At 63.2% G+C, this 114,140-nt stretch carries 106 protein-coding genes, 1 tRNA gene and 1 other RNA gene (2 of these 108 cut by a window edge); 72 read left to right on the forward strand and 36 right to left on the reverse strand.

Going from position 1 to position 114,140, the window contains the following annotated elements; all coding sequences use genetic code 11:
* From AWH62_RS01325 to rffA, 5 genes are all read left to right on the forward strand, one after another.
* Nucleotides 1-1,455, forward strand: partial view of an exostosin family protein gene (locus AWH62_RS01325; RefSeq protein ID WP_158025525.1) — the 3' portion only. It extends 405 nt beyond the left edge of the window; the window shows 1,455 of its 1,860 coding nt (coding positions 406-1,860); the start codon falls outside the window, past its left edge; its stop codon occupies nt 1,453-1,455.
* Nucleotides 1,456-2,329: 874 nt separating this feature from the next.
* Nucleotides 2,330-4,045, forward strand: a complete 1,716-nt coding sequence (locus tag AWH62_RS01330; protein ID WP_075188652.1) for a hypothetical protein — start codon at nt 2,330-2,332, stop codon at nt 4,043-4,045.
* Between the two features lie 118 nt (nt 4,046-4,163).
* Complete coding sequence (rfbB, locus tag AWH62_RS01335) at nt 4,164-5,252, forward strand: dTDP-glucose 4,6-dehydratase (RefSeq protein ID WP_075188653.1); 1,089 nt, start codon at nt 4,164-4,166, stop codon at nt 5,250-5,252.
* Nucleotides 5,249-6,112 carry a glucose-1-phosphate thymidylyltransferase RfbA gene (gene rfbA / locus AWH62_RS01340; protein ID WP_075188654.1) on the forward strand — a complete coding sequence of 288 codons (864 nt, stop codon included), beginning with the start codon at nt 5,249-5,251 and terminating at the stop codon, nt 6,110-6,112. Before rfbB ends, rfbA begins: the two co-directional genes overlap by 4 nt.
* A 34-nt stretch (nt 6,113-6,146) precedes the next feature.
* Complete coding sequence (gene rffA, locus AWH62_RS01345; protein ID WP_075188655.1) at nt 6,147-7,274, forward strand: dTDP-4-amino-4,6-dideoxygalactose transaminase; 1,128 nt, start codon at nt 6,147-6,149, stop codon at nt 7,272-7,274.
* 13 nt (nt 7,275-7,287) lie between these two features.
* Here the strand turns inward: rffA and AWH62_RS01350 are convergent, their stop codons facing one another.
* Nucleotides 7,288-7,656 (reverse strand): GtrA family protein, encoded by a 369-nt coding sequence (locus AWH62_RS01350; protein ID WP_075188656.1) that lies wholly within the window; start codon nt 7,654-7,656, stop codon nt 7,288-7,290.
* Between the two features lie 22 nt (nt 7,657-7,678).
* Here AWH62_RS01350 and AWH62_RS16690 point away from each other — a divergent pair, with 22 nt between their 5' ends.
* The gene (locus tag AWH62_RS16690) at nt 7,679-7,945 is read left to right on the forward strand and encodes a hypothetical protein (protein ID WP_143742857.1); all 267 of its coding nucleotides are present in this window, start codon (nt 7,679-7,681) and stop codon (nt 7,943-7,945) included.
* A 232-nt stretch (nt 7,946-8,177) separates the two neighbouring features.
* Nucleotides 8,178-9,161: a glycosyltransferase family 2 protein gene (locus AWH62_RS01355; protein WP_083634895.1), complete on the forward strand. Its 984-nt coding sequence runs from the start codon at nt 8,178-8,180 to the stop codon at nt 9,159-9,161.
* Between the two features lie 151 nt (nt 9,162-9,312).
* Here AWH62_RS01355 and AWH62_RS01360 read toward each other — a convergent pair whose 3' ends face one another.
* From AWH62_RS01360 to AWH62_RS16695, 3 genes are read right to left on the reverse strand one after another with little or no spacing between them, the layout of a single operon-like run.
* Entirely contained in the window at nt 9,313-12,564 is a 3,252-nt protein-coding gene (locus tag AWH62_RS01360; protein WP_075188657.1) for an error-prone DNA polymerase, read from the reverse strand.
* Nucleotides 12,561-14,180, reverse strand: coding sequence for a DNA polymerase Y family protein (locus AWH62_RS01365; RefSeq protein WP_083634896.1), 1,620 nt, complete (start codon nt 14,178-14,180; stop codon nt 12,561-12,563). The genes AWH62_RS01360 and AWH62_RS01365 overlap by 4 nt, the downstream gene beginning before the upstream one ends.
* A complete protein-coding gene (locus tag AWH62_RS16695) occupies nt 14,062-14,715 on the reverse strand; it encodes an ImuA family protein (protein ID WP_158025526.1) in 654 nt (217 codons plus the stop codon). Before AWH62_RS16695 ends, AWH62_RS01365 begins: the two co-directional genes overlap by 119 nt.
* A gap of 397 nt (nt 14,716-15,112) precedes the next feature.
* Here AWH62_RS16695 and AWH62_RS01375 point away from each other — a divergent pair, with 397 nt between their 5' ends.
* The 5 genes from AWH62_RS01375 (at nt 15,113) to AWH62_RS01395 (ending at nt 25,216) form a co-directional block, all read left to right on the forward strand.
* Nucleotides 15,113-15,670, forward strand: a complete 558-nt coding sequence (locus AWH62_RS01375) for an RNA polymerase sigma factor (RefSeq protein WP_158025527.1) — start codon at nt 15,113-15,115, stop codon at nt 15,668-15,670.
* Nucleotides 15,657-16,700, forward strand: coding sequence for a FecR domain-containing protein (locus tag AWH62_RS01380; RefSeq protein WP_083634898.1), 1,044 nt, complete (start codon nt 15,657-15,659; stop codon nt 16,698-16,700). Before AWH62_RS01375 ends, AWH62_RS01380 begins: the two co-directional genes overlap by 14 nt.
* Before the next feature lie 118 nt (nt 16,701-16,818).
* Nucleotides 16,819-19,962 (forward strand): TonB-dependent receptor, encoded by a 3,144-nt coding sequence (locus AWH62_RS01385; RefSeq protein ID WP_158025528.1) that lies wholly within the window; start codon nt 16,819-16,821, stop codon nt 19,960-19,962.
* Between the two features lie 163 nt (nt 19,963-20,125).
* The gene (locus AWH62_RS01390; protein ID WP_158025529.1) at nt 20,126-23,017 is read left to right on the forward strand and encodes a TonB-dependent siderophore receptor; all 2,892 of its coding nucleotides are present in this window, start codon (nt 20,126-20,128) and stop codon (nt 23,015-23,017) included.
* 129 nt (nt 23,018-23,146) lie between these two features.
* On the forward strand, nt 23,147-25,216 hold the full coding sequence (locus AWH62_RS01395; RefSeq protein ID WP_075188663.1) for a S9 family peptidase: 2,070 nt from the start codon (nt 23,147-23,149) through the stop codon (nt 25,214-25,216).
* 15 nt (nt 25,217-25,231) lie between these two features.
* Here AWH62_RS01395 and AWH62_RS01400 read toward each other — a convergent pair whose 3' ends face one another.
* The gene (locus AWH62_RS01400) at nt 25,232-25,846 is read right to left on the reverse strand and encodes a TetR/AcrR family transcriptional regulator (RefSeq protein WP_075188664.1); all 615 of its coding nucleotides are present in this window, start codon (nt 25,844-25,846) and stop codon (nt 25,232-25,234) included.
* 90 nt (nt 25,847-25,936) lie between these two features.
* Between AWH62_RS01400 and AWH62_RS01405 the strand changes: the two genes are divergently transcribed.
* Genes AWH62_RS01405 through AWH62_RS01415 form a run of 3 tightly spaced genes read left to right on the forward strand, consistent with a single transcriptional unit; the run spans nt 25,937 to nt 30,185 of the window.
* Complete coding sequence (locus AWH62_RS01405) at nt 25,937-28,213, forward strand: DUF3604 domain-containing protein (protein ID WP_158025530.1); 2,277 nt, start codon at nt 25,937-25,939, stop codon at nt 28,211-28,213.
* Nucleotides 28,213-28,983 (forward strand): hypothetical protein, encoded by a 771-nt coding sequence (locus AWH62_RS01410; RefSeq protein ID WP_075188666.1) that lies wholly within the window; start codon nt 28,213-28,215, stop codon nt 28,981-28,983. The genes AWH62_RS01405 and AWH62_RS01410 overlap by 1 nt, the downstream gene beginning before the upstream one ends.
* On the forward strand, nt 28,983-30,185 hold the full coding sequence (locus AWH62_RS01415) for a HupE/UreJ family protein (protein WP_075188667.1): 1,203 nt from the start codon (nt 28,983-28,985) through the stop codon (nt 30,183-30,185). Before AWH62_RS01410 ends, AWH62_RS01415 begins: the two co-directional genes overlap by 1 nt.
* Here AWH62_RS01415 and AWH62_RS01420 read toward each other — a convergent pair.
* Nucleotides 30,182-31,270 (reverse strand): 2-hydroxychromene-2-carboxylate isomerase, encoded by a 1,089-nt coding sequence (locus AWH62_RS01420; RefSeq protein ID WP_075188668.1) that lies wholly within the window; start codon nt 31,268-31,270, stop codon nt 30,182-30,184. The two genes, AWH62_RS01415 and AWH62_RS01420, sit on opposite strands and share 4 nt — an antisense overlap.
* 247 nt (nt 31,271-31,517) lie before the next feature.
* Between AWH62_RS01420 and AWH62_RS01425 the strand changes: the two genes are divergently transcribed.
* From AWH62_RS01425 to AWH62_RS01465, 9 genes are all read left to right on the forward strand, one after another.
* Entirely contained in the window at nt 31,518-33,803 is a 2,286-nt protein-coding gene (locus tag AWH62_RS01425) for a bifunctional salicylyl-CoA 5-hydroxylase/oxidoreductase (protein WP_075188669.1), read from the forward strand.
* A complete protein-coding gene (locus AWH62_RS01430; RefSeq protein WP_075188670.1) occupies nt 33,800-34,549 on the forward strand; it encodes an SDR family NAD(P)-dependent oxidoreductase in 750 nt (249 codons plus the stop codon). Before AWH62_RS01425 ends, AWH62_RS01430 begins: the two co-directional genes overlap by 4 nt.
* A gap of 1 nt (nt 34,550) precedes the next feature.
* The gene (locus AWH62_RS01435) at nt 34,551-35,024 is read left to right on the forward strand and encodes a MarR family winged helix-turn-helix transcriptional regulator (protein ID WP_075188671.1); all 474 of its coding nucleotides are present in this window, start codon (nt 34,551-34,553) and stop codon (nt 35,022-35,024) included.
* Between the two features lie 3 nt (nt 35,025-35,027).
* A complete protein-coding gene (locus tag AWH62_RS01440) occupies nt 35,028-35,840 on the forward strand; it encodes an enoyl-CoA hydratase family protein (protein ID WP_083634947.1) in 813 nt (270 codons plus the stop codon).
* Nucleotides 35,841-37,016: an acyl-CoA dehydrogenase family protein gene (locus AWH62_RS01445; RefSeq protein WP_075188673.1), complete on the forward strand. Its 1,176-nt coding sequence runs from the start codon at nt 35,841-35,843 to the stop codon at nt 37,014-37,016.
* Complete coding sequence (locus AWH62_RS01450; protein WP_075188674.1) at nt 37,013-37,426, forward strand: thioesterase family protein; 414 nt, start codon at nt 37,013-37,015, stop codon at nt 37,424-37,426. Before AWH62_RS01445 ends, AWH62_RS01450 begins: the two co-directional genes overlap by 4 nt.
* Nucleotides 37,426-37,818, forward strand: coding sequence for a RidA family protein (locus AWH62_RS01455; protein WP_075188958.1), 393 nt, complete (start codon nt 37,426-37,428; stop codon nt 37,816-37,818). Before AWH62_RS01450 ends, AWH62_RS01455 begins: the two co-directional genes overlap by 1 nt.
* 57 nt (nt 37,819-37,875) lie before the next feature.
* The gene (locus AWH62_RS01460) at nt 37,876-39,480 is read left to right on the forward strand and encodes an AMP-binding protein (protein ID WP_198928852.1); all 1,605 of its coding nucleotides are present in this window, start codon (nt 37,876-37,878) and stop codon (nt 39,478-39,480) included.
* A 114-nt stretch (nt 39,481-39,594) separates the two neighbouring features.
* Complete coding sequence (locus AWH62_RS01465; protein ID WP_075188676.1) at nt 39,595-41,829, forward strand: pre-peptidase C-terminal domain-containing protein; 2,235 nt, start codon at nt 39,595-39,597, stop codon at nt 41,827-41,829.
* 235 nt (nt 41,830-42,064) lie between these two features.
* On the opposite strand, the gene galU is transcribed toward AWH62_RS01465, so the two are convergent.
* Entirely contained in the window at nt 42,065-42,943 is an 879-nt protein-coding gene (gene galU, locus AWH62_RS01470; RefSeq protein WP_075188677.1) for a UTP--glucose-1-phosphate uridylyltransferase GalU, read from the reverse strand.
* 128 nt (nt 42,944-43,071) lie between these two features.
* On the opposite strand from galU, the gene glmM reads away from it, so the two are divergent.
* The 8 genes from glmM to AWH62_RS01510 all read left to right on the forward strand — a co-directional run bounded on the left by glmM (nt 43,072) and on the right by AWH62_RS01510 (nt 51,301).
* Entirely contained in the window at nt 43,072-44,421 is a 1,350-nt protein-coding gene (gene glmM / locus AWH62_RS01475; RefSeq protein ID WP_075188678.1) for a phosphoglucosamine mutase, read from the forward strand.
* 365 nt (nt 44,422-44,786) lie between these two features.
* Nucleotides 44,787-45,986 carry a helix-turn-helix transcriptional regulator gene (locus AWH62_RS01480; protein ID WP_075188679.1) on the forward strand — a complete coding sequence of 400 codons (1,200 nt, stop codon included), beginning with the start codon at nt 44,787-44,789 and terminating at the stop codon, nt 45,984-45,986.
* A gap of 186 nt (nt 45,987-46,172) precedes the next feature.
* Nucleotides 46,173-46,937, forward strand: coding sequence for a MipA/OmpV family protein (locus tag AWH62_RS01485; RefSeq protein ID WP_075188680.1), 765 nt, complete (start codon nt 46,173-46,175; stop codon nt 46,935-46,937).
* 39 nt (nt 46,938-46,976) lie between these two features.
* Entirely contained in the window at nt 46,977-47,594 is a 618-nt protein-coding gene (locus AWH62_RS01490) for a DUF2306 domain-containing protein (RefSeq protein WP_075188681.1), read from the forward strand.
* Between the two features lie 59 nt (nt 47,595-47,653).
* Complete coding sequence (locus tag AWH62_RS01495; protein ID WP_075188682.1) at nt 47,654-48,286, forward strand: hypothetical protein; 633 nt, start codon at nt 47,654-47,656, stop codon at nt 48,284-48,286.
* A gap of 140 nt (nt 48,287-48,426) precedes the next feature.
* Entirely contained in the window at nt 48,427-49,197 is a 771-nt protein-coding gene (locus AWH62_RS01500) for a tyrosine-protein phosphatase (RefSeq protein ID WP_075188683.1), read from the forward strand.
* A 14-nt stretch (nt 49,198-49,211) separates the two neighbouring features.
* Nucleotides 49,212-50,504, forward strand: coding sequence for an anthranilate synthase component I family protein (locus AWH62_RS01505; protein ID WP_075188684.1), 1,293 nt, complete (start codon nt 49,212-49,214; stop codon nt 50,502-50,504).
* A complete protein-coding gene (locus AWH62_RS01510; RefSeq protein ID WP_075188685.1) occupies nt 50,501-51,301 on the forward strand; it encodes an aminotransferase class IV in 801 nt (266 codons plus the stop codon). Before AWH62_RS01505 ends, AWH62_RS01510 begins: the two co-directional genes overlap by 4 nt.
* Here the strand turns inward: AWH62_RS01510 and AWH62_RS01515 are convergent.
* The 3 genes from AWH62_RS01515 to AWH62_RS01525 are packed head-to-tail and all read right to left on the reverse strand — an operon-like array spanning nt 51,298 to nt 52,890.
* Nucleotides 51,298-51,837 carry a TadE/TadG family type IV pilus assembly protein gene (locus tag AWH62_RS01515; protein ID WP_075188686.1) on the reverse strand — a complete coding sequence of 180 codons (540 nt, stop codon included), beginning with the start codon at nt 51,835-51,837 and terminating at the stop codon, nt 51,298-51,300. The genes AWH62_RS01510 and AWH62_RS01515 overlap by 4 nt on opposite strands.
* Nucleotides 51,830-52,387, reverse strand: a complete 558-nt coding sequence (locus AWH62_RS01520; RefSeq protein WP_075188687.1) for a TadE/TadG family type IV pilus assembly protein — start codon at nt 52,385-52,387, stop codon at nt 51,830-51,832. The genes AWH62_RS01515 and AWH62_RS01520 overlap by 8 nt, the downstream gene beginning before the upstream one ends.
* Nucleotides 52,388-52,431: 44 nt before the next feature.
* Nucleotides 52,432-52,890: a pilus assembly protein N-terminal domain-containing protein gene (locus tag AWH62_RS01525; RefSeq protein ID WP_075188688.1), complete on the reverse strand. Its 459-nt coding sequence runs from the start codon at nt 52,888-52,890 to the stop codon at nt 52,432-52,434.
* Between the two features lie 272 nt (nt 52,891-53,162).
* Between AWH62_RS01525 and AWH62_RS01530 the strand changes: the two genes are divergently transcribed.
* The 11 genes from AWH62_RS01530 (at nt 53,163) to AWH62_RS01580 (ending at nt 63,213) form a co-directional block, all read left to right on the forward strand.
* On the forward strand, nt 53,163-53,321 hold the full coding sequence (locus AWH62_RS01530) for a Flp family type IVb pilin (RefSeq protein ID WP_075188689.1): 159 nt from the start codon (nt 53,163-53,165) through the stop codon (nt 53,319-53,321).
* Between the two features lie 128 nt (nt 53,322-53,449).
* Nucleotides 53,450-53,941, forward strand: coding sequence for a prepilin peptidase (locus tag AWH62_RS01535; protein WP_075188690.1), 492 nt, complete (start codon nt 53,450-53,452; stop codon nt 53,939-53,941).
* Nucleotides 53,942-54,080: 139 nt separating this feature from the next.
* Complete coding sequence (cpaB, locus tag AWH62_RS01540; protein ID WP_075188691.1) at nt 54,081-54,917, forward strand: Flp pilus assembly protein CpaB; 837 nt, start codon at nt 54,081-54,083, stop codon at nt 54,915-54,917.
* Entirely contained in the window at nt 54,914-56,389 is a 1,476-nt protein-coding gene (locus AWH62_RS01545; RefSeq protein ID WP_083634904.1) for a type II and III secretion system protein family protein, read from the forward strand. Before cpaB ends, AWH62_RS01545 begins: the two co-directional genes overlap by 4 nt.
* A gap of 11 nt (nt 56,390-56,400) precedes the next feature.
* Entirely contained in the window at nt 56,401-57,081 is a 681-nt protein-coding gene (locus tag AWH62_RS01550; protein ID WP_075188692.1) for a CpaD family pilus assembly protein, read from the forward strand.
* Nucleotides 57,082-57,093: 12 nt separating this feature from the next.
* Complete coding sequence (locus tag AWH62_RS01555; protein WP_233128224.1) at nt 57,094-58,599, forward strand: AAA family ATPase; 1,506 nt, start codon at nt 57,094-57,096, stop codon at nt 58,597-58,599.
* Between the two features lie 7 nt (nt 58,600-58,606).
* Entirely contained in the window at nt 58,607-60,130 is a 1,524-nt protein-coding gene (locus AWH62_RS01560; protein ID WP_075188693.1) for a CpaF family protein, read from the forward strand.
* A 4-nt stretch (nt 60,131-60,134) separates the two neighbouring features.
* A complete protein-coding gene (locus AWH62_RS01565) occupies nt 60,135-61,130 on the forward strand; it encodes a type II secretion system F family protein (RefSeq protein WP_233128225.1) in 996 nt (331 codons plus the stop codon).
* A gap of 7 nt (nt 61,131-61,137) precedes the next feature.
* Complete coding sequence (locus AWH62_RS01570; RefSeq protein WP_075188695.1) at nt 61,138-62,133, forward strand: type II secretion system F family protein; 996 nt, start codon at nt 61,138-61,140, stop codon at nt 62,131-62,133.
* A gap of 62 nt (nt 62,134-62,195) precedes the next feature.
* Entirely contained in the window at nt 62,196-62,696 is a 501-nt protein-coding gene (locus tag AWH62_RS01575) for a hypothetical protein (RefSeq protein ID WP_075188696.1), read from the forward strand.
* A gap of 82 nt (nt 62,697-62,778) precedes the next feature.
* Complete coding sequence (locus tag AWH62_RS01580; RefSeq protein ID WP_075188697.1) at nt 62,779-63,213, forward strand: hypothetical protein; 435 nt, start codon at nt 62,779-62,781, stop codon at nt 63,211-63,213.
* On the opposite strand, the gene AWH62_RS01585 is transcribed toward AWH62_RS01580, so the two are convergent.
* Nucleotides 63,210-64,004 (reverse strand): tetratricopeptide repeat protein, encoded by a 795-nt coding sequence (locus AWH62_RS01585; RefSeq protein ID WP_233128226.1) that lies wholly within the window; start codon nt 64,002-64,004, stop codon nt 63,210-63,212. The genes AWH62_RS01580 and AWH62_RS01585 overlap by 4 nt on opposite strands.
* A 126-nt stretch (nt 64,005-64,130) precedes the next feature.
* Here AWH62_RS01585 and AWH62_RS01590 point away from each other — a divergent pair, with 126 nt between their 5' ends.
* From AWH62_RS01590 to AWH62_RS01600, 3 genes are read left to right on the forward strand one after another with little or no spacing between them, the layout of a single operon-like run.
* On the forward strand, nt 64,131-65,495 hold the full coding sequence (locus AWH62_RS01590) for a M17 family metallopeptidase (RefSeq protein ID WP_075188699.1): 1,365 nt from the start codon (nt 64,131-64,133) through the stop codon (nt 65,493-65,495).
* Between the two features lie 32 nt (nt 65,496-65,527).
* Nucleotides 65,528-65,929 carry a MarR family winged helix-turn-helix transcriptional regulator gene (locus AWH62_RS16590; protein ID WP_083634948.1) on the forward strand — a complete coding sequence of 134 codons (402 nt, stop codon included), beginning with the start codon at nt 65,528-65,530 and terminating at the stop codon, nt 65,927-65,929.
* Nucleotides 65,869-66,720, forward strand: a complete 852-nt coding sequence (locus AWH62_RS01600) for an NlpC/P60 family protein (RefSeq protein WP_075188700.1) — start codon at nt 65,869-65,871, stop codon at nt 66,718-66,720. Before AWH62_RS16590 ends, AWH62_RS01600 begins: the two co-directional genes overlap by 61 nt.
* A 76-nt stretch (nt 66,721-66,796) precedes the next feature.
* Here the strand turns inward: AWH62_RS01600 and AWH62_RS01605 are convergent, their stop codons facing one another.
* A complete protein-coding gene (locus AWH62_RS01605; protein WP_075188701.1) occupies nt 66,797-67,492 on the reverse strand; it encodes a cytochrome c family protein in 696 nt (231 codons plus the stop codon).
* Nucleotides 67,493-67,776: 284 nt separating this feature from the next.
* Between AWH62_RS01605 and AWH62_RS01610 the strand changes: the two genes are divergently transcribed.
* Nucleotides 67,777-68,301 carry a porin family protein gene (locus AWH62_RS01610; RefSeq protein ID WP_083634906.1) on the forward strand — a complete coding sequence of 175 codons (525 nt, stop codon included), beginning with the start codon at nt 67,777-67,779 and terminating at the stop codon, nt 68,299-68,301.
* Nucleotides 68,302-68,473: 172 nt separating this feature from the next.
* Nucleotides 68,474-69,016 (forward strand): outer membrane beta-barrel protein, encoded by a 543-nt coding sequence (locus tag AWH62_RS01615; RefSeq protein WP_075188702.1) that lies wholly within the window; start codon nt 68,474-68,476, stop codon nt 69,014-69,016.
* 54 nt (nt 69,017-69,070) lie between these two features.
* Here the strand turns inward: AWH62_RS01615 and nudC are convergent, their stop codons facing one another.
* Nucleotides 69,071-69,991: an NAD(+) diphosphatase gene (nudC, locus tag AWH62_RS01620; RefSeq protein ID WP_075188703.1), complete on the reverse strand. Its 921-nt coding sequence runs from the start codon at nt 69,989-69,991 to the stop codon at nt 69,071-69,073.
* Nucleotides 69,992-70,198: 207 nt separating this feature from the next.
* Between nudC and AWH62_RS01625 the strand changes: the two genes are divergently transcribed.
* From AWH62_RS01625 to AWH62_RS01650, 6 genes are all read left to right on the forward strand, one after another.
* Nucleotides 70,199-70,423 carry a hypothetical protein gene (locus tag AWH62_RS01625; protein WP_075188704.1) on the forward strand — a complete coding sequence of 75 codons (225 nt, stop codon included), beginning with the start codon at nt 70,199-70,201 and terminating at the stop codon, nt 70,421-70,423.
* A gap of 44 nt (nt 70,424-70,467) precedes the next feature.
* Nucleotides 70,468-70,566: signal recognition particle sRNA small type (gene ffs / locus AWH62_RS01630), an RNA gene on the forward strand.
* A gap of 127 nt (nt 70,567-70,693) precedes the next feature.
* Nucleotides 70,694-72,499: a DNA polymerase III subunit gamma/tau gene (locus AWH62_RS01635; protein WP_075188705.1), complete on the forward strand. Its 1,806-nt coding sequence runs from the start codon at nt 70,694-70,696 to the stop codon at nt 72,497-72,499.
* Nucleotides 72,496-72,819 (forward strand): YbaB/EbfC family nucleoid-associated protein, encoded by a 324-nt coding sequence (locus tag AWH62_RS01640; RefSeq protein WP_075188706.1) that lies wholly within the window; start codon nt 72,496-72,498, stop codon nt 72,817-72,819. The genes AWH62_RS01635 and AWH62_RS01640 overlap by 4 nt, the downstream gene beginning before the upstream one ends.
* Nucleotides 72,820-72,831: 12 nt before the next feature.
* Nucleotides 72,832-73,437: a recombination mediator RecR gene (gene recR, locus AWH62_RS01645; RefSeq protein ID WP_075188707.1), complete on the forward strand. Its 606-nt coding sequence runs from the start codon at nt 72,832-72,834 to the stop codon at nt 73,435-73,437.
* Between the two features lie 60 nt (nt 73,438-73,497).
* A complete protein-coding gene (locus tag AWH62_RS01650) occupies nt 73,498-74,226 on the forward strand; it encodes a queuosine precursor transporter (RefSeq protein ID WP_143742861.1) in 729 nt (242 codons plus the stop codon).
* A gap of 4 nt (nt 74,227-74,230) precedes the next feature.
* On the opposite strand, the gene AWH62_RS01655 is transcribed toward AWH62_RS01650, so the two are convergent.
* Nucleotides 74,231-75,361, reverse strand: coding sequence for a PQQ-dependent sugar dehydrogenase (locus AWH62_RS01655; protein WP_075188709.1), 1,131 nt, complete (start codon nt 75,359-75,361; stop codon nt 74,231-74,233).
* A gap of 100 nt (nt 75,362-75,461) precedes the next feature.
* Nucleotides 75,462-76,580: a GNAT family N-acetyltransferase gene (locus tag AWH62_RS01660; protein WP_075188710.1), complete on the reverse strand. Its 1,119-nt coding sequence runs from the start codon at nt 76,578-76,580 to the stop codon at nt 75,462-75,464.
* Between the two features lie 187 nt (nt 76,581-76,767).
* Between AWH62_RS01660 and rmuC the strand changes: the two genes are divergently transcribed.
* Nucleotides 76,768-78,231 carry a DNA recombination protein RmuC gene (gene rmuC, locus AWH62_RS01665; RefSeq protein ID WP_075188711.1) on the forward strand — a complete coding sequence of 488 codons (1,464 nt, stop codon included), beginning with the start codon at nt 76,768-76,770 and terminating at the stop codon, nt 78,229-78,231.
* Between the two features lie 31 nt (nt 78,232-78,262).
* Nucleotides 78,263-78,787: a peptide deformylase gene (gene def / locus AWH62_RS01670; RefSeq protein WP_075188712.1), complete on the forward strand. Its 525-nt coding sequence runs from the start codon at nt 78,263-78,265 to the stop codon at nt 78,785-78,787.
* 74 nt (nt 78,788-78,861) lie between these two features.
* Here the strand turns inward: def and AWH62_RS01675 are convergent, their stop codons facing one another.
* The gene (locus AWH62_RS01675) at nt 78,862-79,713 is read right to left on the reverse strand and encodes a pirin family protein (RefSeq protein ID WP_075188713.1); all 852 of its coding nucleotides are present in this window, start codon (nt 79,711-79,713) and stop codon (nt 78,862-78,864) included.
* 148 nt (nt 79,714-79,861) lie between these two features.
* Here AWH62_RS01675 and AWH62_RS01680 point away from each other — a divergent pair, with 148 nt between their 5' ends.
* Complete coding sequence (locus AWH62_RS01680) at nt 79,862-80,434, forward strand: hypothetical protein (RefSeq protein ID WP_075188714.1); 573 nt, start codon at nt 79,862-79,864, stop codon at nt 80,432-80,434.
* Nucleotides 80,435-80,507: 73 nt separating this feature from the next.
* On the opposite strand, the gene AWH62_RS01685 is transcribed toward AWH62_RS01680, so the two are convergent.
* A complete protein-coding gene (locus tag AWH62_RS01685) occupies nt 80,508-80,885 on the reverse strand; it encodes a Kazal-type serine protease inhibitor (RefSeq protein ID WP_083634908.1) in 378 nt (125 codons plus the stop codon).
* 250 nt (nt 80,886-81,135) lie between these two features.
* On the opposite strand from AWH62_RS01685, the gene fmt reads away from it, so the two are divergent.
* Both fmt and truA read left to right on the forward strand, forming a co-directional pair.
* Nucleotides 81,136-82,068 carry a methionyl-tRNA formyltransferase gene (gene fmt / locus AWH62_RS01690; RefSeq protein ID WP_143742862.1) on the forward strand — a complete coding sequence of 311 codons (933 nt, stop codon included), beginning with the start codon at nt 81,136-81,138 and terminating at the stop codon, nt 82,066-82,068.
* Nucleotides 82,068-82,817 carry a tRNA pseudouridine(38-40) synthase TruA gene (truA, locus tag AWH62_RS01695; RefSeq protein WP_075188716.1) on the forward strand — a complete coding sequence of 250 codons (750 nt, stop codon included), beginning with the start codon at nt 82,068-82,070 and terminating at the stop codon, nt 82,815-82,817. The genes fmt and truA overlap by 1 nt, the downstream gene beginning before the upstream one ends.
* Here truA and AWH62_RS01700 read toward each other — a convergent pair.
* From AWH62_RS01700 to AWH62_RS01710, 3 genes are read right to left on the reverse strand one after another with little or no spacing between them, the layout of a single operon-like run.
* Nucleotides 82,799-83,377: a hypothetical protein gene (locus AWH62_RS01700; protein WP_075188717.1), complete on the reverse strand. Its 579-nt coding sequence runs from the start codon at nt 83,375-83,377 to the stop codon at nt 82,799-82,801. The genes truA and AWH62_RS01700 overlap by 19 nt on opposite strands.
* Nucleotides 83,374-84,549, reverse strand: a complete 1,176-nt coding sequence (gene dapE / locus AWH62_RS01705) for a succinyl-diaminopimelate desuccinylase (protein WP_075188718.1) — start codon at nt 84,547-84,549, stop codon at nt 83,374-83,376. The genes AWH62_RS01700 and dapE overlap by 4 nt, the downstream gene beginning before the upstream one ends.
* A complete protein-coding gene (locus tag AWH62_RS01710) occupies nt 84,536-85,102 on the reverse strand; it encodes a hypothetical protein (RefSeq protein ID WP_075188719.1) in 567 nt (188 codons plus the stop codon). Before AWH62_RS01710 ends, dapE begins: the two co-directional genes overlap by 14 nt.
* Before the next feature lie 345 nt (nt 85,103-85,447).
* Between AWH62_RS01710 and AWH62_RS16940 the strand changes: the two genes are divergently transcribed.
* The 5 genes from AWH62_RS16940 to AWH62_RS01730 all read left to right on the forward strand — a co-directional run bounded on the left by AWH62_RS16940 (nt 85,448) and on the right by AWH62_RS01730 (nt 89,947).
* Complete coding sequence (locus AWH62_RS16940; protein ID WP_158025531.1) at nt 85,448-85,615, forward strand: hypothetical protein; 168 nt, start codon at nt 85,448-85,450, stop codon at nt 85,613-85,615.
* Nucleotides 85,597-86,064 carry a cupin domain-containing protein gene (locus AWH62_RS01715; RefSeq protein WP_075188963.1) on the forward strand — a complete coding sequence of 156 codons (468 nt, stop codon included), beginning with the start codon at nt 85,597-85,599 and terminating at the stop codon, nt 86,062-86,064. The genes AWH62_RS16940 and AWH62_RS01715 overlap by 19 nt, the downstream gene beginning before the upstream one ends.
* Before the next feature lie 67 nt (nt 86,065-86,131).
* Complete coding sequence (locus tag AWH62_RS01720; RefSeq protein ID WP_075188720.1) at nt 86,132-86,575, forward strand: hypothetical protein; 444 nt, start codon at nt 86,132-86,134, stop codon at nt 86,573-86,575.
* Nucleotides 86,576-86,699: 124 nt separating this feature from the next.
* Nucleotides 86,700-88,967, forward strand: a complete 2,268-nt coding sequence (locus AWH62_RS01725; RefSeq protein ID WP_083634910.1) for a TonB-dependent receptor — start codon at nt 86,700-86,702, stop codon at nt 88,965-88,967.
* A gap of 5 nt (nt 88,968-88,972) precedes the next feature.
* The gene (locus tag AWH62_RS01730; protein ID WP_075188722.1) at nt 88,973-89,947 is read left to right on the forward strand and encodes an alpha/beta hydrolase; all 975 of its coding nucleotides are present in this window, start codon (nt 88,973-88,975) and stop codon (nt 89,945-89,947) included.
* Between the two features lie 50 nt (nt 89,948-89,997).
* On the opposite strand, the gene AWH62_RS01735 is transcribed toward AWH62_RS01730, so the two are convergent.
* Together AWH62_RS01735 and AWH62_RS01740 are read right to left on the reverse strand one after the other, a co-directional pair.
* Entirely contained in the window at nt 89,998-90,489 is a 492-nt protein-coding gene (locus AWH62_RS01735) for a GNAT family N-acetyltransferase (RefSeq protein ID WP_158025532.1), read from the reverse strand.
* Nucleotides 90,490-90,525: 36 nt separating this feature from the next.
* Nucleotides 90,526-90,933: an aspartate decarboxylase gene (locus AWH62_RS01740; protein WP_233128228.1), complete on the reverse strand. Its 408-nt coding sequence runs from the start codon at nt 90,931-90,933 to the stop codon at nt 90,526-90,528.
* A gap of 88 nt (nt 90,934-91,021) precedes the next feature.
* Here AWH62_RS01740 and AWH62_RS01745 point away from each other — a divergent pair, with 88 nt between their 5' ends.
* Together AWH62_RS01745 and AWH62_RS01750 are read left to right on the forward strand one after the other, a co-directional pair.
* Nucleotides 91,022-92,224 (forward strand): Sb-PDE family phosphodiesterase, encoded by a 1,203-nt coding sequence (locus tag AWH62_RS01745; RefSeq protein ID WP_075188723.1) that lies wholly within the window; start codon nt 91,022-91,024, stop codon nt 92,222-92,224.
* Nucleotides 92,225-92,282: 58 nt separating this feature from the next.
* Complete coding sequence (locus AWH62_RS01750; RefSeq protein ID WP_075188724.1) at nt 92,283-93,503, forward strand: TIGR03862 family flavoprotein; 1,221 nt, start codon at nt 92,283-92,285, stop codon at nt 93,501-93,503.
* Here the strand turns inward: AWH62_RS01750 and dapD are convergent.
* The 8 genes from dapD to rpmH form a co-directional block, all read right to left on the reverse strand.
* Entirely contained in the window at nt 93,500-94,327 is an 828-nt protein-coding gene (gene dapD, locus AWH62_RS01755; RefSeq protein ID WP_075188725.1) for a 2,3,4,5-tetrahydropyridine-2,6-dicarboxylate N-succinyltransferase, read from the reverse strand. The two genes, AWH62_RS01750 and dapD, sit on opposite strands and share 4 nt — an antisense overlap.
* Nucleotides 94,324-95,061, reverse strand: a complete 738-nt coding sequence (locus AWH62_RS01760) for a ubiquinone/menaquinone biosynthesis methyltransferase (protein WP_075188726.1) — start codon at nt 95,059-95,061, stop codon at nt 94,324-94,326. The genes dapD and AWH62_RS01760 overlap by 4 nt, the downstream gene beginning before the upstream one ends.
* Nucleotides 95,058-95,759 (reverse strand): pyrimidine 5'-nucleotidase, encoded by a 702-nt coding sequence (locus tag AWH62_RS01765; RefSeq protein WP_075188727.1) that lies wholly within the window; start codon nt 95,757-95,759, stop codon nt 95,058-95,060. Before AWH62_RS01765 ends, AWH62_RS01760 begins: the two co-directional genes overlap by 4 nt.
* 1 nt (nt 95,760) lies before the next feature.
* Nucleotides 95,761-96,756 carry a DUF1036 domain-containing protein gene (locus tag AWH62_RS01770; protein ID WP_075188728.1) on the reverse strand — a complete coding sequence of 332 codons (996 nt, stop codon included), beginning with the start codon at nt 96,754-96,756 and terminating at the stop codon, nt 95,761-95,763.
* Between the two features lie 7 nt (nt 96,757-96,763).
* Nucleotides 96,764-97,339 (reverse strand): ribosome biogenesis GTP-binding protein YihA/YsxC, encoded by a 576-nt coding sequence (gene yihA, locus AWH62_RS01775; protein ID WP_233128229.1) that lies wholly within the window; start codon nt 97,337-97,339, stop codon nt 96,764-96,766.
* A 74-nt stretch (nt 97,340-97,413) separates the two neighbouring features.
* Nucleotides 97,414-99,195 carry a membrane protein insertase YidC gene (yidC, locus tag AWH62_RS01780; RefSeq protein WP_075188730.1) on the reverse strand — a complete coding sequence of 594 codons (1,782 nt, stop codon included), beginning with the start codon at nt 99,193-99,195 and terminating at the stop codon, nt 97,414-97,416.
* 6 nt (nt 99,196-99,201) lie between these two features.
* Nucleotides 99,202-99,603 (reverse strand): ribonuclease P protein component, encoded by a 402-nt coding sequence (locus AWH62_RS01785; protein ID WP_075188731.1) that lies wholly within the window; start codon nt 99,601-99,603, stop codon nt 99,202-99,204.
* 5 nt (nt 99,604-99,608) lie between these two features.
* The gene (rpmH, locus tag AWH62_RS01790) at nt 99,609-99,743 is read right to left on the reverse strand and encodes a 50S ribosomal protein L34 (RefSeq protein ID WP_075188732.1); all 135 of its coding nucleotides are present in this window, start codon (nt 99,741-99,743) and stop codon (nt 99,609-99,611) included.
* Between the two features lie 404 nt (nt 99,744-100,147).
* On the opposite strand from rpmH, the gene AWH62_RS01795 reads away from it, so the two are divergent.
* The gene (locus AWH62_RS01795) at nt 100,148-101,626 is read left to right on the forward strand and encodes a sensor histidine kinase (RefSeq protein WP_158025533.1); all 1,479 of its coding nucleotides are present in this window, start codon (nt 100,148-100,150) and stop codon (nt 101,624-101,626) included.
* Here AWH62_RS01795 and ggt read toward each other — a convergent pair whose 3' ends face one another.
* Nucleotides 101,627-103,378: a gamma-glutamyltransferase gene (ggt, locus tag AWH62_RS01800; RefSeq protein ID WP_075188733.1), complete on the reverse strand. Its 1,752-nt coding sequence runs from the start codon at nt 103,376-103,378 to the stop codon at nt 101,627-101,629. It lies immediately after the preceding gene.
* Between the two features lie 64 nt (nt 103,379-103,442).
* Between ggt and AWH62_RS01805 the strand changes: the two genes are divergently transcribed.
* From AWH62_RS01805 to AWH62_RS01820, 4 genes are all read left to right on the forward strand, one after another.
* Nucleotides 103,443-104,438, forward strand: coding sequence for a P1 family peptidase (locus AWH62_RS01805; RefSeq protein WP_075188734.1), 996 nt, complete (start codon nt 103,443-103,445; stop codon nt 104,436-104,438).
* A gap of 111 nt (nt 104,439-104,549) precedes the next feature.
* Nucleotides 104,550-104,626: transfer RNA gene (locus tag AWH62_RS01810), tRNA-Arg, on the forward strand.
* Nucleotides 104,627-105,161: 535 nt separating this feature from the next.
* Nucleotides 105,162-106,835, forward strand: a complete 1,674-nt coding sequence (locus tag AWH62_RS01815; protein WP_075188735.1) for a methyl-accepting chemotaxis protein — start codon at nt 105,162-105,164, stop codon at nt 106,833-106,835.
* Nucleotides 106,836-106,850: 15 nt separating this feature from the next.
* A complete protein-coding gene (locus AWH62_RS01820) occupies nt 106,851-108,068 on the forward strand; it encodes an alginate export family protein (protein ID WP_075188736.1) in 1,218 nt (405 codons plus the stop codon).
* A gap of 73 nt (nt 108,069-108,141) precedes the next feature.
* On the opposite strand, the gene AWH62_RS01825 is transcribed toward AWH62_RS01820, so the two are convergent.
* From AWH62_RS01825 to AWH62_RS01835, 3 genes are all read right to left on the reverse strand, one after another.
* Nucleotides 108,142-108,630, reverse strand: a complete 489-nt coding sequence (locus AWH62_RS01825; RefSeq protein WP_158025534.1) for a DJ-1/PfpI family protein — start codon at nt 108,628-108,630, stop codon at nt 108,142-108,144.
* 305 nt (nt 108,631-108,935) lie between these two features.
* Nucleotides 108,936-110,279: an MFS transporter gene (locus AWH62_RS01830; RefSeq protein WP_075188738.1), complete on the reverse strand. Its 1,344-nt coding sequence runs from the start codon at nt 110,277-110,279 to the stop codon at nt 108,936-108,938.
* Nucleotides 110,280-110,377: 98 nt separating this feature from the next.
* Nucleotides 110,378-110,833: an Lrp/AsnC family transcriptional regulator gene (locus AWH62_RS01835; protein WP_075188739.1), complete on the reverse strand. Its 456-nt coding sequence runs from the start codon at nt 110,831-110,833 to the stop codon at nt 110,378-110,380.
* A gap of 184 nt (nt 110,834-111,017) precedes the next feature.
* Here AWH62_RS01835 and AWH62_RS01840 point away from each other — a divergent pair, with 184 nt between their 5' ends.
* Nucleotides 111,018-112,604, forward strand: coding sequence for an aminotransferase class V-fold PLP-dependent enzyme (locus AWH62_RS01840; RefSeq protein ID WP_233128230.1), 1,587 nt, complete (start codon nt 111,018-111,020; stop codon nt 112,602-112,604).
* Nucleotides 112,605-112,618: 14 nt separating this feature from the next.
* Here the strand turns inward: AWH62_RS01840 and AWH62_RS01845 are convergent, their stop codons facing one another.
* Entirely contained in the window at nt 112,619-113,218 is a 600-nt protein-coding gene (locus AWH62_RS01845; protein WP_143742864.1) for a gamma-glutamylcyclotransferase, read from the reverse strand.
* A gap of 100 nt (nt 113,219-113,318) precedes the next feature.
* Nucleotides 113,319-114,140: the 3' portion of a hypothetical protein gene (locus AWH62_RS01850; protein ID WP_075188741.1), read on the reverse strand. The gene runs 159 nt beyond the window's last position; only the last 822 of its 981 coding nucleotides appear in the window; the start codon falls outside the window, past its right edge; the stop codon is at nt 113,319-113,321.

The following is a 114,140-nucleotide window of genomic DNA, read 5'->3' on the forward strand; positions in this document are numbered from 1 at the left end:
TATTGTGCGGCCCACGCCTCAAATCCTGATCGTGACCGCTGCCTGAATTTCCCGCTCGGCGTGCCCCGCTGCGACAACAAGGTCGCCTATATTTTTGCGGTCTATGGTCACACGATCTATAATCCCTGTTACGATATCCGTAGCATTCATGTGCATGAGACCGGCTTGCGAACATACGACAAGAAGGGTGACATGCGTATTGTTGGCGGCATGGCCATGGTGCACGCAAGCGATGGATTGGCCGACCCGGCCAAGTTGGACATAGAGTTCTGGCCCATCCGGTCGGCTCAGTTTGGAAGTGCGAAGATCAACGCATCGCTGGAACGTTGGGCGAAAGAGCGAGGGACAAAGCTTCCTCCGGCGCAGCCTGTCCAGCCGATAGGAAAAGACAATCCGCTCGCCGCATTGACCCGTCCGGCGATTGTCGCCGTCGACGCGCCGCTGGTGGCGCCGACGCGCGGGGGGGATGTTTATGTCGATCGCAACGTTGCGGCCTATGATGCTCATTGGCAGCATCCCGCAATCACCGAGCAGCATGCCTTCAATCAGGTCAGATTGCTTGCCCAGCGCAACAGTGATGCCGCTTATCTGGGCTTTCCGTGGGCGACGCTGATCGATGTCAGCAAGCACAACCAGACCGACACAGAGCGGTTGAGTATTTTACGTGACGGTTTGGAGCGTGCAGTCGACGCCCTGGCGGGGCGTGAGCGGATATTCACGGTTTGCCAGCACATACACATGCTGAAATTTCCAGAGCTATTTGAAATGGCCGGTGTCACCGATGTTTTTTGGTCGCATGCGACCCATGGCGAGACCGGATTTGGTGATGATCGCAATATCGCGATCCACCCGTTTCCCCTCTATCCGGTCCAGATTCCCGAGGGGCCGCAGATCCCGCTTGAGGACCGGCGATATCTGTTCTCATTCGTGGGCGCCAAGGCGACACCGATCTACCTCACGGAGTCGAGGACCTTCCTGATCGAGGAGTTGGCCGAGCACCCGCGCGGCCTTGTGCGCGATCGCGAGACTTGGCACTACAATAAGGTTGTTTATGACCATCAGGTGCTGGCGCGGGCGCACAGTAGCGTCGGCTTGGTGGACAATAACGCCTCGGAGGAGTTCAAGCAGGTGATGGCTCAGACCCAGTTTGCCTTGTGTCCATCGGGAACCGGTCCGAACTCAATCCGTTTGTGGGAGACAATTGCCAGTGGCGCGATACCTGTCGTGTTGGCTGATACTTACAAGTCGCCTGGCTCGCCGGCGATCTGGGAGCAGGCCGTTATCAGGTGTGCCGAAGATCGTGCCAGTATCCGCGAGTTGCCAGAGCGTTTGGAAGCCGCTGTCGCAGATAAGGAGGCTTTGCGTCGCCGCAAGGCCGCCTTGAGGCTCCTCGCCGTTCGCTATGGCCGGTCGAATTTTGTCCCAGATGTCCTAAAGGCATTGCGGACAAGCTAACCCTGCCTCGGTCCGGAGTGCCCTGCTGGGGAAACAGAGACGACTGGCTAGCGGATTTGAGAGTGACGAATCACGTCCGGATGTTTTCGGAATCTGACGACGCTTTTGTCTATGGCTATGTCTACGTGGCGCCGTAGGTTCGCTTCATGCACGTCGATACCCAAGGCGCAGGGTGCGCACGATCCAGGCAGCGGTAAATCTGCTGAATGATCAGGTCAAGGCGGTGCTGGTCGGCACGCACATTTCTCCCGAGCATCATCGCTCGATCCTGAGGCTGTAGGGGGCGGGGCTGGGGAAGCTGTATGGAGTACGAGAGCGACCAGTCGTCCGAAACGCTTTATGGTCGGACGCAGCTGCGCGATGGAGTTGTCGTTGCCGAAAGCCCGAAATTTATCTAAATTTCAAGGCTGGGGAGGGGAGTGTTCGCCCCTTTTTCGAGCTTTGACCCAAGAAATCGCGGGGCCCATCGGGAAGGGTGGGCGATGCTTCGCGGCTGATATTCAGAGAAGCAGATCATCGTGATGATCGGGAGCTGCGAAGGTGTGGGGCGGGCGGGTTGTTTCGCAAGTACAACTCTCAAGGTTATCGTTGATTGGCAAGGCCCAAGCCCGACGAGGTGCGTGCTGGCTTCGGGAAATTTCAAGAGAGGCGGTGCTGCCTGGACAAGTACTGGGCATGTGTTTCCAAAGTGTATCGTCGAAAACCGTAATTGTTGCCAAGCGTCGAAGAGCTGGTGGTGGCCCAATTCGAATCTAGCGTGGCGGGAACAGATTGATCGGCGATGGAGTTCGAGGGTCGGGTTTCGCTTGTGTCGGAAATATCTATGGGCTGGAGTCCTCTCATTTGAAGGCGCTCTGCTGAGTGGAGGAAGAGCATGATTCAGTGGTTTAGGAGAGGCCTCGAACTGCGAGGCTTGTTTCTGCGGAGTTTGTCTTTTAACGGCTCCATGAACCCTGTCGCCGGACGCGAAGACTGGGCGCTCATGTTTGTGGGCGCGACTATCATATTTGTTGCGAATGCAAATTATATCTCGGATCTTTATTTGCTCTGGCATGATGATGCCACGTCATATTTTCAATCTTCGCTCAACCACATGATGCGCAGGGGCGGGGGTACGGTGACTAGGCACCTGATAGTTGATAATTTTCTCGCGCAGATAATGACGAATGTTTCTCCGTTCGCCGCGCGGCTGGTTCTTATCGCTGTGGGCGGGGTTCCTCTGTTCTTGACTGCGTATTGGGCCCTTCGATTGGGTTTCTCACTCGCGCCGGCTGGCGCAGCGCTTGCGGCTAGTCTGCCGCTTGTGATTGTTGGGCAGTGGGAAATATTTATTGGAATAAATCTTAGCTATGTCGTTTTCGATGTTGCTTTTTTCTTTGTTTGCATTTTGTTTCTCGTTTACGGGCGGCATGCGAATAACTGGCCTGCAACAGTAATTGTTTCAGCGTTGATCGCTTTCACTATTTCGGACGGGATATCGTCCAGCGTGCTGCTGGTGCCTGCAATTTTTTGGGCGGCGCTCTTCATTCGACCAAAGTCGCTCCTCCAAAGCGCCCTGATCTGTTTTTCGATAATTTTAGTGACGACCAAGGTCGTTCGTGAGCAATCTTCGCTTGGCCGCGCCGAGTGGGCGGGCGACCCGTTGCGCGCCGTGCTGTCGAATTTCGCCACACCCATCGACACCGTGCTTCCGGGTGGGGAGCTCATCGCATGGGTGGTGCTGTTGGCGCTTTTTGCAATGGCTGTCGGCGCCATTTATTTTGCAATTCTCAAGAAAGAGTATGAGTTGCTCGCGATCATTGGATTCGCTGCGGCTGTTTATGTTGTTCCGATAATAATTTACAGTATTGGGCGAGGTGGTTTTCCTAACAGATACAGCTTTATTTCCGTTGTCGGTCTCAGCTGCTCCGTAGGCGTGATGTTCCAGATCGTTGCGTCGTTCGTCCGGGGTGCATTGAGTGCAGAAAGCGCTGGCGGGCAAGTGTCAACAGGTCCTTCCTTTGCTTCAGGGGTCGTGGTGCTTTGCGTGCTTGCGCTGGGATTTCAAAAAAGTATCCACGTTGAGCAGCACATAGGTGTCATTTCTCGGCGTATTGAATTGGTCTCAAACTATCTACACTATGCCTCGCGCGGCCCGATTCAGGCTGGTGTTGATATTCGGCCGCAAGACCAACTCATTCTGGTTGCGGAAAACAACTTTCCTTATCTCTACCCCCATAGGGGGCCTGGTCTTGGATTTCTTCGCTTTGTTACGTCCAACCTGAATGTCGTTGGCTATGCTGGAAGGAGGCGGCTTTGTGCAGATCCGTTCTCTCCATGGGAAAGTTTCTGGAGTCATGGGCCCGGTGGACTCACGGTGGAGCGACCGATCCGTATCGTGGGCTTTTTTGGACCGAACGGTGAAGGTGCCGAGCTAAGTCATCTACTCTCGACGCAAGGCGGAAGCCTGGACGGGCCATGGACGCTATACCAGACAGGCGATTTCGGCGCGCGGCCGGTCGGCGAGGGCGAGGGGCGGGAGACGCTCGAGGCGCTATTGGCCGGGCGCGACCTGGAGCCGCACGAAATTGCATTCAGTTGTGGCCTTTAGCGCCCGTGAGGGTAGTTATTGGTGAGATAATGGTCTACTGGCTGCCGTGAAAGCTGGGGTTCACACGCGTACACTGGCAGGTTTGACCTGCAACGCGCAGGAACATTCTGGGGGGCTTATGAAAATTCTTGTCACCGGCGGTTTGGGCTTCATCGGTTCTTCGGTCGTTCGTCAGCTTGTCCAGAGCGGCGATCACGAGGTCGTCGTGCTTGACGCGATGACATATGCTGCCTTGCCCGAAGCGGTGGAGTCCTGTGTCGGGACCGGGCGCTACAGGCTTGAGGTGGGCGATATCCGCGATGTGGAGCGCGTGCGCGCTGTATTCGAGTCAGTCAAACCTGATTTGGTGATGCACCTCGCCGCCGAAAGCCATGTGGACCGGTCAATCGACGGGCCCGGAGATTTCATCCAGACCAATATCGTCGGCACATTCAACATGCTCCAGGCGGCTCGTGCCCATCTGGAAACCCTGGATGCGGAGGCGCGCTCCCGGTTTCGCTTCCATCATATTTCAACCGACGAAGTATTCGGGTCCCTGTCTCTGGACGCACCCGGCTTTACCGAAACAACGCGTTACGACCCCCGGTCGCCCTATTCGGCCTCGAAAGCGGCCTCCGACCATCTCGTTCGGGCATGGGGAGAAACCTATGGATTGCCAGTGGTGTTGTCGAACTGCTCGAATAATTACGGGCCGTGGCAATATCCCGAAAAGCTGATCCCGTTGATGATCGCCAAGGGGCGCGACCGATTGAAACTCCCCGTGTATGGCAAGGGCGCGAATGTACGTGACTGGCTTCATGTGGAGGACCATGCCGAGGCGTTGATCCTTATCGCCCAGCGCGGTCAGCTCGGCGAAAGTTACAATGTCGGCGGTGGCGCCGAGCGCACCAACCTGGATGTAGTGCACGCGATTTGCGCTTCGCTTGACGAGCGCTTTCCTGAAGCCCCGCCCCATCGCGAGTTGATCAGCTTTGTCACCGACCGCCCGGGCCATGATTTCCGATATGCGATCGACTATAGCCGGATCGAGCGCGAGCTTGGTTGGCGGCCGAAGCGAACCTTCACTCAAGGGCTTGCCGATACAGTGAACTGGTATCTCGACAACGAAGCCTGGTGGCGCGGCGTCCTTGACAGATCCGGCGGCGGCCAACGGGTCGGCCTGGGAACGGCAGGCAACGGCAAGAGCGCCGAAGGAGCCACAGCATGAAGGGCATCATTCTCGCCGGTGGATCGGGCACACGGTTGCATCCGTTGACCATCGCCCTGTCAAAGCAACTCCTGCCGGTCTACGACAAGCCGATGATCTACTATCCGCTGTCGCTGCTCATGTTGAGCGGGATACGGGAGATACTCGTTATCACCACCCCGCACGACGCAGGGGGGTTCAAGCGCTTGCTTGGTGATGGTTCGGCGTTCGGTGTTGAACTGACCTATGCCGAGCAGCCCTCTCCGGATGGTCTGGCTCAGGCTTTTATCATAGGGCGAGATTTTGTCGGTTCCGACAGTGTCGCCTTGGTGTTGGGTGACAATATCCTCTACGGCACCGGGCTCGGAGGCATACTCACGTCAGCGGCGGGCAAGCAAAGCGGCGCTACGGTGTTCGGTTACCGCGTTCATGATCCGGAGCGTTACGGCGTTGTGGCGTTCGATCAGGATAACAAAGTTACCTCGATCGAGGAGAAGCCGACCCATCCGAAGTCTAACTACGCCGTGATAGGTCTGTATTTCTACGACAATGACGTACTGGATATTGCGGCCGAAGTTGAGCCGTCCGCCCGCGGTGAGCTGGAAATCACTGATATCAACAAGGCCTATCAGGCGCGCGGTGATCTCGGAGTGAACCTCCTTGGTCGAGGCTTTGCCTGGTTCGACACCGGAACGCATAACTCACTACTCGATGCCGGCAACTTCGTGCGTACGCTTTCCGAGCGGCAGGGGGTGCAGATATCGTCCCCCGAAGAAATCGGCTGGCGCCAAGGCTGGCTCTCTGACGATGCACTTCAGCAGGCTTCGGCGCGGTTCGGCAAAAGTGGATACGGTGCGTACTTAGCAGGTTTGCTGAAATAGAATCGAAGACATTCTGCCGCCCTGGAGAAGATCTGTGACCAAAGTAAGCTTCAACGTTCCGAACACAGTGGGCCGCGAGACAGACTATCTTTTGGAGGCTGTTGCCCAAGGCCATTTGTCAGGCGACGGCCCATTCACCAAAAAATGCCATGCTTGGCTCGACAGCCAGATTGGCGGGCACGGCTTGCTTACGCACTCCTGCACAGGCGCGCTGGAAATGGCGTGTCTTTTGGCTGACCTGCAGCCGGGCGACGAGGTCATTCTTCCGTCCTACACTTTTGTGTCCACGGCCAACGCAGTCGCGCTACGCGGCGCGATTCCCGTTTTTGTTGATATTCGTGACGACACGCTCAATATCGACGAGCGCTTGATCGAAGCTGCAATTACCGAGCGGACCAAGGCAGTCATCGTAGTGCACTACGCAGGCGTCGTGGCCGAAATGGATGCGATCAATGCGATTGCTTCGAAGCACGGTCTTTTTGTCATCGAGGATGCCGCACAGGCGCTGTTTTCGACCTATCGCGGTCGGCAGGCAGGCACGTTGTCCGATGCAGCAGCGTTCAGCTTCCATGAAACGAAAAACATTCTGTCGGGTGAAGGTGGGGCGCTGATTGTCCGTGACGAGGCGTTGTTCCATCGGGCCGAAATTATAAGGGAGAAGGGCACAAATCGTAGCCAGTTCTTCCGCGGCGCCATCGACAAGTACACCTGGGTCGACCTTGGGTCGTCCTATTTGCCAAGCGAGCTGGTTGCCGCGTTCCTGTATGCGCAACTGGAGCGGGCCGCCGAAATTATCCAATACCGCCGAGATGTGTGTTCGGCCTACCAGGAGGCGTTCACAGCGCTCGAGGCAAAAGGGCGATTGCGGTTGCCAGTGACGCCGGATCACTGCGAGTCGAACGGGCACATGTTTTATCTGATCCTCAACAATATTGAGGATCGGTCAGCTTTCATCGAAGCCATGAAGGCCGCCGGCATCATGACGCCCTTCCACTATGTGCCGTTACATTCAGCTCCGGCCGGCCGCAGGCTTGGAAGGGTTGAGGGCTCGATGGCAAACACCGATTCACTCAGTGAGAGATTGGTGCGCCTGCCGGTGTACTACGGCGTGAAGGATGAGGTGTCGAGGGTCGTCGAGGTAGCGTTGACGGCCTTGGGGTGAGGTGCCGGGCGGCTCATCCGTTGGGGCGTTGTTGTCGGTTCGCGGCGAAAACCCAGATGTTCAACAGTAGAAAAATTGAGCCGGCAGCGCATGCCATGGCCATTAATTGTGCAATCTGGTGTGGCACTGAAAACGTGTGAAGAAAAACTTGGAGTCCGCCCGCCTGCACGATGTATCCGATGAAGTAGGCTGCGACGTAGCGCGGTGCGGTGTGGGCATGTGTCCTGGCGCGCTCGAATGACCAAAGGGCATTGCCAAGATAGGTCAACACGATGCCGATGGCGTATACGAGCGACGTTGCCACGAGAGGCGGAGTGGCTCCCCAACTCGCCAGAACGAGGTAGAGTCCGAACAGAGCAGTATTGGCAACAATGCCAACCACGCCGTACCGGACCGCGCGTCTGATGAAGGCGATTTCCGAAAGCTATTTCAGAACCAAAGTTGCTCAAACTGAGCGTGACGTCCCGACGAGGCTTTTGCGTAAACCAGTGAAGCGCCACGGCCATCAGAATGTTGTCGTGATTGATCGTCTCGAGTCCTATCGTGCCGCTATGACGCTGATCGGCAATGCTGGTCGTCAGGAGACTGGACGTTGGCTCGACAACCGAGCGGCCGCCCCACCTCCCCTTCTGGTGAAAGGAGCGCGTCATCGGCAAACTTCGGAGCACTGAAACCCCGCAGAAGTTCGTGTCCTCCCGGTCATCCGTTCACATTCACTTTAGTCACGAACGTCACCTAAATCCGAGAGCAACCTTCAAGCAAACCCGATATTTTGCCCTGGCTGCTACGGCAACCCGGTTCTGCGTGATGCCCCGCTTGCCAAGGTTAGGGCGTCAGTATAGCGTAATTGGCGTATTTCCAATATGAACGCCTTTACGGCGCCGCACATCGCGAGATTGCGTTTTGTCCCTTCATCGAGCGACTATCTCGGCTCCTAGCGTCGCCGTACAAGAGGCCTATGATGGCGATGTTGAGATCAGCGTCATCATTCCCGTCTACAAGGGTGAGCCATTCGTCGATGAGCTTTGCTCGCGTCTGCATACGACGCTGAGCGCTATTAACTCTTCCTACGAGATCATTCTTGTTGATGATCGGGCTCCCGACCAGGCTTGGGCGCTCATTGAAAACAATGCGCGTTCCGATGGTCGCGTGAAGGGCATCCGGCTGAGCCGGAACTTCGGTCAACACGCCGCAATTTCTGCTGGAATCGCTCATGCGCGTGCCAACTGGTATGTCGTCATGGATTGTGATCTGCAGGACCCTCCGGAGGCGATTGCCGGACTTTATGATCATGCGCGTGAAAATCCGGTGGATGTCGTTATTGCGGCGCGCAAGTCCTCGGGACTTGGCGCGGGGCGTAATCTTGGGTCGGCTATCTTCAACAGCACGCTTCGTTGGGCGTCTGGCCTCGAGGTTTCCAGCAAGGTCGGCAATTTCCGGATATTCTCCGATCAGGTGGCTCAGGCCTTCCGTCAATATCCGGAACAGCTGCGGCTGTTCCCGGCGATCATGAGTCAATTGGGTTTCGAAAAAGCCTTTCTGGAGTTGGATCGGAACGAGCGAACGATCGGAAAATCCAGCTACAATATTTTGAGCCTCGCCCGACTGGGCGTCGAAACGATCATCGCCTATTCGGAGAAGCCGCTGTGGATAGCAGCGTTTGTCGGGTTCGTGGTGAGCTTCCTGTCCGTCTTGTTCGGTTTGTACACGTTGATCACGTCTTTTTGGTTGGGTGTTGAGGTTCCGGGCTACGCGTCACTGGCAATCCTGCTGACCTTTTTGAGTGGTGCTCAGGTTTCGCTGGTGAGCTTTGTGGGTTTGTACGTCGGGCACACGCTTTCGGAAGTAAAGCGCCGTCCGATTTTCATAGTTGAGCAAGTGATTTAGGTAACTTCGAGTTTTAGGGCCAAGGAGTGGGTGACCCGAGTCCCATTTGGTCCCGCATCAGAATTAAGAGTCTGTCGGACCGGAGGGATTCGGGTCACCATAAGAATACCAAACAACTGGCGCCAGTGCGGGGCTTTGCCGGCAGCGGGCTTCAATGGAAATCGCGACTGTTCGGAATCACCCTGACATTTCTGGGATGGGAGCGGCCGCGCGGGTCGCGGGCAACCGGTCCCTTGGCTTCGTCGGCCCGTGCCACGGCGCCGTCCAGTGCCGCGCGCTGGGCGTCCTCTGACAGCAGGGAGAGATCATCGGTCTTGTCGATCAGGCTGTCGCACACGATGTGAACCACGCCATCGGCCTTTTGTATCCGGCCGGTCACGGCCACCAGTCGCGCGCCCATCACCACGGGCCGGAAGCGATCGAAAACGCGCGGCCAGACCACCAAATTGGCGATGCCGGTTTCGTCCTCGATGGTCATGAAGACAACGCCGCTGGCAGTGCCGGGTCGTTGTCGCACCAACACCACGCCGGCGGTTTTCACCCAGCGGCCATGAGGGCGCTCATTGGCCTCGCTGGTTGTCACCAGGCCAAGCCGGCCATGCGCCTCGCGCAGGAAGGCCATGGGGTGGGCTTTCAGGGACAGGCCGGTGGTCTGATAGTCCTGAAGCACATGTTCCGACAGCGGCATTTGCGGCAGGCCGGCTTCGGTTTCATGGCCGAAAGCGCTGACATCGGCGCTGTCGAACAAGGGCAGGCCGCGATCCCGCGCCCCGCCGCGCACGGCCCACAAGGCCGCGCGCCGGTCCAACCCCATCGAGCGGAAAGCATCGGCGGCGGCGAGCTTTTCCATCATGCCGCGCCCCAACCCGGTGCGGCGGCGCAGGCCGGCTGGATCATCGAAGCCGGGTCCGCGGCGTTGCATCACGACCGCCGCTTCTTCCTGGCGCATCCCGTCGATCTGGCGAAAGCCCAGGCGCAGGGCGAAACCGCCGGCTTCGCACGGTTCCAGCGTGCAGTCCCAATCGGAATAGTTCACGTCCACACCGCGCACCTCGACACCGTGTTCACGCGCATCGCGCACCAATTGCGCTGGCGCGTAAAAACCCATCGGCTGGGCGTTCAGGATCGCCGCCGCAAATATTTCGGGGTGATGGCATTTCAGCCAGGACGAGACATAGACCAGGAGGGCAAAACTCGCGGCGTGGCTTTCCGGAAAGCCGTATTCGCCGAAACCCTTGATCTGGTTGAAGCAGGCGGCAGCAAATTCCGGCGCATAACCGCGTGCCACCATGCCATCGACCATTTTGGTCTCGTAATTGGCGATCGTGCCCATCTTGCGGAAGGTTGCCATTGCCCGGCGTAGACCATTGGCCTCGTCGGGTGTGAATTTGGCGGCATCAATGGCGATCTGCATCGCCTGTTCCTGGAACAGCGGTACGCCCAGCGTGCGACGGAGGATTTGCGCCAACTCGTCCGGCGGGCCGTGATCGGGAGACGGGCTGGGAAAACGCACCGGTTCCAGCCCTTTGCGGCGACGCAGATAGGGATGCACCATATCGCCCTGGATCGGTCCCGGGCGCACGATGGCGACCTCGATTACCAGGTCATAGAAATTGCGGGGCCTCAGCCGTGGCAGCATGGTCATCTGCGCCCGGCTCTCCACCTGGAACACGCCGACGCTGTCGGCCCGGCACAGCATGTCGTAGACCGCCGCGTCGCCGTCGGGGATCGAGGCGAGGTCCCACGTCTCGCCCTTGTAAAGCGCCAGCATGTCGAAGGCCTTGCGGATGCAGCTCAGCATGCCCAGCGCCAGCACATCCACCTTCATGATGCCCAGCGCGTCGATATCGTCCTTGTCCCACTCGATGAAGGTGCGTTCCTCCATGGCGGCATTGCCGATGGGCACGGTCTCGATCAACGGCCCTTGGGTCAGCACGAAACCGCCGACATGCTGGGATAAATGGCGTGGAAAACCGATGAGTTCGCTGGCAAGCTGGATTGCCTGGCGGATCACCGGCTTGTCCGGGTCAAGCCCGGCCTGACGGATATGGTCAGCACTCACCTTGCTGCCCCAACTGCCCCAGACCGTGCCCGTCATCGCCGTCGAGATGTCCCGGGACAGTCCGAGTGCCTTGCACACATCCCCCACGGCCGAACGCGGGCGATAGGAGATCACCGTTGCCGTCAACGCAGCGCGGTGCCGACCATAGCGGCGATAGACATACTGGATCACCTCCTCGCGCCGTTCATGTTCGAAATCGACGTCGATATCGGGTGGCTCCCGCCTTTCCTTTGACAGGAAGCGCGCGAACAGGAGTGAAGAATTGGCCGGGTCCACACTGGTGATGCCGAGGCAGTAGCAGACCGCCGAATTGGCCGCCGATCCCCGCCCCTGGCAGAGAATGCCCTGGCCACGTGCCCAGGCGACAATGTCGTGCACGGTCAGGAAATAGGCCGGATAGTCGAGATCTTCGATCAGGGCGAGTTCATGCTCGATCAGCGCGCTGACTTTGGGCGGAATGCCTTCGGGATAGCGTTTGCGGGCGCCTTCCCAGGCCAGGTCCGTCAGGTGGTGTTGCGGCGTCCGGCCTGGCGGAACCGGCTCGTCGGGATAGGTATAGGAGAGTTCGTCCAGGCTGAATTGACACAGCGAGGCGATTTCGCAACTGCGGACCAGTGCTGCCTCATATCCCTTGAACAGGCGGGCCATTTCCTGGGGCGGTTTGAGGTGGCGTTCGGCATTGGCTTCGAGCCGGAAGCCGGCGCTTTCAATGTCGCAGCCTTCGCGGATGCAGGTCAGCACGTCCTGCAGCGGCCGCCGGGCGGGCGTGTGGTAGAGCGCATCCTGCGTCGCCACCAACGGCACGCCGGTCCGCTCGGACAGGGCGGCCAGCGCGCCGAGACGGGCACCGTCCCCGCCGCCCATGCGGTGGATGGCGGCCAGGTAGAGGCGGTCTTCCCAATGCGCCCTGAGGCGCAGGAGCAGGGGTTCAAAATCCGGATCGGGATCCGCTGGCGGAATGGCGATGAATATTTGGCCCTCGGCATGGGCGAGGATGTCGGCCAGGCTGATATGGCATTCACCCTTGGGCACCTCGCCCATCTTGCCCTTGGACAACAGGGTGGAAAGACGGCCATAGGCGGCCCGGTCGGTGGGATAGCAGACCAGGTCTGGCCCGTCAGTGGGACGCAGGCGGGCACCGACCAGAAGTTTAAGTCCGTGTTCGCGCGCCGCCAGATGCGCCCGCACCACGCCGGCCAGCGTGTTGATGTCACAAATTCCCAGCGCTTCGAGGCCGAGCTCCTTTGCAGCCAGCACCATTTCCTCGGCATGGGAGGCGCCGCGCAGGAAGGAAAAATTGCTCAGCGCAATCAGCTCGGCATAGGCGGGGGCTGCGGTCATGCGAACAGCCCGTGCACATACCAGGCAGGCGGCCCGCCGCGGCCATCGCCATAAAGGCCTTCACGGAAGATCCAGTAGCGGCGGCCCTGCATGTCCTCGACCCGGTAATAATCCCGCGCCCGGCTTGGCCGGGGCGGCGGTCGCCACCATTCCGGCGCGATGCGTTCCGGCCCGTCGGCCCGGCGTACCTGGTGGATGATGCGGCGCCAGACAAAACGCATGGGCGGGCCGTCGGGGACTTCTGCGATCACCTCCAGGGTTTCGGGACGTTCGAACAGGCGGATCGGACGTGGCGCCTGGCCGGCCGGGATCGCTCCGCGCCAATCGGGCAGATCACCGTCGTAAAGGCTCAAGGCTTCGGCCCGTTCCGGCAGATGGCTGGCGACGGGTTTGAGAATGCGCACTACCCGGTCGCCCAAGCGGGCCGTGATCCGGTCTGCCAGCATCGAGATGGCGGCCAGGTCCGGGGCTTCACCCTCGAAATCTGCACCGAAGCCGCGGGCCACGACCGTGACCGGCCCGGTCCGCGCCGCTTCCAGTTCCAGCAATTCAATGCCGAAACCCGGATCAACCTGCTCCAGCCGGTCCCGGAACAGGCGCAGGATATGAGCGGGATCGCACACCGGTCGTGCTGCACCGACCGTCAGCTGCGTCACGCTTTGATCGACCCGAAAGGCGGCCAGTCGGAAGCTGCGGGCCCCCTCACCATGCTGGTTCAGCCGTTCGCACAGGGCCGGGGCCAGTCGCTCCAGTCCGGCACGCACCCCGTCCAGGTGCAAAAGCGGCTCCAGGCAGGGCAGGCGAACGGCATGATCCGGCGCCGGGCGGATCGGATCCAGCGGTTCGGTCCGTCGGCCCAATGCCTGGTCGAGCCGGATCAGGACCGCTTCCGCTGCCTGCCGCGAGCTGAAGCGCCGGGCCAGCGCCTTGCGGTCAATGTCATAGAGCTGGCCGATCCGGGTCAGGCCGAAGCGGCGCAACAGGGTCAGTGTTTCGTCGGTCAGGCGCAGCCCGGCCATGGCCAGGCCCCGGAGGCCGTCGTGCAGGTCCGGCGTGTCCAGACAGGTTCGATCCGCGTCCTCATGCGCCAGCGCCCAAGCTGCTCCGGGGGTCGGTGCCAGGCCCAGTCGTGCTGTCAGTCCGCCACGGGCCAAACTGCCGGCAATGTCCGCCAGCATGGCCGTTTCGCCGCCGAACAGGTGTGCTCCACCGGTTATATCGACCAACAGGCTGTCATCGCCCCAGATGGCGAGACTGGGCGACCAGCGCTCCATCCACAGGGCGAGCGCTTTCAGCGCCCGGGCATCGGCATCCCGGTCGACCGGTTCGGCCATCAGATCCGGTGCGCGGGCGCGGGCATCGGCAAAGCGCTGGCCCGGCTCGACGCCCTGATCCTGTGCGGCAGCGTTGGCGGCGACTACGCGCAGCCCGGCCGGTCCGGTTTCGGTCAGGACGAAGGGCGGCGTGACGGAGGGTTCCGTCCTGTGTGGCCCCGCCTTATCCTGTGCGTCGCCAGCCGACACTGCCGCCGGCAAGGGCCGGGCCGAGCCGGCGCGGCTGCGGCCGAGGCGTTGCAGTGGCCAGTCCGGAAACCAGACGCAGACATGGCGTCTCATCATGAAGCTCCAGATAGAAATCCCGTCCCGCCTCGCCCGGCCGCAGGCGGGACTTCTCCAGCACTGCGCGCCAGGCCGGCCGCCCCGGGGCGCGCTGATCATGAGGGTCGGGCATGGAGGGTTGGGCCGAAACCCGCCAACGCCCGTGTGCGGCCGTCGCCCCCGACCGCTTGTGGGGAAACATCAAGACCAGGGGCACGCCGCTGTCCTGACTGGCCAGGACCAGGCGCCGCGCCGCGGTGAAATCCATGTCGTCCAGCTCGGCCACCACGGCGGCCAGGGCCTTGTCCCGCGCGCCTTCTTCAACGGCTCGCAAAGCCTCCATCCGGTCGCGCGCCTCGACCAGCAACAAGCGTCCCGGATCGAGCCCGGCCGCGACCAGGCCCTGGCCGCAAACCCGCCCGTGCTCCAGGCTGAGCGTCCGCTGGCGCACCCACAGGCTGACACCCGGTCGCCCCGCATCGCGCAGGGCCGCCAGGGCGAAACCTGTCAGGGCCGGGAAATCCCCGAACCCCGCTTCCACCAGCTCATGCATTCCGGCCCGCCCCAATCCGAAGGGAAAAGGGGGCGAAGCGGCCTCAGGGGCCTCGGAGGTAATCGGTTGGCGGAACATTGTTCTGTTTTTGTTCCAAAGCCGAAAAGAGTCAAGCAGAGTCCGATCCGACCACCCCGGATTGCCGACAAGTTCATGAATTCAAACGAGCAAGATTGGCCCGGACCATACCGGTCCAGATATTTGCTGTGTGATTGTCAAAGGGCCATCTGACTTGGACACGCAGCGCGGCTGATCGGGTACCTTGCGTCGTCAGCCCGTGCGGGCGACGATGACAGTCTTGTGTCAGGCGTGGTCTGGCGTGCGGGTCCGGTGTGCGGGCCAACGGGGAAAGCGTTTGTGGCGGGCAAGGTCGCAAACGTGGGGCTTGGTCGTGGCCGTGAGTGACGCGTTCAATGTCGAAAGTCTGTATCGCGAGCATGGCTCGCGCCTGCGCTGGATTGTGCGCCGCATCGTCAAGAATCCGCAGGATGCTGACGACATCACCCAGTCGGCCTTCGAGCGCTTGTTGAAGACTGATGTCGAGGCGCGACCGGTGCGCGATGAATCGGCCTTCCTCACCACCATCGCGACAAATCTGGCGCGCAATCATCTGCGCCACCGCAATACCGTGCAGCGCCATTCCGAAAGCGTCGCGCACCATTATACCGACGTGTTCGTGCAATCGCGCACGCCGGCTGAAAGTGCGATGCCGAACGAGGCACGCGAACAGGCGTTGCAGGCGGCCATCCGCAGCCTGCCGCCGAAATGCCGGACCGCTTTCGTGCTGTGCAAGTTGAAAGGATTGACCTATCAGCAGGCCGCCGAGCGCATGGGCGTGTCATCGCACATGGTCAAGAAACACATTCAACGCGGCATGGCGCTGTGCGCTGCGCGTCTGCAATCCGGGGACAAACCCGGAAGCAATACCACAGGGGCTGGGAATGATGCCGGTTGATCCGACGTCCGATATTCACCACGACGCGGCTGGCTGGGCCATCTGGCTGCAGGCCGGGGCGCCGTTCGACCCTGAGCGCCAGGCGGCGCTGGAAGCCTGGCTGGAGGTCGATCCTCGCCATGGCGAGGCCCTGTCGGCTTGCCTCGATCTTGACGCGGCGCTTGAGCAGATGCGGTTCGGCGGTTGGGCCGAGGACCTGATCGCTGAAGTCGAGGCCGAGCTGGATCACGTCGCGCCTGCGCCACGTCCTGCCGGTATCGTTGCCGGCCTGGGATGGAGGCCGCTCGCCCTGGCAGCCTCGATCCTCCTGCTGTTGGCCGTGACCCCCTTCCTGGTCGGCCCGCTTCTGGTCGGCACACCGACGGCGCCGGTCGAACAGGTTGTCGCCGAAGCCTTCTCGACCGAACGCGGGGAAATGCAGACCCGGGTCCTGGCCGACGGGTCCACCGTCACATTGAATACCGGTTCGCGTATCGAGGTCAGTTTCAGCGACCGCGAGCGCCGTATCGTTTTGCCGCGCGGTGAGGCCCTGTTCGAAGTTTCGCACGATCCGTCACGCCCCTTCATCGTCGCGGCGGGCGGGTATGAGGTGCGGGCCGTCGGCACCGCGTTCAACGTCTATACCCGTGCTGACGGGCGCACGATGGTCACCGTTGTCGAAGGGATCGTGCAGGCGCGCGATACGGTTGCCCAGGCGAATCCGGCCCTGTTGCATGCCGGCGACCAGGTTGAATTGGCCCCGGGGGCGCCACTGCCGACACCGCAACGGGTCGATGCCGACCTGGCCGTGGCCTGGCGCTCCGGCCGGCTTGTGTTCGACGGGCGGCGCTTGGCAGATGTCGTCGACGAGTTCCGGCGCTATGGGGATATTGCCGTCGAATTTGCCGATCCGGATGTTGCTGAAATTGCCGTGTCCGGCGTGTTCGACCCGCGCGACAGTGACGCATTCTTTGCGGCACTCGACCGGATGGGCCCGGTCGGGATTGATCGCGATGTCGACCGGATCCGGCTTTACAGTTCCAATGAGTGACGGGCGGGGAGGTGCCACTGCACACCCCGGGGACGGGCCCGGACAGGTTTGAGGGGACGGCATGCGCGTCAGGCGGTCAGGTCTGAGCTTCGCTGCCCGGCTGTTGGCTGGCGCGGCCATGAGCCTTGTTCTGGCGCCGTGTGCTATGGCGCAGGCCGACACGCCGGCCAGCGCTGAAGCGGGCCGAGAAACCCGCATCCTGTTCGACATTCCGGCGGGGCCGCTCGCCAACGCGTTGCGTCGCTACTCCATCCTCACCGGCCGCCAGCTCCTGTTCGAATCGCGTCTTGTCGAGGGGCGTCGCGTGGCGGCCCTGCGGGGTCTGGCAACGCCCGGCGAGGCACTTGATGAATTGTTGGCCGGCACCGGCCTGCAGGTTGACCGGGTCGATGCCCGCACCGGGGTCCTGTCAGTCTCGGTACCGGTATCGACATCACCTGATGTGGCGACGGGTCTGCCCGTCGAGGCGGCCCGGGTTGTTGAAAGCCGACCTGTTGGTTGGTTGACCTTGTCCGGCACCGCAGTTCCGGCTGATCCGGGCGAGGTTATCGTGGTGACCGGGTCCCGCTTTGCCCGCTCCAATCTGACGGCGGTGACGCCGGTCTTCGTCTTGGGTCGCGCCGAGATGGAAGCCTCCGGAGCCTATGAAATGGGGGCGCTGCTGGCGGCACAGTCTCCAGCGACACTCGAGTTCTCGGGACAATCGACGCATCTGAGCGCCCAGAATGCAGGCCTCACATCGGTCGGCTTGCGGGGGTTGGGAACGACCCGGACCCTGGTGCTGATCGACGGGCGTCGGACTGTGTCCAACAGCGGCAATGCCAGTCGTTTCGGATCAGGTTCCATCCCGGTCGAGTTTGTCGAACGGGTCGAGATCACAACCGGCGGTGCGTCGGCGCTGTACGGCTCAGATGCCATCGCCGGCGTGGTCAATTTCGTGCTTCGCGACGGTATCGACGGCGGTTCGGCGCTTTTCCAATCGGGTTTGACCGAAGATGGTGGCGGTGCCTTTTCGGTTGGGGCCATGACCATAGGACGCGCGTTTGCGGCCGGCCGCGGCCATGTGCTTGCCAACCTCACGATCGATCAGGTCGGCCGCATCGGCGGCGACCAGCGGGACTGGGCGCAGGCCGATATCGCTCTTTCCAATGACGGCACGCAATTGGAGGCGGACCGCAGCACCTACACGTCCGGTGGTCGCTTCATTGGTTATGATTTCTGGTTTGATGAATCCGGTCTTCAGCAGGGGTTTGACCCGGACCTGGACAGTGTCTCGATCCGGCCCGAAGCCACGGTCAGCTTGCCGCGCGAGCGTCAGATGCTGTCGTTGAAGGCCCGCTATGATTTGGCAGATCATGTCGAACTCTTTGCGACGGCCCTCATTTCACGCAGTCAGAGCCGGGCGACACGCGAAGCGCAGACGGCTTATTACGGGCAGGATTTTGGTCCCGACCGGGTCGATATCGGCCGTATCGCGCTGGATAATCCTTTTGTGCCTGAAGCGATCCGTGATGCGGCGCTGGCCGACGGGCTGAGCGGTATCACCTGGCGTCGACGCTTTACCGAATTGGGGCCGGAATATCGCGATATTGACCGCGCGACCGACCGTTTCTGGGCTGGGCTCACGGGGCAGGCGGCGGGCTGGGACTGGGAGGCCTATGTCGGCCATGGGCGCTACACCCAGATCCAGTTGCGCAGCGGCGAACTCAACTATCGCCATATCCAGAACGCACTCGATGTCGAGCCGGTCGCCGGCGGAGCGGGCGGCTATCAATGCCGCGACAGCGCCGCCCGGCTCGCCGGCTGTGTGCCACTCGACATGTTCGGCGTCGGTTCGATCAGCGCTCAAGCCGCGGACTATATCCGAGCGACCGACCGGCTCGATATTGATGTGCGCCAGGATACATTCGGTGTCACGCTGACCGGCGAGGCCGTTTTTCCCGGCTTGGGCGCCATACCCTTGGCCCTGGGCGTCGAGCACCGACGTGACCAGCAGCATACGGTCGGTGATCCGGTCACCCAGTCGCGTGATACCGGTTATGTCGATGTGCCGGACCTGGATGCGGCCGTGGATGCAACGGAAGCCTTTTTCGAAACCTCCCTGACGCTGTTGTCCGGGCGACCGATGATTGAGCATCTCGGTGTCGAATTCGCGGGGCGATTGGCCCGCTACGACATTGAAAGTGTTGGCGGGGTCGGCAGTTTCCGGCTTGGCGCCAGCTGGGTGGTGTCACCCGGTTTGCAAGTGCGCGCCCAGATCGCCAATGCCCAGCGGGCGCCGGGCATGAATGAGTTGTACTCGCCGCCGCGCGGCGATTACGACAGCGTGTCCGACCCATGCGACGGCGTCACACCGGCATCGTCCGGCACTGTGGCAGAGAATTGCCGCGCCGATGCCCGTATTGCCGCCGTGATCGCAAGCGACGGCGTTTTCACGCAGAGTGGCAGCAGCGTCTATGCGCCCAATTCCGGCAATCCCGATCTCACCGAAGAGGGCGCGCAGAGCTGGAATCTCGGTTTTGTATTTACACCACCGCAGCGTCCCGGCTTCTCGCTGATGCTGGACGCCTATGATATCCGCGTTGACGGGGCGATCTCATCGCTGAGCAGCCAGTCGCTGCTGCGTGAATGTTACGGCGCGACAAGCCTGCCTGCCGCGAACGCCTATTGCGACACGATTGAACGATCCCAGTCCGGCCAATTGGTCGCGATGCTCAATCGCACCGATAATCTGCATGCGCTCACATCAAGCGGCGTCGATATGCGTATCCGCGAGGGCTGGCGTGTCACGGATGGCTGGTTGCATGGCGACTGGAATGCGCAACTTCTCTACGCCTACACCCATCGCCTGCAGCAGGAGTTCGCGCGCACGGATGGTTCGGTCCAGATCAATCGCTGGGACGGGGAGGTCGGCACGCCGACGCATCGTTGGGCCGGCTCGCTGACCTGGGAGCGCGGTGACTGGCAATTGCAATGGCGCGCCCGCTATGAGGGGGCCGGTCTGGACAGTCATGATCGCGCTGCCGCAGGCGATACCGATGGCCAGCTCTTCCTGGCGGTGGATCCCTGGCTGCAACACGATGTGTCGGCCCGCATCGATCTCGCCGACGGCTGGCGGTTGTTCGGCGGGATCAACAATGTCTTTCATGACTATGGTCCCTTCCTTCCCAGTGGCACCGACAGCGGCGACCGGCGCAATTTCAACCCGGCCTATGATGTCGCGGGACGCACGGCTTATCTGGGTTTGAGGCGCAACTGGTAGTCCCTCCGCCGGTCAAGGCCGGACGGAATTTCACAAAAATGTCGCTGTGCAGGTACCCGACCCGCGCGCTGGCGTGTCTCCCCTAGACAGGCGTGTTGACCCGCCGTCGAGGGGACGGCGTGGCATGCGACGAGGGGAGTATCCGATGCGGGAGTTGAAACGAGTGAGCCGGGCAACAACGCGCGGGGCGCTGATGGTTGGCGCGGCGATGTCTGCAATCATGTTGGCAAGCACGGCCGGCTTGGCGCAACAAACCGGTGAGACGCCGGCAGGGGCCAATCAGGATGACACGATTGTCGTCACCGGATCGCGTATCCGCCGGACCAATGCCACGACGGCAATCCCGACGCAGATTTTCACGACCAATGACATTGTCGAGTCCGGCACGGTTGATGTCGGCGAGCTGCTGGCAGCGATGCCGGGCGTTGATGCCGACCTGTCGCCGGAAAACTCCGAGCTCTCGATCCAGAATTCAGGCCTGTCGACGGTCAATCTGCGCGGCCTTGGCGCTGATCGCACCCTGGTGCTGATCAATGGCCGCCGAGCCGTCTCGAACTCGGGCAATGGCGAGCGGGTCAGCCTGCAAACCATCCCGGCCGGTTTTGTTCAGTCGATTGAAGTCACAACGGGCGGCGCCTCCGCGATTTACGGATCGGATGCGATTGCCGGTGTTGCCAACATTATCCTCGAGCGTGATTTCGACGGTATCGAAGTGAATGCCCGTTACGGTTTTGCCGACGCCAGTGGCGAAGAGGAAACCACGGTCGAACTGACGATGGGCCGCAATTTCGACAATGACCGCGGCAATATCATGTTCGGCGCCAGCTATGACCATGAAACCCCGATCTATGCCGACGAAACGCGTCCGGATTCGCTCCGTTTTGACGACTGGTCGGGCAATGGCGAGTTCAACGATATCTACCTGTCATCCTATATTCCGGGGGGGCGGTTTGAGAGCGATGACGCCTGGAATGTCGATGGTGTTTGGTACAATGACCAGTCTCTGGCCCCGAATGACGGTCGCAATCCCAGTGTCGGTTTCGAGACCGACCTTGATGGGTTCAATTTCCGCCCGGGCCGCACCCTGTCGCCGGAAGTCACAGCTTATACGGCAGCGTTGGCAGGCCGCTACGAGTTTGACAATGGCGTTGAAGCGACCGCCGACTTCCTCTGGTCACGTGTCGACAGCCTTTATGAGGGGTCGTACGAAAGTGCGATCTATTCCACCGATGTCGGCCCGTTGGGCAATACATTCGACATTGGCCAGATCGCCAGCAATCACCCCTTCATACCGGCGGCCGTCGAAGAGACACGCTCCGGCTCGGTGAGCTGGTATCGTCGCTTCGTCGAAGTGGGGCAGGAAACCCGTGACAATGAGCGTACGACGGCCCGTGCTGCATTCGGCCTTGCCGGCGACCTGGGTGAGACTTGGCGCTGGCAGACCTTCGCCACTTATGGACGGTTTGAGCAGAACCAGATCCAGGGCAATAATCTCAACTATCTCAACATCCACCATGCGCTCGACATCGAGTCGGACGGAAATGGCGGCTATCAATGTGTCGATGCCGGCGCCCGGGCTGATGGCTGCGTTCCGCTCGACATTTTCGGTGAGGGATCGATCACGCCGGAAATGGCTGACTACATCCGGATTGCCGGCCATGTGCAGCAAATCCGCGAACAGACGGTTCTGGGCGGCTCTGTCGACGGCGATCTGTTCGAGATGCCGGCCGGCACGGTTGCGGCGGCGTTCGGCATTGAATGGCGTGAAGAGAGCCAGGACACCAATGTCGACGCGATCATTCTGGAAGAGACGACCAGCCTCTCGGTCGTCCCGGAAATCGAGGCCAGCTTCGATGTGGTTGAAGCCTTCGCCGAGCTGGAAATTCCGCTGTTTTCCAATGTGACCGCCCAGCTGGCCGGTCGCGTCGCGGATTATTCCACCATCGGCACGATCTATTCCTACAATGCGGGGGGCTATTGGGAACCGACTGACAGCCTGCGCCTGCGCGGTCAGTATTCCCGCTCGCAACGGGCGCCGACGATCACGGAAATCTTCTCGGCTCCGCGTCAGGACTCCGACAGCCTGCTCGACCCGTGTGACGGGTTGATGCCGGATGGCAGCGGTGTGACGCCGCCGGCCGGAAGTGACTTCAGTGCCGCAACGATTTCTGCGAACTGTCTTTCTGAAGCGGGCATCCAGGCCTATTTCGCCGATCCCAACAATGCCGGTCAGCCCTTCGAGTTCGACGGCTCGGTCAATGGTCCCAATGCCGGCAATCTGAATGTCCGTGAAGAAACGGCCGATACCTTCACGGTTGGCGCGGTCTGGGCTCCGAGCTTCGCTGAAGACCTCTACATCATCGTGGACTACTACAATATCCGCGTTGAGGATGCGATCGGTTCGATCTCGACCCAGACCACGGTCGACCTGTGTTATGGCGCGGCCGATTTCCCGAACAACCGTTTCTGCGATGTCATCACCCGTGACGCCTCGGACGGCCGGGTTGTGGAGGTCATCAATCGCCAGGAAAACCTCAACGAGCTGCTCTCCGAAGGCATTGATGTCTCGGTGATGTGGGACTTCGAGGTCGACAGCCTGCCGGGTGAATTCGGTCTGGACCTGCGCTATTCGCGCTCGCTGGCCGATGAGTTCGAGTTTGTCGGTGAGGCCGGTCAGCCGGTCCGCGAAGACTCCAACGGCTCCATGTATGATCCGACGCATGAAGCCCGCGCCCGCCTGTCCTGGAGCGAAGGCGGTTTCTACGCCTCCTATACGCTGCACTACGAGTCTGGTGGCATTGACGATCTCGACGTCGATCCGACCGACCCGCTCTATTTCGTGGCGGATGACCAGTTCCGGTCCAATGTCTATGCCCGCTACCGCTTCGACAATGACTACCGGACGAGTGTCTATGCCGGTGTCACGAACTTGTTCGATGAAATGGGTCCCTTCATGCCGGGCAATTTCGCGAGCGGTTCGAGCTCGAACATCAACTCGCCGCAAAACTCCCTCGTCGGGCGGCAGTTCTACTTCGGTATCCGCAGCGAGTTCTGATCGCGCTGCCAACCGGTTCCTCCGGTGACGCCCGTCCCGATCCGCCCTGCGGCGGTCGGGGCGGGCGGATCCGCTTCGCGCAGATGGCCTGCGCGCCAATTCTTTCCCGACATTCCTGCGGAGTCTGACATGATCCGATCAACCGTCCTGGCCAGCCTGGCCTTTGCGGGCTGGCTGAGCTGTGCCTTGCCGCAGGCCGCTTTCGCGCTCGCCGATGACAATCGCTTGGTGGCCCTCAATCCCGCAGCGGCCACCGAGCGGCGTGACATGACGCCCGTCGACATGATCGAGTTGCCCCGCCTGGATGGTATTCGCGTGTCACATGATGGTCGGTCCGCCCTGGTTCAGCGCGTCAGCACGGATTGGGCCGAAGACGAGAACGAGACCGGCTATTGGCTCTGGCAGCAGGGCCAGACCGGCCTGGTCCACCAACCGGATCTCGACGCCGCTGATCGCGTTGTCTTTTCACCCGATGGGCGGCGCATAGCTGCCGAGATCGCGCCGGAAGGCAGCAGCAATGACGAAGTCTATATCCGCGATCTCGACGGTGGCGAGCTGGAGCGTCTGACCCGTCATCCCACGGCCGTCCGCTCGATCACCTGGTCTCCGGACGAGCTGTTCGTCTATTACATCGCCAGCGATGCCCGCTCCGAGGCCGAGCGCGAGCGGCGCAGCACCACGCATATTGTTGATCCCTACTATGAATCGACGCGTCGGCGGCATCTCTGGCGGGTGCGCGTGGACAGCGGCGTGCGTCAACAGGTCACCCAGGGTGAACTCCATGTTCGCGGCTATCACCTTGCGGCCAATGGCGCGATCCTGGTCCGGGTTTCGACCGAAACCCATCCCGATGCGACCTATCAGAGCGAATTGATGGTGGCGACCGGGCCCAGCGAGCCTTTCCGTCGCGTCACGTCGAACAATTGGCCGGAAAGCAATGCCCGCCTGTCGCCGGATGGTCGCCGGATCGCCTATCGCGCCCGACTGGGCCAGGGCGGGCTTGATTACGTGCAGGAAAAACTGGTCGTGCTCGATCCTGAGAGCGGCGTCACCCGCGTGCTGGCGCCGGACGCCAGTTGGGAAGTCGACGGATTCGCCTGGTTGCCCGGCGGCGAAAGCCTGGTCGTTGCGGTCCGTGACGGCGTCCGCTCCGGCCTGGTGCGTGTCGATGTCGATGCCGGCAGCCTGACTGTGATCTCGCTCGAGGACCGGGCCTTGGCCGATTGGTCATTGGCGGATGACACCGGCGAGGTGCTGGCGCTGTTTCAGACCGAAGCCAGCAATGGTGACCTCTGGCGTGTGACCCCGGACGGGGAGAGCGAACGTCTCACGACGATCGGTGCGGCGACGGTGTCGGCGTTCAACCGGCCGCAGCAACAGCGCGTCGAATGGCGCAGTCATGATGGCGCGGTGATTGAGGGTTTTTATTTTCCGCCCCTGCGTGCTGGCGATGGTCCGCCGCCGCTGGTCGTCCAGATCCATGGTGGCCCACGCTCAAGCGACCAGTTCGGCCAATGGAAATGGTCGCGCTATGTGCCGGTGCTCGCGGCTGAGGGCTATGCTGTCCTGTGGGTAAACTACCGCGGTGGTGTCGGTTATGGCGATGAATTCATGCGTGGCATGCACGGAGAATACTTCGCCCATGCCGACCGGGATGTGCTGGCGGGTGCCGATCATCTGGTGGCGTCAGGTCTGGCGGATCCTGACCGGATGATCATTTCCGGCTGGAGTGCCGGCGGCCACATGACCAATCGACTGATCACCCAGACCGACCGGTTCGCGGCGGCGATGAGCGGTGCCGGGGCGGTCGATTGGGCGGTGCATCACCTGACCAGTGATGTCCGCGGTGCCCGCCGACTCCTGTTTGACGCCGATGTCTGGGCTGAAGGCGCCTATGACCGCGCCTTTGTGCCGCAATCCCTGTTGCGCGATCTGCATGCGGTGACCACGCCGACCCTGATCTTCGCCGGTGAAGATGATGAGCGTGTTCACCCGTCGCAGTCGATTATGCTCTATCAGGCATTGCGGAACCTGGGAGTTGAAGCGCGTTTCTACCTGGTGCCTGGCGAAGAGCACAGTTTCAGCGCGCCGCGTCACCGCCTGTTCCGGCTCAATGCCGAACTGGACTGGTATGGCCGGCATACCGGTGGCCCTGACCGCGACTGGCAGGCGCCGCCTGTCCCGCTGGCGGATGACTGACAGCTTCAATCGGGTTCATACCTGCGGGGTGATCGGCGGCAGCGGGAAGGCGGTCAGCAATGAGGTGGCGACGCGGGCCATCACCCGACGGGACGCATCACGCGTGAGGTCCTGCTCGACCCGCAAGCGTCGCCAGAAGCTGAAGCTGGTGACCGCGTGCAGAGCTTCGAATAATTCGTCCGGCAAGCGCCCGTCGGGATTGAGAACGGCCTGCAGGCGCTCGCGCTCCAGCCGGAGCAGATAGTTGTAGTCATCTTCCAGGGCGGCATAGGCATGCCGCTTTGCCTCGGACGCCAGCAGGAAGGGTTCGAGGTCGGAGAAGATCGCGGCCCGATTGGCCAAGAGATGCGCCAGTCGCGCCGCGCGGTCATTGGTGCCGAGGTCGGTCAGCGTACGTGGCTGGAACTCATCGTGCAGCACTGTCGTCAGCTCGCGATAGAGCGCCCCCATGTCCTCGAAACAGCGATAGACGGTACGCAGCCCGACGCCGGCTTTTGCCGCGACATCAGGCGCGCTTGGCGCGGCCACGCCTTCGCGAACCAGTTCCTTGAAAGCATGGATGATTTTCAGGCGGTTGCGGGCGCGTCGCGCCTTCCGGCCATCGTCCTCATCGGCTGCGTCCTGCACCATGCCCAAGGCTCCGAAATAAATTGACACTTATAGTGCCAATTTATAGGGTCTCGGCCCATGAATGCAACCAGCCATGCGGGAGGCAAGGTGATGCCGCGTGTACTTCGGGTGACCCTTTTCGGGCTCGGTGTCCTGACGGTCATCCTGGGCATATATGTGATCGGCATATTCCAGGGTTGGCATGGCCGCACCCGCGGCCCCGGCGAGATCGTCGGTACGGAGATACCAGCCGAAATCATTGCCGAACGGCGCTCGGCCCAACGCGCGCAGCAAGCCGCACTCGGGGTTGATCCGGGGACCGAAATCCTGTTCGGCGATTTGCATGTGCATTCGACCTTCTCGACCGACGCCTTCGTCTGGGCATTGCCGCTTCTGCGTGGGGAAGGTGCCAACCCGCTCGCTGATGCTTGTGATTTCGCGCGCTATTGCTCGGCGCTCGATTTCTGGGCGATCACCGATCATGCCGAGGCGCTGACGCCGGCACGCTGGGCACAATCCCTGCAGAGCATGCAGCAATGCGAAGCCCAGTCGAGCACGGGCATTATTCCCGACGTGGTGCCCTTCATGGGGTTCGAATGGACCCAGGTGGCGCCGCTTCCGGAGGATCATTACGGGCACAAGAATGTCATCTTCCGAACGCTTGACCCGGACGAGATTGCGGCCCGGCCAATCGCCGCTGCGGGCACGACAGTGCGGGTCTTGCGGGACAATGCGCGCGGCCTGCTGCCGCAACAAATCGTCTTTCTCGATCTGGAAAACCGGCAGGACTATTATGATTTCGGGCGATTTGTGCAGGAGGTCCGCGACACGCCGCTGTGCGACCCTGACATCGCGTCCGGCGACCTGCCGCGTGATTGTTATGAAATGGCGGCGACGCCCGGAGAGTTGGTGACCCGTCTTGAAGCCCAGGCGCTCGACCCACTCATCATCCCGCACGGCTCGGCATGGGGGCTCTATACACCGCCCGGGACCAGTTGGGACAAGCAGCTTGTCGACTCCGAGCGACCCGAGGCCTTTCCGCTGATCGAGATTTTTTCCGGTCACGGCAATGCCGAGGAATACCGGGCTTGGCGCCCCAATGCCGGGACAACCGATGCCCCGGTCTGTCCGGATGCTACGGCGGATTATCTGCCGACCTGTCAACGGGCCGGCCAGATCATTGAAGAACGCTGCCGCGCCGCTGGGGAGGGTGAGGTTGACTGTGCGGCCCGGGCCGAGGAAGCCCGTGTCAACGCGGTGCATGTCGGCCTGGCAGCACACCTGACGGTGCTGGGCGAAAGCGTTGCCGATTGGCTCGATGCCGGCCAGTGCCGCGACTGTTTCCTCCCGGCCTTCAACTTCAACCCGACCACATCGGTCCAGTACGGGCTGGCGATCACCAATTTCGACGATGACGAGCCACAGCGTTTCCGTTGGGGCTTTATCGGCTCGTCCGACACCCACACGGCCCGGCCGGGTATCGGGTATAAATCGCATGCGCGTCACTACATGACCGACACCAGCGGTGCCGTTAGCCGCGACATTGCCGAGCGCCTGTTGCCATCCGACCCGGAGGCGCCGCCGCGGTCCCGCGCAATCTCGCGCGAAGAGTTGACCCGCACGCTCGGGTTTCAGCTGACCGAGATCGAACGCCAGTCCAGCTTCTTCACAGGCGGTGGCCTGGTTGCCGCCCATGCCGGCGAACGCAGTCGGGATGGTATCTGGGACGCCCTGCAGACGCGAAATGTCTACGCCACATCGGGTCTGCGCCAATTGTTGTGGTTTGATCGCATCGACGATGCGGGCAATGTGCTGACCCCGATGGGCGGTGAGGCGGAAACGGAATCCGATCCGGTATTCCGGGTTCGGGCTGCCGGCTCTTTGCGACAGGACCCGGGATGTCCGGATTACGCCGTCCGCGGCTTGCCGGCGGACCGGTTGCAGCAATTGTGTCGGGGCGAATGCTATAATCCCGGCAATGAACGTCACCGCATCACCCGTATCGAAGTCGTCCGCATCCGGCCGCAGATCACGCCCGACGAAAATCTCGACCTGTTGATCGAGGATGACTGGTTGGTCCTGCCCTGCGACGACCAGGGCGAGGGCTGCATCGTTGAATTTACCGATACGGAATTCGCCACCACCGGGCGCGACACCGTTTACTACGTACGGGCGATCCAGGAGCCGACGGGTCAGGTCAATGCCGATCCGCTCCGCTGCGAATATGATGAGACCGGTCAGTGCATTCGCGCCAATCCCTGTCTCGGTGACTATCGGGTTGATATGGATGAGAACTGTGTCGCCGAGGTTGAACACCGTGCCTGGTCGTCACCGATCTATCTCGGATACAGCGAAGCGATTGGTCGTGATGTGGTGGATGAAGGCTGATGGCCGACGCCCGCGCCTATTGTCTCGCCGGTGCGGCTGCCGGTGCCCTGCTGGCGATGGTGAGCCTGTTCTGGCCGGCGTCGCAGGACCGACCCGTCAGCCCGGTTGTGGCCCGCATCAATGGTCATCTGATTACCGATGCAGACCTGCAGCTTGCTCTTGATGCGATGGCGCGCGACAGCCGCAATGTCTTGCCGGAGGACGCGTCGGACTATGCGCTGGCCCGTTTGATCGATGAGGAATTACTTTACCAGCGCGCGATCGAGCTTGATCTGCCGCGCAATGCTTCGACAATTCGCCGGTCTGTGGTCATTGCAATGATCGACTCGATCCTGGCCCGGGCCGATCTCGAACCGACAGACGCCGAGCTGCGCGCGCTGTTCGCGGCGGAGCCGGAGCGTTTTTCCGGCGAAGTCCTGCTCCGTATTGACTGGCGCAGCGGTCCGGCGGCCGGCAATGGGTTGATGCGTCCGGCCTCACATCCGCCTGACCGGTTGATCAGCGCCAGTGATCTGCGGCGATATCTCGGGGCGGAGCTGGCCCAGTCGGCGCTTGCGCTGGCTGCAGGTGAGACCATGGATATTGTCACAGCGGGCGAGCGCCGGCACCAGCTGACGGTGATCGAGCGTGTCGATCCGGTGCCGGCCGGGTTCGACCAGCAACGCGACGCCGTGACGGCGCTTTGGCGCGAGCGGGGCGAGGAAGCCGCGCTCGAATCCTATCTGGCCGATTTGCGGGACCGCGCCAGCATCGCGATACAGGCTGACTGATGCGCCATCTGTTCGCGCTTGTCCTCGTCGTCCTCAGCCTGTCCGCGCCGGCTCACGCGCATGAGCGGAGTCGTTCAGTGTCGAACTGGCGCGAGACCGAAAGCGGGATGACCGGTGAGTTTCTGCTCGATGCCCGCCAGGCGACGCTTTTCCTGGGCACGATGCCACGCGGCACGAGCCTGGAGACGGCATTCGGCATCCGTCTTGCCGACGGTCTGCAAGTGCGCCGTGGCGACAGGACTTGCGACCTTGTCGCCGCCCCGATGGTACGGTTGCTGGCTGATGGACGATTGCAGGGCGTCACGGATTGGCGTTGCAGCGCAGGGGGCGGACCGGTCGCGATCGACGTGCAGGTCTATTCCCCTTTCTCCCCGAACCATGTGCATTTCCTGCAGGCGCGGATGCAGGTCGGTGAACGTCAGGAATTCGTCCTCACCCGCGGCAATACGCTGGCCCGGCTCAGTGAGGCCGGTGAAGCGCTGCCGCTGGCGCAACGGCTCGGGCGTTATGTCTCGCTCGGCGTGACGCATATTCTTGGCGGGCCGGACCATCTGGCCTTCCTGCTGGCGTTGCTCCTGATCGTCGCGAATTGGCGGCAAATCCTGTTGGCGACGGCCGGCTTCACGCTGGGGCATTCCGCCACCCTCGCCCTGGCCTATCTCGGCTGGATCAATCCGCCGGGCGCGGCGATCGAGGCGTTGATCGGTTTCTCGATCTTGTTCGTGGCCGCCGAGGCGGCTTTCCAGACAGCGAAGCCGGACCGCCGCCAGGTCGTCCTGGTCACCATGGTGCTGGCGGTGATGGCAATCGCGAACAGCGTACTGGTCGGCACAATCTCCGTACCGGTATGGCTCGGGCTGGTGGTGTTTGTCGGCAGCTATCTGGCCTGGCTTTCAGCCGGCGGCGACGTCCGACGCACCATCCCGGCATTCAGTGCCGGGTTCGGGCTCATTCATGGCGTTGGTTTTGCCGGTATCCTGCTCGAGCTCGACCTGCCGCGAGGGGATCAGGTTGCGGCCCTGTTCGGTTTCAATCTCGGTGTCGAGCTGGGTCAGGTCGTATTTGTCGCCATGGCAGGACTGATCTTCCTGCTGGCGCGCAGACTGCTTCCCGGCCGGGTCTTCACCCATGGCCGTTTCGTCGCAATTGCGCTTTTGTCGGCGGCGGGTTGCTACTGGTTCCTGTCGCGCGCCTGGGCTTAGGGCGTGCGCTCCGCCAACCATTGACCGGCCAGCCACAACCGGTCCTGTCCAAAGGCCAGGCGGTCGCCGACCTTGAAGGTCGGAACGCCCCAATGCCCGTGCTCAAACAGTTCGATGCGGTTGGTTTCAACACTGTCGCGCCAGCTTTCGTCGGCCAGATCGGTACGGGCCTGGTCCCAAGCGATGCCAGCGCTGTCGCAGATCCGGCGCAGGCCGGCATCGCCGGCCGGGTCGATGCCTTGTGACCAGACCGCCGTCATGAAGGCCTGCAGGAAGTCCTGGCCGCGACCTCGATTGATCTCGCCAACGAGCACGGCCAGTCCGCGTTCAACGCCGGGGCCGACCGGATCGGCGATATGGCCGAAGGGGAGGCCGAGGCGTTCGGCCTCGCGCTTGCAGTCACGGACGATGTAGAGCCGCTTGCTGGTCGGGACCGGCAGCGCGCGCATGACCATGGGCAGGACGGGGCGAAGGCGGACCTCTGCTTGCCAGGATTCTGCCAGTGCAAACAGGCGCATGGCGGCGAGATAGCTGTACGGGCTGCGCAGCGACAGGAAGACGTCGAGCTGGCCGCCCGTCGCCGTGTCGGGTTCGGCGATCGGGGCAAACAGCGGCGAACGACTGCCCAGTCGGCGTTCAAGATGATGCAGCCGATCAATGCCCCAATACCATTCCCCCTCAAACCAGCTCATCGCCGAGCCATAGTGCCCAAGCCTTGTGCGCAAGGACTCGCCGGCATCCGGGCCAGCCGTGTCCGGCCAGGCTTGTGGCGCCGGGTCGAGATTGTGGGTGGCGGCCAGGTAACGGGCGTCTTCGGCGGACCAGGCGGCGAGCTTGTCCGGTTCCGGGGCGGCGGAGCGGTCGGGCGGCCCGACTTCGTGCCAGACGAGCTTGACCCGGTGGCGATCGGCCAGCTGTGGCAGGGCTTGCAGCACGAGGTTGGAATAGGCTTCGCCGCGTTCGATGAAGGCATGGAGTGTGCGTGTTCGGCCGGTCAGGCGGCGCTGGAGAGTGTGCCGGAGGCGGGCGGCGGCGCGCAGGGCCGGACTGGTCAGGATCCGCGGGGCGAATGATTTCAGGCTCATGCGGTGAATCCTTTCACCATCTTGGAAACACGCATGTTTTATCCCCCGGCCCTGTGATTTCCCTGACAGGTTGGACAATCTCGCCGGGCTTGTCACGCAGATGCGGGGCATGGCGGCAAAAAGGCCGCTTCATCGTGGGGGGCATTGTCGGGGTCATAGACGGCGTCTTCCCGGGTTTTTGCCGGGGGCTTGAATGCCGAGATATTTTACTTCTAAAGTAACCGCGCGCGCCGGGAGGGATCGCACGATGAAAATAGCCTGTGTCGGTGGCGGACCTGCGGGCCTGTATTTCGCGATTTCGATGAAGCTGCGCGACCCGGATTGCGAGATCGTGGTGCATGAGCGCAACCGGCCCGGCGACACGTTCGGCTGGGGCGTGGTGTTCTCGGACCAGACGATGGACAATCTCGCGGCCAATGACCCGGTCAGCGCCCGGACCATCGCCGAAAGCCTGGCCCATTGGGACGATATCGACGTGCATTTTCGTGGCACGGTCGAGACGTCGGGCGGTCATGGCTTTTGCGGCATCGGTCGCAAACACCTCCTCAACCTCCTGCAGGACCGGGCGCGGGAACTCGGGGTCGGCCTGCATTTTGAGAGCGAGGCGGGTGATGACCTGTCACGCTTTGCCGATGCCGACATGATCGTCGCTTCGGACGGGCTGAACTCGAAAATCCGCACCGCCCATGCCGTCAGTTTCAAGCCGGATATCGAGACCCGTCGCAACAAATTCATCTGGCTCGGTACGCATCGCGTGTTCGATGCCTTCACCTTCATCTTTACCGAAACCCCGCATGGCTGGATCTGGGCCCATGCCTACCGGTTCGATGACCGGACCTCGACCTTCATCGTTGAATGTGCGCCGGAGACCTGGGAGGCGCTCGGCTTCGGCGCGATGGACCAGGACGAGACCTGCCGCGCCTGCGAGACCCTGTTCGCCGACTGGCTGGACGGCGAGGCCCTGATGTCGAATGCGCGCCATCTGCGCGGTTCGGCCTGGCTGAACTTCCCGCGCGTGCTGTGCGCGACTTGGGTGCACGACAATATCGTCCTGCTGGGCGATGCCGCGCACACGGCACATTTCTCGATCGGCTCGGGCACCAAGTTGGCCTTTGAGGATGCGATCATGCTGGCCGACGTGCTGACCAGCACTGAAAAGCCGATCGCCGACGGGCTTGTTGATTATCAGGAGGCGCGCAAGGTCGAAGTGCTCAAACTCCAGAGCGCCGCCCGCAACTCGACGGAATGGTTCGAAAATCTCGACCGTTATCTGCGTTTTGAGCCGAAACAGTTCGCCTATTCACTGCTGACCCGCTCACAACGCATCAGCCATGAAAACCTGCGCGAGCGCGATCCGGACTGGCTGGCCGGTGTCGAGAGTTGGTTTGCTGGCCGCGGTCGCAAGGTCGATCCGCGCCCGCCCATGTTCGCGCCCTTCGCGCTGCGCGACATGCGGCTGGACAATCGTGTCGTGGTCTCGCCGATGTGCATGTATTCGGCGACCGACGGGATGCCGGGCGCTTTCCACCAGGTCCATTACGGCGCCCGCTGCATGGGCGGGGCCGGCCTCGTTTATACCGAGATGACCAATGTCAGCGCCGATGCACGGATCACGCCGGGATGCACGGGCCTGTACACGGACGACCACGTTGCCGCGTGGCGGAAAATTACCGATTTCGCCCGCGAAAACGGCCACGCCCGGATGGCGATCCAGCTCTCCCATGCCGGCCGCAAAGGCTCCACCAAGATCGGTTGGGAAGGCTATGACGTGCCGCTCGATACCGGCAATTGGCCTATTTACGGCCCGTCCGCGATCGCCTGGGATCAGGACAACCAGACGCCGGTCGAGATGGACCGCGATGACATGATCCGCATCAAGGCGGATTTCGTCCGGGCCACCGAACGCGCGCTTCAGGCCGGTTTCGACATGGTCGAGCTGCACTGCGCCCACGGCTATCTCCTGTCGAGCTTCATCACCCCGCTCTCCAACCAGCGCACCGACGAATATGGCGGCAGCCTGGAAAACCGGCTGCGCTATCCGCTGGAAGTGTTCGAAGCGATGCGGGCGGTGTGGCCGGCCGACAAGCCGATGGCGGTGCGCCTGTCGGCGACCGACTGGGTAACGGGCCAAGGCATTGACGGCGACGACAGTGTCGCTGTGGCGCGGGCCTTCCGGGAGCTGGGCGCCGATCTGATCGATGTCTCCGCTGGCCAGACCTCGCCGGTTGCGCGCCCGGTCTATGGCCGCATGTTCCAGACTCCGTTTTCCGACCAGATCCGCAATTCGCTCGACTGCGCCACCATGGCGGTCGGCAATATCTACGAGACCGATCACGTGAATTCGATCCTGGCGGCGGGCCGGGCCGACCTGGTGGCGCTGGCGCGTCCGCACCTGCTTGATCCCAACTGGACTTTGCGTGCGGCCGCCGAACTCGCCTGGAAAGGCGTCGATGTGCCACCGCAATATCTCGCCGGTTTTGACCAACTCGCGCGCAATCTTCAGCGCGCCCAACAGACGGAGTTTCGGGCATGAGTGACTTGAAGGGCCGCACGGCCGTTGTGACCGGTGGCGGCACCGGGATTGGACTGGCTTGCGCCCGCCGCCTCGCGGAGATGGGCGTCGAAACCATCCTGATGGGTCGCCAGCTGGACCGGCTTGGGGACGCGGCCAAGACCATCGCCGGTGCCCGCGCGATCCGCTGTGATGTAACCGATGAGGACAGCGTTGCCGAGGCCTTCGCGGCCGCGGGCGCCATCGATATCCTGGTCAACAATGCCGGGATTGCTGCTGCCGCCGCCTTCCACAAGACGCCGATGGCGGACTGGCAGAAAATCCAGGCAGTCAATGTCGACGGACTGGTGCGGTGCAGCCAGGCCGTGATCGGGCCGATGCTGACGGCCGACTATGCCCGCATCATCAATATCGCCTCGATCGCCGGCTTGCGCGGCGGTGCCTATGTTGCCCCCTATACCGCGTCCAAGCATGCCGTCGTCGGGCTGACCAAGTCGCTGTCGCTGGAATATGCCCGCACGCGTTTGACGGTCAATGCGGTCTGCCCCGGCTATGTCGAAACGCAGATCGTCGAGAACGCGATCGCCAATATCATGGCCAAGACCGGCCGCAGCCGCGATGAGGCCATCGCCGAACTGGCCAAGACCAATCCTCAAGGCAAGCTGATCCAGGCGGAAGAAGTGGCCGAGGCTGTCGCCTGGCTGTGTTCGCCCTTGTCAGGCTCGGTCTCCGGCCAGGCGATCACCATCTCCGGTGGGGCGATCTGAGATGGACGGGACCGCCCGGCATCCGGAGACGGACCCGCGCGCGGCGGTCAAGCTGTGGCTGCGTCTCTATCGCCCGGTCTCACTGATCGAGCGCGAACTGCGCAGCCGCTTCCAGCGTGAATTCGGCGTCAGCCTGTCGCGCTTTGATGCGCTCTCAGCGCTCGACCGGGCGCCGGACGGTTTGTTGATGGGTGAGCTGTCAGACCGTTTGCTGGTGACCAATGGCAATGTCACCGGCCTGATCAGCCGCATGGTCGCCGACGGCCTGGCGACCCGAGCGGCGCTGCCACAGGACCGGCGCAGTTTCCGGGTCGAGCTGACCGATGCCGGGCGCCAGACCTTCGCCCGTATGGCCCGCGCCCATGCCGACTGGCTGGCCGAGCTGCTGGCCGATCTGCCGGGCGAGACCGCCGCGGCCCTTGGCAGCCACACCGAAACCCTGATGCACAGCCTACGTACCGAACAGGATGGATAGATGATGATGGACCCCAATACCTATGCGCCGGAGCATTTTCTCTGGTTCTTCGCGGACGGGGTGGCGACGATCACGCTCAATCGGCCCGATCGCAAGAACCCGCTGACCTTCGAGAGCTATGCCGAGCTGCGCGACCTGTTCCGCGATCTCGTCTATGTAAAGTCGGTCCAGGCCGTCATCGTGACGGGCGCCGGTGGCAATTTCTGTTCTGGCGGTGATGTCCACGAGATCATCGGTCCGCTGGTCGAAAAGGACATGGCGGGCCTGCTCGATTTCACCCGCATGACCGGCGATCTGGTCAAGGCGATGCGCGATTGTCCGCAACCGGTCATCGCGGCGGTGGACGGGATCTGCGTCGGTGCCGGCGCGATCATGGCGATGGCGTCGGACCTGCGGATCGCGACGCCAGCCGCCAAGACCGCCTTCCTGTTCAATCGTGTCGGCCTGGCGGGCTGTGACATGGGGGCTTGCGCCATCCTGCCACGCATCATCGGGCAGGGCCGGGCCAGCGAATTGCTCTTCTTCGGGCGATCCATGTCAGCCGAGGAAGGCGAGCGCTGGGGCTTTTACAATGCGCTGGTCGAGGCGGACAAGCTGATGGACACGGCCCGCGAATGGGCCGACCGGGTCGCCGCCGGTCCCAACTTCGCCAATGCGATGACCAAGAACCAGCTCAATACCGAGTGGGATATGAGCCTGCACACGGCCATCGAGGCGGAAGCCCAAGCCCAGGCGATCTGCATGCAGACCCGCGATTTCGAGCGCGCCTACAAGGCTTTCGTCGCCCGCGAAAAGCCGGTCTTCGAGGGTAATTGAATGGCCGATACCAGCTTTCTCGCCTGGCCTTTCTTCGAGGACCGTCACCGCGCCCTGGCGCGTGATGTCACGAAATGGGCTGTGGACCGGTTCGGTGATAGCGGCTTTGCCGAGCATACCGATGTCGATGCCGATTGTGCTGACATAAGAGGTGCACTCGGAGCGGCGCGGATTGTCCGCAATGCCGTGCCGGCGGCCCATGGCGGTGTCAGCGAGGCCTTGGATGTGCGCTCGCTCTGCCTGATCCGCGAACACCTGGCCTATCGCTCCGGCCTGGCCGATTTCGTCTTCGCCATGCAGGGGCTGGGATCCGGCGCGATTTCGCTGTTTGGCACACCGGAACAAGCGCGGACCTGGCTGCCGGGGACCGGCGAGGGCGCCCTGTGCGCCGCCTTCGCCCTGACCGAGCCGGAGGCCGGGTCCGACGTCGCGGCGATCGCGACCACGGCGACGCTGGATGGCGATGATTATGTGATCAGCGGCGAGAAAACCTTCATCTCCAATGGCGGCATTGCCGACTATTACGTTGTCTTCGTCCGCACCGGCGAAGCTGAGGGTGCGCGTGGGCTGAGTGCCATCATTGTGCCAGCCGCGACGCCGGGCCTGGTCGTTGCCGAGCGGATCGAAACCATCGCGCCGCACCCGCTGGCCCGCTTGCGGTTTGAAAATTGCCGGGTGCCGGTGGGCAACCGGATCGGCGAGGCCGGGGCCGGCTTCAGGATTGCGATGGCGACGCTCGATGTCTTCCGCTCGACGGTCGGGGCTGCCGCCCTGGGTTTTGCGCGCCGGGCCCTGGACGAGGCGACACGTCGGGCGCGTGGCCGCAAACTCTTCGGCGCCCCGCTCGCCGACCTGCCAGGCGTGCAGACGCAGCTCGCTGACATGGCGGTCGATATCGACGCCGCCGCGCTGCTGATCTATCGCGCTGCCTGGACCAAGGACATGGGCGCGGCGCGGGTGACGCGCGAGGCCGCCATGGCCAAGCTTTACGCCACCGAAGCGGCGCAAAAAGCGATTGATGCCGCGGTGCAGATCTTCGGCGGTCTGGGTGTCACCAAGGGCAGTGTGCCCGAAGCGCTCTATCGCGAGATCCGGGCCCTGCGGATCTATGAGGGCGCGTCGGAAGTGCAAAAACTGGTGATCGCCCGCGCCCATCTGGCGGAGGCGGCGCCATGAGTTTCGACATTACCCGCCGCATCCGCTTTGCCGATGTCGACCCGGCCGGCATCGTCTTCTATCCGCGCTATTTCGAGATGATCAATGCGGTCATCGAGGACTGGTTCGAACAGGGTGTCGGCTATGGCTTTGATGCGATGATCCTGAAGGGGCCGCATGGCGTGCCGCTGGCGCATATGGAAGCCGAGTTCAAGGCGCCGAGCCGGCTCGACGACACGCTGGTCTTCTCACTCGTGGTCCGCGATCTCGGACGCTCGTCGATCTGGCTGACCCTGACCGCCCGCTGTGGTGATGAGGTCCGGATGGTGGCCCGTCCGACCCTGGTTTTCATCGACCAGACGGCCCACAAGCCGGTCTCGATACCGGCGGCGTTGCGGACCCGCATGCTCGATTACAGGGAGGCCGCATGATGGCTGTTCTTCAACCGCCCGGCTGGCCGCGGCCGAAGGGCTATTCCAACGGGATTGTCGCGCGTGGACGCACGGTTTTCGTGGCCGGCCAGATCGGCTGGGACGAGACCGAGACCGTGGTGTCCGATGATTTCGCGGACCAGTTCCGCCAGGTCCTGGTCAACACGCTGGCGGTGCTCGCCGAGGCGGGCGCCGGCCCGGAACATGTGGTGCGCATGACCGGCTATCTCACTGACCGCGAAGACTATCTCGCCGCCGGACCAAAGCTCGGCGCGATCTGGAAATCCTGCATGGGACGCAATTACCCGGCGATGGCCTTTGTCATCGTCGAGGGGCTGGTAGAGCCGCGGGCCAAGGTCGAAATCGAAACCACCGCCGTCCTGCCGGACTGAACAGACGGACCACAAGGTCCGCACGACATTATCGTCAACCGCGTCGGGGAGGACGTGATGACAATGCAGCCAACAGGTCATCTCGACCCGTTCACCCGCGATCGCCTGCCGCCGCGCGAGCAATGGCCGGATTTCCGTTTTGACCTCGCCGGGCTGGACTATCCCGCCCGTCTCAATTGCGGTGCTGATTTGCTGGACGGCGCTGTCGCGAAAGGCTGGGGCGAGCGCATGGCAGTCCATTGTGGCGACTGCTCACTGAGCTATGCCGAGCTGTTGGCAGCGGCCAACCGGATCGCCAATTACCTGGTCACGGTGCTGGGTGTGGTGCCGGGCAATCGCGTCCTGCTGCATGGGCCCAACGGGATCGATCTGATGGCCGCCTGGTATGCGGTGATGAAGGTCGGCGCTGTCGCCGTGACCACCATGCCGATGTTGCGCGCCGGTGAGCTGGCCAAGGTGATCGCCAAGGGCGAGGTCGGCTTTGCCCTGTGCGACCAGGCGCTGGTCGAACCGGTCCGCGAGGCCGCGTCAGACGTGCCGGTCCTGGCCTCGATCACCGGCTGGGGGCCGGGCAGTGCGTTCGAGACCGCGCTGGCGGCGATGCCGACCCATTTTGAAAATGCCGACACCGCCCGCGATGATGTCGCCTTGCTGGCTTTCACATCGGGCACGACAGGCCAGCCCAAGGCCTGCGCCCATTTCCATTCCAGCGTCCTGGCCATGGCCGACACCTTTGCCCGCCACACGCTGGCACCGACGCCGGACGAGATTTACACCGGCACGCCGCCGTTTGCGTTCACCTTCGGATTGGGCGCCTTCGTCGTCTTTCCCGCCCGCTTCGGTCTCGCCGTCGCCTTGCCCGAGCGGCCGGGCTTTGAGGCCCTGTGCGAGACGATTGAAAGGTTCCGTGCCACCACCTTGTTCACCGCGCCGATGGGCTATCGCGCCTTGATGGCGAGCTGGTCCGATCATGATCTGTCGTCCTTGCGCAAGGGGATTTCAGCCGGCGAGCATCTGCCCAAGGCGACGTCGGATGCCTTTTTTGCCTGTTCCGGCATTCGCTTGATCGACGGGATCGGCGCGACCGAATTGATCCATATCTTCATCTCGGAATCCGGTGAGGATATTCATCCCGGCGCCACCGGCCGCGCGGTTCCGGGTTATCAGGCACGTGTGATTGATGAGGCAGGCCGCGATCTGCCCGACGGCGAAGTCGGGCGCTTGGCCGTACGAGGTCCGACCGGCTGTCTCTATCTCGATGATGCGCGTCAGGCGGGCTATGTCAGCAATGGCTGGAATGTCACCGGTGATCTTTATCGCCGCGATGCGGACGGTCGCTTCTGGTATTTCTCCCGCGCCGACGATCTGATCGTGGCGTCCGGCTATAATATCGCCGCGCCGGAGGTCGAGCAGGCATTGTTGACCCATGAGGCCGTCGCCGAATGCGCCGTCATCGGGGCGCCGGATGATGAGCGTGGCACGATCGTCAAAGCCTTTGTCGTGCTCAAGCCCGGCTGTGATGTCGCGGCGGTCACCGAACAGGCGCTGCAGGCGCATGTGAAGGCCGCGATCGCGCCCTACAAATATCCGCGCGCCATTGTCTTCGTCGATGCGCTGCCCAAAACCCAGACCGGCAAGCTGCAACGCTACAAGCTGCGTTGAACCGGTGCGGTGGTCGGCGGCAGGGCCCGTGCTTGTGGTGGCCTCGGGATACCGCTAAAGCGGGACAGGGAAGCTGCACTGGACTCATCCGGCGGCTGGCTGCGGGAGGTGTCTGTGCGTGTTGGTTATGCCCTGGGGGCGTTTGTGTGTCTGGCCGGAAGCGCGTTTGCGCAGGCGGCCGAGGATCGGATTGTCGCCGGCGAGGTGACCGAGGCGGCGCCGCGCGCGACGACCGAAATCCAGCTGGAAGCCGGCCAGGCCGTGACTGTGTCGACCCAGCCGAGCGGTGGTTTTGACACCATGCTCGAACTGCTCGGTCCGGACGGGCGCACGGTGGCGGAGAATGATGACCGCGAACCCGGCGACTTGTCCTCGCAGCTCATCTATGTCCCGCAAGTGTCCGGCCGCCATACCGCCGTGGTCACCGGTTATGGCGGTGCGACGGGCAGTTTCGACCTGGTCATTGCCGATGGCGTCGAGTTCGGCCTGTCGAGCGAAGCGCGCATCATCAGCGAAAGCATTGTCACGCTCGAACGCCAGCGCCCGCTCGAGACCCGACCGGTCGATCTGGCGGCCGACGAGATCCTGGTGGTCACCACCCATGCGCTCACCGAGACGCTCGACACCACGCTCACACTGCTGGACGCCAGCGGCACGATCGCGGCGCAGAATGATGATCGCGGTGATGGATCACTGAACTCCCAGCTGGTCTTCCAGGCACAGGAGGCGGGGCGTTATACGGTTGAGCTGGGCACGTTCGAAGGCGCAAGTTTCGGCGATGTCGTGCTGTCGATAGCCGTCGATCCGCATGCCGAGGTGCCGTTCGACTTCGACAGTATCGAGCGCACGCCCTTCGCCGAATACAGCGGCACGATCGGTGGTCGCGACACCGAGTTTGACTATCCGCTGGAACTTGCCGCTGGCGAGACCATTCTGGCGATTGCCGAGGCGATCAATGGCGATCTCGACACGGTCCTGCGCCTGGTTGGCGCGGATGGCAATCCGGTGGCGCTCAATGATGACCGCGGCGACGGCTCGCTGCATTCCGCCATCGCCTTCACGGCGCCGGAAGCGGCCAGCTATACGCTCGAGCTGCGTCGTTATCGCAGCGGCGAGAGTTCCGGCGATTTCACGCTGGAACTGTCGCATGTCGAGGCCTCGGTCGTCGATATCCTGCAGGAATTGCTGGAAAACCGGGTCACGCTGAGCGGTCCGGAGCTGACACTGGAAACACCCGACTTCCGGGTCCACTATACGCTGGAAGGCGTCGACGCCTCCTCCACCGAATATGCCGAATCTGTCGGCGAGGCCCTGCAGGCCATGCTCGACAGCCAGGTGACGCAGATCGGCTGGGCCGAGCCGGTACGTGATGATGATGGTCGTTATACCGCCTATGTCGCCGATGCCGACGGCTCGATGGGCGTGACCTATCCGGTGCAGATCGTGTTCGATAACACCCATACGGCCGATGTCCGTGAGACCTCGGCGGCGCGGACCGTCTTCGTGATCGACAATGATTTCGTTGGCATGGGCAAGGAAGCGTCGGTGCACAGCCTGATGCGCGCCACGGCGACGCATGAATTCAACCATGTGATCCAGTTCGGTTACGACTCCGAAGAAGGCCTGGACTGGCTGTATGAGGCGACCGCCTCCTGGACCGAGACGACCACGGTCGGCGCCGACCAGGATGCCACCGACTATGTCGAGACCGATTTCGACGCACCGGAAGTGTGCTGGACCACCAGCCAGGACGGGTTCGATTACTCGCAATGGACCTTGCTGCAGTCGATGGCCGACGTCTATGGCGACGGTATTGTCGTCACGATGTGGGAGAACAGCGTCGCTCTGGACGGGTTCGAAACGATGGCGGCGACGCTGGAACCGGTCGGGACGACCATCCCGGACGTCATCAGCCGCTGGCGGACCCAGAATTATGCCCTCGCTTACGATCTGGCTCCGATGTTCAACAGCACGGTCCGTATCCAGCACACGCTCGGCAGTGAGCGCGGCTGGATGTCGAAGGGGGGGCTGGAGCAGCTCGGCGCCAATTATATCGCAGTCGATCTGGACGGGGTTTATGCGTTTTCCCTGCGCGGCGATGACGGGCTGGAATTGCTGGCCCTTGCCCATGACGGCGGCGAAATCCAGGTCATCCCGCTGGGGCGTGGCGGTGTTGTCGACACCACTGCGTATGACTCGGTCGCCCTGATGATCTTCAACCGAACGATGCCGGAAGCCCCGGGCGTGTGCAGCGATGTCGGCTATTCGCTGGACGTGGCGCCGGCGACGTCGCCCGCTGCGGCCCCCGCTTACAGCTTCAGCGCGGAACACTTCAGTCCGCCGGGCTAGGTGCGAGTTTTCACAAGCCTGTCCACCCAGGCTACCGCCTTGAGACGGGGTGTTGAGAAACGAGCCGTCTCAAGGCGAGTCCGGATGTGTCCCGACAGGAATGCCTGAACAACGTCTTGAGAAGCGTGGCCTGGCACGCCAAATCGCGACGTCGGATCACGCTCGGCAGGTGTTCTGCGGCAATTGAATGCTTCCTTGTCGGGGCGCCAGCGGAGGATATGCGCGCACGACGGTCCTATTTGTGGCGATCAAGGACATCCCGAGCGACGGCCCTGGCCTGCTCGCCGATGACTTTGTCATTGAGCGCATAAGCCAGGCTGGCGCGCAGATAGCCCAGCTTGCTGCCGCAATCATAGGACTGTCCGTCGTACTCGACGGCGTGAAAGTCCTGGATATCCATCAGCCTGGCCATGGCGTCGGTCAATTGGATTTCACCACCGGCACCGGCTGCCTGGTCGGCCAAGAAGCGGAAAATTTCACCCTGCAGGATATAGCGGCCGGTAATCGCCAGATTGGAAGGCGCCGTGCCGAGCGGTGGCTTTTCGACCATGCCGTTCATACGCAGGCGATTGCCGTCGCGGGACGCCGGGTCGATCACCCCGTATTTGTCGACTTCGCTATCCGGAACAGCTTCCACGGCGATAATGTTGCCGCCGGTTTCCTGATAGGCATCAACCATCTGGGCAAGACAGCTGCGTTCGGCCTGGACCAGGACGTCCGGCAGCAGGATCGCGAAGGGTTCGTCACCGATTATGTCGCGCGCGCACCAGATGGCGTGTCCCAGGCCCAGCGGGGCCTGTTGCCGCACAAAACTCATTGAGCCGGGGATCGGTCGCGTGCACGCGACCTCTTTGAGGATGTCAGTCTTGTTTTTGGCTTCCAGCGTCGCTTCCAGCTCGAACGCGGTATCGAAATAGTCCTCGATGGCGCCCTTGTTGCGGCCGGTGACGAAAACAAAGTGCTCGATCCCGGCGGCGCGTGCCTCATCCACGACATACTGGATGGCGGGGCGGTCGAAGACCGGCAACATTTCTTTCGGAATCGTCTTGGTGGCGGGCAATACCCGCGTCCCCAAGCCGGCCACCGGAAGCACGGCCTTGCGAATAGGCTTCATTTATCATCCCCTTGACGAAGCGGTTTGTCGGTTAGCGTATCGGGATTGTAGCGTCCAGCACAACGATTCACTTCGCATAAGGCGGTACGTCTTATATAGGACGCCGGACGACATTCGGGGACCAATTCATGGGCAAGAAATATTTCGGCACCGACGGCGTGCGCGGTCTGACGAACAGCTTCCCCATGACGGCGGAAACAGCACTGCGTCTGGGCATGGCTGCGGGCAAGCATTTTGTCCGGCACACCGGGCGCCACTCGGTGGTGATCGGCAAGGATACGCGCCTGTCCGGTTACATGATCGAGAGCGCGCTGGTCGCCGGTTTCACCTCGGTCGGGATGGATGTCTTCCAGTTCGGCCCTTTGCCGACACCGGCCGTCGCCCTGATGACGCGGTCACTGCGCGCCGATCTGGGCGTCATGATAACGGCGTCACACAATCCCTACCACGACAATGGCATCAAACTTTTCGGCCCCAACGGACGCAAGCTCGACGACAAGACCGAGCTCGAGATCGAGGCCCTGATGGACGGGTCGCTGTCGGAGGAGCTCGCCGCGCCGTCCGACCTCGGCCGTGCCAAGCGTGTCGATGATGCCCAGGCGCGTTATGTCGAGATCGTCAAATCCTCCTTCCCACGCTCGCAGCGCCTGTCCAATCTTCGCCTCGTGGTCGATTGCGCCAACGGCGCCGGTTACAAGGTCGCACCCACGGTCCTGTGGGAGCTCGGCGCCGACGTCATCCCGATCGGGGTTGAGCCGAACGGGTTCAACGTCAATGAGGAGTGCGGCTCTACCGCGCCGGCCCGTCTGTCCAAGGAAGTGGTGAAGTTTCGCGCCGATCTTGGCATCGCCCTCGACGGCGATGGTGATCGTGTGGTGCTGTGCGACGAGAAGGGGCGTGTCATTGACGGCGACCAGATACTTGGGCTGCTGGCGGGGCACTGGCAGGATACGGGCGATCTCAAACACCCGGCCATCGTCGCGACAGTGATGTCCAATCTGGGTCTGGAGCAACACCTCGCCAAACGCGGTATTGCGCTTGAGCGGACCCAGGTAGGTGACCGCTATGTGTCCGAGCGCATGCGCGAAACCGGGATCAATCTCGGCGGCGAAGCGTCCGGCCATATCGTGATGCCGGATTACGCGCCCACCGGTGACGGCCTGATCGCCGCATTGCAGGTATTGCGCGTGCTCGGCGAGAGCGGCAAGCGCGCCAGCGAATTGCTGAACGTGTTCAAGCCGGCCCCGCAATTGCTCGAAAATGTCCGCGTGTCGAAGGGCAAGAAGCCGCTGGAAGCGGAGGCGGTGAAAGCGGCCATTGCCGAGGCCGAAACACGCATGGGAAAGGCGGGGCGTCTCGTTGTGCGCGCGTCGGGCACCGAGCCGGTCGTCCGTGTCATGGCCGAGGGCGAACAGAAGCTGATCCGGTCGGTCGTCGACGATGTGCGGACCGCCGTCGAAAATGCCGCGATGACCTGATGGGCGACCGGTCAATGACCGGCGCCGACAAAATCAGTACGCCCTTCAGGGATTGATCGCTCGGGCTCGCGTCGATGGCGTCTCGTGCGCAACAACCAATCTCAAGGCGCCAGTCCGAGTGCGCAATCGTGTGAGCCCCCTTGCCGGGCGCCGGCATTGCAACACTGTGCGACCGCAGTCTTCTTCCGGCGACAATCATGAAGATGTCGTCAGGCTGACCGACCTTATCGACTTGCGTCCGATGAGCGCTGCCTGATCAGCCAGCACCGGCAGCTGCTGGAAGCGTCGAATGAGGCCGAGGCGGGGTAGTGACGGCGCCGCCTTTCCGGTAGGGGAGGGATGATACAAGCACGCGCGAGGATGTGATGGCCGGTCTGTTTTTGCCGTTGGAACTGACCCTGTCTGAATTCCTGGAGCTGGTGGCCGGCGGGATGACAGCCGCGACGGCGCTGTTCGCCGGCCTGTTGCTGCTCGGTCGCGATCACGATGCGCGCATGCGTGCGCTCGGCCTCGCCATCTTCCTGCTTGCGACCGCTGTGTCGGAACTGGATGAGCTTGCGATGCTCGGCGGCGCCTATGTCGCCTATCCGCATCTGGCGATGGTGTTCTGGCCGGTTACCGTGGTGATCGGCCCGGCCATCCTGCTTTATGTGAGGGACATGACCGCGGCTCAGCGACGACCGCTGACGCCGATACGCCTTGTCCGCTATTTCTGGTCGGTTCCCGCAGGCTATGTGATCGCACTGCCATTCTATTTCCTGCCAGCCGACAGAAAACTGGCCTTGTTTGCCGGCGAAACCGACGGGCTCGAGCTGGCCGCTGCCGTTCCCCTGGTCTTGATGGCGACCTTCCTCGTCATCGCATTCGTCTCCCTGGTGATCGCGTACCGGGCCCTGCTCGTTCACACCCGCTCGGTGCGCAACCTGTTCGCCAATATCGAGGACAAGTCGCTGAGCTGGGTGCGGGTGGTCCTGTTTGTCCTGTCGGCGGCCTGGATATGGGGGGCAGTGATGGTGATGTGGCGCTTCGACAATAGTCTGCCGGGCTGGCAGGGCCTCGCGGCAACGGTGCTGGAGTTGGGCTGGGTCTTTGCGTTCGGCTTTTTTGGCGTACGTCAGGCGGCGATCTACAAGCCGGTCGAGCCGGCGACGCCATCGGTGCCGACCGGAAAATATCATCGCTCGGCCCTGGATGCGCCGCGCATGCAACGGATCGCAGGTCGTGTCGCTGCGGCCATGGAGGAGCGGAAGCTATACCGCGACTCAACCCTGTCCCTGCGCCAGCTCTCGGACGAAATCCGGGTCTCCGAGAACTATATTTCGCAAACCCTGAACGACCAGATGGGGCGAAATTTCTTCGACTATGTAAATGCCTGGCGCATCGGTGAGGCCTGCCAGCGCCTCGCCGCCGGAGCCCGGATACTGGAAACCGCGCACGCGACCGGCTTCAATTCACGGTCAACCTTCAATGCCGCTTTCCGCAAGCACACCGGCATGACGCCCAGTGCCTGGCGTCGGGAACCCGAAGTCTGGCCCGATGGATTGCCGCGGCCGGATACCGCCTGAATTTCCTGACTGTTTCACTGTGATCATGTCCGGGCGTGACCGTCCGGACATCTGAATGTACCGGCCTGACGGTCCGGACGACTTTGTGTGCCGCCGACGGTCACAAGTCGAGCCGGCCCGTTGCTCCCATCTCCCCAGATAAGTCCCCCCGGGGGCAGCGGGCGCCAACCAAAGGTGAGAGTGAACATGAAGCTTGTTTATTGCTGGAGTATCCTGGCCTCGGTCGCGGTGGCGTCGAGCCTGTGTTGCGGCAATGTCGGCGCGCAAGAGCCAGAGCGCCGATGGACGTTCGGGCTTGGCGTCGCCATTGAGTCCAATCCCTATCTCGGCGCGACCGATGACACGACGGTCAAGGCGCTGCCCTATATTGCGTACGAAGGTGACCGCTTCTCTGTGTCACCCGAAGGGCTTGAGGTCGGCCTCTACGAAAATGACCGGATCCGCCTAGAAGGGCTTGTTGCACCGCGCTGGCAGTTTTCGGACCCGGCAGACGTGCCCGACCTGTCCGACATGCAGCGGGAAATTTCGGTGGATGCCGGCTTCCGCCTGTCGACCGAAACCGGTCCGGTTTCAATTTCCTTCGACTATCTCACTGACATATCCGGCCGCCACAAGGGCCAGGAAGTGGCTCTGACGGCCGGTGTGGTGTCGCAAATCACGCCGCGATGGACGGTGGCGGCAGAAACCGGTGCCCGTTGGCGTGATGGAGATCTGGGCACCTACATGTATGGCGTCTTTGCCGACGAGGCCCGCCTTGGCCGCCCGGCCCATTCGGTCAGCGGCACTGTATCGCCATTCTTCGGGGCGACCGCCCGATACGCCCTGACGGACCGTGTCGCCCTGGTCGGTGGCGTCGAGTTCGAGATGATCCCCGACGAGGGGCGTGACAGCCCGATCATTGACGCCGACTCCCAGTATGGCGCCTTCCTTGCTGTCACCATGCGGTATTAGGGCTGCATGTCGCGCCGTGCGGGGATCGGGAGGCGGCCCATGGGCTTCATCTGCCAGCGTCCCGGCACGGCGCTGCTCGGACTTGCGGCCGTGGCGGTTTGCGTCGGGTCCCTGGCTTATTTCTCGGCGCCGGTCGGGGATTATCCGTTTGACGAGCAGAACCGCGCCTATGCCGGCCTTCATGATGTGCTGGTGGTCCATATTGCCGCCGGCATGACGGCTTTGCTGGCCGGACCGGTCCAGTTGCTGGTTTGCATGCAGGCCCGGCTCAGGGCGCTGCATCGCCTTATCGGCGTGACCTTTGCCGGCGCGGCGGTGCTATGCGCTGTCTGCGGGCTGATCCTCGCCGGGCATGCGTTTGGCGGTGAAGCCAATGGCGCTGCGTTTTCGGCGTTGGCAGTGTTGCTACTTGTCACCACCGTCATGGGGGTCGGCAAAATTCTCATCCGCGATCCGGCCGGCCATCGTATCTGGATGCTGCGCGCCTATGCGTTGATTTTCTCCGCCGTCACGCTCCGGGCGGAAACTGCGGTCCTTGTGGCCGGTTTCCAACTGGATTTCCCGACCGCTTATGGCATTGCAGCCTGGACCTGCTGGGTGGGAAATCTTGTCGTGACCGAATGGCTGATCCTTGCGCGCGGTGCGCGGCGTTCCTGAACGGTTGTTGTGCCGGGGCAAGTCCGGCTAACCTCCAGCCAGCCAATGCGGATCAGCTCATGTCGACACAATCATCCCCCTCCCTGCCGTCCTGGTTCGGTCGTGCCCTTGTCGAGGGCGTTTTGATCGTCTTTGCGGTCGTGCTCGGTTTTCTCGTCAATGAATGGCGCGAGGATGTGGCGGATCGGCGTGCGGCCGAGGCGGCGATGGGCCGTGTCGTCGCCGAGATCGAGGCCAATATCGAGGCGCTGGAAGCCGTCGCCGGCTATCACGAGGAGGTGGTCGAGCGGATCGGTGCGCGGCTCGCGGAACTCGAGGCCTCGCAGGAGGGGGCCGAGGGCGTGCTGTTTGATGAATTTCCCCGTGTCCTGCCGCGCGGGGTCAACGCGCCGGGCTTGTCGCGTTTTGCCTGGGAGCACGCCCAGCAGCATGGCCGACTCAATGTCCTGCCCTATGCCCGCGTATCCGAGGTCGCCCGGATCTATGAAATGCAGGCCAATGGTGTGGAATCGACTTGGCGGCAAATCGTCGAATTATTGTTTGCCGGGCCGGAAATCATGCGCCCGCAGGATCTCGGCCCCAGCCTGCGCTTCACCCAGATCGGCTTTACCGAACTGGCCTCCCAGGAACGCTTCCTGATCGGCCAGTATGAGCGTTTACTGGAGAGGCTCGACGAGAGGCCGGACGCCTAGCCATTCCGATCCGTCGGCAGATCATTCAGCGGGTGAGGGACAGGCACTAAAGATACATGGTCCCCGTCCTGCTTTTGCGGAGCGAGGCAATTCGGTCAGCGCCCCTTGCCGCGGGGCAGGCGATTGCGTACCTCCGATACATGACTCGCATCACACCGCTCGAAGGCGTCCACAATTTCCGGCATTTCCACGGCTATGAAGGTCGGGATGGCGCACGCGTGAAGGACGGGCTTTACCGCTCCGGCCATTTTTCCCGTGCCAGTGACAATGACTGGAACCATATCGGCGGGCTGGGCATCCGGGTCGTCGCGGATTTGCGCAAGCCGCGTGAACGCACCAACGAGCCCTCCAACTGGCCGGATCCGATCGCGCCGCGCGTGCTGGCCTCCGACAAGGGTGATACCGGCGAGCCGCCGCACTTGCGCTTTTTGCGCATGGGTGTGCACACGCCGGACGGGGTGCGTGACTATATGCTCTCGGCCTATCGCCGCATTCCGATGGAAGAGGGCAATATGGATGTCTATCGCGACGCCTACCGGGCGCTCGCGACCGGCGACGCCGAGGCCGGCTTCCTCGTCCACTGTGCCGCCGGCAAGGACCGGACCGGGATATTCTGCGCCCTTGTGCTCGACGAGTTGGGCGTCGATCGTGATACCGTCATCGCGGATTACGAGATGACCAATCACGCGGTGGATTTCGACGCCATCATCCCGCGCATCCGTGAGCGCGTGCTGGCCGATTATGGCCAGGCCATGGAGCCGGACATGATGCGGGTCTTCCTGGGTGTCGATGGTGATTATCTTCGCCAAGCTTTCGAGACCATGGGCGGGGTCGATCATTATGTGCGTGAGCATCTTGGTATTTCCGAGGATGAACGCGCCGCCCTGCGCGCGCGCTGGCTGACCGGCTGACCCGGCCTCCCGCCATGGCCGCTCCACACCCTGAAACCCATCTGCCCTGGCGCGACCCGCTCGTCGTGTTTGCACCCTGGGCCAAGACGCCGAACGCGCTGCTCCTGCATGATGGTCGCCACAATCGCGCGCGTCTTTTCGTGCATCCCGACCGGGTGATGACCGGGACTGGCCGGGCCGATTTCGATGCACTGGCCGCCATTGCGCGCCGCGAAGGGGGCGTCTGGGCTGGACTGTTCGGCTATGACCTTGCCGCCGCCTTTGAACGCCTGCCGCATCTCGATCCGCGCTGGCCGCCGCTGGCGATGGCCCGCTATCCCGCCTGGGCCGAATTTGATCGGGACGGTGGCATGATCCGGGTTCGCGGCGAATCTGCCGATGCTGTTGCCCGGCTGGCCGATGCCATCAATGCCGTCCCGGACGCGGCGTCGACTGCAGCGGTTGACGCGCGGGCGCTCGACTGGTCGCCGCGTTGGGACCGCAACACCTATCTCGCAGCTGCCGGCAAGGCGCGCGACTATGTCCATGCCGGTGATGTCTTCCAGGTCAATCTTTCGCAAGCCTTTGACGTTTGGCTCGATCCGGTCGACACGCCCTGGCAGGTCTTTGCCCGTCTGTGTGAGGACTCGCCTGCGCCGCATTCCGCCTATCTCTGCCTCGACGCGGACCATGTCGTGCTGACCAATTCGCCGGAGCGTTTCCTCAAGGTCGGGGGGCGCCATGTCGAGGCGCGGCCGATCAAGGGCACGCGGCGCCGATCTGCCGATCCGGCCGAGGACAAGGCCTTGGCCGCTGAATTGTTAGCCAGCGCCAAGGACCGGGCGGAAAACCTGATGATTGTCGACCTGATGCGCAATGACCTGTCGCGGGTCTGTGCGCCCGGTTCGGTCAGCGTGCCGGTGCTGTGCGAGATCGAAAGCTATGCCAATGTCCATCATCTGGTCTCGGTGGTGGAGGGTGACCTTGCCGACGGGCGCGACGGGTTCGACCTTCTGGCCGCCAGCTTCCCGCCCGGCTCGATCACCGGCGCCCCGAAGGTGCGGGCGATGGAGATCATTTCCGAACTCGAGAGCGAGCCGCGCGGCGCCTATTGTGGTGCGCTGGGCTGGATCGACATGGAACGCGGCGATATGGACCTCAATGTCATGATCCGCACGGCGGCCCTGCGCCGCGATGGCGGCCAATGGCGCGCCAGCCTGCGCTCCGGCGGTGGTATTGTCGCCGATAGCGAGCCGGTCGCGGAGTACGAGGAAACACTGACCAAGGTCTCGGCCCTGCGCCAGGCCTTGGGGGCGGGATCGGCATGAGCGGAATTGCTTTCAAGGATGGTGAGTGGATCGAAACCGCCCGCACCGGCTGGAGTCTCGCGGATCGTGGCGGTCTTCTGGGCGACGGCCTGTTTGAAACCCTGCATGTCATCAAGGGCAAGGCGGTCCGTTTTGATCGCCATATGACGCGTCTGGCACGCAGCGCGGCCGAACTCGGCTTGCCGGGGCCACACGACGCTGACGGCATGGCCGGCCTGATCGAGGAATTGGTGGCGCGCAATGCGCTCAAGGACGCGATGGTGCGCCTCACCCTGACGGCCGGGCCGGGGCCGCGCGGTTTGGAGCGGCCCGACGAGCTGGTCCCGTCGCTGACTCTGACGGCCTCGCCCCGCGCTGCGCCGCCCGCCTCCATTGCCCTGTCGCTCAGTGAAATCCGTCGCTCGCCCGCCAGTCTGGCGGCGCGCCACAAGACCCTGTCCTACATGGACAATATCCAGGCGCGCCGGCAGGCGCGCGGGCAGGGGGCTGACATGTCCTTGCTGCTGGATACGCGCGGTCATGTGTCGGGTGGCGACAGCGCCAATGTGTTCTGGCTGATTGCCGGCGAGGTCTATACGCCGGCGACCGCTTGCGGTGTTCTCGCCGGGACGGTGCGGGCCGAGATCCTTGACTCGATGCCGGTCGAAACCGGTGCCTTCGGACTGGATGTGCTGGAGGGGGCTGAGGCGGTGTTCGTGACCAATGCCGCCTTCGGCGCGGTTCCCGTAGCGACGCTCGACGGGCGCGCCCTGGGGACCGGCGAATTGCCGGCGCGGATCAAGGCGCTCTTTGCCTAACTCCGCGAGACGACGATCGAGCGGCGCGGGCGGAGATAGAAGATTTCAGAAATATTGAACTGGCTTACGCCAAGCTCGCCGAACATGGTGTCGTACTCGTAGTTCACTTCGACCATGATGACGGAACGATTGCGTTCCAACACTCCGCTGGGAATGGTCACCGTGCTGCCCTCGGAATAGGGCGCCATGCCTTGCGCGTCGGACCATTGCACTTCGACATTATCGCTGCTGTCCATCAGCACCGAGGTGATGCGGATCTGCAGCGGGGTCGGGTCAAACGGCGCGGCGATGACAGAGCCGGCATTGAGTATGTCGGTCATCTCGTCATCGGTGATGATGTCGTCCTGGGCGACCAGGTCGGCGAGGGCGCTGGAGATCGAGGTGATCTTGCGGTCGATCGACAGGGCCAGGCTGATCTCCACCGAGCCGAGATAGAGCAGGATCATGAACGGCGCGATCAGGGCGAACTCGACCGCGGACACGCCGCGGCGGTCGCGGAAAAGACGGCTGATCGAGCGGGTGAGCGGCTTAATCATCAAAAGGCTCATTGCGGAAAACGGTCGCGGAGGTGATCAGGCGCTGATTGTTCTCCATGTTGGACAGGGCGCCGCCGAAATTGGGGGTCATCAGCGACCAGCGATAAAAGACGCGCACCAGCACGATGTCGCCCGCGTCACCGGGTTCCCAACCAAAATCGGAATTGTCGAGGGCACCATTTTCGTCGATCGGGCTGGACTGGTCGACCGTGTCGAAGTCCTCGAACACCTGCACGTCGATCTCGAGATTATCGCAATCGGCGACTGTCGAGATCAGGTTGCACACTTCCTGACGGAAGCCGGCTTGCGACATGCCACCGGTCTGGGCCTCGCCGGTGCGGATCTTGCGGGCTGACTCCAACACCGCGTTTTCGAGCACGGTACCGGTGAAGAAGACAGCGGCGATTTCGATCATCGCAAAGAGAAGCAGGAAGAAGGGCGCCGCGATCATTGCGAATTCGATCGCGGTTGCACCGTCATGGGCCCGGCAAAAGCGGGCGAGTTGCGCCTGGTGGCGCTTGGGTGCGGCTGTATCTGATGCGGTGGTCATTGGTGTCCCCATCCAAGGCCCGGCTTTTGCGGGCCTCCTCCCTGTTACTGGGGATTGTCGCCGGACATCGCCGTGTCGACGATCGACAGGCGACCACGTTGCTGGTCGGTCAGGGCTTCGGTGCGTTCGGTATCGTCGCCGACGCGCGGGACCTCACCACACACCGCCCCGCAAGACAGGGTGTGCTGGTTCGGGCCGCGGAACAGGGCGACCTGGCCGGCGACCGGATTCGAGACGACGACGTCGCGCTCGTAGATGACGCGGCCGATACGGTCGATGGCGATCACATTGGTGCGGCCCTGCAGGCGACCGGTGACGATCAGTGTGCGGCCGTCATGCACCATGGCGTCGGCGATTGAGGGATTGCCGACCACAATCGCGGAGGCCTCGGCAGGCAGGCGGATCACTTCGGCATGCTCGACAGGCACGGCCAGGTCGTGCGCCGCAACGGGGGCGACGCAGACAATCGCCAGGGTGAAGGCGGTGGCAATCCGGTTGAACATGGCAGGCGCTCCGTGCCGCTGTGTGAAACTGGCGACCACTCTCGCGCGCGCGTCTGAATCTTTTCTAAACGCAGCTGAGATTGTTTGAGCTCTTTGCGCCCGGTTCCCGTTATTTGAATGTTAACTATAGCAGAGGTTCACGCAAATATATGTTTTGTTAAGCACGAATTTTTACTCGGCAGAAAGTCTTCTCGTGTCTATTGGTCAGCGTTCAGGAGGGGTCGGGACGGATCGGCTCCTGATGGTTGGGAACTTTCACGGGAGTATACAAAATGAAAATGATTTCTCGCTTCTTCAAAGACGAATCTGGCGCCACCGCGATTGAGTACGGCCTGATTGCCGCCCTTATCGCTGTTGTCATCATCGGCGCTGTGACGGCTCTTGGCACCGAGCTTTCGGGCAATTTCGACGCAATCACCGCCGCCATCTGATACGGCGTCTGCGTGACACGAATGGCAGGGCCGCTCCAATCGGAGCGGCCCTGTTTCGTTTGCCAACCGCTCATTAAGGCTTCGTGGTCACTCTCCGCAGGAATGGTAGAGGGGGCGAACCCGTGTTGATGCAGATGGTGATACTGGGCCTGGTCGGTCTGATGTTGGTGGCGGCGGTTTTCGATGCCGTCAAATTCATCATTCCCAACTGGTTGTGCGGCCTGGTCGTGCTGACTTTCCCGGTCGCGGTGCTGGCTGCCGGCCTGGGTTGGTCGGACGCCGGCAATCACATGCTTGGTGGCGTGATTGCCCTGCTCATCGGCTTTGCCCTGTTCGCTCCGGGCTGGATTGGCGGCGGCGACGCAAAATTGTTCGCCGCTTCGGCGCTGTGGTTCGGCTGGCCGGAAATCTTCGCATTTCTTATCCATACCGTGATTGCCGGCGGGGTGCTGGTGATCCTCCTCCTTGCCCTGCGCTGGCTTGCCCCGCGCATTCCCGCCCTCGCGGCACGTGTCGAGGGTAGTGCACTGGCGGTAAATGCCCCGGTCCCTTACGGAATTGCGATCGCCGCCGGGGTTTTCTGGAGCCTGCCGAACAGCGTCTTCTGGGGCGCTTTTTAGGCACATTTGAGCGGTGTCTTGCCGGCCCTGAAAAAAGCCCTCATTAGGGGGCATTGTCCCGATAGCATTAACGCGACTTTGAGGAATTCAGCGTCTCCTAGCACATGAATTCGTGTGCCTGAGAGGTTCGAGACGCCTGATGAACGCCGTCCGCATCGCCATTCTTGTCGCCGCCGCCATTGCTGCGGTCGCGGTGGCCATTTTCGTTCGCCAGGCCATGTCCAGCAACGAAACGCCGCAGGTTGTGGAAGTCGAGGAGCGGCCCGCCGTCCGCATTCTTGCGGCCCGCCGTGACGTTCAGATTGGCGAGCGAATCAGTGCTGCTGACTTCTACTGGCAAGCTTGGCCCGATGAGGCCATTGCGCCGGGATATATTGTTGAAAACCGCGGTCAGGCGATTGCCGACTTCGCCGGTTCGGTGGTTCGTGCCCCGATCAGTCAGGGAGAACCGATCACCGGTCGCCGCCTTGTCCAGCCCGGTGATGCCGGTTTCATGGCCGCCGTTCTGACGCCGGGGATGCGCGCCGTGGCGGTACCGATCTCGGCCGAGACCGGGGCGGGCGGTTTTATCCTGCCGAATGATCGCGTCGACGTGATCGTCTCCTTTGAAGAAGAGTCGGAAGGCCGTCGTGGTTCGAGCCGTGCCTTCGTCGCTCGCACGATCGTCGAAAATGCCCGCGTGCTCGCGATTGACCAATCCTTCTCCAGCGATGGTGATGACGAAGTTGCCGTCGGCGAGACTGCGACCTTGGAACTCACCCCCGACCAGGCCCGTGCCGTGTCCGTCGCGGTCGCCCGCGGCGAAATCGCGCTCGTGCTGCGCAGCCTGACCGACAATACCGGTGATCCGGTCCTGGTTTCCGGCGGCAATCTGCCGGAAGCCCCGGCCCAGTCTTTCGAGGAGCGTCGTTCGAGCTCCGTCACCCTGATCCGCTATGGCCGCGCCCAGCAAGTTGCGCTGGGTGGGGACGAATGAGGACCGAGATGATGATCCGCACCCTGCTCCTGCTGGCCAGCCTGGCCCTTGCAGCGCCGGTCGCCGCCCAGCCGGCAGGCACCGAGCGTGGCAATACGATGCAGGTCTATATCCGCGAGCCGGGCAATGGTCCGGTTTCCGAGACGTTGAACCTGCCGCTGTCGAAGGCCGCGGTTGTCCACCTTCCGGTTGATGTCGCGGACGTGCTGGTGACCAATCCTGCGGTGGTCGAGGCCATCGTGCGGACGCCGCGTCGCGCTTACATCATGGGCATGGCGACCGGTCAGACCAACGCCTTCTTCTTTGATGCCAATGGCCAGCTGATCCTGGACCTTAACCTGCGAGTCGAGCGCGACCTGTCGCCGCTGCAGGAATCGATTAACCGCTTTCTGCCCAATGCGCGGGTCGAGGTTGAAGCGATGAATGATCATATCGTGCTGTCGGGCCGTGCCCCGAGCGCGTCGGATGCCGATGCCGCGTTGCGAATCGCCCAGCGCTGGGTCGATGAGCCTGATCACATCCTGTCGATGATCACGGTGGAAGCGCGCGAGCAGGTCATGCTCCGCGTCCGGATCGTGGAAATGCAACGCACCATCGTGCGCCAGCTCGGTGTCAACCTGTCGACCGCCGGCACCACGGGTGAATTCGGTTTCGGGGTCTCGACGCAGCCGGACTTCTCCCGCGTCGGTCGCTTTCTCGGTGGCACGAGTGCCATGCTCGACTGGGTCAGCGGCAATCCGGGCGGTGTCGAAAATGTCAGCGCCTTGTTGCAGGCGATGGAACGGGTCGGCCTGGTCCGCACCCTGGCCGAGCCGAACCTGACCGCGATCACCGGTGAAAGCGCGAACTTCCTGGCCGGTGGCGAATTCCCGGTCCCGGTCGGGCGCGATCGTGATGGCAATATCATTATTGAATACAAGCCCTTCGGTGTCGGCTTGGGCTTTACGCCCGTCGTCCTGTCAGAAGGTCGCATCTCGCTGCGCATCTCGACGGAAGTGTCGGAATTGACGAGCCAGGGCTCGCTCACCTTCCAGTCGAACAATGTCACGGATGATGACGGAAACGTCATCGGTACGGTGCCGGGCCTGACCATTCCCGCCCTCAATGTGAACCGTGCCGAGACCACTGTGGAACTGCCGTCGGGTGGCAGCCTCGTCCTGGCCGGCCTGATCCAGGAAGAAACGCGCCAGAATCTCGACGGGGTTCCCGGTGTCCAGAACCTGCCGGTGCTGGGGTCCTTGTTCCGTTCGCGGGACTACGAGAACCAGGAAACCGAACTGGTCGTGTTGGTGACGCCGTATCTGGTCGATCCGACAAACCCGAACCAGATGCAGACGCCTGCGGACGGATTCCGCAATTCCAGCGAGGCATCGACCCTGCTCTTCGGCCGCATCAATCGCGCTTATTCGGTCCCCGGATCGGATACGGGCGAACGCGGTTGGAGTGGTCCGGTCGGCTTCCTGTTCGAGTAGTGGAGTTGGTGATGGTGGCCTACAAAAAAACAATCGGTGCCCTGATCGGACTGGCCGGCCTTGTCTCGCTTGGCGCCTGTGCCGCGACGCCAACCGGCCTTGGCTTGCCCCAGGCCAGCGCGGTCGCGGAAACCTATCGCGCCGAATTTGCCGTCGACCCCCAGGACAATGGCCTGACCTGGGCACAGCAGCGCGTGCTCGCCTCGGTGGCTGCCGAATACAAGGCTCGCGGCCACGGCCCGTTGGTGATCAGCTATCCCCAGGGCGCGATCAATGAAGACGCGGCCATCGGCGCCATCGCCGAGGCGCGGACCTTCTTCTACGAGCAGGGCATTGACTGGCGCATGATCGCGGGAGGCGCCTATGACGCGCGCGGTCAGCACAATGGCGAGGTGATCTTCTCTTTCGCCCGATATACCGCAGTGGCGCCTGCCGAATGTGATGGCAGCTGGGACCAGATGGCGATGGAATTCGACAACCAGCACCACACCAATTTTGGCTGTGCGATGGCTGTGAATCTGGCCGCCATGGTCGCTGACCCGCGTGACCTGGTCGCGCCGCGCGACATGGAGGCCGGCGACAGCGGTCGCCGTCAGACGGTGATCGACGGTTATCGGGCCGGTGAATCCACCGCCAGCGAGCGCAGTGACTACGAGAGTGGCGCCGTATCCCGCGTCGGTAGCGGAAACTAGGGAGGGCCAGCCATGACCGATGCCAATCGCGCACTGAAGCAAGACCCTTTCCTGGACGGTGATGATCCCTTCCTGGACGCGGCCGATGTCGAACGCCTCCTGCTGGGCGAAGCCACCCGCGAAGAGATGAACCGGCCTCCGGCGCAACAAGCCCCGGTGGACACGTTCGATGATGATTTCGGCGACGATCCCTTCCTGTCGGATGCGGCGCCGGTTCCGGCCAAGCCGGAGCGCGTCATCGACCCGGTATTCGAAGACGTGCAAGATGAAGTCGCGGCGATCCAGGTCGGCGAGTCACTCTACGGCGAAGTCGATAACGACGTGTCAGACCAGCCGGTGCCACGCATCTCGGTCGGCGCTTTTTGTGAACGACCGGAAACCGGGGCGCTGATCCACAATGCCGCCAATGACCGCCGCCTCGCCAAGGCGCATGTGACGGTTGAGCTGGGCGGCTTGCCGGCGGCCATTGAACGCTATCATGACGAGACGACCCCGAACCTGCTGATCATCGAGAGCGGCATGCGCGGACGCGGCCTGTTCGACCAGCTCGAAGAACTGGCCGGGGTCTGCGATCCGGATACCAAGGTGATCATCATTGGCGCCGCCAATGATATCAGCCTCTATCGCGAACTCATGAAGCGCGGCGTCAGTGAATATCTGGTGCCGCCGATGACGCCGATTCACGTGATCCGGACCATTTCCGAGCTTTTCCTGGATCCCGAGCAGCCGTTCGCCGGCAAGACAATTGCCTTTATCGGCGCCAAGGGTGGTGTCGGGTCTTCGACGATCGCCCACAATGCGACCTGGGCCCTGACCGAGGGCATGCAGTCTGATGCCGTGCTGGTCGATCTCGACCTGTCCTTTGGCACTGCGGGCCTCGATTTCAACCAGGACCCGGCCCAGACACTGGGCGACGCCCTGGCCGAACCCGACCGTCTGGATGATGCGTTGCTGGACCGGCTCCTGGTTCGCTGCACGGACCGTCTCAGCCTGTTCTCGGCCCCGGCAACCCTCGACAAGGAATGGGATTTCGGCACCCAGGACTACGAGATGGTGTTGGAGAAAGTCCGTCGCCAGGCGCCCTATGTTGCACTCGACCTGCCGCACATGTGGACGCCTTGGGTGAAGCAGACATTGCTCGCAGCCGATCAGGTCGTGGTCACGGTGGCGCCGGATCTGGCGTCCCTGCGCAATGCCAAAAACCTGTTTGATCTGGTCGCTGGCGCCCGTCCCAATGACGAGCCGCCGCGCGTCGTGATCAACATGGCCGGCATGCCGAAACGTCCGGAAATCCCGATAAAGGATTTCGCCGAAGCGCTGGGCACTCCGCCAACCCTGGTCCTGCCGTTCGAGCCGCAATTGTTCGGCAAGGCGGCCAATAACGGCCAGATGATCACCGAACTCGATCCAAAGTCGAAAGCCGCGGAAGGCTTTTCGCATCTCGCCAGCCTCGTCTCCGGCCGGACACCGGTGGCGATGCCGAAACGCTCACTCATCGCGAAACTTTTCGGAGGCTAGTTAGCCCATGTTCGGCAAGCGTGCCGGAGGCCCGACACCCACGACCGCCCCGCTGACGCCGCCGCCGGCCGCGCCAAAGGCGGAGGCGCGTGCTGAGACGTCGCCGCGTCGCGAGGCCGCTGCAGCCCCGACCGCCCGTCCCGCCGCCAAACCGGCTGCGCCGGCCCCGAAGCCGGTCGCCAAGCCGGCCCCGGGCGCCTATGCCGGCCCCAAGGCCGCCAAACGCACGGTCCGCGCCGCGGAGCCGGGCGGTCGCTCGGAAGAGTATTACGCAATCAAGACGACGATCTTCAACGCCCTGATCGACACCATCGATCTGGGTCAGTTGGCGCGTCTGGACAATGAAACCGCGGCCGAGGAAATCCGCGACATTGTGACCGAGATCATCTCGATCAAGAATGTCGCCATGTCGATCGCCGAGCAGGAACAACTGCTCCAGGACATCTGCAATGACGTCCTCGGTTTCGGCCCGCTGGAACCGCTTCTGGCCCGTGATGACATCGCCGACATCATGGTCAATGGCGCCGACAAGGTCTTCATCGAAGTCAACGGCAAGCTCGAAGAGACAAACATCCGTTTCCGCGACAATGCCCAGCTGATGAATATCTGTCAGCGCATCGTCAGCCAGGTCGGCCGCCGCGTCGATGAAAGCTCGCCGATCTGTGACGCCCGCCTGATGGACGGTTCGCGTGTCAACGTGATCGCGCCGCCCTTGGCGCTGGACGGTCCGACACTGACAATTCGTAAGTTCAAGAAAGACAAGCTGACGATGCAGAATCTGGTGGAGTTCAACTCCATCACGCCGGAAGGCGCCAAGGTCCTGTCCATCATCGGTGCCTCGCGCTGTAACGTGCTGATCTCCGGCGGTACCGGTTCGGGTAAAACGACGCTTTTGAACTGCATGACCGGCTTCATCGAGGAAGACGAACGGGTCGTGACCTGCGAAGACGCCGCCGAACTTCAGCTGCAACAGCCACATGTCGTGCGACTGGAGACGCGTCCGCCGAACCTGGAAGGGTCCGGGATGGTGACCATGCGCGATCTGGTCAAGAACTGCCTGCGCATGCGTCCCGAACGGATCATCGTCGGTGAGGTGCGTGGCCCGGAGGCGTTTGACCTCCTGCAGGCCATGAATACCGGCCATGACGGCTCGATGGGCACGCTGCACGCCAACTCGCCGCGCGAGGCGATGTCGCGGATCGAGTCGATGATCACGATGGGCGGTTACAACCTTCCGGCCCGGACGATCCGCGAGATGATTGTCGGCTCGATCGACGTCATCGTCCAGGCGGCCCGCTTGCGCGATGGTTCGCGGAAAATTACCCACATCACCGAAGTGGTCGGCATGGAAGGCGATGTCATCGTCACCCAGGACCTCTTCCTCTACGAGATCAAGGGCGAGGACGAGCACGGCAAGATCATCGGTCAGCACGCCTCGACCGGTATCGCGCGTCCGAAATTCTGGGACCGCGCCCGCTATTTCGGCCTGGAGCGCGAGCTCGCCAACGCGCTCGACGCGTCGGAGGCCTGACGCGATGGGCGGTGACATGGCCTTCATCCTCGCTGCCGCGGCTGCCTTCATGGCGGTCGGCGGTGTCGGCTGGGTCGTCACCGGCGCGGCCGGAGACGCGCAGTCGAAAAAACGCATGAACCGGGCCGTCGGCACGGGCGGATTGCAACGCGGACGGCGTCAGGCCTCGGCCCTCGACCAGGCCGCCCAGCGCAAGCGCCAGGTCCAGGAAACGCTCAAGGATCTTGAACAGCGTCAGCGCGACCAGCGCAAGAAGTCGCTGTCGGTCAAGGCGCGCATCCAGCAAGCCGGCATGTCATTCACGCCCGCTGTTTTCTGGGTGGTATCAGCCTGTCTGGCCGTGGTCGGCATGTTGGTTGCCTTGCTCACCGGTCAGAAGCTCCTGGTGATCGGGGCGGTCGGCCTGATCAGTGGTCTGGGCTTGCCGCGCTGGTGGTTGGGCTTTCTGCGCGGACGACGCCAGAAGCAGTTTTCCGGCGAATTCGCCAACGCACTGGATGTCATCACCCGCGGTGTGAAGTCTGGCCTGCCACTCAATGAATGTCTGAAAATTCTCTCGGTCGAGAGTCCCGAACCGGTGCGCACCGAATTCGAGAAACTTGTGGAAGGCATCGCGGTCGGCGTGTCACTGCCCGACGGTCTCGACCGGATGTGCGAGCGCATGCCGCTGCCCGAGCTGAACTTCTTTCGCACCGTGCTGATCATCCAGCAGAAGACCGGCGGCAATCTGGCCGAGACGCTGGGCAATCTCTCCACCGTGCTGCGCTCGCGCAAGATGATGCGCGAAAAGGTCGGCGCGCTGGCGTCGGAAGCCAATGCTTCGGCCGCCATCATCGGCTCGCTGCCGCCCGGCGTGTTCGGCATCGTCTATGCCACCACCCCGTCCTATATGAGCCAGATGTTCACTCACCCGACCGGCCAGTTGATGTTGCTCGGCGGGGTGACCTGGATGTTCATCGGCATCATGGTCATGCGCGGCATGATCAATTTCAAGATCTGAGGCGGTCATGTTCGGCATCAGCTTTACCGACATACGTGATTTCCTCACCGATCCGCAGAGCCTGATCGCCATGGTCGCGGCCATTCTGGTTTTCGCCACGATCGTCACCCTGTCGTCGCCGGCGATGGGTACGGACAAGCTCGACAAGCGCATCAAGTCGGTCAACAACCGCCGCGAGGAGCTGCGTCGCAAGAGCCGAGAGGCACTGGAAGCCAATGCCCGCGGCGGCAAGGGGTCGATCCGCGGGGCCGAGGCCAAGGGCCTGGTCCGCTCGATCGTCGATGCGCTCAACCTGCAAAAGGCGTTCGAAGATCCGGCCCTGCACGAAAAGCTTGCCCAGGCTGGCATGCGCGGCAGCCGGCCGGCGATGACCTTCTATTTCTTCCGCTTGCTGTCGCCGATCATCCTGTTCGTCCTGGCCTTGTTCTATGTCTTCGTGATCAATGATTTCGGCCTGCCGCAGATCACCCGCGTCTGCTTCTCCTTCGGGCTCGGCCTGCTTGGGTACTACGCCCCGAACCTCTACCTCTCCAATCTCGCGACCAAGCGCCAGCAATCGATCATGGGCGCCTTTCCCGACGCCCTCGACCTGCTGTTGATTTGTGTCGAAAGCGGGATGTCGATCGAAGCCGCCTTCCACAAAGTGTCGAGCGAAGTCGGCTCGCAATCGATTGAACTGGCCGAGGAATTGTCGCTGACCACAGCTGAGCTGTCCTATCTGCAGGATCGCCGGACCGCCTATGAAAATCTCGCCAAGCGCACCAATCACCCCGGGGTCAAGGCGGTTTGTACCTCTTTGATCCAGGCCGAGCGCTACGGTACGCCGCTGGGACAGGCCCTGCGGGTGATGGCCAAGGAAAACCGGGACATGCGCCTCGCGGCTGCCGAGAAGAAGGCAGCGTCCCTGCCGGCCAAGCTGACCGTGCCGATGATCGTCTTCTTCCTGCCGGTCTTGTTCGTCGTCATTCTCGGTCCGGCCATCATCCGCTTCAATAGCATGTGACGAATCCGTTCTGGCGCGTTACTTGAATGGTATCGTGCATGTTGAACAGGTGGACACAGCCCATGTTTTCCGGGCGAAAAACGGCCGACAAGCTCCGCGAGGAAATCCGCAGCGCCGATTCTGCTGTGGGTGAAACCATGAGTGCGCTGGCGGCTGACAAGATCGAGGCGGCCCGCCGCGCCCTGTCGCATGCGCCCAAGACGCATTTCGCCGACATGGGCTGGAAAGTCGGTCTGGCCGGCGCGATGATCGAGCTGAAGGCCGGCAAGCGCAAACAGGGTCTGCAAAAGCTGATCACCGTCTGCTCGCGTCTTGACGACACATCCCTGTCCCGCGACGACAAGAACTATCTGCGTCTTTATGCGCTTTATCGCGGCAGCGAGGCGTCGAAAGATGGCCGGGCGCCGGTCGAGTTGCGTGAACTGGTCGAGGATTTCCGTTTCGACCACACCCTGGTCACGCCCTTGTTGCGCAAGGACTTTCCGCTCAAGGTCCTCGACGATGCCGAGGTCGCGCCGCCACCACCTCCCCCGCCACCGCCTGTGCACAGCAACAGCCACTGAATATTTGTATTCCGCGGATGATGTCGCGCGGGTTACAAAGAGGCCGGGGCGAGGCGATGATACAGGTGATCGGGATCATTACATGAAATTATCGCGTGACGTGGCGCTCTATTGGGCAACGGTCCTGCTGTGCGGATATGGCGCGTTTACCTATGCGCGCTGGGGCGTGCTCGAGCTCTTGGTGCGCACCGGCACCTGGCCGAGTGATCGTTTCAGCTTTGACGCCTACGGCTATGTCGCCAGCATGTCGGTGCTTCAGGAAGCAGTCTTCCTGATCGCCCTGTTCGCGGCGTTGGTCGCATGGGTGATGCTGCTCATGCGGTCTCGCTGGTCGGCCTTTGCCTATGGCGCATTCTTCTTCGCCTCCATGGTCGACTGGCTGCTGCTGGTCGGCAACCCGTTCATCGGCATGGAAATGAATGGCTATTTCGGGATCACGGTGAACCTGATCGCGCTCTCGGCGATCATTCTCATCACGTCGATGGGTCTGTTGAATGGACGTCCGGCGCGACGCTAATTCTCGCGCACAGCGTCATAGCGGCGGTTGGTGGTCAGCATGGCGCGGATATAGGCCATGTTGGCTTCTGCCATTTGCGGTGAGACATCGACCCGGGCCAATTCCTCGGCTTCGGTAAACCTGCCTTGCAGGGCGATCACCAGCGCCAGGTTCTGGCGCACGGTGGCGTCGGCACCCGGACGCACCATGGCTTCCCGCAGCATGCGTTCGGCCGTGTCGGGTTCGCCGGCGGTGACGTAGGACATTGCGAGATTGGACAGGATGGCCGGTTCACCGGGCGACAGGGTCAGCGCCTGGCGGAAGGCGCCCCGCGCGGCTTCGCTCTGGCCGGCCTGTTCGAGGGCGACCCCGAGGGCATTGTGGATTTGCCAGCGCGTGCTGTCGATCTGGCTGGCGCGGCGCAGTGATTCGATGCCGGCGACGCCGCGACCGGCGGCGGCCAGCGCGCTGCCATGGGCCAGCAGAAGATCGGCATTGTCCGGATAGAGGGCCAGCGTTTGCCGTGCGACTTCGCTGGCGCGCTGGTGATTGCCGAGCTGACGCAGGGTGCGCGACAATTCCAGCGCGGCTTCCAGGTCCGACGGGTTGAGGTCGAAGGCTTCGGCCCAGAAGGCGGCCTGGGTCAGCATGTCTTGGCTGCGCACGGCCTGACGCTCGCTGGCCGAGGCCGGCACGATCGTGTTGGCGTTCATCGTGTCGATGACAGCCTGTTCCTGCTCGGTCGGTGCCGTGGTCGCGCAGGCCGCGAGCAGGAGGGCGCCGAGCGGGGCGAGGGCGATGAGTTTGCGCATGGTCAGAACCGGGCCACTGTTAAGCATGACTTGAATCTGCGCTGCGCCGGTCAAGAATGGGTTAATCCGCCCGCTCACTCCGGACCGGCAACAGGATTCCCGCCCGGAGCCATGAAAGGAACACCCATGACCGCCCTCATCGCAACCGCTTCGGATTCCCGGATTCTGCGCCTCGTCGATGAGGCCGGTGCCGAGGCGGCGATCGCAGCCCTGGCGCCGGAACACCGCAGCCTGGCAGCCGGTTTCATGGGCAAGCCGGGTCAGATCGCACTGCTGCCGGATGCGGCCGAGGCCGGGGCCTTGTTCGGGACCGGCAAGGGCAAGGACGCGTTTGTGCTTGGCGCCGCGCCGCTCACCCTGCCGGAAGGCAATTGGCAGCTGGAGAACCTGCCCGCAGGCTGGGATGCGACGCTGACGGCCACGGCCTGGGCGCTGGGCAGCTACATGTTCACGACCTACAAGCCGGCGCCGCGCGCGGCGGCATGTCTGGTGGCGCCGGAGGGTGCCGATCTCGACGAGGCGAAGGCCGTCGCCGAGGCGGTGCACCTGACCCGTGATCTCGTCAACACGCCGGCCGACCGGATGGGGCCGGAGGGTCTGGAGGCGGCCTTCCGAGCGCTCGCAAACCAGTTCGGGGCGACGGTCCGGGTGACACGCGGCGATGATCTCCTGTCGCAGAATTATCCGATGATCCATGCCGTCGGTCGCGCTGCCGGTGAAGCGCCGCGTCTGCTTGAGCTGGAATGGGGCGATGACAGCCATCCGCGCCTGGCGCTGGTCGGCAAGGGCGTGACCTTTGATACCGGCGGTCTCGATCTCAAGGCAGCGCAATTCATGCGCCTAATGAAAAAGGACATGGGCGGCGCGGCCAACGCGATGGGGCTGGCCCGTATCGTGATGGCGCGCAATCTGCCGGTTCGCCTGCACCTGCTTGTTCCGGCCGTCGAGAATGCAGTCGGGGCAGGGGCGTTTAGGCCCGGGGATATCATCGACTCGCGCAAGGGGCTGACGGTCGAGATCGACAATACCGACGCCGAGGGCCGTCTGGTGCTGGGTGACGCCCTGACCCGTGCCACCGAGGAGGATGTCGACCTGCTGATTGATTTCGCGACGCTGACCGGCGCCGCCCGGGTCGCGCTGGGCCCGGAAGTGGCGCCGTTCTACACCGATGACGACGTGCTTGCGGCGGATCTCGCGAAAAGCGCCGGCACGGTCGCCGATCCCTTGTGGCGCATGCCCTTGTGGGACGGGTATGAGGGCGAAATGGACGGGGAGATCTCGGATCTGGTCAACAGTGCCGCAACGCCAATGGCCGGCTCGATCACCGCCGCGCTCTTCCTGCGCCGCTTTGTCGGCAAGGCCCGCTGGGTGCATTTCGACATTTTCGCCTGGAACCCCAAGTCTCGCCCCGGCCGGCCCAAGGGCGGTGACATGCACGCAGCGCGCGCCGTTTACCAAATGCTCAAGGAGCGGTTCCAGAATAAGGGCTGATCAAACCGGTCGGACGAGTTCTGGAGTTGGCCATGCCGTCACAGGCGATGACATCGCTTGAGATGATGCGACGCGTGTCGGCGGATGCGGTGCGAGGCGCCGCGGCCGATCTGACGGCGCGTCAATTTGCGCTGCTCCTGGCGATCTTCATGAAGCCAGGTCCGCATGCGATCCGTGACCTTGCGTGCCAGCTCGACCTGCCCAAGCCGGCCGTGACCCGGGCCCTGGATGTGCTGGAACGCCAGGGCTTTGTCCGGCGCAAGCGCGACCGTGCCGACAAGCGCGACGTGTCGGTGCATCGCACTGTAAAGGGAGCGGTTTTCCTGTACGATTACGGCGAAGCCGTTGCCCATCGTGCCGAGGAAACCCGTCAATGTCCCAGCTGGATCCCCGTGTCACCGCCGCCCGCGCCGACCTCGCATCCTCTGAACTGAAGGGGCGCGTCGACGCCGCCCGGTTTGTCGATCCCGTCGAGCATCAAGTCATCATCCCCGCTGCGCCGATCCGCCAGGCACCGGACCATGCTGCCGCCATGGACGACCAGCTCCTGGCGGGTGAGGTCTTTGCAGTACTTGAAGCCCGCGATGGATGGGCCTGGGGACAGTCGCGGGCTGATGGTTATGTCGGCTGGGTGGATATGGCGGGCCTGTCCGCGACGATTCATCCGGTTGATCACAAAGTGTCCGTCCTGCGGACCTATGCCTTCTCCGAACCCAGCATCAAGACAGCGCCGAACCATCTGCTCAGCCTCAATTCATGTTTTGCAGCGGGGCGTCGTGAGGGGCGTTTTGTCGAGGCGGTCGGCCTCGGTTGGGTGATCGCCGCCCATAGCGCGTCATTGGATGACACCGCATCCGACTGTGTCGCCGTCGCCGAGGCCTTTCTCGGGGCGCCCTATCTGTGGGGCGGCAAGGAGAGCCTGGGTCTGGATTGCTCCGGCCTGGTGCAGATGGCGCTGCAGGCGGCCGGTCAGGATATGCCGCGCGATACCGACCAGCAGGAGGCCGTGCTCAAGGCGCTATGGCGGGACGTGACCGGAGAGCCGGAGCGGCAGCGCGGCGATGTGGTGTTCTGGCCCGGTCATGTCGGCATCATGACTGACAGCGAACACCTGTTGCACGCCAACGCGTCGAGCATGGATGTGACGCTGGAGCCCTTCGCCGAGGCCGAGGCGCGTATCCGTACGGCCGAAAACCCGGTGCGGGCGATCTACCGTCCGGCCTGATCCAGCGTCAATTTCAGGCAAGAAAAAACCCCGGACGATCCGCCCGGGGTTTGATCTGTTGGCGATGCGGCCAAGCCTAGTTCTGACCGTCTTCGGTCGTTTGCGGCTCGTCCGTCGCTTCGTCGGTTTGCGCAAGGTCATCGACCATGTCCCCGGCCGCATCCGTCGCGGTTGCCATGGCGTCATCGACGGCTTCGGCGGGCGCTGTGTCGGCCAGCGGCGCCGGCAGTGGCATCGGGTTGTTCGACAGTGAGCGCAGATAGGCGATCAACTCGAGGCGGGTGTCATCATTGCCCAGGCCGCGGAAGGACATCGCCGTGCCCGAGGCATAGCCCGACGGGTTCTCGATGAAGGCGTCGAGCGCCTCATAGGTCCAGTTGCCTTCCAGGCTTTCGAGGGCACCGGAATAGCTGAAACCGTCATGTCCTGCGATGTCGGCACCGACAACGCCCCAGAGATTGGGGCCAACGCCATTGGCGCCACCTTCATTGAAGGTGTGGCAGGCGGCGCAGCGGCGGGCAGCGCGCTCGCCAGCACCGATATCGGCCGCCGCGAGGACGAGACCGTAATCGGTCGGGCCTTCTTCGACCACTTCCGTGCTCGGGCCGGAGCCGATGGCAGCCCAGTCCACCGGATAGGCGGTATTCTCAGCGGTCAGTTCGTGCGCGGCATGCGACGGAACCAGAAGGTGACCCAGCTCGGTAATGGCCAGGACCCCCAGTACTGTTGCCAGCACGACGCCGGCAACCTTGTTCCAGAAGAGTTCGCCCATGGACGCCCCCAAATTCATTCAGGTTGAAAATCGAACCGTGTTTCGCACGCGCCGCGCCCTCAGGCAACACCGCAACGCGCTCATCTGCATGCGGTATCGCGCCGCACAGCGTGATCACGACACGCTTGGTGTGCGCCGGATGCAACACTTTGCGCAGTCTGCATGTCGGCCTGCAGTTCGCCACGCATCCGCCTTGATCCGGACTCGATTGCTCACCAGATAGCGTCTGGCTGGGGGGCGCCAATGGCGTACAGCTAGAAAATACTAATCAAGGTTGATCCAAAATGATCCGCACAGTGCTTGTCTCCTCCCTCTCCGTTCTTGCCCTCACCGCCGGTGCCTTGGCACAGGACGGTCAGATCCGCGTCGGCGGCGGCTATGAAGCCGCTGACTTCGACGGTGTTGATTTCGATACGGTTGTCGTGCGCGGCAGCTATGACTTCACCCGCTATCTGGGTGTCGAAGGCCAACTGAATATCGGCCTCGGCGATGAAAGCGTCACCGTTGGTGCCGTCACCGGCGATGTCAGCCTCGACTATGTCGCTGGCGTGTTCGGCGTGGTCCGTCCCTTCTCCAACGAGAATGGCTCGGTCTTCCTGCGTGCCGGTTACACCACGACGGAAGCCGAAGCCTCGGCCGCCGGCCTGAACTTCAATGCCGACGACCAGGCCTGGGCCTATGGCGTGGGTGGCGAATACTTCTTCGACGGCCGCAACGGCGTCCGCGCTGACTACACCCGCTATGATTATGATGATGGTGGCGAAGCCGATTTCTACGGCATCTCCTACGTTCGTCGCATCGGCGGCTAAGCCGTCTGCCTTCGGGCATTGAAAGGCCGCGGTGCTGCAGCGCCGCGGCCTTTTTCATTGCCGCAATGTCACAATATTGGCGCGATGTAACCTTGATGAACCCGTCATTCAGCGCGCGCTCAGGCAGCGTCGCCTATTCCGAAGTCGAGGGACATTTGCGAGGAATATCACTATGTTGCGTACAATTTCGGTGAGTGTGTTGGCCGTTTTGGCGATGGTCGGCACGGCCAGCGCCCAGGACGACGCGTTCACCCTGTCCGGCGGTTATAGCCAGATCCAGCTGGACGATTTCAAACTCGATGCCGTGACCTTCCGGGCCGGCTATGACGTCAACGCTTATTTCGGTTTCGAAGGCCAGCTCGATATCGGCCTGGGTGATGACACGGTCGCGACCTGTCCGGCCGGTGCGGCGTGCCTTGTCGCTGATCCTTCCGTCGGACTGGATTATGGTGTCGGCCTGTTCGCGATCGGTCGCCTGCCGGTGGGCGAACGCTTCAGCCTCTTTGCGCGCGGTGGCTATGTGCACAACGAGTTTTCGACCAATTTCAGCTATACGGGCGGCATGGATGCCAACAGCTTTGCCTGGGGCGCCGGCGCCGAACTGGCGCTGACCCGTGCCGGGTCATTGCGGTTTGACTACACACGGACTGACTATGACGGCTTTGGCAATGGCGATGCCTACAGCCTGGCTTATGTTCACCGCTTCGGCGGCTGACCGGACCGGGGCCGTGCTTTCGGGCGCGGCCCCGCACCGTTTTGACGACGGGGTTCAGATGTCGCCGTCGGCCCACAATTCCGCAAGGCGGCGGGCGATGGCGATCGAGGGTGGCATGGCGGCGTCGGCGTGGGTGCCGGCCAGCATGGTGCGCACCTCGTCGCGGCTGAACCAGCGTGCCTGCTCCAGCTCGTGCGGGTCGATTGTCACATTGGCATCGGTCACCGGGGCGACAAGGCCGATCATCAAGGACGAGGCGAAGGGCCAGGGCTGACCCATGACATAGCGGACGCCGGCGATGTCGACCTTGATCCCGGCCTCTTCCTCAAGCTCGCGGGCGCAGGCCTCCTCCAGTGTTTCCGCCGGTTCGACGAAACCGGCGAGGGCCGACCAGATGCCCTCCGGCCACGAGGCCTGGCGTCCCAGAAGACAGCGCTCGCCATCGACCGCCAGCATGATCACCACCGGGTCTACGCGCGGGAAGTGTTCGCTCCCGCAGGCGTCACACTGCCGCCGTCCGCCGCCGGATTTTGCCGTGGTGGCGCCTCCGCACGCAGCGCAGAAGCCGTGTCGGGCATGCCAGGCGAGCAGGGCCTTGGCCTGGGCGTAGATGGCCGCTTCGTCATGGCCTAGGGCCATGGCGGCTTGGCGGGCCGGCGTGATCTCGGCATCCAGGGGCAGCTGGTCAGCCGTCGTGATTGTAGCGGCGAAACAGGGCGAGCCCTTGTAGTGGCCGAGAAACAGGCCCGTCGTCATATCAGCCAGTGACGCAATTTCGCTACGGCGGAACCAGAATAATCCGCCCTGGTCCTGCAGGACCGGATCGCCCTCGATGAGGCCCAGCCACCAGCCATCATCACCGCCGAGCAGTGCGGCCATGCCGGCCTCGTCGCGGCGTAGCTGGTCGCCGCGGTCGAGCGGAGAGCCGGCAAAGACCAGCGGGTCGCGGCCGGCCAGGATTTTGCGATCATTCATGGGCAGTATCCGAACATGATGCGGCAACCATCCGGATCGTGGACAGCAATCTGTGTGCAGCCATAGATATGTTTGACCCGGCCTTCAACACGGTCCGTCCCGGGCATTGCCGGGTGCTGGCCAACTGCGGCGCGGCGCGGCGGCTGTCATCTTTCGACTTGATTATGAGAATGAGTCGCAATTACTGTGTATGCAGGAGGTGCCGACATGGCCTGTGATTTTCCCGACGACCGCCCGCGCGCTGTGGCGGACCACGCCCAACGCGCCGTGCGTGACTGGCTGGAAACCCAGGCGCGGGTGACCGGCTATTGGCGCGATGTGCTGCTCTCGTCCGGCGGCAGTCTCGCCCTGATCGAAGCGCTCGACGATCACGCCCGTTTCCTGGAGGCCGCCGCACACCGCGGTGAGGGGGATGTCCTGCAGATACAATGAGACCACGCCTTGCACAGCCGCCTCAGGCACGCGATATAGGGGGCGGAAGATCGGCGGTGGACGAGCGCCTCGCCAACCCGGTCAGGTCCGGAAGGAAGCAGCCGTAACGAGTTTTCGCTCGGGTCGCTGTCCGGTCTTCCACTTCAAGCCCCGCATCGCCCTTCGCGGATCGCGAATCTTGCTCTAGGCTCGATCCCGGCGACCGGTGGGGTCGTCGTGGGGGTTGCCGCGCCCGACCCGCACTCCACTCGCACCAGCCGACAGGACGTCATGGACGACACGCCGCTCCCAGCCGAAGACACCGGAGCGACCGAAGCGTTGATGCCCGGGCTCGATCTGCCGGCCACCGGTCCGACGCCGGGCTATCAGGTGCTGGCGCGCAAATACCGCCCGAACACATTCGAAGACCTGATCGGCCAGGACGCCATGGTGCGGACCCTGACCAATGCCTTCGCCGCTGGCCGCATCGCCCATGCCTACATGCTCACCGGGGTCCGCGGGGTCGGCAAGACGACGACAGCCCGCCTGATCGCGCGGGCCCTGAATTTCCAGACCGACGAGATCGATGCGCCGTCCATGGCCCTGGCCGAGTCAGGCCGCCATTGTGATGCCATCGCCCGCTCGGCCCATGTTGATGTGATGGAGATGGATGCCGCCTCGCGCACCGGCGTCGGCGATATCCGCGAAATCCTGGAAGGCGTGCGCTACGCCCCGGTGTCGGCCCGCTACAAGGTCTACATCATCGATGAAGTCCACATGCTCTCGACCTCCGCCTTCAACGCCCTGTTGAAGACGCTGGAGGAGCCGCCCGAGCACGCCAAATTCATCTTCGCGACGACCGAAATCCGCAAAGTCCCGGTGACCGTATTGTCGCGTTGCCAGCGGTTCGACCTCAAGCGGATCGACCGTGAAGTCCTGACCGATCATCTCGACCGCATCTGCGGCCTGGAGGGCGCGTCGGTCGAGCGGGACGGCCTGTCGCTGATTTCGCGCGCGGCCGAAGGTTCGGTCCGTGACGCCTTGTCATTGCTCGACCAGGCGATTGTCCAGGGCAGCGATGCCGACGGGCCGGTCAGCGCGCCGCAAGTCCGTGACATGCTCGGCCTGGCCGATCGGGCCCGGGTGCTCGACCTTCTGGAGCAGACTTTGACCGGCAAGACTGCCGACGCGCTGGCCGAGCTGGCCTCCCTGCATGATGCTGGCGGCGACCCGGTGGTGATCACGCGCGACCTGCTGGACTATGTCCACGCCACGGCGCGGGTGAAGGCCGCCGGCCCCAAGGCCGATCTCGGCGAAGCTGCCGACACGGTAGCGCGCCTGGTGAAGCTGGCGGAGAGCCAGTCGCTGGGGCAATTGACCCGGATGTGGAAAATCCTGCTGACCGGCCTCGATGATGTCCGCGCAGCACCGGATGCCTTGGCGGCCGCCGAGATGACAGTCTTGCGCTTGGCGTCAGCCGCCAGCCTGCCACCGCCCGAAGAGGCCGCCCGCATCCTGGCCGGAATGCCGCGGACGAATGCGCCACCGGAGGCGCCGGGAAAGCCTGATCCGGCCGCTGCGCCGGCACCGACTGCCATCGCCGGGCACGACGCCCCGGCAGCCGCCCATCGTGCTTTGCAGGAACCGGAACAGGCCAGCGCCGTCGAACAGGATGAGGCGGCAATCTCCGGTCCCCAAACCTGGGAAGCGCTGATGGAGATGTTGCGTGACAAGCGCGATATCGGCCTGCAGTCGGACATGGAACGCTATGTCCGCCCGGCGGCGTTCAAGCCCGGCTCCTTCAGCTTCCAGCCGCTTGAGGATGCGCCGCGCGATCTGGCCCAGCGCCTGTCGCGGCGGCTTCTGGAATGGACCGGCGAACGCTGGATGATCCTGGCTGATGCCGGCCTGACGGGCGGCGAGACCTGGGCCGAGCGGCGCGAGCGCGAGAAGGCCGAGCGGCTGGGAGAGGCGCGTCGTGACCCTGCGGTAACCGAGGCGCTGCGCCTATTCCCGGGGGCCGAGATCATCGCCGTGCGCGATCCCGCGCCGGCGCAAACCCGTGACAAAGACGAAACGACGGAGAAACGCGCATGAAGGACCTGATGGGCCTGATGAAACAGGCACAGGCCATGCAGGAGAAGATGACCGAGGCCCAGGCCCGGCTCGACGAGACCGAAGTCACCGGCGAAGCCGGTGCCGGCATGGTCCGTGTCACGCTGACGGCCAAGGGCGACATGGTATCGGTGAAGGTCGATCCGGGTGTGATCGACCCGTCCGAGCCGGAAATCCTCGAGGATCTCGTCAAGGCGGCGCATGCCGACGCCCGCCGCAAGGGCGAAGCCGCCCAGCAGGAGATCATGAAGGAAGCGGCCGGCGGCCTGCAATTGCCGCCCGGCATGCAGATGCCCTTCTAGGTCGCGGTCATAATGAAAACCGCTTCCGCCGGACCCGAGATCGAACGCCTGATCTCGCTGCTCGCTAAACTGCCCGGCCTGGGGCCGCGCTCGGCGCGGCGGGCCGCTCTGCATCTGCTGGGCAAGAAAGACGCGTTGATGCGGCCGCTCGCCGACGCGCTGGCCGATGCTGCCGACAAGATCCGCGCCTGTCAGGAATGCGGCAATCTCGATGTTGCCGATCCCTGCACGGTCTGCGCCGCACCGAACCGTCTGGATGCCGCGATCTGCGTTGTCGAGACCGTCGGCGATTTGTGGGCCCTGGAGCGCGCCGGCGCTTTCAAGGGGCGCTATCATGTACTGGGTGGTGTCCTTTCGGCCTTGGACGGGGTGCGGCCGGAAGATCTCAATATTGCCAAGCTGGTTGAGCGCGCCGCCCGCGATGAGGTCAGCGAAATTGTGCTGGCACTGAATGCCACTGTCGACGGTCAGACGACGGCGCACTATCTGGCCGACCGGATGGCCGATTGCGGTGTGTCGATCACCTCGCTCGCCCGGGGTGTGCCGGTTGGTGGTGAGCTTGACTATCTCGACGACGGAACGCTGGCCGCCGCCTTCCGCAGCCGGTCAAGCGTTTGAATTCTCCTATCCAACGCCGAATTTCCGTCTATTCTCAGAACCGGCATCGGGGAGACAAGCGTGGATCAGGCTAACCCAGAGACGCGTGACGCGATGGATCCGGCACGGATCACGCCGCGGACCTTCATCCTGTTCTTCTGCACTGGCCTGTTCATGGTGTCGCTGGTGCTCGCCGCGATCACCGCCGTCAAGATCCAGGCCTTTCATTTGGGACCGCTTACGGTGCTGGTACCGGCCGGTACACTGGCTTTCGGCCTGACCTATCTTGCCACCGATGTGATCTCGGAAGTCTGGGGCCGCGGTTATGCCCTGTGTGTCGTGATTTCCGGCGTGCTGATGCGTTTTCTCATTCTCATCCTGCTGCTTTACGCCATGCACGCCGAGGCCGTCTTTCCCTTCATCACGACGGGCGGCAGCTGGACCGATGCGCAGCAGGCCGCGTTTGTGGACGTGCTATCTTCGGGCAACCGGACCAATTTCGCTGGCATGGTCGCCTTCGGCATCAGCGCCCTGGCTGATGTGATGATCTTCCACCATTTCCGCGAGAAGGATGCCGGCAAGAACCGGCTTTGGCTGCGCAACAATATCTCGACCATGGTGTCGCAGACCTTCAACAGCGCGATCTTCATCTCGGTCGCCTTTGCGGGCGTCCAGACCTGGTCGGTGATCGGCAGCCTGATACTGGGCCAGGTGATTGTGAAACTGCTCGTCGCCGTGATCGACACGCCGCTGGTCTATTTGTTGCGCAATATTGCCCAAGGTCGGCGACTGACCGACTTGACCGGCTAGTGGCTCAGGGAATGACCGGCACCAGCCGCAAGACGGCACCCTCGTCGGAGTCCGTGAGAATATAGAGATGTCCGTCCGGCCCGGATGCGACATCGCGGATGCGGTCGCCGCGATCAACCAGCAGGTCCTCGCTCGAAATCACCCGGTCACCATCAACTTCCATCCGCACCAGCCGGGAACCCGCCAGGGCGCCGATGAACACATCGCCCTGCCAGCGCTCGAACCCTTCGCCCTCGTAGAACGCCATGCCCGACGGGGCGATGGACGGATCCCAGAACCAGATCGGTTGTTCCAGACCATCGCCATGCGTCGCATCGGAGATCGGCGTGCCGTCATAGTCGATGCCCCAGGTGATGCGCGGCCAGCCGTAATTATTGCCAGCCTCGATGATGTTGATCTCGTCACCGCCACGGGCGCCGTGTTCATGGGTCCAGACCGAGCCGGTCTGCGGGTTGATGGCGATGCCTTGCACATTGCGGTGGCCATAGGTGTAAATCTCTGGCCCGGCGCCGCGCACGCTGACGAAGGGATTGTCGAACGGCACGGTCCCATCATCATTGAGCCGGACCACACTGCCGAGATGATTGGCCAGGTTCTGCGCTTCATTGGGATGCAGCCCGCCTTCGCCGAGAGTGAGGAGAAGCGTGCCGTCGGCGATGAACTGGATGCGACCGCCGAAATGCAGGCCGCGCGCCTTGTCGAAATTGACCCGGAACAGCGTCTCGACAGTCTCCAGCGCCGTGGCGTCATCGCTCAACCGGCCGCGGGCGAGGGCCGTGTGGTTGGCGTTGATCCGGCCCTCCGAGAAGGCGAAATAGACGAGGCGATTACTGTCGAACTCAGGGTGCAGGGCGAGGCCCAGCAGGCCGCCTTGCCTGGAAACGAGCATGTCAGGCAGACCCGTGATCGGCGCATCGCGCAACACGCCGTCATCAATCAGTCGCAGCCGGCCCTCGCGTTCGGACACCAGCATGTCGCCGTCCGGGAGAAAGGCGATCGACCAGGGGAATTCCAGCCCCTCGGCCACCGTCTCGACGCGGAAGTCCGCCTGCTCGGTCTCGTGGATCCCGGTTTGTGCCCATCCCGCAGACATCGTCGCGGCGCAGAGGGCGGCAAGGCTTGCAATGATACGCATTCATCAACTCCCGACACGGCATCGCCGCACCAAGACTAGCGCAAGCTTGCCGCCGGGGCAGCGGTGTTTGCATTACGATCCGGGATTTTCCGGAGCAGCGTTAAAGCACGATTGAACCCGCGAAGCTGGCCAGGCGTGATCCCAGACGCGGCTGGAAGGCACTGACCTGCGACCAGCGGCGGCGCAGTCGGCCCGGCAATTCCCCGACCTTGCCCGGCATGCGGGCCACGGCCAGCTCGGCCAATTCCCAGGTACGGATGCCGACGGCGGCAATGCCGGGTGCGAGAACGCGGCCATCGGCCAGCGGTACGGAATGGCTGGCATAGTATTTCTTGTAGTGATCGCCGCCGCGGCCCAAGTCGATCCGGGTCAGGCCACGGGCCGGGGCTTGTTCGAACAGGCCGTGCAACAGGAGCAGGCCGGGCGAGTAGCGGGACAATTCCGGGTCATAGGCCGGGAACCAGGAATGGTAGATATCGCCACCGACCAGGCCGAACTCGACGGCTGCCAGTCGATCACCGAACCACAATGCCGCGGTCAGGCCTGAAAACTCCGCGCCTTCGCGCTGGCGCAACTCGTCCAGCACTGATTGCACCCAGTCGATCCCGAATACGTTGAGCTTGCCGGTGTCGCGGTACTGGGCTTGTTTCCACTCGCTCAGCGCCGCAAAGGCGCGACCGTCCGGGTCGCCGAGCGTGACGCGGACCTCGCCGAAATCACGGGTGGCGGCGCGCAGGCGGCGGGCGGTTTTCTTGAAGTGATCCTTGTGCGCCGAGCGGCGCTCTTCCAGGAAGGCGGCACCGTCTGCGCCGATATCGGCGACATGGCTGCCGCAGCGCTGGCGCCGGGTTTCGCCGGTCGCGCGCAGGGGGCCGTGCCAATTGTCGAAGACCAGTGCCGAGCCGCCCGCCGCCCTGGCCAGGCGTTCCGGTGCGATGCGTGACGGGTCTTTGGCGATGACACCCTGATAGTCGCTCATCGGAGCACCGATCGGTCGGACAATGCCGCCATGTGCGGTGTGATGCGGGAAATAGCCAACGGTTTCGCCGCCATCCTCAATGATGGCAACACGGGAGTCCGGGCGGGCGCGGGCGACAGTTTGTGCAAATTCAAAACGCAGATACGGGCTGATGAGCTTGCCATCCGGGCACGCCCAACGGTTCCACTGGTCGGCCTGGCTTGCGGAAATGTCCTCGATTGACACGATTTGTGTGCGCACCTTGTCCCTCCCAAGACGTTCACCCTTGTCCAAGCAAGGGACGGGCCGGTTTGCGACGTCGCCGCTTCAAGTGGCCGGTGACAGGTTTTGTCGGGTCTGCGTGGCAGGGTGAGATGAGCAAGGCGGGCGGCTGGCCGCTCCGGGCCGACTCATCCAGAATGGCCGCCAATCAGAAGGTGCTGAAACCGTGACCCTCAACGAGATATCCACCGATACTTGGCTGGTTCTGGCCGGGATCGCCCTTCTCCTCATCGTGCTGGCCGGGTTGATCCTGTCGCGCAAGCCGGACACCGCCGGGATCGACACCGGCGAGGCCGACCGGCTGCGGGCCGAGCGCGATGACTGGCGCCAGCGCCAGGAGACCACCGCGAGTGATCTCGCCAAGGCGCGTGAGGCACTGGCGCGGCTCGACGGTGTCAGCGAGGAGCGTGACCGGCTGCGGATACAGCTGGAAACGGTCACGACCGAGCGCAATGCGCTCAATGCCCGCCATGAAGCGCTCAAGACCGAGCATGAGGCGACCCAGCGCCATCATGGTGAGAAACTGGCCGAGCTTGAGAAGGCCCGCGAGCGGCTGTCCGAGCAGTTCAAACTGACCGCTGGCGAGATACTGAAAGCCTCGGGCGAAGAGTTGAACAAGCAGAGCACCGACAATCTCCAGACCCTGCTCAAGCCCTTGCGGGAACAATTGAGCGAGTTTCGGACCAAGGTCGAAACCGACGCCAAGGAACGCCATGGCCATGCCGGCGAGATCAAGCAATTGATGGAGACCGTGCGCAAGGACGCTTCGCGCATGTCGGAGGACGCCCAGAAGCTCGCCAATGCGCTGCGCTCATCGTCCAAGGTTCAAGGTGATTGGGGCGAGATGGTTCTGGCCAGCATTCTCGAGCGAGCCGGGCTGCTGGAAAACGAGCACTTCCACACCCAGTCCACCGAACGCAATGCCGACGGCGCACTGCTTCGTCCCGATGTGATCGTCGACATGCCGGGCAGTCATCGCCTGGTGATTGACTCCAAAGTGTCGCTGACGGCCTTCGAACGCTGTGTGAATGCCGAGGATGACGAGGCCCGGGCGGCGGCGTTGAAACAGCACATCGCCTCGGTGCGGGCCCATATCAAGGCGCTGGGCGAGAAGGACTATGCCAAGCTCTATGAAGGCGTGAATTTCACACTGATGTTCATTCCGCTCGAAGGCGCGGCCTCGCTGGCGCTGCAGAATGACCCCGAATTGTCGAGCTTTGCCTGGGAGCGCAATGTCATGATCGCGACGCCGACGACGCTGATGATGGCCATGCGCACGGTCGGCAATCTGTGGACCATTGACCGCCAGAACCGCCACGCCATCGATATCGCCGATCGCGCCGGCGCGCTTTACGACAAGTTCGAGGGTTTCGTCGGAGACCTGGAAACCGTCGGCAAGCGCATCGACGGCGCCAAGGATGCCTGGGCGGCGGCCAAGGGCAAGCTGGTCGAGGGACGCGGCAATCTCGTGCGCCAAACCGAAATGCTCAAAACGCTCGGTGCCAATGCCCGCAAGTCCCTTCCGGCCGAGTATCTGGACGCGGCCGGCGCGGATGAGGGTGCCCCAAGCGCCGAGGCCGATCCAGCCTCCAAGCCTGCCCTGACAGCTCCGGAAGCGGTCGATTCTTGATCCTTTAAGCCGGGGCGACTATCTAGGGGCCATGGCTGTTCTTGAAATCCGCACCGTTCCCGATCCTGTCCTCAAAGAGGTGTCGCAACCTGTTGATCAGGTTGATGATGACCTCCGCCAGCTGATGGATGACATGTTGCAGACCATGTATGCCGCTGATGGCATCGGTCTGGCGGCGATCCAGGTTGGCGTTGCCAAGCGGGTCATCGTCATGGATCTGGCCGGTCCGGACGAGGAAGCGCAGCCGCGTTATTTCGTCAATCCGGTTCTGTCCGACCCGTCTGACACGCTGAAACCCTATGAAGAGGGCTGCCTGTCCGTGCCGACCGTCTATGACGAGGTCGAGCGCCCGGACCGGATCCGCATCCGCTATCTCGATTATGATGGTAATCCGCAGGACGAAATTGCCGAAGGCATGTTCGCCGTCTGTATCCAGCACGAGATGGACCATCTCGAAGGCGTGCTCTTCATCGACTATTTGTCCCGACTGAAACGCCAGCGCGCGGTCCAGAAGGTGAAGAAGGTCGAGAAGTCGAAGGGCCGCGACGCGGCTTAAGCCGTCGGTATTGTGTAACAAAAAGGGCGCCTGGATCTCTCCGGGCGCCCTTTTCGTACCAGGTCTCGTCGTTCTCAGAACTTCCCGGCCTGGAAGTCACGCACGGCCTGGTGCAGTTCGGCTTCGGTATTCATCACGAAGGGGCCATAGCGGGCGACCGGCTCGTTGATCGGCTTGCCGGCGACCAGCAGCAGGCTGGCGCCTTCGGGTCCGGCCTTGAGTTCGATCCGGTCACCATCTTCCAGCACGCCGAGATCGGGATCATCGACACGGCCTTCGCCGGACGAGACCGAACCCTTGTAGACCGCGATGAAGGCGGTGTGGCCGGGATCGATCGACTCATCCAGCGTGGCGCCGGGTTCGAGCACGATGTCGAGCAGGGTCGGCTGGATGGCGACTGACCTGGCGGGGCCCGTGACGCCGGTCGAGCTGGTGCCGGCGAGGACACGCAGGCGCGCCCCGTCGCGGGTTTCGACCGGGATTTCCGACTTGTCGAACTCCTGATAGCCGGGATCGGTCATCTTCAGCTTGCCGGGCAGGTTGACCCAGAGCTGGAAGCCCCACAGCCGGCCATCGTCCTGTATGGGTTGTTCCGAATGCACGATGCCGCGACCGGCCGTCATCCATTGGACGCCGCCGCCCTCAATCACGCCGGCATGCCCCTTGTTGTCGCCATGGCGCATCTTGCCATCGAGCATGATGGTCACGGTTTCAAATCCGCGATGCGGGTGATTGGGAAAGCCGGCCATGTAGTCGGCGCTGTCGTCCGAGCGGATCTGGTCGAGCATGAGAAAGGGGTCGAGGTCCATCAGGCCGCGATGACCGAGCATGCGGGTCAATTTGACGCCGGCGCCGTCGGATGTCGGCAGGCCGCGTGACACCTTGGTGATCCGGCGGGTCCGGGTGAGCGTAGCAGTGGCAGACATGGCGTGTTCCTGTCCGATAAGCCCGAGTGGGCGCGAGGCAGACCACAAGATAGGGATTTTCGTCAGGCTTGCTATGCAGGCCGGTGAAACTCATCGTTTCCATATCGGAAGTGATCGGGCAAGCTATTGCCGAATAGAGGGGGAATTCATGCGAGTAATCAGTTTTTTGACGCTTCCGCTGGTCTTGGCGGCTTGCTCGCCATCGTCCCCGCCTGCGGGTGACGCACTCTTCTCGACCCTGTCTGATCTGTGCGGGCAGGCTTTCGAGGGGCGCGTGGTGAGTGACGATCCGCGGGATGCAGATTGGGCCTCCGAGATCCTGACCCTGCACGTTCGTGAGTGTACGCCCGGACAGTTGCGCATGCCGATGCATGTTGGCGACAATCGATCCCGCACATTCGTTTTGAGCCGGGTCGCCGGGGGGCTTGAATTCAAGCATGAGCACCGGCACGAGGACGGCATCGAGGATGTCCTCTCGCAATATGGTGGCACGACCGTCGCCACGCCGACCGAAAGCCATGCCGAGTTCCCGGCGGATCAATTTACCCGGGTCCTGTTTGATCGCGAGGGCATTGCTGTGTCGATGCAGAATGTCTGGTCGATCACACTGACCGACACGACCTTCACCTATGCACTCGACCGACCGGGTCGGCATTTCGAGGCCGAGTTTGATCTCACCGAACCCGTCGATGCACCGCCGCCGCCCTGGGGCGCCGGGTAGCAGAACGGGAAACGGGCTGGTCGTTTCCGAACCAGCCCGTCCCTGTCGGCAGTCCTGTCAGTGACGGCGACGCTTAGTCTTGCGTCTCTTCGTCAGCATGGCATTCGCCGGTCGCTGCGACTTCGACGCCGTCAGCGGCTGCTTCGCAAGCATTGCCGTAGGTTTCGCCATTGGCGCCGCAGACCGGAGCATAGTCCTGTGTGCACATCGCTTGCGCGTCGGCAGACAGGTCGGCTTCGGTGGTGATGTCCGCAGGCACCGCGGTCTCAACCGGTGTCTCGACGGTGGTTTCTGCAGCGGTGGTTTCTGCAGCGGTGGTTTCTGCAGCGGGGGTATCTTCGGCCGGGGTTTCGAGTGCGGCCAGATCCTGGTCAGCCGACACGGAGTCCGGCGCCGAGCAGGCCATCAGAAGCACGCCGCCGAAACAGGCAGCGGCAAATTGCATACGCATGTGAGGTGTCCTTGACCCGCGTGCCGTGATCGGCACGTGCGTGCGATCTACCACTTTGCCCGGTTCGCGCGTAGTGGATATTCGAGCGTCTGCCATCACGATTTGTTGCGATCACACACCGTCGTGATCGCCTTTGTCACAAGGCAATCCAAGAGGTGATGGCAAGGGGCAAGTGAGGCGCGGGCTTGGTGTTTCAGCGCCAGGGGCGATATCAAATGCCAATCAGAAGCTTTGACGAACCGGCACGAATATGACCTTGCGCCTCGCCTTCATGGGAACACCCGATTTTGCTGCCCGCTCGCTGGCGGAGATCGCGGCTGCCGGCCATGAGGTCGCCCGCGTCTACACCCAACCCCCGCGCCGACGCGGTCGCGGCCAGGCGGAACAGAAGACGCCGGTCCACCAGCTCGCGGAAGTCCTCGGCATACCGGTCTCGACGCCGGAAAGTTTCCGCGACCCGGCGGTGATCGAGGACTTCGCCAGCCTTGATCTCGATCTCGCGGCCGTTGTCGCCTACGGCCAGATCCTGCCACAGGCAGCGCTTGATGCGCCGCGGCTGGGCTGTCTCAACCTGCACGCCTCTCTTCTGCCGCGCTGGCGGGGTGCGGCACCGATCCAGCGCGCCATCATGGCCGGCGACGACCTGACCGGCGTGCAGCTGCAGCAGATGGAGGCGGGGCTGGATACCGGTCCCATCCTGTTGTCCGAAACCGTCCGGATCAGCCCGACCGATACCGCCGCCAGCCTGCACGACAAGCTGATGGATGCCGGCGCCCTGATGTGGCCGCGGGCCCTGGCGGCGTTGGAGCGCGGCTCCCTCGAAGCCGTGCCGCAGTCCGATGACGGCGTCACCTATGCCAGCAAGATCTCCTCGGCCGAGGCGCGGATTGACTGGACGCGGCCGGCCAGCGAGCTGGTCAGTCATGTTCGCGGTCTCTCGCCCTTTCCGGGCGCCTGGTTTGAGCTGCCGACCGAGAAGGGACCGGTCCGGGTCAAGGTCTTGATGGCAGGGCTTGCCGAGGCCGGGAATACAAGCCCGGGAACGGTGCTGGATGGACTCACCATTGCCTGTGGCGATGGCGCGCTGACGCTCACCCGCCTGCAACGCGAAGGCAAGGGCGCCATGGACGCGGCCACCTTCCTGAATGGCAATAATGTGCCGCCGGGCACGGTGCTGGGCTGATGCCGCGCTACAAGATCACGATCGAGTATGATGGCCGCCCCTTCGCCGGCTGGCAGCGCCAGGACAATGCCCCCTCCGTGCAGGAAAGCCTTGAACGGGCGGCCGAGAAGCTGGATGGCGCGCCAGTCCTTGTCTATGGCGCCGGTCGCACCGATAGCGGCGTGCACGCGCTGGCCCAGGTCGCCCATCTCGATCTGACCAAGGACCTCTCCACCGACAAGGTGCGCGACGCCATCAATTACCATCTCAAACCGCACCCGGTGGCGGTGATTGAGGCGGCGCGCGTCGCCGACGACTTCCATGCCCGTTTTTCGGCGACACAGCGTCACTATCTCTACCGCATGATCGACCGCCGGGCGCCGCTCACCCTCGACAAGGGACAGGTCTGGCGGGTGACCCGAAAGCTCGACGCTGACGCCATGCATCATGCCGCCCAGGCACTGATCGGTCAGCATGATTTCACCACGTTCCGCGATGCCCAATGCCAAGCCGAGAGCCCGGTCAAGACGCTCGATGCGATCGCGGTGTCACGCTATGGCGAAGAAGTGCAGCTGACCTGTTCGGCCCGTTCCTTCCTGCACCGGCAGGTGCGATCAATGGTGGGTTCACTGGTCGAAGTCGGCGTTGGCAAATGGTCGGCGCGGGACTTCAAGCGTGCCCTCGACGCTGCCGATCGCAGCCGGTGCGGCCCTGTCGCGCCCGCCGACGGCCTTTATCTGACGGCGGTGGACTACCCGGCCGGTGCCTGACCGGTCGCCAGTGCCTGGCTGATTGCGACCAGCACCAGGAATGAGGTCATTGCCGGGATGGTTGCCGTCAGTGCTGCCGTGATGGTTGGAAGGCCCAACGTCACATAGGCGATGCGCCAGTGCACGAGAATGCGCAGATAGCCGTACAGGAAGAACAGGAAGTCGCGGAACTGGGCGTTGATCAGGCCGATCACTTCCAGCGACAGGATGGCGGCGATCACGCCATAAAGCCAGACCACGCCCCAATTGTGGACGACGACCCAGTGCAGATAGCGTTTTCGGGCACCGGCAATCGCCACTGCGAGCGCGGCGGTCAGCGGAAAGCTCAACCAGGTCCCGAAGAAAATCAGGAAATAGGTCTCGGCGCTGACCGTGGTGCCCAGATGCTGTCGCTCGAGATGGGCCAGCGCCGCAAGCGGCAACGCAAACAGGATGGCGCCGAACGAACGCCAGAAGCCGCGCAGCGAGACGTCGAACATTGCTTCGCCGCCCGGCCGGAAGGTCAGCAAGCGCAGGGCGCCGACCATGCCGCGCCAGCCTTCCATCACCAGGCCGATCATGCGGGGTGATCCTGGAAATAGCGGGTCAGGATGCGGGTGTAGATCGCGGTCAGGGTCTCGATATCGCTGATCGCCACATGTTCATCGACCTGATGCATGGTGGCGCCGACCAGGCCGAATTCGGCGACCGGGGCATAGAGCTGGATGAAGCGGGCATCGCTGGTGCCGCCGCCGGTGGTCAGGGCCGGGCGACGACCGGTTTCCGCCTCCACACAATCCTGCAACAAGGTCGTGAAGGCGCCGGCCGGGGTCAGGAAGGCCTCGCCGGTGACATGGATGTCGGCCTCGACCCGTCCATCAAAATCAAGATCGCTCTTGGCCACCTCGTCACGAATCCACTGGCTCAGTGCGTCACCGGTATGGGCAATGTTGAAGCGGATATTGAAACGCGCCGTGGCGGTTGCCGGAATGACATTGGTCGTTGGATTGCCGACATCGACGGATGTGACCTCCAGATTGGATGGCTGGAAGGGCGAAACCCCGTCATCCAGCTTGCGCGCCATAAGGCGGCCAAGCAGCGTGAGCAGCGGCGGGATCGGGTTTTCGGCCCGTTCGGGATAGGCGACATGGCCCTGCCGACCGGTCACGGTCAGCGTGCAGTTCAGCGAGCCGCGCCGACCCGACTTGATGGTGTCGCCAAGCTGGTTGGGATTGGTCGGCTCACCGACCAGGCAATGATCGAATTGCTCGCCCTCATCGGCCAGCGCCTTGAGGACAGCCTTGGTGCCGTCGATGGCCGGACCTTCCTCATCGCCGGTGATCAGGAAGGCGATCGATCCGTTTGGCTCGCCGGCGGCGTCCAGGAAGCGCTGAACCGAGGCGACCATGGCCGCAATGGCGCCCTTCATGTCGGCCGCGCCACGCCCCCATAAAAGACCGTCTTCGGCTTCGGCGCCGAAAGGCGGTCGCTGCCAGTCTGCATCAGCCCCGGGCGGAACCACATCGGTATGGCCTGCGAATAGGAAGCAGGGAGAGGCCGTGCCGCGCCGCGCATAAAGATTGTCGACCTCGCCGAACGGGTAGCGGCGGCAGGCAAAGCCTAGCTGCTCAAGTGCCGCTTCCAGCACATCCAGCGCACCGGCATCGACCGGCGTCACCGACGGGCGCCGGATCAGGGCTTGGGCGAGCGGCAGGGGATTGGCGAGATCATTTGCAGTATCAAAGGTCAACAACCAGATCCTTGCCGAATTCGAGGCCGACAATGCGGCAGGCGATCTTGAGCCTCGACAGTTTTTGCTGTCTCGAGAGGTTCACATCGACATACCAGTCGTCGATCAGCTTTTCAGCCATATTCACCAGCGATGGGGACTTGGGATATAGGGCCTGCGGCGACCGTGCGACAATTCGGCGGCGTCTCGAGGCTGTGTCAGCGAGCCGGTGAAGTGTACCAGGATATTGTTTTTCCAGCCAGATCAAAGCCAATCGGTAGGCGGCCTTTTGGCTTTCCGCGAACTGGGCATAGATGTTCAATCGAACCAGATAATCACCGGTCTTCCGGTCGCTGACGCCCGCCATGTCCTGCCAGCCCCCTGGTGGCGGGCGCGACTCTTCCTGGCGAAGCGGGTGCGGTGTGGTCGGACGGGCTGAGGGCTTTATGTCCCCGCCGACGGCGCGCCTGTCGCTTGCGGCTGCCAGGACACGTTTGAGAATGTCCAGTTGCGTCTCGTCCAACGAAGCCCGTTGCGATTCCAGCGCCTGATGCGCGTCCAGATCGAGCTGCAGCAAGCCTGCTTGCGTCAAATTCGTAGTCATAACGCTGCCTCCTTATTATCCTTATAAGGCATTCTAAGAAAAAAGTAGGTTATATTTCCTTACAAGGGGAATGGGCATTGATCTGGCATACGCTGGGCCGATGGCAGCCGGTGGCCGGGCGGCGAGGAGGCAAGGAGGCGAGGCGGCGAGGATGCCGCGTGCAAGGTGCAGAGGCCGAGGCCGAGGCCGTGGGGCGGGGGCAGGGTTGGGCCGCCGGTGTCACTGCGAAAGTTTGCCGTAGCGATCAGCGGTCGTATTGGTCGTAACGGGTTATACAGGGCGGCGGGTTTGCGTTGTCCGCGAGATCATGTGGTCGCCATGGTGCTGGTGCTGGTGCTGGTGCTGGTGCTGGTGCTGGTGCTGGTGCTGGTGCTGGTGCTGGCGTGGGGCGTCACCGATATTCGGTGCCGGACAGGCGCGCAGGCGGCGCCAAACTGCGGCTGCCAGGCAAGACCAAGGAGGCAACCATGCCCAAATTTGCCGTGAGTGACATTCAGGAAAGCTCGGGTACCGGATATCCGCCGGAATTCGCTGGCGTGGTCGACGGGCGCCTGGTGCGCCGATTGACCGGGCCGGCAGGGCTCAGCCAATTCGGGGTCAATCTCGTTCGGCTCAAGCCGGGTGCTTGGTCGGCGCAGCGCCATTGGCACACCCATGAGGATGAATTTGTCTGGCTTGTGGAGGGCGAAGCCGTGCTGGTCACCGATGACGGCGAAACCCCGATACGGGCGGGCGAATGCGCTGGCTTTCCTGGCGGCGTGGCGGACGGGCATTGTCTCATCAACAAGTCGGAGGTCGATTGTGTCTTCCTGGTCGTCGGTTCCCGCTTGGATGAAGACGGGGCGCACTATCCCGACATTGACCTGGAAGCGAAGCCTGGTCGCTATTCCGGGCCGGGTCTGTTCACACGCAAGGATGGCGCGCCGGTTGGCTAGAGCGTGTCGCCCGGGCGCCGATCGCTTGCCCCGAGCGCCACAAGCGCGGTAATGCAGGGGTTTGGGAATGAGTGCCGGAACCGGTATGCGCAAGGATGACCGCAATACGATGAATGTCGACGCGCTGGCCGACTGGTCGGAATTCCTGGAAGACTATGCACGCGACTGGGATCGCGCCTTTGACGGGCAACCGCATTATTTCACGCAGGAATTCTGGTATCTTTTCGTCGCTTGCCTGCGCTCGCACTGGCGCGGCACGCCGATCACCGTATCGGCCGCTTGCCAGGCCATGAAGACCGGATCCAACCGGACCCGGGAAGAGCGGATCAATCGGGCCGTCAGTGACGGTTTTCTCACAAAGGCGAAGACCGGCGAGGACCGGCGCACAACCGTGCTGGTCCCGTCCGAGCGCCTCGAGGCCCTGTTGCGCGGGCACCTCGAACGCACCCTGGCGGCGGGCCGGGCGCATTTCGGTCTCGGTCCGGAAACAGTAGATGACAGCGAAGAATAGACGCAGATTTTGCGGGTATTCTTTCCGCTATTTCTCCGGTTGAGCGCAGTCTCCAGCCGGGCGCACACTTCTCCCAACATGAGATCAAGCCGGAATAACCGGTCGATCATGGGGAGGAATACCAATGAAAATGTGTCTATTCCGGACATCTTCGACAATCGCCGTGTGTATCGCTCTGGCCGGGTCCATCAGTCTCGCCACCGCCAGTTCTGCGCAGGCCCAAGGCGGCGACGGGGCCGCTGCCCGCACCAGCAATGACGTGATCGTCGTGACGTCTCGGCGCCGCGAGGAATCCCTGCAGGATGTGCCATTGTCGGTCTCGGCCTTCGGCGAGGCGCAGCTGGAAGACCTCCAGGCGAGCGACATCTCTGCCCTGCAGAACGCCGTGCCCAACCTGACCATGCATACCGGCGACGCCGAAAACGCGGTCATCTATATCCGCGGCGTCGGCCAGGTCGACTCACTCGCTTTCGCCGAGCCGGGTGTCGGTGTCTATCTGGATGATGTCTATCTGGCGCGCACCCAGGGCGCGATCCTCGACGTGTTCGACGTTGAACGGGTGGAAGTGCTGCGCGGGCCGCAAGGCACGCTGTACGGCCGCAACACGATCGGTGGCGCCGTGCGCTTCATCTCGATCCGGCCGGGCTCGGACCCGGGCGCGCGGCTCGAACTGGGAGCCGGCAATCACGGCCAGCTCTTCGCCCGGGCACGCATGTCCGGGGATCTGGTTGATGACAGGCTGGCCGGCAAGGCGGCGCTCTTCTATTCCGCCCGTGATGGCTATTCCACCAATGAGGTCGATGGGTCCGATGATGGCGATGTGAACCGTATCGCGGGTCGTCTCGGCTTCCTGTTCATGCCGACTGATGATGTCGAACTCGAGCTGACGGTGGAAGGGGCAAGCGACAGCCCGGACACTTCACGCACGCCGGCGCGGATGACGGATGTCGCGGGCATTGATCCGGCGACCAGTACAGTCAGCATCTTCGCCGCCCAGGACGATCCCTACGCCATCCGCGCCAGCTATAATGACCTGGATGATCTGTCGAGCTGGGGCGTGACGGCGCGGGCGCAATGGCAGGTGTCGGACGCTTTGAGCCTGACCTCGATCACCGGACAGCGCAGACTGGACTACGACTCCAATCTCGATCTGGACGGCACTGAGTTGGAGATTTTCGAGATCTTTGTTCGTGAGGAAGCCGAGCAGTTCAGCCAGGAGTTTCGCGCCGAATATGATGCTGGCGGTGCCTTGCAACTGACCGGTGGTGTCTATTATTTCGATGATCAGGACACCACGTTTAACGGGCTGGCTGGCAGTGCCATTGCCCTGCCGCTGGGCGGTGGAGCCTATCTGCCCTATCCCCTGCAGACGGCCTCCATCAATGACCAGAACACAGAAGCCTGGGCGGCCTATTTTGACGCCAGCTATGCCCTGTCCGACCGGCTCCGCCTGAGCGGTGGCCTGCGTTATACGTCCGAGGACAAGTCCTTCACGCGGCTGCAGGAAGTCTATGCACCGGGCACGTCCAACCCGCCGCCCTTCCAGACCGGGGCCGGGATTGTGGCGACGGATATCGACACGTCTGAAACCTTTGACGCCCTGACCCCGCGCATCGGGCTGGACTATCGGGTCAATGATGCCGTCATGCTCTACGGGCTGGCCTCGCGCGGCTTTAAGAGCGGCGGCTTTGATGGTCGCTCCAACACGCCTTTCGATGCCAACCCTTATGATCCCGAATTTGTCTGGTCTTATGAGGCCGGCATCAAATCGACGCTGATGGACGGTGAGCTGGTCCTCAATGCGGCGGTCTTCCGGAATGATTACACCGACCTGCAATTGTCCAGCTTCACCGCCAATCCGGGGACGGGTGCCTTTGAGGCCCAGTTTACCAATGCCGGCGAGGCAGTCATCCAGGGCGTTGAGGCGGAAGCCATGTGGCGCCCGGCCGACGGACTCACCCTGACCGGACATGTCGGCTATATGGACGCCTTCTACGAGGAATATATCGGCGCCGGCGGGGTCAATATCGCTGACGACCGGGAACTGGTAAACACGCCGGAATGGAGTGGCGGCATTGCCTTCACCTATGAGTGGCCGGTGAGCGATAATCTCTATGCCACCGTCCATGCCGATGCGTCCTGGCGGTCGAAGACCTATACCACCGTCTCCAGTGCCGAGAGTCTGGCGCAGGATGGCTATGCCCTGGTCAATGCTTTCGCCTCGATCGCTGCGGCGGACGAAAGGTGGGAGATCCGGGCGGGTGTCCGCAACCTGTTTGATGAAGCCTATATCAACCAGGCCTTCGACCTGATCGAATTCCCCGGCTACCAGCTCGCCTACTATGGTGCGCCGCGGACCTTCGACATCCGCCTTGTCCTGCGGACGCAATAAGGCGCATGTGGTTCCGACCCTATACCACCCGGCCCGTACCGCTGGCGCGGGCCCGGCCGCGCCCCCTCTCGAAGGGGGCGCAAGCCTTCCTCGATGCCACCCCGCCGGACGCGCCACCCATCCGTGATCTGCCGCTGGACGAGGCGCGGGCCGCGATTTCAGGGCTGATGACGGAAGTCGACCAGCCCGGCCCGCGCATGAAGTCGGTTGAACCGGCGACCGGGCCCGTTGTCGAGGGGCAAGTCGCAGACCTCAGGGTCTATGAACCGCGGGGCCGGGCGCGCGGTGTGCTGGTCTTCTTTCACGGTGGTGGCTGTGTATTGGGCAATCTGGATGCCTATGACGGCTTCGCGCGCCGCCTGTCGGTGGCGACGCGGCATGTGGTGGCCAGTGTCGGCTATCCCCTGTCGCCGGAAAACAAATACCCGACCGCGATCCATGCAGGTCTCTCGGCCCTGGCCTGGGCCGGGAACGAGCTGGCCCGGCGCGGCCTGTCATCGCTCGCCCTCGCCGGCGACAGTGCGGGCGGAACGATGGCGGCAGCGCTTGCCCTGCGCGCCCGGGACATACCGCAGGTCACGCTCAGCCATTTGGCGCTGTTCTACCCGGTCATGCTGGTTCCCGATCTGCCCGAGCACGGCTCGCGCCAGACCCTCGGTGACGGGCGCTATTTCCTGGCCCGCGAGGATGTCGCCTGGTCGGCGGGCAATTATCTCGACGATCCGGAACTGGCTCGATTGCCGGATGTGTCACCTTTGCTGGCCGACGGGTTTGCCGGGCTGCCGCCGGTCACCGTGATCACAGCCGGCTATGACCCGCTGCGGGATGAAGGTGCCGATTTCGTGTGCCGGGTCCGTCGGGCGGGCGGCAGGGCCGGCCTTTATTGTTTCGAGAACACGCTGCACGGCTTCATGGGATTGAGCCACGCCATGCCGGAATCCGCGCAGGCGTTCAAACTCCTGCGTCGCCGCTTTTCCTGAGTCCCCTCTATGTGGTTCGTCCGGAGGTTTCGGGCGGACCACTTTTTTAGTCAGCCCGTTGCCGGGGGGGGCAGCGATTTTTCCATGGCGAAGCGGGCCAGCGACTGGTCGCCGATGGTGACGGTTTCCTGTGCTGTGACCGCAAAACCCATGGCCGCAAAGGCCGGTCGTGCCTGCAGGCTGGCATGGACGCGCAGGGCAGGTATACCGGTTTCGCGAGCGTGGTCTTCCAGTGCCTGATAGAGACGGCGGAACAGGCCGCATCCCTGCCAGTCTGGATGGATAAAGGCGAAATCGACACAGTCCGGCGGTGCCAGTGTCATGAAGCCGACGGGATGGTCATCCTGTTCGGCCAGGATGATGGTCTGACCGGACAGGCGGGCATCCCAGTCCGGGCCGGACCGCGGCGCGGCAATCCAGGCTTGGCGCTGGGCCGCACGGTACGGGCTGCCGGGGCCATGCACGGCGGCATGCATGAGCAAGCCGAGCGCGTCATGATCGGCAGCGTTGCCGCGACGCAGGACCGGTTTCATCGCCGTCATACCCATTGCATTGATCAAAGGCGCAGGAGCTGCCGCTCAGTGCGAACGTCCGTGGGTCTCGCGGAAGCGCTCCATCGAGACGGAGATCTTGAAGGTCTCGCGGTATTTCGGCGAGCCCACCGGACGCGGCGGCTTCTGCGAGGTCAGGGCGAGAATACGCTCGAGCGTGTCATGGGCCGCGCCGGACTGACCGGCCCCGATATAGGCGTGCAGCTCCACCAGCGCGTCGGACAGCGGGTCGCCGCCGCGGATGATGAAATAGGGCTCTTCGGAGCCCATGCGGTGCAATACGTCGAATTCCGACGGGTTGTCGGCCGAGCCGTATGGCGCCGCCGGATTTTTGGCCACCGGCTTTTCCCTGGTGATGTCGTCAGTCATGGCGCGCCCCTTGTGAGTGATTTCCACCATGTGACCAGATTCGACACCAAAGCGGTAGCGGCGCATCAGCACAGCTCCCGTCGTCGCGTCCCTGTCACCGGATGGTCGTGTGCATGTCATGGGGGCGGGGTAGAGCCGATGCAGGGGGGGCTTCATGTTGTCATATCTGTATCGTGTTTGCGCGTTGATCATCCTATTCGGCCTGGCGGGACCTTCCGCTTCCGGCCAGCAGGCGACGTCTCAACCCGCTCATGCCCATGACCATCCGCATGCCGAGGTCCGGCCGTCCCGGTCGCTGCAATTCCCTGACTTTCCGGATGGCCGTGCCCTGTTGGTGGTGGACCTGCATACGCACAGCGTGTTTTCCGACGGGCATGTCTGGCCGACCGTGCGGGTCTGGGAGTCGTCGCGTGACCAGCTTGATGCCATGGCGGTGACCGAGCACCTGGAATACCAGCCGCACCGTGACGACATCCCCCATCCCGATCGCAACCGGTCTTTCGAGCTGGCCGAGCTGGCTGCGGCCAATGCCGGCGAGAGTGCGCCCCTGGTTATTCCGGGTGTGGAGATCACGCGGCAACTGCCCCCCGGTCACGTCAATGCTGTCTTCGTCCAGGATGCCAATCCGATCCTGACGATCGAACGCCGCGCAGATGATAATCTGGCCAATGCCCGGCTCGCCCTTGAAGAAGCACAGCGCCAGGGCGCTTTCACCTTCTGGAACCATCCGGCCTGGGGCCACGATGCGCCTGCCGGGATCATGCAGGTGCCGGCCGAGCAGCAGGCGCTGGTCAGCGAAGGTCTGATCCAGGGCATTGAAGTGGCCAATGGCGGCGAGTTCAGCGAGGAAGCACTTCAGTTTGCCCTCGACAATGACCTGGCCATTCTCGGCACGTCCGACATTCACGGCCTGATCGACTATGATTATGACATCATTGCTGGGGAGCACCGCACGGCGTCGCTGGTGATCGCGTCCGAGCGCTCCCTGCAGGGAATTCGTGACGGGCTGGAAGCCCGGCAAACGGTGGCCCTGTTCAAGAACCAGTTCATCGGCCGGGAAGACGTGATGCAGACCGTGCTCGGCGCCGTGCTCAGCCTTGAGGTGGCCGACTATCAGCGCAATTCGACCGTATTGCGGGTCAATGTCCGCAATGACGGGCCGCTGCCCGTGGTGTTGCAGAATGTCGGCCCGCGCAACTTTGCCAATGCGGCCAGCGTGGTGACCATTCCCGCTCATGGCAGCTTGCGCATCAGCATCACCGATACGCCGGATCCGGCGGCGGTCTACATCCAGGCCCGTGTGCTCAATGCCTATACCGCACCGCGCGAAAATCCGGTCATCGTCCTGCGACCCTAGACCGGCGGTGGTGGGGCTTCGCCTCGCCTTTTGATCGTGCAACCGCTATGGCGGCTGTATGTCATCCCTTGCACCCAGACACATCGCCATTATCGGGGCCGGCCCGGCCGGCCTGATCGCCGCTGAACATCTTGCCCTGATCGGCCATCGCGTCGACGTGCATGAACGCATGCCGACGCCAGGACGCAAATTCCTGATGGCGGGACGCGGCGGGCTCAACCTCACCCACTCCGAACCGCTGCCGGCCTTTCTGGGGCGCTATCGTGAGGCGGCGGACTGGCTGGGGCCGGCAGTCATGCAGCACGACCCGGGTGCCGTGCGGGCCTGGTGTGACGGGCTGGGGCAGGCCAGTTTCGTCGGCTCGTCGGGCCGTGTCTTCCCCGAAGCCATGAAGGCCTCGCCCCTGCTGCGGGCCTGGCGGATGCGTCTTGAAGAAATGGGCGTGAGTCTGCATCTGCGCCAGCAATGGGTCGGCTGGAGCGATGACGGTGCGTTGATGTTCGAGACGCCGGACGGGCGCGTCACCACGCGTCCGGACGCGGTATTGTTGGCCCTTGGCGGTGCAAGCTGGCCGCGTCTCGGCTCAGACGGTGGATGGGCGGATCTGTTGTCCGCGCGCGGCGTTGAGCTGGTTCCATTCTCCGCCTCCAATTGCGGCGTCGAGACCCGTTGGAGCGCGATCACACAGGACCGCTTTGCGGGAGCGCCGCTGAAGACCATCGCCCTGTCACTCGGCGAGGAACGTGTCGCGGGCGAGGCGATGATCGCGCGCTATGGTCTGGAAGGCGGGGCCGTTTATGCGCTGGCCGGGCCGATCCGCGACGCGCTGGCGACAGGGCAGCCGGTTACGCTGCATCTTGATCTCAAGCCCCATCGCGATCTGGCCGACATGACGGGCTGGCTGGGCCGGGCCAAAAAGGGTCAGTCGCTGACCAATACCTTGCGCAAGGCCGGGCTGACACCGCAGGCGATTTCCGTCCTGCGGGACGCCGTCCCGGACCTGCCGCGTGATCCGGGCACCCTGGCCAGGTTGATCAAGGCCGTGCCCCTGACCGTCACAGGTCAGCGCGGTCTGGAGCGGGCGATCTCCTCGGCAGGCGGTATCGCCCGCACTGCGGTCGATGGCCATTTCATGCTCAACGCCGTGCCGGGTGTGTTCGCAGCCGGTGAAATGCTGGACTGGGATGCGCCGACCGGCGGTTACCTGCTGCAGGCCTGTTTTGCCACCGGCATGGCAGCAGCCCGTGGTATCGAGGCCTGGCTGGCCGAGGCCGACTAGCGCAGAAGGTCGTTGATCGAGGTCTTGGCCCGGGTCTGGGCGTCGACGCGTTTGACGATGACCGCGCAATAAAGGCTCGGACCGCCCTTCGGGTCGGGCAGGGCGCCGGGCACGACCACTGAATAGGCGGGAACTTCGCCATAGCTGATCTCGCCCGTGGTGCGGTCAACGATCTTGGTCGAGCGGGTGATGTAGACGCCCATCGCCAGCACCGACCCCTCGCGCACGATCACGCCCTCGACGACTTCCGAACGGGCGCCGATGAAGCAATTATCCTCGATGATGACTGGGTCGGCCTGCAGCGGCTCCAGCACGCCGCCGATGCCGGTGCCAGCCGATATATGGCAATGTGCACCGACTTGCGCACACGAGCCGACACTGGCCCAGGTGTCGATCATGGTGCCTTCGCCGACATAAGCGCCCAGATTGACATAGGAGGGCATCAGCACCGCGCCCGGAGCGATGAAGGCACCGCGGCGCACGGCACAAGGCGGGACGGCGCGGAAACCGGCCGCCCTGAACTCGGCCTCGCCCCAGCCGTCAAACTTGGACGGCACCTTGTCCCACCATTTCGCACCGGCAATGCCGCCCTCGATCAGATCCATCGGGTTGAGCCGGAAGCCCAGCAGGACGGCCTTCTTCAGCCATTGATGCACCACCCAATTGCCGTCATCCCCGCGCGACGCAACCCGCGCCTGGCCACTGTCGAGCAGGTTGATCGCGGTCTCGACGGCATCACGGATTTCCCCGGTCGTGTCGGTCGCGACGCTGTCACGATTGTCCCAAGCGTTGTCGATGGTGGTGATGAGGGTGGTATCGGTCATGGGGCTGTACTCTTGGTGTCGGGTTTGCGGGCTTCGTGCAGGGCCACGATGCCGCCGGTGTAATTGGTATGATGCACGTCTTCAAACCCTGCCCGTGCAATTTCCTCGGAGAAACTGACGGGATCGGGAAATGTGTGGATGCCCTTGAGCAGGTAATCATAGGCCGAGCGGTCGCCGCCGGTCGCAATGCCGGAAATGAGTGGCAGGCAGATATCCATATAGGTCAAATAGGCCCAGTGGATGACCGGCACGGGGATACGGGCGGCCTCGAGGTTCAAAAGATGGCCACCCGGCTTGAGAACCCTAAGCGCGGAGGCCAGGACGCGTTCTCGGTCGCAGATCTTCATGCCGAAGGAGATGCTGACCAGATCGACGGAATTATCGTCGATGCCGTCGAGCGTGTGGGCATCGAGGCGAAGTATCGCGATATGGTCCTGTCCGGCCAGCCGCTCGCTGGCGAGGCTGAGCATCTTGGGGCTGAGATCGGTGACGATCAGGCGGCGAGGCGCGCCGCTGCGTCCCACCAGCCGGGTCGGAATGTCGCCGGGGCCGGAGGCTAGGTCGAGGGCTGTGTCGACATTCAGGGCGGCGATGCGGCGCGCCATGCCAGCCTTCCAGAGACGGTGAATGCCAAAGCTGAATATGTCGCAGAGCAGATCATACTTGTCGGCAATGCGGGCAAACACATCGTCATGACCAGGATCAAACGCGGCAGCATTGGCTTGGTCCGTCACGTGGCGTCATCGTCCGGTGTCGCGGCAGTCTGTACGGTGCCGAGGAAGGTGGGCAGGCAGTCCACGGCGTGGTGGACATGGTCGGGATGGTCGTCGGGCGCGGCGCTTTCATCGTCGCGGGGCCCATGTTTGGCGCGGACGAGAACGGTTGTGAAGCCCATGTCGAAGGCGGTTTTCAGATTGCGGACACTGTCCTCGAAGAAGACCGACTCGGGAACCGGCAAAGCGAATTTGCTGACGAAACTGTCGAAGCCGGCCTGATGCGGCTTGGGCTGGAAGCCGGACGCCTCGACATCGAAGATATCGTCGAACAGGTGGGTCAGCCCCATATGACCGAGAATATTCTCGGCATGGCGAAGTGAGCCATTGGTGTAGACGAGGCGCTTGCCGGGCAGGGCGCGGATCCGCGCTTCCAGCTCGGGATGCGGTATGATCACGGTCGGGTCGACATCATGCACGAAGTCGAGGAAGTGGCGCAGGTCGACCGTGTGGTTGGCCATCAACCCGTTGAGTGTGGTGCCGTAGTCGCGCCAGTAGGATTTCTGCACGCTGCGCGCCTCGCCCTCGGGCAGATCCAGCAGGCGCGCGACATACTGCGTCATGCGCTGATCGACCTGGGTCATGATCGGCGCGTCGGACGGGTAGAGCGTGTTGTCGAGGTCAAAGACCCAGTGGGTGATATGTCTCAGATCGGCCATGTCAGGGCCTCCGGAAATCGCCCTCACCGAGCGTGACACGGGCACCGCCCTCGCTGGGCTGGGTGATGCGGCGGAAATCGGCGGCGGTGTAGCCACGGTCGGCACAGTCACGGCGCCCCTCGGCGACAAAGCGGGCCGGTGCGATGCAAAAGCCCTCATCGCCCTCGGTCAGGCCGCGTCGCCCGGCGGTATTGATGCGCTCGGCATAGTAAAAAGTGTTGGCCGTCTCCAGCCGGGTGGCCAGAACACGCGCGCACTCACCGGCATGGATCCGCCACCAGCCGCGGGACTGCCAGATCGTGCCGACCTGGTGTCCGATTGCGACAGCAATGTCGCCGTCGGCCTCATTGCACACGCTCAGGCCACTGGCGGCGTTGCGGCCCAGGGCGCGAGCCTCCAGCGCGTCAATCAGCGCATCATCGGAAGGGCGGCTGGCAAGACCGGCATCGCTGAGAAAACTGCTGATCGAGCGGGCGGTCGAGCGACCGCTCAACCCATCGACCGCCGTGATCGGATAGCCGGCCGATTGCAGCAGGCGCTGGATGCCGGCGACGCTGGCACGGATGCCGAAATCGATCGGTTCGACCAGCACGGTGCGCTCGCGGTCATCGCCTTCCCGGATAAAAAAGTCGCGTGAGGCCAGGCCGAGCGAGGCGCAGCGCGTGTTGGCCACGACTTCGAAATCCGCCTCATCGACACACAGCGGCACGGTGCCGCGCCATTCGCGCACACCGCCGAGATAGGCGATCGAGGATTTGGCGTAGAAGAAGATCGGTTGGTCGCCATCGAGATCGACATCGCTGGCGACAGTGGTGCAATCGCCCGGACGCAATCGGGTCCAGCCCTCGATCGCGACGCCCCCATCGACCGGCCATGCCGTCGCGGCTTCGACGATATAGCTGGTTTCATTGCACAGTTCGGCCGCATCGGCGCGTTCTGTCGTCGCAAGGGTCAGGGCGGGCAGGGCGAACAGCGCCGGGATCAGGAAACGCAACATGCCCCTGTCATCCCATGTCGGGCAGCAAGGCGACAATCTCGGCCCGCAGCTGGTCGACGCCGTCCTGCTTGGCGCTGGATGTGGCGACGACGCGTGGGAAGGCGGCCGGGCGTTTGGCGATCTTCTCGCCGGTCTCGCCGATCAGCCGGGCGACGGCCGGCGGTTTGATCTTGTCGGTCTTGGTCAGCACGACCTGATAGCTCACCGCCGCCTCGTCGAACACGTCCATGATCTTCAGGTCGACATCCTTGAGGCCGTGACGGCTGTCGATCAACAGGTAGACGCGTTTGAGATTGACCCGGCCGCGCAGGAAGGCGCGTGTCAGGCGGGTCCATTTCTCGACCACCGGCTTGGGCGCCTTGGCATAGCCATAACCGGGCAGGTCAACGATGCGCAGGTCGTCGCCTTCGACATTGAAGAAGTTCAGCTCGCGCGTCCGGCCCGGCTCGCCCGAGGCGCGGGCGAGGCCCTTCTGGTTGGTCAGCGCATTGATCAGCGAGGATTTGCCGACATTCGAGCGACCAGCAAAGGCAATCTCGATCCGGTCCGGCTCGGGCAGATGATCCAGCGCAACTGCACCCATCAGGAAGGTGCAGGGGCGCGAGAAGAAACGCCGTCCGAGGCCGATGTCGAGTTCGTCGCTACCGTCGGTCAGGGTCAGTCTCCGCGGTCCCGTTTCATCAGGCGGGCGATCAACTTGTCGACCTGGGTCTCATTCCCGTGACGCCGCATGATGATGTATTGCTGCAGCACCGACAGGAAGTTGTTCCAGGCCCAGTAGATCACCAGGCCGGCCGCGAACGGGGCCAGGATGAAGGTGAAGACGATCGGCAGGAAGGCGAAGATGCGCGCCTGCATCGGGTCCGGCGGCGGCGGGTTGAGCGCCTGCTGCGCCGCCATGGTCAGGCCCATGATGATCGGCCAGACGCCAATGCCCAGAATGCCCCCGATCAGCCAGATGCCGGACGGGTCGTAGGGGATCAGGCCGAACAGGTTCCAGATATTGGTCGGATCGGCGGCCGACAGGTCACGGATCCAGCCAAAGAAGGGCGCGTGGCGCATTTCGATGGCGTTGAACAGGGTCTGGTAGAGCGCAAAGAAGATCGGGATTTGCGGCAGGATCGGCAGGCAACCGGCCAGCGGGTTGATCTTCTCGGTGCGGTAAAGCTCCATCAACGCCTGTTGCTGCTTTTGTTGGTCCGAGGCGTAGCGCTCCTTGATGTCGGCCATTTTCGGCTGCACGGCCTTCATCTTCGCCATCGAGGCGTAGGCGCGGTTGGCCAGCGGGAACATGACAATCTTGACCATCAGGGTCAGCGCCAGGATGGCGAGGCCGAATTGACCCAGGGCGCCTTCCAACATGGTGAGCAGCCAGACGAAAGGTCGCGTCAGGAACCACAACCAGCCCCAATTGATGGCCATGTCGAAACGCTCGATGCCGACCACGTCCTGGACTTGCTGCAACACGCCAAGTTCCTTGGCGCCGGCGAAAATCCGGGTGGTGGAGGCCAGGCTCTCGCCAGCCGGAACGGCGATGGCCTGTTCGACATAGCTGGCTTCAAAGGCATCAATCTCGCCGCGTTCAATGGTGCGGAAGCGGGCCGTGAAGGGACGGTCCTGATCGGGAATGGCCGCGGCCATCCAGTAACGCTGGGTCACGCCGACCCAGCCGCCAGTGCCGCTGTCCTCGGTCTGGTTGCCGTCTTCCAGCTTGCCGAAACTGCTGCGCACCATGGCGCCATCGACGACAGCCAGGGCGCCTTCGAACACGGCCATGTTGCGGGTCTCGTCTTCCGGGCGACCCTCATGGCGGACCAGTCCATAGCGCGACAACTCGACTTCCTGGCCGGAATTATTGGTGACCACGTCGGTGAGCGTGAAAAGATAATTCTCGTCGACCGAGATGACGCGCTCGAAATGCAGGCCTGACGGGCTGTCATAGGTCAGGGTGACCGGCGTATCCGGGGTCAGGGTTGAGCCTGACGCGAGCGTCCATTCGGTGGCGCCACCCGGCAGGTCATTGAAACCGGCCGTGGCCGAGGTCCAGCCATCACGGGCGTAGAAGACATGGTCGCTGCCGATCGGGTTGAGCAGGGCGACCGGCGTCGGGTCGTCAATCGTTTCGCTGTGGCGACGCAGGCGGATATCGTCGAGACGGGCACCGGTCAGCGACAGCGATCCCAGGACGGCCGGGGCATCGATGACGACACGTTGATTGCCGGTCAGCGCGGTTTCGCGGTCGACCGTCGTCGGGGCGGCCGGTTCCAGGGCTGAGGCAGGAAGGTCCGGATCGGCGAGTTGGCCGGCCGCTTCAACGGCGGCTTCTTGTTCGGCGCGGCGTTCTTCCTCGGCCGGCCCCATGACGAAGACCTGATAGCCAGTCAGGATCACCAGGATCAGGCCCAGTGCGATAAACAGGTTGCGTTGATCTTCGCCCATGAAAACTCAGGCCTCTTGCGCTTTGTGTTCGCGATCGCCAGGGACCTGACCGTCGGCCAGACTCACCAATGCGCTTTCGACATCCCCCACCAGGCGCGACCAGTCCCGATCGGGCGTTGTCGCACGTGCGATGAATACATAGTCAATGCCGGGCTGTCCGTGGAGGGGGAGAAGCAGCCGGACAATCTCCCGCAAACGGCGCTTGGCCCGATTGCGGATGACGGCACCGCCGATCTTGCGGGTGGCGGTGAAGCCGGCCCCGATGGGCGCGTCCTGCAAATGCAAAGAGCCGTCTCGCGAGCGGGCCTGGATGACCACGCCCGATCGGACGGCTTTTTTACCTTTTGCGACGTGCAAAAATTCGCGCCGCGTTTTCAGCCGTCGGACGGCAGGAAGCGGCGTTGGCATCGTCCTTAAGCGGACAGACGCTTGCGGCCCTTGGCCCGGCGGCGAGCCAGGATAATACGGCCAGATTTCGTCGCCATGCGCGCACGGAAGCCGTGCCGGCGCTTGCGGACTAGCTTGGACGGCTGAAAAGTACGTTTCACGGTCGCGCTCCATCGGCATGCAATTCGAGAGCGGCGGCAATTACGCGCTTGAAGCCGCGGCGTCAAGCGTTCATGCCCCCTGTCGCGCAGGAGAATGACATGTCGGACGCGCCTGTCCAACCATTGTCGGCGCCGTGGGATCGCCGGAACCGACTGCCAGGGGAGAGCTGCCCGGCGGCCGACAGCGATTATGGCCCGGCTTTCGTGCTGCTGTACATCATCAGCCGGCCTTCGCCGGACTCGCAGTGCATTGCGGACCGGGTCTGCCGCAGAGGGAAAGTCGGCCGATCCGATTCCGCCGGGCGGCAAGGTTGCCGCTGTCGCACCCATTTGATGTCATCGCGCTCGACATGGCCATCAAAAGCAGGCGCCTTGCCGGGCAAATCGCTCTAGGCTATCCGCGAATGCCGATGTCCATTGAACCACCTTCCTCCAGCGACGATCCAGCTCGCCCCGATGCCGCGCCGCTCGTCGGTGTCCTCGACAATTTGCGGGCGCAATTGCTGATGGTGACGCTGGGTCTGGTCACGGTCGGCCTCGTGCTGGTCTATTTCCCGGCGGCGGCGAGCTTCCGGCTGCAATGGATGACAGACCGCGCCGAAGCAGCCCACCTGGCCGCCCTGGCGGCGGATGTGGCGCCCGGCGGGGCTCTGGGCGAGGAAGAAGTGCGGGCGCTCCTGATGGGGGCTGACGCGGTCGCTGTGGCACGCGTCCGCAACGGCATGAATGAGCTGGTGCTCTATTCCGGCCCGATCGGCGAGGGGCTGGTCGAGAGTGACCTTCGCAAGGCGGGCTGGTTCACGCATATCCGCGATACGATCGAGACCTTGAACGCGCCTGACGACCGGCTGCTGCGCATCCGGGCCCACCCGATGGGCGCGCCGGACGAGTTGATCGATGTGATTGTCCGCGAAGCGCCGCTGCACGCTGCCCTGCGCGAGTTTTCACGCCGCTTGCTCATCTATGCCAGCCTTGCGGCGATCATTGTCGGTGCTGTGCTTTATTGCGCGCTTTTCTTTCTCTTTGTCCGGCCGATGCGCCGTTTGGCCGGCGCGATGACGCATTTCCGGGAAGATCCGGCAGATCCCGCCCGCATGATCCGGCCCGGCGCTGCGCGCAATGAGATTGGCCAGGCGGAGCATGAACTGGCCCGCATGCAGGCTGATGTCCGCCAAGCGCTGTTGCAACGCGAACGCCTGGCCGCGCTCGGCGGTGCCGTCGCCAAGATCAATCACGACCTGCGCAATGTTCTGGCCAGTGCCCAGCTCGTTTCCGACCGGTTGGCCATGGACAGTGATGACCGGGTTCGCGGCATGGGCGAGCGCTTGGTGCGGGCGGTCGATCGGGGCGTCCGCCTGTGCGAGGCGACGCTGGAATTTGGTCGGGCCGAGGAAAGCGCCCCGGTGCGTCAACCGATCGCGGCCCGTGCCCTGCTCGAAGAGGTTGCCGGTGACGCGATGCTCGCCGAGGGCGATGTCGTCTGGACCAATGATATCGGTGATGAATTGCGGCTTGATGCCGATCCCGACCAAGCGCATCGCCTCTTTCTCAACCTGTGCCGTAACGCCATCCAGGCGATGCAGTCGGTCGAGGGCGAACGGCGTCTGTCCGCCCGTGCCACGGCGATGCCGCTGGTTGCCGACGGATCAGGCGAAATCCGCATCGAGATCGCCGATAGCGGCCCTGGCGTGCCGCCCAAGGCGCGTGAACGCCTGTTCCAGGCCTTCAGCGGCTCGACACGGCGTGGCGGTAGCGGGCTGGGCTTGTCGATTGCCCGCGAGCTGGCGCGTGCCCATGGCGGTGATGTCGATCTGGTCACCACAGGTGACGCCGGCACGGTTTTCGCCGTTCGCCTGCCTGCGGCCCCGCCGGTGCGCCCCTGATCAGGGCTGGCGGGCCTGGCCTTCGCGGCGTGGGTCGGCGCCGCCGATCAGGGTTCCGTCTTCCAGCCGACGCACGATATGCAGGCCGGAATTCTCGCCGCGATTGGCATCCAGCGTGAAACCGAGCGCGGCCAGGCCGGCAAGGATATTCGCATCCATGCCATCCTCGACCCGAACGATATCGCCCCGTGCAACGATATTGGGTAGCTCGATCGCCTGTTGTGGTGTCAGCCCCCAATCGAGCATGCCGACCAGCGTCTTGGCGGTATAGGCGATGATGGAGGAGCCGCCGGGTGAGCCGGTGGCCAGCACGAACTCGCCGTCGCGATCAAAGACGATGGTCGGTGACATCGACGAGCGCGGCCGTTTGCCGCCCTCGGGCGCATTCGGCACGACGCGGCCTTCGGCATCGGTCGGTGCGCGCGAGAAATCGGTGAGCTGGTTGTTGAGAAAGAAACCGCCGGCCATGCGATGGCTGCCGAACACGCTTTCAACGGTTGTGGTCATCGACACGACGTCGCCATCGCTGTCCACGATCACGAAATGGCTGGTGCCGGGTGAATCCGGGGTCGCGTCGGCGCCTGGCTCGCTCACACCCTCGGGGATGCCTGGTACCGATGTTGGCAATGCGGTGGTCCGGTTAATGCCCAGGGCGCGGCGATTGATGTAGTCGGCGTCCAGCAGCCCGGCGACCGGCACGTCGACAAAATCAGCATCCGCGACATAGGCGTCGCGGTCGGCATAGGCGAGGCGGCTGGCCTCGATGAAGCGCCGCCAGCCTTCAACCGTGTCTGGGCCGGTTGCCGTCATGTCATAGGGTTCGAGCAGGCCCAGGATCTCGTTGACGGTGATCCCGCCGGACGCCGGCGGCGGCGCGCCGCACACCGTCCATTCGCGATAATCACGGCAGAGCGCATCGCGCCGTACAGCTTGGTAGGCGGCCAGATCAGTCAGGGTCAGTCCGCCGGGGCGCGGTTCGTCTTGGACCGCCTCGATAATCGCGGCGGCCAGGGGGCCTTCATAAAGCGCCCGCCAGTCGGCCGCGAGCGCGCGCGTGGTCTCGGCGTAGGCCGGATTGCGCAACAGATGGCCGGCGGGAAGCGGTGTGCCGTCATCGGTGAAGAAATAGTCGCGCGAGGCCGGCCACTCATCCAGTGGCCCGCGCGGTGCCATGCCGGCGATGAAGCCGGCCAGGCGCGGCGAAATCTCGAAACCGTCTTCGGCCAGGCCGGTCGCCGCATCAAAGCCATCGGCCCAATCCAGCGCGCCGTGGTCGGCATGGGCCATCGCCAGCATTGCGACAGCGCCCGGCACACCGATGGAATGGCCGGAGAGGACCGACTCAACGAAGCCCAGCGGCTGGCCATTCACGTCAAGGAAAAGCTCGGGCGTGGCGGTCGCCGGGGCCGTTTCGCGCCCATCATATACAGTCAGGTCGCCGCTCTGGGCGTCGTAATAGAGCAGGAAGGCGCCACCGCCGAGGCCGGAACTTTGCGGTTCGACCAGTCCCAGCACACTTTGCACGGCAATGGCGGCATCAATCGCGTCGCCGCCGGCACGCAAGGCGTCCAGCCCGGCTTCAACGGCATGGGGATTGGCGGCAGCGACCATGGCCGGACCGCTCGCGCTGGTGACCTCGGCCTCAATTCCTGCCCCGGCATTGGTCTCCGGCATTGCCTCGTCGGCGCTGGAGCAACTGGCAAGAATGAGTCCACCGGCGAGCGCGGTGGTGGCGAACAGGAAACGCAGCATCTAACTTGCCCCTCAGCAATGTCCGGTCAGACTGGACCCACAACACACAGATAAGAGGCCGGTCATGTCAATGCCAGCACCCCGCAACAGCCTGACCGATATTGCCGGTCTGCGCGTCGGACAGGTCCATGATGCAGCGGTGCGCACGGGTGTGACCGTGATCCTGCCTGACCAGCGTGCGGTCTGCGCCGTCGATGTTCGCGGTGGCGGGCCCGGCACGCGCGAGACCGACGCCCTGGCCAGTCACACCCTGGTTGATGCTGTCGATGCGATCGTGCTGTCCGGTGGTTCCTCCTATGGCCTGGCCGCCGCCGATGGTGTCGCCGCGGCGCTGGGCGCGCGCGGCGATGGTTTCGGCCTGTTCGACATGCCCGGCGTACCCAAATCCCCGGTCGTTCCCTCGGCCATCCTCTATGATCTCGCCAATGGCGGCGACAAGGCATGGGGTGAGGAGCCGCCCTATCGCAGACTCGGGAAACAGGCGCTGGCGGCGGTCTCCGACGAGGTCGAGCTGGGCGCTTTCGGCGCCGGCCATGGCGCCCGGGCCGGCTTGCATGCGGGCGGGACCGGCAGCGCCAGTCTCCAACTGTCGGGCGAGGGCGGGCGCGTTGCCGCGCTGGTCTGTGTCAATAGTTTTGGTTCGGTCACCTTGCCTGGCGCCGACGATGTTTACTGGGCCTGGCCCCATGAGATCGGCAGCGAGTTCGGCGGTCGCCGCCCGGCCGCTGGCTGGCGGGCCGGCGCCGAAGACTGGGGCGCCGCCAAGATGCAGCCAGGCCCGCGTGAAAACACCACCATTGCCGTCGTCGCCACCGATGTCGCGCTCACCCCGTCACAGGCCAAACGCTTGGCCATCATGGCCCAGGACGGGCTCGCCCGTGCCATCCGCCCGGTTCACACCCCGTTCGATGGTGACGTCGTTTTTGCGCTGTCGACGGCGGCCAAACCGCTGGGCGAGGGGGGAGAAATTGCGCTCGCACGGCTTGGATCCGCCGCTGCCGACTGCCTTGCCCGCGCCGTCGCCCGCGGCGTCCACGCTGCCCGCACCGCCAGCGATTGAGATGTGCTGCACGTCGCTGTGCAATTGCCGCAATCGGGGACTTGCCATCAGCAAAACCCGGGGCTAGGTTCCGCGCCTCTTCGGGGCTGAGGCCTTGGAGTGACACGGTCTGCACCGGTAGCTCAGCTGGATAGAGCACCAGACTACGAATCTGGGGGTCGGGAGTTCGAATCTTCCCCGGTGCGCCATTTTTTATCTCGCGACAGTCCGCTGCGCGGACGTCTCCGAAGGGGCGGCCTGACCGGCCGACGCGCTTGCGAACCCGTTGTGTTCGAGTTGGCGCTTCTGAGACGCGCCATTTCTTTCTTTGTTCCCGCTCCGCTCGACCCGCGCCTGATGCCAATTTCGGTGCCGGGGTCGATGCTCACATGGAACGCGCTCAGGGCTGTGGGGGTTGAGCCTGATCCCTCAAGGTGCGCCATTTCCTCGATCTTACGGCAGTTCGTTATCCGCGCCTCCGATGGGGCGGATCTTGGTGCCGCATTCCTTGGTGGCCGGTGAAGGCGAAGCTGAATCCGGCATCATGTGACCGATTGTCCTGCCGCGACAGGCTAATCGGACGTGGCCAGGCGTCCATGAACCCTGTTCGTCGGAGGCGATCCGATAAGCATTTATATAATATGACCTTTTCGCCACCGCTTTAGCCAGCACATCTCAGCCGATGGTTAAGGTTTGCCGCGCTAGCTGGGGCCATGCTTTTGCTTGAACAAAAAAGGTAGCCCCATGCCATTCCGTCTCCAGGCCCTTTCCCTGAAAGCCCGGCTCGCATTGCTTGCAGCCACGTCCGTGGTCCTTCTGCTTGGATATGTCGTTGCAAACGGACTGTTGCGAAACGCCGTTTCCGGTATCGAGGATGAAGCCCGACACGCCACGCTGAGTCTGATGGCGGCGAATACGGTTGAAAAAGACCTGACCTCCCTGTTGCGTGACACCTATCTGATGGCGGCCGAGCCGACGGCGGACCGGATCGAGGCCGCGCGCGGCAATCTGGCAGACTTTGAAACCTCGCTGGCTGAGGTCGAGCAAATCGTGACGCGGCCAGAGTATGATGCCGCGCTATCGGCCGTGCGGGCCGACTATGCAGGATTGCACCGCCTGATCAGTGATGCCGCGCGAGGTATTGCCGGCATGGATCAGCAGGGCATTTCCCGCTTCGTCGTCGAGCTGGCGGATTATGATGACCGGATGGATACGGCGATCGAGACTGTTCGTGACGGCGCTCGCGCCGATCTGGATGCGGCTTGGGAAAGCCTTGACGGCATGGCATCGGTGACTTTCTGGGCCGGGATCATCGCGGTCGTGATCGCCACGATCGGCCTGTTCGGCCTGACCTCGCTGATCGGCGGCACGATCCGTGCCTCGGTCGTCAAGACACGCGACATTGTCGGCGCGCTCGCCGAAGGTCGCCGGGATGTTGATATCATCGGCGTCGAGCGGACCGACGAATTCGGTGATCTCGCGCGTGCCACATCGACGCTGCAGGACACACTCCGCACCGCGGACGCGATCCGCGAGCGCGAACAGGCGGAGGCTGAGGAGAAAGCGCGCCGCCATGCGGCCCGTGAGGAGGCCGTTGGCAAGTTCGAGCAGGCATCCAGTGAGCTTCTGGCCAGTGTGATGGCGGCATCAGAACAATTGTCGGCCTCGGCCAATCAGATGCAATCGACGTCCGGCGAGGCCGCCACCCTGTCAGATTCAGCCCGCGGTGCGGCATCGAATGCGGCGTCGAGTGTCCAGGCCGTCGCGGCGGCTTCGGAGGAACTCGCAGCATCCATCAGTGAAGTGTCGACCCAGGTGACCCGGACCAGCGAGTTGTCGCAGCAGGCGGGCGCCGAAACCGGGTCGAGCGCGGAAGTCATCGGCCAACTGGCAGAGGCAGCTGACGCGATCGGCGCCATTGTTGAAATCATCGACACCATCGCCTCGCAGACCAATTTGCTCGCACTCAACGCCACCATCGAGGCCGCCCGGGCCGGCGAGGCTGGCAAGGGGTTTGCGGTCGTCGCCTCAGAGGTCAAGGCCCTGGCCGAGCAGACCACGTCGGCGACGCAGCAGATTGCGGAGAAAATCAATGGCATCCAGAGCTCGGCTGAGGCGTGTACGGCCTCGTCCGCCAAGGCGCTGGAAGCGGTCGCGCAATTGGGTGAGCTGGCAGTGGCTTCGGCCTCGGCGATCGAACAGCAACGGGTCGCAACCTCGGAAATTGCCCAGTCGGCGCAGCGCGCGCAGGATGGGACGAGCCGGGCGTCCGCTGATGTTGACCAGGTCGCGCAATTTACCCGTCAGACCGATGATGTCTCGCGCTCGGTGTTGAGCGCATCGACCGAGATGGCCAGCCGGCACGAGGCCTGGAAGGCCGAGTTTGATGAATTCCTGACCGCCATCCGTGCGGCCTGAGGCAGGAGAGCGACCATGATGCGACTGACGCGAAATACCGCCACTGTGCTGCTTGCCACTGCCGCCATGCCGGCTGCCGCCGCCGATGACGAGGCCGGGACCATCCTGCTCGACATCCGTGCCCGCTATGAGGCGGTGGAGCAGGATGGCAAGCTGGATGCGGAGGCGGCGACGCTGCGAACCCGTTTGGGGTGGCAGTCGCCGCAATGGGCCGGTTTTACCGTTTTGCTTGAAGGCGAGTCGGTCATTGCCCTCGGCTCGGACACTTATAATTCCGGCCTTAACGGCCAGACGGCCTACGCGTCGATCAAGGATGATGACGTCACCGAGCTCAACCGGTTGCAAGTGAGCTATGCCGCCAGCGAGCATGCGCGCATCACCGTTGGCCGCCAGTTGTTGTCGTTCGACGGCAACCGTTTCGTCGGTTCGCCGTCCTGGCGTCAGGACCGCAATTCCCATGATGCCGTGCGTGTCGATCTCAGTCAGGACGGCTGGCGCGCCAGCTATGTCTATCACGACCGGGTTCTGCGCGGACCTGGCGATGATTTCGATTGGGACAGTGACAGCCACTTGGTCAATCTGGGCTATACGATCAATGACTCTGCCGAGCTGACCGGGTTTGCGTATTTCATTGATCTCACCGATCCCGCCGCTCCGCAGGACCGGTCGAACATGACCTGGGGTGGTCGCCTGACCGGCTCTGTGCCGCTTGGTGAAGCCCGGCTGAGCTATGCGGCGATGCTGGCCCGCCAATCCGATTATGGCTCATCGACGGCTGATTTTGAGCTCGGTTTCGCAAGTTTCGACGTGCGGGTCTCTGGCGCCGGCGGGACATTGCTGTTCGGCTATGACGTGCTGGACGGTGATGGCAGCAATACGATCGCAACCCCGTTGGGTTCCGGCCACAGCTTCCATGGCTGGGCTGATGCCTTCAGTGGTGGCGGCGCGCAATCGACGGTCGATGGCCTTGAAGATCTGCGCTTTGGAGGCAGCTATGAAGGCACGCTCGAGGCGGGTTTCCTGTCCGGTTGGGAAATCGGCGCGGTGCACCGTGATTTCTCCTCGCAGCGCAATGGCGATGATCTGGGCCGCGAATGGGATGCTTGGTTGAATTTCGACCTGCCGGGCAATGTCGGCCTGTCATTCCAGTTTGCCGACTATCGAGGCGGGTCCAGCCCGCTTTCGCCGGCAGACCGTACCAAGCAGTGGGTGGTGCTGACCTATAGCCGCTGACGACAGCGGGCAACAGACACGAAAAAGGCCGGGCAAGCGCGCCCGGCCTTTTTCATGTCGTCGGTAGTTTGCGTCAGGCTGCTGGCGCGGCTTCACGCTGCATGCGACCGGCGACGGCGTCGATGATCTTCCAGTCGCTGTCAGCATCGTCGCTGGCGTAAAGATTGCCATCGATCAGCGCGGCGGCGGTTGTGTCGGTCGGCGTCGCGGTGCCGGCCATGGCGGCGATGATCGTCGCACTGCCGCTCAGGGCGATCACCGGCTTGCCCTTGTCGGCGAAAAGCTTGGCCAGTGCACTGGCGCTGTCGGCCTGGGTCACCGCGTCTTCGAGCAGGACAAGCGCGTCATAGGCGCTCTCATCGATATCGGCGACGGTTTCCGCAACGGCGAAATTGATCTCCGTGCCGCCATTTTTGCCGCGCAGCAGTGCTTGCTGTCCGGATACCAGGACAAGGCGTCGATTATGGCGGGCAAGTGCGTCGGTGGCCGTCTGCATCTGCTGCACATTGACGGTTTCGGCGACAAAGGCCGCGACGCGGGTGGGGCGGGGACCATGTTTCATCAAGCGGAAGCTCTCCATTTTTGCGGGCGCAGTTCATCCGGCGCCAAAGTTTAATCGTGTAGAGGAATAATGATGATGCGCATCGAATCAAGGGGCGCGTGTGCGATTAAAATATATTATCGGTCAGGAAATAATTCAGGTGCGCGAAATTTTTACAAATTCACTTGGCATTATGCTTATGCTAGGTGCGAACTGTGCAATATCGATGTCGATTTAATTTGCAATTACTTAAAAACAGTCGAGTGAACCTCGCGATTGGCAATGACAGTGCCGGCGGCCTGGATATCCCGTACGGGCGCGCGACGTCAGTCGCGCCAGCTGGCGTCCTCGAACTCGGTGTCGAACTCTGATCCGAATTCGGTTTCAGGGTCGGCCGCGAATTCCTGATCCTCGCCGGCCCTTTCCGTGAGTTCGATCACGGAAACCGAGGTCGTGGCCGTGGGCTCGAAGTCGGCCTTGTCCTCGCTGCGCACAGGCGGCGTCCCGGTGCGGCGGACCAGCATCAGCCCGGTCAGGGTGAACAAGGCGGTCGCGGCAAAATAAAACAGGCCCGACGGCCCTATCAGGCTCATCACAACGCTGGCGACCAGCGGGCCGATCATGGATCCCAGCGCCCAGACCATCAAAATCCCGGACATCATGCTGGTGGCCTGCCCTTCGGGCGCGCGGTCGGCGGCGTGGGCCACTGCTACCCCGTAATAGGACAGCGCCCCGGCACCCCATAATGCTGCGATGGCGAAGATTGCGGCCTGTGGAAGGAGGCCACTGAACAGTGCAAGGATCAGCGCTGAGCCACCTGCCACGATTGCCAATCCGGCAATGACAAGGCGCCGGTCAATCCGGTCCGACAACATGCCGGCCGGCCATGTCGCGATCACGGATCCTCCGATCATGGCGGCGTTGAAGAGGGCGGCCGTCTGGGTGACGCTGGCGGCGGAGAAGTCCTGAATGAAGACCGCGTAGAGCTGCAGGACGGCACCCGATACCATCCCCGAGATCAGTGCCGCGATGATGGCGGACGGCGCAAAACTCCAGATTTTAAGAGGGCTGAAGGGTTTGGTGGTGGGGATGGCGGGTTCGGCTCGGCGGGTGGCGCACACCGGGATCAGGCTGGCGGTTAGCAAGGCTGCGACGATCAGGAAGCCGGTCGCAGTTCCTGTCGGCGCGCCGGCGACCAGAAACGGGCCGGCCATGAAGCCGAGCTTGGACGTGACAAGGTAGAAGCCGAGGATGGCGCCGCGGCTCTGGCTCGGCGCGGCGTCGGCGATCCAGCTTTCCCCGGAGGCCAGGAAGCCGGCCACGCACAGTCCGATGATGAATTGCACCAGCATCCACCAGGCCATCGCGCCGCTGATGTAAAGCGAGGCAGCGCCGAGCGAGGCCGCCGCGGCGAAACCGGCGATGGCGCGGATATGGCCGATCTGCATGATCTCGCGTGGCGCCAAGCGGGCGCCGAGCAGGAAGCCGAGCGCATAGGCCGATACGATCGCACCGATCTTCATTGGCGCAGCGCCCTGCGACAACAAGGTCAGCGGGCCGACCACCGAAAGACCGCCGAGGGCCGTCTGCAGGATGGCGAGGGCAATGACGATTGCCGCGACATTGCGATAGCTGTCGGTTCCGGGAGCGGCGGTTTGGGGGATTGTCATGATGGCTCGTCAGAGGGCGGCGGTGCGGGTGCCCGAAACGCGGGCGGCGAGGCGGCAGCTTCAAACAGACCCGGCAGGCATGCAAGGCTTGGCTTGGGTCAGACCGGCAATTCGGTGGTGTTCTTGATCGCTTCCATGGCGAAACTGGCACTGACATCGGACAGTGGCGCGATCGCGATCAGCTTCTTGTAGGCTTCGTCATAGGCGCGCACATCCGGCAGGCAGAGCTTGATGAGATAGTCGATATCGCCACTCAGACGGTAGAACTCCACCACTTCCGGCATGCGCGCCACGCCGTCGGCAAAACGTTTCAGCCAGTCGGCATCATGATGGCTGGTCCGCACAGTGACGAAGAGTGTCGCTTGCAGATCCAGCGCTTCCGGATCGAGCAGCGCGACGTGTTTGCGAATGACGCCGGCCTCGCTCAGACGCTTTAAACGTCGGGCCGTCGGGGTTGCGCTCAACCCGATCAGGTCGGCGAGTTCCTGGACTGTCCGGTCGGAGTCCTTTTGTACGGCCCGTAGCAAGCGGCGATCATGGTCATCAAACACCATGCGTTATCTCCATCGAGGTGAATTTCACCATCATTCGAACCCAGTATAGCTGAACTTTGGTGATTATCGCCCCTGGTCAGATGTTTGTATAGCGGCTCATTGTCAGGAGTCGCGCATGTCCCATCCGTCGAGAACCGCTGCTCGCATTGAGGCTGCCCGCCGTGGGATGATAGGCGCGGAGCGGATGTTGGCGACGCCTTTCGGCAGCAAGCCCTTCCTCTATGCCGACTATACGGCGTCCGGACGGGCGATGCGTCATGTCGAAACGCAGGTCGAGCGCATGATGGCGGACTATGCCAATCCGCATACCGAGGACAGCGCGACCGGGCGGGCCAGCAATCGCTGGATGCGTCAGGCCGAGTCTGTCATTCGCCGCGCCGTCAATGCGGCGCCGGATGACTGTCTGCTGCCGTGTGCTGCCGGCGCCACGGGGGCGATCCACAAGCTGCAGGAAATTCTCGGCCTCGCCGTCGCCCCGGCCAGTCGGTCCGGACTGGGGCTGTCGCAGGGGGCAAAGGTCAAGACCGTCGTGTTTGTCGGGCCCTATGAGCATCACTCCAACGAGTTGAGTTGGCGCGACAGTCTGGCCGAAGTCGTGCCGATCGGACTCGACACGGCCGGCGGGATCGACCTCGCGGCGCTGACCGAGGCATTGGCCGATCCGCGCTTTGACGGGTGGCGGAAGATTGGCGCCTTCTCGGCCGCCTCGAACGTCACCGGCATCCGCACCGATATTGCCAGCCTGGCCCATTGCCTGCATGCCGCCGGCGCGATCCTGTGTCTCGATTGCGCCGCCAGCGCGCCCTATCAGCGGATCGATATGCATCCGGAACTCGACCCCGATGCGGCGATCGACGCGGTCTATTTCTCGCCGCACAAGTTTGTCGGTGGTCCGGGCGCCTGCGGCATCCTGGTTTTCAACGAACGCCTTTACCGGCGCGACCTGCCGCCAACCCAGAGTGCCGGTGGCACGGTGCGCTATGTCTGGCAGGACGGGCATGATTTCCTCGAGGGGATCGAAGCGCGTGAACGCGCCGGCACGCCGGGACTGCCACAACTGGTCCGGGCAGCGCTGGCCTTGCAGATCCAGAGTGAGATCGGGTTCGACGTCATTTCGGGGCGCGAGCATGACGCACTGGAGCGTGCCTTTTCACACTGGTGCTGCAATGACCGGATCGACGTGCTGGGGCCGCAATTGCCGGCTCGCCGTCTGGGCATTGTCGCTTTCAATCTGCGCAAGGCCGATGGCGATCTCGTGGAGCCGCGCCTGGTGACCCTGTTGCTCAATGACCTGTTCGGAATTCAGTCCCGCGCCGGCTGTTCGTGTGCGGGTCCCTATGGCCATCACCTGCTGGGAATTGACGCGGATACCACGCAGGACATCCGCACCCGCGTCCTGGCGGGCGATGTCGGTGCCCGTCCGGGCTGGTGCCGGGTGAGCCTGCACTGGATCATGTCGGAGGCGGAAATCGATTATCTCATCGACGCCGTCTGCTTCCTGGCCGAAAACGCTGAATTCTTCGCCGGTTTCTACGACCGCGACCCGGCGACGGGGGCTTGGCACTGGGCCGGTGACCCGGTCGAGGACAGTAGCATCTGGCCCACCGGCCTGCTTGATGAACGGACTTTCCGTCCGGCGAGCGAGGACTTGACCGAAATACCCGATCCGCAGGACCGCTTTGACGCCCCCTTCCGGGTGGCGCGGGACATGGTGCGGGTTTTCAGGGAGACCGGCCTTGATCCGCGGGACATCCAACTGGTCGAAGCCTGACAGTTTATGGCCGATCAGACCGGTTGTCGGTATTTCAGGACACCGCAGGCCAATAGCAGCCGATCGACCAACGCGCGATCGCCGGCGTCCAGCGGTGTGCGTCGCGGATAGAGCGGTGCGGCGCTGTCACGATCATTGACCCAGGGTGCATCCCAGAGCTCCGTCGCTTCGATAAAAGCCCTGGCGCGGGCTTCGCCACCCGTTTCCAGGCAGCCGGCCAGGCAGGTATCGACATAGGTTTGCGGGATTGGATGGGCACTGTCGGCGCGGAGCTGTTCGCGATTGACGACGATCCAGTAGCGCCCGTCGGGCAGGGCGGATTTGTCCGACCCGGCCGGGTGGACGGTCGCCGGGTCGACTTCTGTGAAAACATAGCCGCGCTCGCGATGGCGCAGCTCCGCGGTGATGCGGGTCGGGACGAGGGCGGCATGCAGGACCTGTCCGGGCGCCTGCCTCACGCCGGCATAGGTCGCCGCCTCGTCACCATAGCGCACGGTCCAGCCGCGTCGCCAGCCGGTGGCGACAACCGGACGAATGACGCTCTCGATCTTCGAGTAGGTGCGGCGGCTATAACTTGAAAGCAGGCTGCCATAACCGATCATGTAGTCAGACACGCGAACTCCGATCCCGGCGCACAAAAAGAAATGGCGCGGATCGCTCCGCGCCATTTCATTGTCTCCGGGCTTGCGCCCGTGTCCAGTCTTCGTCTGTTGATCAGCGCTGGCGCCGGGTCGAACGCGACGACGAGCGGGACGAGGAATAGGACGCCTGCGCCACCGGCACTTCTTCCGAATAGGCATTGCCATCGGCCGGCATGTCGGTGCCGTAGAGATAGGTGTTGCCCTGGCTCGACGGCGCGGCCTGCCGCGAAGCGACCGGCGGGATTTCCGAACTCATTGGCGGGTTGTGACCGGGAAGATTGATCTCTTCGCAGTCGACCAGGCGCCATTCCCAACGCTCTTCGGTGCGCAGCGAGTAGCGCGTCACCGTCTGGGTTTCGACCGGGACGACATGGCTGTCGACGGTCGCGTGCTGGTCGAGGACTTCGATGCGATAGGTGTCGCGTTCCTCGGCGATCGGGATTTCCTCGATGCGCGCTTCCTGAACAAGGACATCGCGGGTGATCTGGGCGTATTCGGCGGGATGGTTGATCTCACGGATATTGGCCGGCGAGACCACGATGTTGCGGGTCACGGTCTGGTATTCGCCGGCTTCTTCCACCAGGCACCACACTTCGCCGGTCTCGCTGTCAAAGCGCGTCATCGATGCACCGGGCACGTAGCCGCGACGCCAGACCATGCGCGGTTCGCGCACAAGGATGGTCTCGGTCACGGTGTCATGGGTGGCCGGAACGACTTCATACTCGACATAGGCCGGGCGGACCTGGACGGTTTCGGTGACCGTTTCGTAGACCGGCTCGTGCACGATGTAGCGCATGCCGGCTTCGCGCGAGATATATTCGCGATACTCGTCACGCAGGCTCGGCGGCGCCACATTGTAGCGCTCGTAGGAGTCTTGGGTGGTGACCTGCTCGGA

Source organism: Maricaulis sp. W15 (assembly GCF_001924955.1).
Classification (GTDB): Bacteria; Pseudomonadota; Alphaproteobacteria; order Caulobacterales; family Maricaulaceae; genus Maricaulis; species Maricaulis maris.

Bases quoted from the DNA above. Each gene is read 5' to 3' on its own strand.
- AWH62_RS01330 (WP_075188652.1), top strand. From the start codon at position 2,330: ATGATTCAGTGGTTTAGGAGAGGCCTCGAACTGCGAGGCTTGTTTCTG.
- rfbB (WP_075188653.1), top strand. From the start codon at position 4,164: ATGAAAATTCTTGTCACCGGCGGTTTGGGCTTCATCGGTTCTTCGGTC.
- rfbA (WP_075188654.1), top strand. From the start codon at position 5,249: ATGAAGGGCATCATTCTCGCCGGTGGATCGGGCACACGGTTGCATCCG.
- AWH62_RS16690 (WP_143742857.1), top strand. From the start codon at position 7,679: ATGAAGGCGATTTCCGAAAGCTATTTCAGAACCAAAGTTGCTCAAACT.
- AWH62_RS01360 (WP_075188657.1), bottom strand. From the start codon at position 12,564: ATGACCGCAGCCCCCGCCTATGCCGAGCTGATTGCGCTGAGCAATTTT.
- AWH62_RS01365 (WP_083634896.1), bottom strand. From the start codon at position 14,180: ATGAGACGCCATGTCTGCGTCTGGTTTCCGGACTGGCCACTGCAACGC.
- AWH62_RS16695 (WP_158025526.1), bottom strand. From the start codon at position 14,715: ATGCATGAGCTGGTGGAAGCGGGGTTCGGGGATTTCCCGGCCCTGACA.
- AWH62_RS01380 (WP_083634898.1), top strand. From the start codon at position 15,657: ATGATGCCGGTTGATCCGACGTCCGATATTCACCACGACGCGGCTGGC.
- AWH62_RS01385 (WP_158025528.1), top strand. From the start codon at position 16,819: ATGAGCCTTGTTCTGGCGCCGTGTGCTATGGCGCAGGCCGACACGCCG.
- AWH62_RS01395 (WP_075188663.1), top strand. From the start codon at position 23,147: ATGATCCGATCAACCGTCCTGGCCAGCCTGGCCTTTGCGGGCTGGCTG.
- AWH62_RS01400 (WP_075188664.1), bottom strand. From the start codon at position 25,846: ATGGTGCAGGACGCAGCCGATGAGGACGATGGCCGGAAGGCGCGACGC.
- AWH62_RS01405 (WP_158025530.1), top strand. From the start codon at position 25,937: ATGCCGCGTGTACTTCGGGTGACCCTTTTCGGGCTCGGTGTCCTGACG.
- AWH62_RS01410 (WP_075188666.1), top strand. From the start codon at position 28,213: ATGGCCGACGCCCGCGCCTATTGTCTCGCCGGTGCGGCTGCCGGTGCC.
- AWH62_RS01415 (WP_075188667.1), top strand. From the start codon at position 28,983: ATGCGCCATCTGTTCGCGCTTGTCCTCGTCGTCCTCAGCCTGTCCGCG.
- AWH62_RS01420 (WP_075188668.1), bottom strand. From the start codon at position 31,270: ATGAGCCTGAAATCATTCGCCCCGCGGATCCTGACCAGTCCGGCCCTG.
- AWH62_RS01425 (WP_075188669.1), top strand. From the start codon at position 31,518: ATGAAAATAGCCTGTGTCGGTGGCGGACCTGCGGGCCTGTATTTCGCG.
- AWH62_RS01430 (WP_075188670.1), top strand. From the start codon at position 33,800: ATGAGTGACTTGAAGGGCCGCACGGCCGTTGTGACCGGTGGCGGCACC.
- AWH62_RS01435 (WP_075188671.1), top strand. From the start codon at position 34,551: ATGGACGGGACCGCCCGGCATCCGGAGACGGACCCGCGCGCGGCGGTC.
- AWH62_RS01440 (WP_083634947.1), top strand. From the start codon at position 35,028: ATGATGGACCCCAATACCTATGCGCCGGAGCATTTTCTCTGGTTCTTC.
- AWH62_RS01445 (WP_075188673.1), top strand. From the start codon at position 35,841: ATGGCCGATACCAGCTTTCTCGCCTGGCCTTTCTTCGAGGACCGTCAC.
- AWH62_RS01450 (WP_075188674.1), top strand. From the start codon at position 37,013: ATGAGTTTCGACATTACCCGCCGCATCCGCTTTGCCGATGTCGACCCG.
- AWH62_RS01455 (WP_075188958.1), top strand. From the start codon at position 37,426: ATGGCTGTTCTTCAACCGCCCGGCTGGCCGCGGCCGAAGGGCTATTCC.
- AWH62_RS01460 (WP_198928852.1), top strand. From the start codon at position 37,876: ATGACAATGCAGCCAACAGGTCATCTCGACCCGTTCACCCGCGATCGC.
- galU (WP_075188677.1), bottom strand. From the start codon at position 42,943: ATGAAGCCTATTCGCAAGGCCGTGCTTCCGGTGGCCGGCTTGGGGACG.
- glmM (WP_075188678.1), top strand. From the start codon at position 43,072: ATGGGCAAGAAATATTTCGGCACCGACGGCGTGCGCGGTCTGACGAAC.
- AWH62_RS01480 (WP_075188679.1), top strand. From the start codon at position 44,787: ATGGCCGGTCTGTTTTTGCCGTTGGAACTGACCCTGTCTGAATTCCTG.
- AWH62_RS01485 (WP_075188680.1), top strand. From the start codon at position 46,173: ATGAAGCTTGTTTATTGCTGGAGTATCCTGGCCTCGGTCGCGGTGGCG.
- AWH62_RS01490 (WP_075188681.1), top strand. From the start codon at position 46,977: ATGGGCTTCATCTGCCAGCGTCCCGGCACGGCGCTGCTCGGACTTGCG.
- AWH62_RS01495 (WP_075188682.1), top strand. From the start codon at position 47,654: ATGTCGACACAATCATCCCCCTCCCTGCCGTCCTGGTTCGGTCGTGCC.
- AWH62_RS01500 (WP_075188683.1), top strand. From the start codon at position 48,427: ATGACTCGCATCACACCGCTCGAAGGCGTCCACAATTTCCGGCATTTC.
- AWH62_RS01505 (WP_075188684.1), top strand. From the start codon at position 49,212: ATGGCCGCTCCACACCCTGAAACCCATCTGCCCTGGCGCGACCCGCTC.
- AWH62_RS01510 (WP_075188685.1), top strand. From the start codon at position 50,501: ATGAGCGGAATTGCTTTCAAGGATGGTGAGTGGATCGAAACCGCCCGC.
- AWH62_RS01515 (WP_075188686.1), bottom strand. From the start codon at position 51,837: ATGATTAAGCCGCTCACCCGCTCGATCAGCCGTCTTTTCCGCGACCGC.
- AWH62_RS01520 (WP_075188687.1), bottom strand. From the start codon at position 52,387: ATGACCACCGCATCAGATACAGCCGCACCCAAGCGCCACCAGGCGCAA.
- AWH62_RS01525 (WP_075188688.1), bottom strand. From the start codon at position 52,890: ATGTTCAACCGGATTGCCACCGCCTTCACCCTGGCGATTGTCTGCGTC.
- AWH62_RS01530 (WP_075188689.1), top strand. From the start codon at position 53,163: ATGAAAATGATTTCTCGCTTCTTCAAAGACGAATCTGGCGCCACCGCG.
- AWH62_RS01535 (WP_075188690.1), top strand. From the start codon at position 53,450: ATGCAGATGGTGATACTGGGCCTGGTCGGTCTGATGTTGGTGGCGGCG.
- cpaB (WP_075188691.1), top strand. From the start codon at position 54,081: ATGAACGCCGTCCGCATCGCCATTCTTGTCGCCGCCGCCATTGCTGCG.
- AWH62_RS01545 (WP_083634904.1), top strand. From the start codon at position 54,914: ATGAGGACCGAGATGATGATCCGCACCCTGCTCCTGCTGGCCAGCCTG.
- AWH62_RS01550 (WP_075188692.1), top strand. From the start codon at position 56,401: ATGGTGGCCTACAAAAAAACAATCGGTGCCCTGATCGGACTGGCCGGC.
- AWH62_RS01555 (WP_233128224.1), top strand. From the start codon at position 57,094: ATGACCGATGCCAATCGCGCACTGAAGCAAGACCCTTTCCTGGACGGT.
- AWH62_RS01560 (WP_075188693.1), top strand. From the start codon at position 58,607: ATGTTCGGCAAGCGTGCCGGAGGCCCGACACCCACGACCGCCCCGCTG.
- AWH62_RS01565 (WP_233128225.1), top strand. From the start codon at position 60,135: ATGGGCGGTGACATGGCCTTCATCCTCGCTGCCGCGGCTGCCTTCATG.
- AWH62_RS01570 (WP_075188695.1), top strand. From the start codon at position 61,138: ATGTTCGGCATCAGCTTTACCGACATACGTGATTTCCTCACCGATCCG.
- AWH62_RS01575 (WP_075188696.1), top strand. From the start codon at position 62,196: ATGTTTTCCGGGCGAAAAACGGCCGACAAGCTCCGCGAGGAAATCCGC.
- AWH62_RS01580 (WP_075188697.1), top strand. From the start codon at position 62,779: ATGAAATTATCGCGTGACGTGGCGCTCTATTGGGCAACGGTCCTGCTG.
- AWH62_RS01585 (WP_233128226.1), bottom strand. From the start codon at position 64,004: ATGCGCAAACTCATCGCCCTCGCCCCGCTCGGCGCCCTCCTGCTCGCG.
- AWH62_RS01590 (WP_075188699.1), top strand. From the start codon at position 64,131: ATGACCGCCCTCATCGCAACCGCTTCGGATTCCCGGATTCTGCGCCTC.
- AWH62_RS16590 (WP_083634948.1), top strand. From the start codon at position 65,528: ATGCCGTCACAGGCGATGACATCGCTTGAGATGATGCGACGCGTGTCG.
- AWH62_RS01600 (WP_075188700.1), top strand. From the start codon at position 65,869: ATGTCCCAGCTGGATCCCCGTGTCACCGCCGCCCGCGCCGACCTCGCA.
- AWH62_RS01605 (WP_075188701.1), bottom strand. From the start codon at position 67,492: ATGGGCGAACTCTTCTGGAACAAGGTTGCCGGCGTCGTGCTGGCAACA.
- AWH62_RS01610 (WP_083634906.1), top strand. From the start codon at position 67,777: ATGATCCGCACAGTGCTTGTCTCCTCCCTCTCCGTTCTTGCCCTCACC.
- AWH62_RS01615 (WP_075188702.1), top strand. From the start codon at position 68,474: ATGTTGCGTACAATTTCGGTGAGTGTGTTGGCCGTTTTGGCGATGGTC.
- nudC (WP_075188703.1), bottom strand. From the start codon at position 69,991: ATGAATGATCGCAAAATCCTGGCCGGCCGCGACCCGCTGGTCTTTGCC.
- AWH62_RS01625 (WP_075188704.1), top strand. From the start codon at position 70,199: ATGGCCTGTGATTTTCCCGACGACCGCCCGCGCGCTGTGGCGGACCAC.
- AWH62_RS01635 (WP_075188705.1), top strand. From the start codon at position 70,694: ATGGACGACACGCCGCTCCCAGCCGAAGACACCGGAGCGACCGAAGCG.
- AWH62_RS01640 (WP_075188706.1), top strand. From the start codon at position 72,496: ATGAAGGACCTGATGGGCCTGATGAAACAGGCACAGGCCATGCAGGAG.
- recR (WP_075188707.1), top strand. From the start codon at position 72,832: ATGAAAACCGCTTCCGCCGGACCCGAGATCGAACGCCTGATCTCGCTG.
- AWH62_RS01655 (WP_075188709.1), bottom strand. From the start codon at position 75,361: ATGCGTATCATTGCAAGCCTTGCCGCCCTCTGCGCCGCGACGATGTCT.
- def (WP_075188712.1), top strand. From the start codon at position 78,263: ATGGCTGTTCTTGAAATCCGCACCGTTCCCGATCCTGTCCTCAAAGAG.
- AWH62_RS01675 (WP_075188713.1), bottom strand. From the start codon at position 79,713: ATGTCTGCCACTGCTACGCTCACCCGGACCCGCCGGATCACCAAGGTG.
- AWH62_RS01680 (WP_075188714.1), top strand. From the start codon at position 79,862: ATGCGAGTAATCAGTTTTTTGACGCTTCCGCTGGTCTTGGCGGCTTGC.
- AWH62_RS01685 (WP_083634908.1), bottom strand. From the start codon at position 80,885: ATGCGTATGCAATTTGCCGCTGCCTGTTTCGGCGGCGTGCTTCTGATG.
- fmt (WP_143742862.1), top strand. From the start codon at position 81,136: ATGACCTTGCGCCTCGCCTTCATGGGAACACCCGATTTTGCTGCCCGC.
- truA (WP_075188716.1), top strand. From the start codon at position 82,068: ATGCCGCGCTACAAGATCACGATCGAGTATGATGGCCGCCCCTTCGCC.
- AWH62_RS01700 (WP_075188717.1), bottom strand. From the start codon at position 83,377: ATGATCGGCCTGGTGATGGAAGGCTGGCGCGGCATGGTCGGCGCCCTG.
- AWH62_RS16940 (WP_158025531.1), top strand. From the start codon at position 85,448: ATGGTGCTGGTGCTGGTGCTGGTGCTGGTGCTGGTGCTGGTGCTGGTG.
- AWH62_RS01715 (WP_075188963.1), top strand. From the start codon at position 85,597: ATGCCCAAATTTGCCGTGAGTGACATTCAGGAAAGCTCGGGTACCGGA.
- AWH62_RS01720 (WP_075188720.1), top strand. From the start codon at position 86,132: ATGAGTGCCGGAACCGGTATGCGCAAGGATGACCGCAATACGATGAAT.
- AWH62_RS01725 (WP_083634910.1), top strand. From the start codon at position 86,700: ATGAAAATGTGTCTATTCCGGACATCTTCGACAATCGCCGTGTGTATC.
- AWH62_RS01730 (WP_075188722.1), top strand. From the start codon at position 88,973: ATGTGGTTCCGACCCTATACCACCCGGCCCGTACCGCTGGCGCGGGCC.
- AWH62_RS01735 (WP_158025532.1), bottom strand. From the start codon at position 90,489: ATGACGGCGATGAAACCGGTCCTGCGTCGCGGCAACGCTGCCGATCAT.
- AWH62_RS01740 (WP_233128228.1), bottom strand. From the start codon at position 90,933: ATGCGCCGCTACCGCTTTGGTGTCGAATCTGGTCACATGGTGGAAATC.
- AWH62_RS01745 (WP_075188723.1), top strand. From the start codon at position 91,022: ATGTTGTCATATCTGTATCGTGTTTGCGCGTTGATCATCCTATTCGGC.
- AWH62_RS01750 (WP_075188724.1), top strand. From the start codon at position 92,283: ATGTCATCCCTTGCACCCAGACACATCGCCATTATCGGGGCCGGCCCG.
- dapD (WP_075188725.1), bottom strand. From the start codon at position 94,327: ATGACCGATACCACCCTCATCACCACCATCGACAACGCTTGGGACAAT.
- AWH62_RS01765 (WP_075188727.1), bottom strand. From the start codon at position 95,759: ATGGCCGATCTGAGACATATCACCCACTGGGTCTTTGACCTCGACAAC.
- AWH62_RS01770 (WP_075188728.1), bottom strand. From the start codon at position 96,756: ATGTTGCGTTTCCTGATCCCGGCGCTGTTCGCCCTGCCCGCCCTGACC.
- yihA (WP_233128229.1), bottom strand. From the start codon at position 97,339: ATGGGTGCAGTTGCGCTGGATCATCTGCCCGAGCCGGACCGGATCGAG.
- yidC (WP_075188730.1), bottom strand. From the start codon at position 99,195: ATGGGCGAAGATCAACGCAACCTGTTTATCGCACTGGGCCTGATCCTG.
- AWH62_RS01785 (WP_075188731.1), bottom strand. From the start codon at position 99,603: ATGCCAACGCCGCTTCCTGCCGTCCGACGGCTGAAAACGCGGCGCGAA.
- AWH62_RS01795 (WP_158025533.1), top strand. From the start codon at position 100,148: ATGCCGATGTCCATTGAACCACCTTCCTCCAGCGACGATCCAGCTCGC.
- ggt (WP_075188733.1), bottom strand. From the start codon at position 103,378: ATGCTGCGTTTCCTGTTCGCCACCACCGCGCTCGCCGGTGGACTCATT.
- AWH62_RS01805 (WP_075188734.1), top strand. From the start codon at position 103,443: ATGTCAATGCCAGCACCCCGCAACAGCCTGACCGATATTGCCGGTCTG.
- AWH62_RS01815 (WP_075188735.1), top strand. From the start codon at position 105,162: ATGCCATTCCGTCTCCAGGCCCTTTCCCTGAAAGCCCGGCTCGCATTG.
- AWH62_RS01820 (WP_075188736.1), top strand. From the start codon at position 106,851: ATGATGCGACTGACGCGAAATACCGCCACTGTGCTGCTTGCCACTGCC.
- AWH62_RS01825 (WP_158025534.1), bottom strand. From the start codon at position 108,630: ATGAAACATGGTCCCCGCCCCACCCGCGTCGCGGCCTTTGTCGCCGAA.
- AWH62_RS01830 (WP_075188738.1), bottom strand. From the start codon at position 110,279: ATGACAATCCCCCAAACCGCCGCTCCCGGAACCGACAGCTATCGCAAT.
- AWH62_RS01835 (WP_075188739.1), bottom strand. From the start codon at position 110,833: ATGGTGTTTGATGACCATGATCGCCGCTTGCTACGGGCCGTACAAAAG.
- AWH62_RS01840 (WP_233128230.1), top strand. From the start codon at position 111,018: ATGTTGGCGACGCCTTTCGGCAGCAAGCCCTTCCTCTATGCCGACTAT.